We start from the raw sequence: 111065 nt of genomic DNA on the forward strand, positions 1-111065 counted from the left end.
CTATCCGCGAGCAAGCCACACCCCTTAGCGATACAGCGTTTTTTCCGCAACCGGAATAAGCAGCCCGGATCGCCAGTCTGCGAGCGTCAGCTGCGCAAGCTTACCCAGCGCGGTATAAAACGGATGCCCGGCGTTGTCGACAAACACGGACAGGAAGCGGGTGCTCCACGGCAGCAGGTGCCACGCCAGAAGTTGAGCGTACTCCGCATCGCGGCCATTCTCGGCCAGCCATGCCGCCAGCAGCAGCAACGTCCCGAAGTGATCTTCCGGTTCATTCTGCTGCATTTCAAATGCGATAGCGTTCTCCCGCATCCACTGGCGCAGCGCGAGGGTCGAGTCGCCAAACAGCACGGATTCACGGTCAAGCCAGACGGAGCCCCACGGTGGCGCGGGCAGGGCGTAAGGGCCAACAAACAGCCGTTGCCAGGCGTCCCTCAGCGGCTCATCGGCAGACGCGGCAAAAGTGTCAGCTACAGGCTGCAGCGTTTCCGGGGGTAGGGGCCAGTCCTGAACCCAATCCCCTGCGGTGAGGGCCTGCACCAGCGGCGCGGCCTGCTCACTGTCTGGCGAGAAATAAAACAGCGCGCCCAGCACCCGGGCGCTGAACGCGAACGATTCACGATGTGAGACATCTTTCATTACATCTTCCTTGTTCGCGCGGAGAGTGTCCGCGCGACTGTGTTAACCGATAATACAAATCATAGAATAAACCACGGCCACGCCATTCGCTTGCTACACCTTCTCGATCTGCACAAGATTGGTGTGCTGCGGGTTGCCTTTTGCCAGCGGTGAAGGACGGTGCGTGGTCAGGGTGTTGATGCATGAGCCGTGATCGATGCGATCGCCACTCATATTGGCGTCGTGCCAGGCACCCTGGCCCATAGCGCTCACGCCGGGCATGATGCGCGGCGTCACTTTTGCTTCAATTCGTACCTCGCCGCGTTCGTTAAAGACGCGCACCGTATCGCCGTTCTTAATGCCGCGTTTTTCAGCATCGACAGGATTAAGCCAGACCTCCTGGCGACAGGCGGCTTTCAGCACGTCTACATTACCGTAGCTCGAGTGGGTACGGGCCTTAAAGTGGAAACCAAACAGCTGCAGCGGGAACTGTGCGCGCTCGGGCGCATCCCAGCCGTCGAAGGTTGATGCGTAGACGGGCAGCGGACTGATGGTCTCATCTTTTTCCAGCTCCCAGGTGGCCGCAATCTCCGCCAGCTTGCTGGAGTATATTTCAATCTTACCCGATGGCGTTTTCAGCGGGTTGGCTTCCGGGTTTTCGCGGAATTTTTTATAGGCCACAAAATGGCCGTTCGGATCTTTACGCTTGTAAATACCCATTTTTTTCAGCTCGTCATAGGACGGCAGATGAGGGTCTTTTTCGAGCATTTTGGCATACAGATACTGCAGCCACTGTTCCTGCGTCCGTCCTTCGGTAAATTTCTGATGGATATCCGGCCCGAGGCGTTTCGCCACTTCGCTCATGATCCAGTAGATGGGCCTGCGTTCAAATTTCGGCGCGGTCACGGGTTGAAGGAATATCAGGTAGCCCATGTTACCCGCATAATCGTTAGGAATGATGTCTTCCTGTTCGACGGTCATCAGGTCTGGCAACACGATATCGGCATACTTCGCTGACGACGTCATGAAGTTATCGATGACCACAATCATCTCGCACTTGCTTTCATCCTGCAGGATATCGTGGGTTTTATTGATATCGGAGTGCTGGTTGATGAGGGTATTGCCCGCGTAGTTCCAGATGAACTTAATCGGCACGTCCAGCTTATCCTTGCCGCGCACCCCGTCGCGCAGGGCGGTCATCTCCGGACCGCGGGTGATAGCGTCCGTCCAGCTGAAGCAGGAAATTTGCGTTTTGACCGGGTTATCCGGCAGCGGCATACGTTCGATGGTGATGGTGTAGGTGGACTCACGTGCGCCGCTGTTCCCGCCGTTGATCCCCACGTTTCCGGTGAGGATCGGCAGCATCGCGATGGCGCGGGACGTCAGCTCGCCGTTTGCCTGGCGCTGTGGTCCCCAGCCCTGACAGATGTAGGCCGGCTTCGCGGAGCCGATTTCGCGGGCAAGCTTAACGATGCGATCCGCCGGAATGCCGGTGATGCGTGAGGCCCACTCCGGCGTTTTCGCCGTGTGGTCATCACCCTGGCCGAGAATATACGCTTTGTAGTGACCGTTAGCGGGCGCGCCTTCCGGCAGCGTTTTTTCGTCATAGCCGACGCAGTATTTGTCGAGGAACGGCTGGTCGACCAGGTTTTCGTCGATTAATACCCAGGCAATACCCGCTACCAGCGCGGCATCGGTACCCGGACGGATCGGGATCCACTCATCTTCACGACCGGCTGCCGTGTCGGTGTAGCGCGGGTCGATAACAATCATGCGCGCGTTGGACCGCTCGCGAGCCTGTTCCAGATAGTACGTAATCCCGCCGCCGCTCATGCGCGTTTCTGCCGGGTTATTGCCGAACATGACCACCAGTTTGGTGTTTTCGATGTCCGAGGTGCTGTTGCCGTCGTTACTGCCGTAGGTGTAGGGCATCGCGCAGGCAATTTGCGCCGTGCTGTAGGTACCGTAGTGGCTCAGGAAACCGCCGTAGCAGTTCATCAGACGCGCCACCAGCGAAGCGTAAGGGGAGGAGCGGGTGATATTGCCGCCGACAATCCCGGAGGAGTAGTTGATATACACCGCTTCGTTGCCGTAGTTGGCCACCACGTCTTTCAGGCTGGCGGCGATCGTGTCGAGCGCTTCATCCCAGGTGATGCGTTCGAACTTACCTTCGCCGCGTTTGCCCACGCGCTTCATCGGGTAGTTCAGACGGTCAGGGTGATTGATTCGGCGGCGAATAGAACGTCCGCGCAGGCAGGCGCGCACCTGATGGTTACCGTAAATATCCTCACCGGTGTTATCCGTTTCGACCCAGTACACTTCGTTGTCACGCACGTGCAGACGCAGCGCACAGCGGCTGCCGCAGTTGACCGAGCAGGCGCCCCACACCACGGTATCTTCAGGCGGCTGGACGGCGTGCTTCACCGCCGCGGCGGCGCTTTTTAAACCAAAAGGCAGCGAGATCCCACCAGCGGCAAGCGCCAGAGAACCTATCGCCGTAGATTTCACGAGAGTTCGACGGCTAATTCCGCCGTGATGTTCAATATCGGACATGGCTCACCCCATCATTATAATTGCGTATTATTTTTCCCGAAATGATATCCGGGCTAATGATGGGGTGAGTGTTACTTATTTGGGAGTATTAAATCTTAATCCTCATCAAATCAAAGGGGATTGAGGGTCAATTACTGAGCTTCAGCGGCCGCACCACTGCCTGTGCGGGTGTATAAAATTTTGAAGGTGTCGTTGGCGCAGTGGCCCACCACCTGCGTGCCCGCCTGGTCAGCCTGGTCGTTCGGCACAATACTCAGCGTAAACCCTGTTTCAGGCACGCCGTTGTTGATAATCTTCTGCTGAATGTCGCTTTTCACGCGCTCGCAGGAATCCGGTGCCGCCAGCGCGACCGTTGAGGCACTCATTAACAGCAGGGCGGTAATCCAGGGTAACCGTTTCATCTGTAGCTCCTTTTCTCTATGTAGAGATTAATTTTAGCAGGCTTCGTGTAAACAACTGTATTTGCTAATATGATTGGGAATAATCTCCCTGTACGGTAATAAATGTGAAGAAATACGCAGCGATAACGCTACTGGCAGCAACACTGATGGGGTGCGACAACAGCTCCGCGCCGCTGTCGTTTACGCCCGAGATGGCGAGTTTTTCAAACGAGTTTGATTTTGATCCGCTGCGCGGACCGGTCAAAGACTTTACCCAGACGCTGTTCAACGAGAAGGGCGAAGTGTCCAAACGGGTCACCGGCACCGTCTCGACGGAAGGGTGTTTCGATACGCTGGAGCTGCACGACCTGGAGGCCAACACCGGCGTGGCGCTGGTGCTGGATGCCAATTACTATCTCGACGCAGAAACCCAGCAGCGCAAAGTGAAGCTGCAGGGGAAATGCCAGCTGGCCGAACTGCCGTCAGCCGGGGTGACGTGGGATACCGACGACAACGGTTTTGTGGTGGCGGCGCACGGCAAAGAGATGGAAGTGAAGTATCGCTACGACGCGGATGGCTACCCGCTGGGCAAAACCACCGTCTCCGGGGATCAGCATCTGTCCGTCCAGTCGACGCCGTCTAAAGATCTTCGCAAAAGAATGGATTACTCGGCAGTGAGCATGTTGAATGATAAGCCGCTGGGCAACGTGAAGCAGAGCTGCGATTACGACCGCCACAATAACCCGGTGAGCTGCGATCTGACGATCACGGACGACAGCGTCAAACCTGCCGTTGAGCGCAAGTACACCATCAAGAATACGATTGAATATTACTGAGAGTAACGTGCATTTTGTACGTTTCGCCCGGCGGCGCTACGCTTGCACGGGCCTACAATGAAGCACCCTGTAGGCCGGGTAAGCACAGCGCCACCCGGCAAGAAAGACAGCGCAATGGTTCATGACAAGGTTTGTCATCAATCTCACTGCGCAGTAGGTTTCAGCAGGCTGGCGCCTGACGGTTTGTGTCCGGCCAGGTGCTGATGCTGGAAAATGCACATGCGGATGGTGTTGCGGTATTCACCGTTAATAAAGAACTCGTGAATCAGCTCGCCTTCCACCATGAAGCCCAGCTTACGGTAGATATGGATCGCTTTCTCGTTCTCTTTGTCCACAATCAGGTAAAGCTTGTAGAGATTGAGAACGTTGAATCCGTAATCCATTGCCAGCTTAGCCGCCCGTGACGCAAGGCCTTTTCCCTGATGCTCAGGGGAGATGATGATCTGAAACTCCGCCCGGCGGTGAACGTGGTTGATCTCAACCAGCTCCACCAGTCCGGCTTTTTCACCTTCACACTCCACCACAAACCGACGTTCACTCTGATCGTGAATGTGCTTATCGTAGAGATCGGACAGCTCGACAAACGCCTCGTAAGGCTCTTCGAACCAGTAGCGCATCACGCTGGCATTGTTGTCGAGCTGGTGGACAAAGCGCAGGTCCTCACGCTCCAGCGGACGGAGTTTAACGTCGCAGGACACCGACATTATGGGGCTACCGTACGGCCAGTGCGGCGATCCAGGCAGCGCAGGGTGTTTGGCTCCCAGTAGGCATTGACGTTTGCACTTTGCTGACACTTATCGCGTGCGTCAAAAGCGACATCTTCTTTGTCCCACTCTTTTTCAGCACGTTTGTTGACCTTCTGACGAAGGTTACGGGTGTCATTCCATTGTTCTTTGTCCATGGCGGCGTTCTGACGGCTTTGCGCGCTGTCACCAGACTCAATAATGAGCTTGCTGGTTTCCGCTGTCGCAGAGGCGGCAAAGGCGAACGATGACAGCGCCAGCAGGGCTGTCAGACAAAGGCGTTTGCTTAATGTGGTCATAGCGTTTCCTTTTAAATGGGTGCAGATAATCAAGTTACCCCGTACAGATTCTACACTAAAGCGAAATGACGGCATACCCGCGGAGCAAGTATGGAAAAGTAAAGGGCATCATCAGGTATGATGGTTAAATAAATCCTCACCTGACGTGAAATATGCTTAAAACGACGCTGCTTTTTTTTGCCACCGCGCTATGCGAAATCATCGGTTGCTTCCTGCCCTGGCTCTGGCTGAAGAAGGGCGGATCCGTACTGTTGCTTATCCCGGCAAGCGTCGCGCTGGCTCTGTTTGTCTGGCTGTTAACGCTGCATCCGGCGGCCAGTGGGCGCGTTTACGCGGCCTACGGTGGCGTCTATGTCTGCACGGCGCTGCTGTGGTTACGCGTGGTGGATGGCGTCAAACTCAGCGCATACGACTGGGCCGGGGCGCTGATTGCCCTGTGCGGTATGCTGATTATTGTGGCGGGATGGGGGCGCGCGTGAGCCCCCTGGTTTTGTGATCGTTAGCTGATTTTATGATCATTATACTTGTATGGTAGTAGGGTTGGTGGGTAAATTTCCAGCATCACAACGAACGATGTAAGGAAAGGAATTATGAAGATTGTCGCGGCTGACGTGTTTGTTACCTGCCCGGGGCGGAACTTTGTCACCCTTAAAATCACCACCGATGAGGGCATTGTCGGTCTCGGTGACGCTACGCTAAACGGACGCGAGCTCTCCGTGGCCTCTTACCTGAAGGATCACCTTTGCCCCCAGCTGATTGGCCGCGATGCGCACCGCATCGAAGACATCTGGCAGTTCTTTTATAAAGGCGCCTACTGGCGTCGCGGTCCGGTTACCATGTCGGCCATCTCCGCCGTGGATATGGCGCTGTGGGATATCAAAGCCAAAGCGGCCAACATGCCGCTCTACCAGCTGCTGGGAGGCGCCTCCCGGGAAGGGGTGATGGTCTACTGCCATACTACCGGCCACACCATTGACGACGTACTGGAAGATTACGCCCGTCATAAAGAGATGGGCTTCAAGGCGATCCGCGTGCAGTGCGGCGTGCCGGGCATGAAAACCACCTACGGCATGGCCAAAGGGAAGGGGCTGGCCTATGAGCCTGCGACCAAAGGCGACTGGCCGGAAGAGCAGCTCTGGTCTACCGAAAAATACCTCGATTTCACGCCGAAGCTGTTCGACGCGGTGCGCAGTAAATTCGGCTTCAATGAGCACCTCCTGCACGACATGCACCACCGCCTGACGCCAATTGAAGCGGCGCGCTTCGGCAAGAGCATCGAAGCATACCGCATGTTCTGGATGGAAGATCCAACGCCTGCGGAAAACCAGGCCTGCTTCCGCCTGATCCGCCAGCACACCGTCACCCCCATTGCGGTAGGCGAAGTGTTTAACAGCATCTGGGACTGCAAGCAGCTTATCGAAGAGCAGCTTATCGACTATATCCGCACCACCATTACCCACGCGGGCGGCATTACCGGGATGCGTCGCATCGCCGATTTTGCCTCGCTCTATCAGGTGCGTACCGGTTCACACGGTCCGTCGGATCTGTCGCCCGTTTGTCATGCCGCCGCGCTGCATTTCGACCTGTGGGTACCGAACTTTGGCGTGCAGGAATACATGGGCTACTCCGAACAGATGCTGGAAGTCTTCCCGCACAACTGGCGCTTTGATAACGGCTATATGCATCCGGGCGATAAGCCGGGGCTGGGCATTGAGTTTGATGAAAAGCTGGCAGCGAAATACCCCTACGATCCGGCCTATCTGCCGGTGGCCCGCCTGGAAGACGGCACGCTGTGGAACTGGTAAGCGAGGAGCAAACGATGAAAAGCGTAGTGATTCAGCAGCCAAACCAACTGGTGATTGAAGAGCGGCCACGCCCGGAACCAGGCGCAGGCGAAGTCCGTGTGAAAATCACGCTGGCGGGTATCTGTGGATCGGACAGCCACATCTACCGCGGGCATAACCCGTTTGCGAAGTATCCACGCGTCATCGGCCATGAATTTTTTGGCGTGATTGACGCCACAGGCGAGGGCGTTGATAGCGCGCGTCAGGGCCAGCGCGTCGCGGTTGACCCGGTGATCAGCTGCGGGCACTGCTACCCGTGCTCCGTGGGAAAACCGAACGTCTGCACCTCGCTGGTCGTGCTGGGGGTGCACCGTGATGGCGGCTTCAGTGAATATGCGGCAGTGCCCGCTCAAAATGCCTGGGCCATTCCGGATGACATTCCCGATCGACACGCCGTCATGGTTGAGCCCTTTACCATCGCCGCCAACGTAACCGGGCAGGCGAAACCGACGGAACAGGACGTCGCGCTGATTTACGGCGCTGGCCCGATGGGGCTGGTCACCGTGCAGGCGCTGAAAGGCGTCTATCAGGTGAAGCAGGTTATCGTGGTTGACCGCATAGACGAGCGCCTGGCGATGGCCCGGCGCAGCGGCGCGGATTGGGTCTTTAATAATGGCGAGCAGTCGCTGCAGGCCGCGCTGGAGGAAAAAGGCATCAAACCGACCTTAATCATTGATGCCGCCTGCCATCCATCTATTTTGCAGGAAGCGATAACCCTGGCCTCGCCAGCGGCGCGCATCGTGCTGATGGGCTTTTCCAGCGAGCCGAGCCAGATTGTTCAGCAGGGCATTACCGGCAAAGAGCTGGCGATCTTCTCCTCGCGCCTGAATGCCAACAAATTCCCGGTCGTCATCGACTGGCTGAAGAGGGGGCTGATCGACCCGGAAAAACTGATCACCCATACTTTTGACTATCACCACGTAACAGACGCCATCGAACTGTTTGAGAAAGATCAGCGGCAGTGCTGCAAAGTCTTACTCACGTTCGGCCAATAATCATTTACGCGATTAAGAGCCTGCGCAGACAGGCTCTATGTGGTTCGCATCTTACCTTTCAGAGATAGCCATCATGACACAAGTACAACCGCAACGATCCACCGCCGATCTGGTGAAAGCCGCCGTTTCCGGCTGGCTTGGCACCGCTCTGGAGTTCATGGACTTTCAGCTTTACTCGCTGGGGGCCGCTCTGGTCTTCCATGAGATCTTCTTCCCCGAACAGTCTGCCGCGATGGCGCTGATCCTGGCGATGGGGACCTACGGCGCAGGCTATATTGCGCGCATCGTCGGGGCCTTTATCTTTGGCAGAATGGGCGACAGCATTGGCCGTAAGAAGGTGCTGTTCATCACCATCACCATGATGGGGATCTGCACCACGCTGATTGGCGTCCTGCCGACCTACGCGCAGATCGGGATTTTTGCCCCGGTTCTGCTGGTGACGCTGCGCATCATTCAGGGCCTGGGCGCCGGGGCTGAGATCTCCGGGGCGGGGACCATGCTGGCAGAGTACGCGCCGAAAGGAAAACGCGGCATCATCTCCTCGCTGGTGGCGATGGGCACTAACTGCGGGACACTGAGCGCCACGGCGATCTGGGCCATCATGTTCTTTGCCCTTGACCGTGAACAGCTGCTCGCCTGGGGCTGGCGCGTGCCGTTCCTCGCCAGCGTCGTGGTGATGATCTTTGCCATCTGGCTGCGTATGAACCTGAAAGAGAGCCCGGTCTTTGAGAAAGTGAACGATGCACAAACCGTGCAGCCGGACACGTCGCTCGGTTCCATGGTGAAAAGCAAATCCTTCTGGCTGGCGACAGGTCTGCGTTTCGGCCAGGCGGGCAACTCGGGGCTGATCCAGACCTTCCTCGCGGGCTACCTGGTCCAGACGCTGTTGTTCGATAAGGCCATCCCTACCGATGCGCTGATGATCAGCTCCATTCTCGGGTTTATCTCCATTCCGCTGCTGGGCTGGCTTTCCGATAAAGTGGGGCGCCGTCTACCGTACATTATTCTCAATATCTCCGCCATTCTGCTCGCGTACCCAATGCTGTCGATCATCGTCGATAAGAGCTATGCGCCGGGGACGATCATGCTCTCTATCATCGTTATCCATAACTTCGCCGTTCTGGGGCTGTTCGCGCTGGAAAATATCACCATGGCGGAGATGTTTGGCTCGCGAAACCGCTTTACGCGTATGGCCATCTCCAAAGAGGCGGGTGGTCTGGTGGCGGTGGGTTTTGGTCCGGTGCTGGCAGGGATCTTCTGCAATATGACCGGCTCCTGGTGGCCGATTGTTGCCATGCTGGTGGCCTATTCCGTGATTGGACTGGTCTCGGCGATCCTGATGCCGGAAGTGCGCGACCGTGATTTGAGCGCGGCGCATGACGCAGCTGAGTCTGCGCCAAAAGAGACGGTCGGTTACGGCGCTGTCTCCTCGCGACGCTAGTGGTTTATAGCTTGCGTGACTTGTCACACAACTTTGTTTTTATGTCACACCACATGACCAAAAGTTAATATAAATCAAAATCTCAAACGGCAGTATCAGTATGGTTGATGGCAGTAATTTTTTACCCCAACTGCCATTCTAGTTGGTGTAGTCAGCAGGCGCTGCCGCTTCAGAAAGAGCGGCAGCGATCCACAGCTTTCTAATTAACGAGTCTTAATCATGGAAAATACCTTATTACAGGCCAATGCGACGCTGCCTCAGTACGATCGCGACAGCCTTAAAGCACGCATCGTTCATTTAGGCTTTGGCGCATTTCACCGGGCGCATCAGGCAGTGTATGCCGATATCCTCGCAGCTGAGCACGGCAGCGACTGGGGCTACTGTGAGGTTAACCTGATTGGCGGTGAGCAGCAGATTGCCGATCTGAACGCACAGGATAACCTCTATACCGTGACGGAAATGTCTGCCGATGCGTGGACCTCCCGCGTAGTTGGCGTGGTCAAAAAGGCCCTTCATGCGCAGGTTGACGGGCTGGAGACGGTGCTGACGGCGATGTGTGACCCGCAGGTTGCGATTGTCTCGCTGACCATCACCGAGAAAGGGTACTGCCACTCGCCGGCGACCGGGCAACTGATGCTCGATCATCCGTTTATCGTCGCCGACCTGCAAAACCCGCACCAGCCAAAATCTGCGCCGGGTGTCGTCGTGGAAGCGCTCGCGCGCCGTAAGGCGGCAGGTCTGCCGGCGTTTAGCGTGATGTCCTGTGACAACATGCCGGAGAACGGTCACGTGATGCGCAATGTCACCTGCGCGTACGCCCGTGCGGTAGACGGTGAGCTGGCGGACTGGATCGAATCCCACGTCACCTTCCCGTCAACCATGGTGGATCGCATCGTGCCTGCGGTCACCCCCGACACGCTGGATAAAATTGAACGGCTGACCGGCGTGCGCGATCCGGCGGCGGTGGCCTGTGAACCGTTCCGCCAGTGGGTAATCGAAGATAACTTTGTGGCAGGGCGTCCTGCGTGGGAAAAAGCCGGGGCCGAACTGGTGTCGGACGTGATCCCGTTTGAAGAGATGAAGCTGCGCATGCTTAACGGCAGTCACTCATTTCTGGCCTACCTGGGCTATCTGGCGGGCTACCAGCATATCACCGAGTGTATGGAAGATGAACATTACCGCATCGCCGCGCACGCGCTGATGCTCAACGAGCAGGCGCCTACGCTGAAGGTCAAAGGCGTCGATTTAGGACGCTATGCCGATCTCCTGATTGCCCGCTACAGCAACCCGGCCCTGCGCCATAGGACCTGGCAAATTGCGATGGACGGCAGCCAGAAGCTTCCGCAGCGTATGCTGGATTCCGTGCGCTGGCACCTGGTGCATCAGAAGCCTTTCCCGCTGCTGGCGCTGGGCGTGGCAGGGTGGATGCGCTATGTCGGCGGCGTGGACGAGCAGGGTAATGCGATTGACGTGAGCGATCCGCAGCTGGCAGTGATTCAGGCGGCGGTTAAAGGCAGTGCGGAAGGGGAAAGCCGGGTCAAGGCGCTGCTCGGTATCGAGGCCATCTTCGGCAAGGAATTACCGCGTGAAGCCGTCTTTGTTGATGCGGTGATGAAGGCGTACCAGACGCTGCTGCAAAAGGGTGCGAAAGCGACCGTGGCACAGTACGTGTCTCAACGGTAATTCAGCACATGCCGCCGCTCGCGGCGGCATGTCTGCGCACCGTTTAGTGCATACCCAGGCGAATCAGCTCAATCGGTTCGAACTTACCTTCGCATCCTTCCACTTCAACCGTTTTGCTGCGGCGCACCTGCGCGGCATCCAGCCCGTCGCTGTGGATCGCTTTAATCACGCCAGTTTTGCCCGTGCCGCTAATCATGACGCGGCTGCCGGTGGTGATTGCATTGCGGTTACGGTCGTATGTCATCATGGTATTTTCTCCTCTCTAACCTGTTCGTTACGGCGTTATTTCAGGGTTGCCGTTCACGGAGCATATAAATACGCCTGTCTGCATCACATGTTTTTGTTTTTGATCAAACTCACACTTTTTTCTTTATTGTGCCGGGCGCTGACGGTTCACGACAGCAATTGACAAAGCAGACCGTTATTTTCATTTATTGATAGTTTCAGCAGGGAAGCGTTGAGGGTTGGTTTATATTCCCGGTGCCATTCTGGGTACAGGAAATAACCCTTTCATCGGAATAAGGAGTCAGGCTTATGTATAAGAAGATTTTGATGCCTGTTGATGTGTTTGAAATGGATTTGAGCGACAAAGCGGTTCGCCACGCGGCAAACCTTGCGAAGGCGGAAGGCGCCTCGATTACCCTGGTCAACATTCTGCCGGCCAGCAGCCGATCCCTGCTGCGCGGATTTAATGCCGATATTAAAAAGTTCGAAGAGTATATGACCGAGGAATCCGGTAAGAAAATGAACGCGTTAAAAAGACTGTTCGATATCTCGCCGGAGAAAATTGACAGCCTGGTGCGCTTTGGCAACGTCCGCGATGAAATTATCAGGCTGAGCAAGGAGGGGGAATATGACGTGATTGTCATCGGGTCGAAAAATCCGGGCATCACCACCCATCTGCTGGGATCAAATGCGGAATCTATCCTCCGCTACGCCACAATTCCGGTGTTAGTCGTTCGCTAAACCCATCGCCGCGTCCGAAAGGGGGCGGCGTAATATTACTCTTCGCTAAACCACTCGCTATTTTCCTGACGAATCAGCTGCACGGATTCGCTAATTTCCTGCAGATGCAGCGTCATCGCTTTTTCCACGCCGTCCGGGTCACGTTTTTCAAGCGCGCTGAAAATATCGTGATGCTGTCGGAGCAGCATTTCCGGCGGGGAGACGTGATCGAGACTCATATAACGCACGCGGTCGATGGTGGCCTTGATGTTTTCGATGGTGTCCCAGGCCAGCTGGCAATCCGCAATCAGCGCCAGTTTCTGGTGGAATTCATCATCAAGCTGGAAGAAATCATTCAGCTGCTTGCGGTCAATCGCAATCCGCTGCTGATGCAGGTTTTGCTCCAGAAGGTAACACTGCTTGTCATTGATGAGCGTTGCGGCACGGCGCGCCACCGCGCATTCAATGGCCTGGCGAACAAAACAGCCGTTGCGCACCTGAGAGAGGGAGATTTTGTTCACGTAGCTGCCGCGCTGCGGGCGGATCTGAATCAGACCGTTTTCCGCAAGCTTAATAAACGCTTCACGCACCGGCTGACGGGAAACGTCAAAACGCACTGACACCTCTTTTTCAGAAAGCGGCGTTCCCGGTGGGATCAGGCAATGGACAATATCACGTCGCAAAATGCGATAGATTTGCTGGTTTACGGGCTGGGTGGGATTGAGTTGCGATTCAGCGGCCATGAGTTGTCATTTCTCAGAGAGTTAGCCTGAACATACTACCATTCTTTTATAACCCGAAACAGACCCGGCCCGCAGGCCGGGAAGGGCAGCGTTAGCCACGATGGACGCTAAGTCCGGCAAAACTCTGGCTGACCGGCATCATTTCTACGGTATTGATGTTGACGTGTTTTGGCAGCGTCGCCACCCACCAGACCGTTTCGGTGACATCTTCCGGCGTCAGGGCGTTCGCGTTTTCATAGGTTTTGTCTGCTTTCGCGTCATCGCCTTTGAAACGCACATTGGAAAACTCGGTGCCACCCACCAGGCCCGGCTCGATGTCGGTGACGCGAATGGCGGTGCCGTGCAGATCGGTCCGCAGGTTAAGGCTGAACTGGCGCACAAACGCTTTTGTCGCCCCGTAGACGTTACCGCCTGCATAGGGCCAGCTTCCGGCGGTGGAGCCGATATTGATAATGTGGCCACGATTGCGCTCGACCATGCCCGGCAGCACCGCGCGGGTCATATAGACCAGCCCTTTGTTGTTGGTGTCGATCATGTTTTCCCAGTCTTCCACGCTGGCTTTGTGGGCAGGCTCCATGCCCAGCGCCAGACCGGCATTGTTGACCAGCACGTCGATAGCGCGCCATTCTGCTGGCAGATTCGCAATCATCTCTTCGATCGCCGCGCGGTTACGCACGTCCAGCTGCGCGGTCAGAATGCTGTCGCCTAGTTCGTCCTTCAGCTCCTGCAGACGTTCCTGACGGCGGCCGGTCGCGATAACCTTGTGCCCGTTGGCGACGAAGCGACGCGTGATGCTTTCACCAAAACCTGCCGTTGCCCCGGTAACTAAAATAATCATCTCACTGTTCCTCAACGCTTTTTGTGTTGTACTAACATAGCACGGCCGCAGAGGGTGCGTTAAGGCAACATTTGTATGACAGCGTTGCAGGGGATGGCGGCCTGGCCTACTCTGGGAGGATACCCGTACTCAGGAGCGAAAGATGACGGCCACGAATCCCTTTTTTAACATCAGCCTGTTGCCTTACCAGGCCCCCCATTTTGATGAGATCAACGACAGTCACTATCGTCCGGCCTTCGATGAAGCCCTTCGCCAGAAGCGGGCTGACATTGACGCGATTGTCGCTCAGGCCGCTGCGCCTGATTTTGCTAACACCGTGCTGGCGCTGGAGAAAAGCGGCGCTTTGCTCGCGCGTGTCAGCAGCGTGTTCTTCGCCATGACTTCCGCGCACACCAATCCGTATTTACAGGAGCTGGAGGAACAGTTCTCCACCGAGCTTGCCGCGCTGGCAAACGATATCTGGCTGAATGACGTGCTGTTTGCCCGCGTGGAGAGCGTCTGGCAGGACCGTGCCGCGCTGGACGCCGAATCCCGCCGTCTGGTCGAAGAGACGTATCAGCGGTTTATTCTGGCCGGCGCGCGTCTTAATGAGACAGAAAAGGCCGAGCTGAAGGCGTTGAATACCGAGGCGGCCTCCCTGACCAGCCAGTTCAACCAGCGTCTGCTGGCGGCCGATAAAACGGGTGGGCTGGTGGTGGATTACGCGCACCAGCTTGACGGGCTCAGCGCCGGTGAGATTGCTGATGCGGCGCAGGCTGCCGCGGAGCGAGGGCTAAACGATCGCTGGCTGATCCCGCTTTTGAACACCACCCAGCAGCCCGCGCTTTCCGCGCTGCGCAATCGTCAGACGCGCGAAAACCTCTTCAACGCAGGCTGGACGCGTACCCAGAAAGGGGATGAAAACGATACCCGCGCGCTGATCCTGCGTCTGACGGCGCTACGTGCACGACAGGCTCGTCTGCTGGGCTTTGAGGATTACGCCAGCTGGAGCATCGCCGATCAGATGGCGAAAACCCCGGCCGCCGCGCTGGAATTTATGCGCGGCATTGTGCCTGCCGCTCGCGCCCGCGCGGAACGTGAGCAGGCCGACATTCAGAACGTTATCAACGATGAGCAGGGCGGTTTCACCGTGGAGGCCTGGGACTGGGCCTTTTATGCGGAGCGCGTGCGCCAGGCAAAATATGCCCTTGATGAGTCGCAGATCAGGCCCTACTTTGCGCTCAATACCGTGCTGCAGGATGGCGTATTCTGGGCAGCCAGCCAGCTGTTTGGCATTCGCTTCGTCGAACGCTTCGACATCCCGGTGTATCATCCGGACGTCCGCGTATGGGAAATTTTCGACCATACCGGTGAGGGCATGGCGCTGTTTTACGGTGACTTCTTTGCCCGTGATTCCAAACAGGGCGGGGCATGGATGGGGAATTTCGTCGAGCAATCCTTCGAGTTTGCTGCCCGTCCGGTGATCTACAACGTCTGTAACTATCAAAAACCGGCGAATGGCGGTGTCGCGCTTCTCTCCTGGGATGACGTGGTAACCCTGTTCCACGAGTTTGGCCATACGCTGCACGGTCTCTTTGCCAGCCAGCGTTTCGCCACGCTTTCCGGCACCAATACGCCGCGTGATTTTGTTGAGTTCCCGTCGCAAATCAACGAGCACTGGGCCAGCCATCCACAGGTGTTTACCCATTATGCGCGCCATTACGAAACCGGGGAGCCGATGCCGGACGCGCTGCGGGAAAGCATGCTCAACGCGACCCATTTCAACAAGGGTTATGACATGACTGAACTGCTGGCTGCCGCGCTGCTGGACATGAACTGGCACGGCATCGGCGAGGCCGTTTCGAGCGTGGAGGATTTTGAAGCGGCTGCGTTGAAAAAAGAGGGGCTGGATCTGCCTGCCGTGCCGCCGCGCTACCGCAGCAGCTATTTTGCCCATATTTTTGGCGGCGGCTACGCGGCGGGATATTACGCCTACCTGTGGACGCAGATGCTCGCTGACGACGGCTATCAGTGGTTTGTTGAACAGGGCGGCCTGACCCGTGAAAACGGGCAAAAATTCCGCGAGGCGATTTTGTCGCGCGGCAATAGTACTGATTTAGCTGAACTGTATCGCAACTGGCGCGGGCACGATCCAAAGATTGAGCCGATGCTGGAGAATCGCGGGCTGAGCGCGTAAAACCGCCGTTAGCAAATAACAGAACCGGGCTTCGCGCCCGGTTTTTATTGTTTTTCCCGCAACGACTATTCGAATTCAGAATGAATAAATTGCCTGACCTGAAGTATCGAATTCAGGTTAAGTTTTTGCCCAATATTATTAGTGTAGGTATAGACAGTCTTGGGGGACAGGTAAATTTTTCTTGCAGCAGCAACCGTGTCATCAGTATCCAGAAGGGCGAAAAGTGTCTTTTTCTCCTGTTCTGAAAGCATGCTCAGACTTCTGCAGCGCGCGATGTGGTTCAACGCATATTCTGATGAATACGTCCGACCGCCCGTAAGCTGCTTTCGAAACTCCATAAAGCACGATTTCCTGTAAATTGTCACAAGCGGTTCGAGAACTCTTGAACTGACATCCTTGCCACCGATGAAGATCATTTCATGCTTTTCAGTGAGTTTCTTTCTTTTCAGAAGGTTGAAAATGGCGCCCAGGCTTCTGAATGATTCAATATCTACGACGCAAACCTTTCTGCTGGGGGACGCTTGCTGAAGGATGACAGACAGCGCTTTATTCAAGAAAACATCTTTCGTCAAAATTATGTGAGGCATAAACATAACCAAAACATCTCAGAACAATGTGAAAAGGGGCCCTAAGGCCCCTGTGGAACATCAGAATCCGATACGGACACCTGCCACACCCTGGATCGGTGTTTCGATTTGGCTGCCCTGACGATAATTAGCCTCACCGTACAAGGTTACGTCTTTACCAACGTTGACCGATGCACCCAGACCGTACTTGCCTGACGTGCCTTTGACGTTGTTGTCAAAGCGATTGCGCTCATTGATCGTGACTTCGTTTGAGTTAGCAAACTCTTGCACCACCGCAGCTGACAGATAAGGTTTGAACTCAGTCGAACCCAGACTGAACTTACCGGAAAGCTTCGCACCGGCTTCACCCGTAACAGAACGTGGAGTGCCCGTGTTGCTTTTCATGCCGTTGCTGAGTTTCACATCCTCACTGGTCATCTGAACAAACGCCAGGCGTCCATAAGGCGTGATGCTAACGTCATCTTTGAGATCGAACTGATAGCCGCCTTCGACTGCTGTGCTAAGCGCGTATTGTTTCCAGTCACCACCGGTTCTACCGCCATTGGTCATGACCGCTCTCAGTTTGTTGTTAAGACGGTTACCTTTCACAACACCGTCAGCGTAGAACCCGCTGGCGTCAAACCACGTTGCATACAGGCCGAGGCCGTAGCTGTCAATTTTGCTTGTGCCGCCGCGGGCATGCTTCACTTTGTTATCGCTAAAGGACATGAACGCACCGGTGACAAGGTTGCCGCGCGCAAAGTCATTCCGGGTGTCAGCGCCGATCTCCATACCGTTCTGATTGAGTTGATAAGCAGCGCCATTGCTGGTATCAATGTTGTTTTTGCTTCCAAGGTAGTGACCCCAGACGTTGCTTTCCGGTCCGGTTTTATCCAGAGTAGCGCGATACGTGCGCAGTCCATCTAGCTCGGAATGGACGACGTTCAGACCTGCATTGGACATGGCCAGAATGGCATCAGTTGCAGGTGTGGTCATTGGCTTCTTACCGCCATTTCCGTTACCTCCTGCGTTGCCGTTGTCACCACCGCCCGGATTTTCGCCGCCCGGGTTTTCACCGCCCGGGTTTTCACCGCCCGGGTTCTCACCGCCACTCCCCATGGCACCCAGATACCATACGTTACCGCCGGTGAGGCCGTCCTTATCCAGCTGGCTGTACAGGGTGTACATATACGTGCCGCCATCCACGAATCGGGTGCTTCGCCCGGATGCCGTGACCATTTCAAAGTCAATGTCACCGCCTTTCTCGTGGATGAGGTTCAGCGTCAGGTCAGTGTGGTCTGATATCTCCTTACCGGAGTCAGCCACAGCAATACCAAACTGGCCTGTGCCCTGTTCGATAGTGACGAAGTTGCCTTTACGGTCTGCGAGAGAGGTGTTCAGGAGGAAGTTCCCGGTGCCGCTCAGCTCCGTAATCGTCAGCTTCGCGAATTCACCGTCGCTGTTGCGCAGGAAGTTGACGTTGCCGCCGACCATGGTGAGCTTACCAACCTGAGCCGTGTCCGGGCCGGATATGGCATCGGAAAGGTCGTTAACAGAAAGGGTACCTCCCTGGATGTTTACGTCCGTTGCGAGAGAGCCGGCATTCATCAGCAGTTCGCCACCGACGTTTACTCTGGTTTCGCCGTCGGCCACTGCTCCGGCCCACAGCCACGACTGGCCGCCATCAATAGTGGTATCAGTGATTGTGCCGAAGACCTTCTGTTGGCCATCACTTTTGATGGTAGTAGAGGTGGCTTTGCCACCAGCGGAGACATACTGAGCACCGCCGTTGCTGATTATGGTCTGATTAGCCTCACCTGTGACCTCCTGCTCACCACCACTTTTTATCGTAGTATAGGTGGCCAGGCCGCCAGCATGGACGTACTGACTGCCACCATTGTTGATGGTTGTAGAGGTGGTAGTGCCGAAGACGCGCTGCAGACCATTACTGTTGACGGTAGTAAAAATGGCTGCACCGCCACTTCCTAAGGTCTGCAAGCTCCCACTATTGATGCCGACACTGGTGACCGTTCCGCCCTCCCAGATAATCTGTGAGCCACCATTCATTGTGACATCTGTAGCACTACCGCCACTGCTGACGTACTGAACACCACCGCTGTTGATTATTGTAGAGGTAGCCGTACCGCCATTGGAGACATACTGATAACCATCACCGTTAATTATCGTAGAGGTGACTAAACCGCCATCAATGAACTGAACACCACCGCTGTTGATAGTAGTGGCGGTGGCAGTGCCACCCGTGGAGATATACTGCTGACCCTCCGTCATGATGGTGGTGAAGGTTGCTGAACCGCCACTGGAAACATACTGTCGACCACTACTGTTAATGGTGCTGGAGGTGGCCAGGCCACCACTAGAAATTAGCTGAAAACCACCGCTGTTAAGGGTGGTGTCAGTGGCCAGACCACTACTGTATACGTGCTGCTCTCCGGCACTGTTGATGGTGGTGAAGATGGCAGAGCCACCACTGGAAATATACTGTTGACCACCGTTGTTGATGGTTGTGGTGGTTGCTGCGCCGCCAGCAGTGAGTCGCTGTTCGCCACCTCTGTTGATGGTCGTAGAGGTGGCTGTTCCTCCATCGGAGATACGCTGCGTGCCGCCGTTAATAATAGTGGTGGTTGCCGTGCCGGAGACGAACTGTACACCTCCGTTGATAGTGGTGGAGATGGCCTTACCGAAGACATCCTGTTCACCGTCGTTGATAGTGGTTAAAGTGGCCTCACCATAGACGTTCTGAAAACCACCATCTATGGTCGTGGCGGTCGCCGATCCGCCTGCGCTGATGAACTGTATTCCCATTGAATTGATGGTAGTAGAGGTTGCCGAGCCAAGTCCGTCTACGTTTTGTCGACCGCTATTTATTATTGTTTCGAAGGCCGTGCCGCCAATGAGGACGTTCTGAACGCCAGCACTATTGATGGTAGTAGAGGTTGCCGAACCACCACTGGAGACATACTGATAACCACCACTATTTATAGTCGTAGAGGTAGCTGAGCCGCCACTGGAGACGTGCTGATTACCCCCGCTGAGAGTAGTAATGGTGGCAGTACCGCCATTAAAGATGGTCTGCGTGCCACGGTTGTTGATGATAGTCGAATAGGACCAGCCTCCATCATAGACGTTCTGGTTGCCGCTGTTGTTGATGGTGGTGAAATTGGCCATACCGCCGCTAGAGACGCGCTGAGAGCCGCCGCTGTTGATGATGGTGGCAGTCGAAAAACCGCCACTGGAGACGAGCTGAGAGCCACCAGTGTTGATGGTAGTGGCAGAGGTATAACCGCCACTGGTGATGAACTGACTACCACCGCTGTTAATGGTGGTAGAGTTGGCCGTATCGCCTGCATGAATACCCTGTATACCCGTTACCGTCTCACCTACATAATTCGCAGCCATGACCGATCCGGAAGGCAGTAATATAGCCCCCAGCAGCAGCGCCAGTGCGCTTTTCTTCGGCGTCAACTTCGGACGACCGGACCCGGTCGCAAGTTCAGAAGTTACCACCCACTGCTGGCGCGACTCGCACCAGACCGTGGTATATATCTTGTTCATATTTACGTCCTTTACTTATCAACTAATCCTGAATGCAGACGGTCCACCATGCCGATAACCTGACGACCGGTTATCAGACTTGTGCACTCGTACTGTCGGGGAGTGTTCTTGTGATGCGGACACCACAAAAAATCCACGTGGTCAAAATCAACGGACGTGTCATCCCAGCAGCCGTTACAGCCATGGCTGCTGAACACCCTCCAGGGGGTGTAAAATTCACTGTTGGGAAGACTGAATCCGCTGATTAACACCACCGGGATACCGGATGCCCAGGCAAGCCATGACAGCCCGCTGCCCAGACCAATAAAGAAGCTCGCATGCTTTAACAGGTCCACCCGCTCCTGGAGCGGGATATCGCCCGTAAAGTCTTCGGCGCCATGCGGAATGTGGTTCCAGATAAAGCCCTGGCCGTAATGCGCCTGGCGGTCAATGCAAAGCACCCGGTATCCCAGAGATTTAAGGTGGGCGACGACCTCAGCCCAGCCATGGCCGTTGTTCCAGTACTTCGCCTGGTTGGTGGACTGCGCGGCGATACAGACGTACGGCTCCGCAATTTTCCGCTCCGCATCCAGCTTCAGGCGGGGAGGGCACTCACGCGGATCCACCCCGAGGATGTAACCGGCATTGCGGTGGAAACCGACCTTCCTGAAATCGATGGGCTGATGAGTGGTTTCGCCCTTAAAGAAAAGGCCGATATACCAGGACGCGTAGGGATTTTCCGTCTGGAGATCGTCCTTTGTGGAGAACGTGATCTCTGGGTACTGCGCGCTAAGCAGTTCAATGATTTCCTGCCCCATGACGCACTCAAGCTGACAGCGGTGCAGTTGGCGAAAACGCTCTGCGTAATGGAACCAGCCAAGCATGTCGCCAAGCGTCCCCGTCGGGAAAAAGATGACGACGGGCTTGTCCTTCATATCCAGCGTTTCATCCAGGACCGGGCTCATCGATCCCTGGTGGAATACCTGAATGCGGAAGCGGACGTAATATTTTTTATTACTGGTTACCCAGCCGCCTTCTGAATCACAGCTGAAAAGAATATTACCGCTGTCGTCGTCCATTAAAATAACGTGCCATTTTCCTTCCGGAAGCAAAACGCGCGCGCCATAGTTAAAGTCATAAAGAATTCCGTCCGGTCCTGTCCAGGACGGAAGCTCTGGAGGGTTTGGGAAGTTAGCTGACATATATAATTTGTCCTTGGTGGCAATTTTAAATTTGTAATGATCAGGTGGAATGCACTACTGTTATTTAAGTAGTGCTTTTTCATAATTGATTGCGAATATCTTTCAAAAGAGATAGTTGTTCTTTATCTTCTATACCTTCAGCAATAACATGAATTTGCAATCGCTCTGCGAGAGCTACAATGGAATCAATTACCGCGGAATAGATTAATGATCCATTGCTTGCAATTGTGAGGCATTTATCAATCTTGAGTGTTGAGAAACCTGCATGTTCAATGTATTTGAGACATGAACTTCCGCTGCCGAAATCATCAATCGCAAATCGCACACCTGACTCAGTAAGTTGCTGCATAGCCTCGAGTGCAAAGTCGTCCAGGTTCATTGTTCCACGTTCGACAATTTCCAGTGTGACAGCAATGCGTCCGTCGAACACTTTCTTAAAGTCCGTAACTGCTTCAATAACTCTTGAAGAGTTCAACTGTCTCGCATAGATGTTGAAGGAGAGATAAAAATCATCAGGTAGCGTTCCTTCGTAGTCTTCAAAAAATGTTTTAACATCAGACATCAGGCTGCATGTGACATCATTAATCACCTCGCATGATTCCATTGCAGAGAGGTATTTTTCGGGAGAGTGGTAAATCCCATCTTTAAGAACTCTAAGTAATACTTCTCCGCCTACAATTTCATCGCCCTTACATACCGGCTGGATGAAGGGAACAAATTCAGCGCCGGTCAGTTCCGCTGATAAGATTTTTTCTCTAATCAATCTACGGGCTTTGATGAAGAAACGTTCTGCCTTAATGAGCATTTTGGTGCTTATCATAATGTCGCTCCTTATCTACTGGATTCGCTACCCGGGGTACCACTTCTTTCTTCTTTCCCCGAACTGTGAATGGCGGTAGGTAGGATGGCTACACCTGAAGAATAAGAACCTGCTCATTCACTTCTGCGAGAAATCCTATCAACTAAAAATGGTGTGTAGATACATGTATTGCTAATTTATCAAAATACAAATTTATGTTCTGTTTGATGTTGCATTTACAAGTAATAAGTCTGCTGAAGACGTTGTCACGTCTGGCTGTGCTAAGATGCGAGAAAGAAGTTAATGGGTTTTCGCAGGTTGGATAAACGTGAGGATCCATTCAATTACCATCATGGATAAGGAGTCAGAGATGGTTTTTGTGATTGATAATAGGGTTTTTTATCGCTCTGAAGATGGTGCCATATGGCCATCCGGAGACGAGGGCTCTACTGTCATTCTGACCCTGACAGTGAAGAGGCTATTAACATGCCTTCTCGAAAAGCATGGTCAAGTCCTGACACGGAATGAACTCCTGGATAATGTCTGGGATGCTCATGGCTTGCGCTCATCGAATCACACATTAAATAAATACATTTCAGAACTGAGAAAACATTTCGTCCAGTTAGGTATTACCAATGAATGTATTACCACAGTGCCTAGGGTCGGCTTTATGTTTAACAGCGATATTGACGTCAGGGATATCACTGAATCTTCGATTGCTGATGGACGACTCAAAGAAATTGAGAAGTCGGAGGTAATAACTCTAGTCCACCGTACGGCGTTAGTGGGTAAGTACAGGGCTCTTCATTATACGCTGGCACTGATTGTGCTTTTAATCAGCGCTACGTTAGTTGTGCCAGGTCTCGTAACTCCGTCGAAAGACTTAATGGAAATAAAACAGATTAACCCCCATTTCTTGTTTAACTACGACACCTGTCCTGTCTATACAATCCAGAGTAACTCTGCATCCCTGTCAGAGCAAAAAAAAGAACTTTTTTTAGAACTGGCTAACTCAAGTCATATTCAGTGTCTGGAAGGCACATCTTTTCTCTATCAGGTTTCAGAGTCCTATCTGTACGGCAATAAGGGGAGGGCGTTTATCAGTCGATGCACGCAAAAAAATAATAATTACATCTCCTGTCTGAATAACTACTGGAGTGGTTATGAACGCAATCAATAAGAAAACAGGGATCCCTGGCGTAATTTTACTCCTCATCCTGGCGTTTTCGGTCTGGTTCTATGTTCACATGCGTCATAAACAGAGTGCGTTAAGTGTTAACTGTTCCACAATTTTACGTTATAACCACTATGAACCTGATTTCATCGCTACGCTGGAGTTTGTTTTCCGTTTAGATAAAAACCACGAGGGTCAGGCTGTCCTGTCGGGGAATATCCAGTCAGACAAAGGCGTTCATGTCATCTCACGTACAATTCTCTTTAGCTATGAGGTGAACAGACCCGGTGAGATTGCCCTTACAGATACGCGCTACGTTAAAAATCTACGTGATACAGCTGATGATGACAGTTTTAAAAGCAGCTTCTTTTATGTTCCCGAGGGAACCGTTCGCCAGCTGAAGATTGAACCTGCAGGTAATGGCTGGCTGATTGGCAATCTGCAGTCGCCATTTGCGCTTTGCGTGAACAGGTAAGGCAGGTCAGGCATTGTGAACCTGCTCATATTCCTGTGTAGCTATCGGTTGGGAGCGGTTCATGGTGTTGGCTTAAAAAACCGGGCGTTACGCCCGGTTTTTTTATCTTACCACCAGCACAGGGCATTTCGCATGCCGAACCACTGCCGCAGCGTTTGAGCCCAACAGATAGGTTGAGATGTCCGGCTTATGGGAGGCGATAATGATCAGGTCGGCGCCGATCGTATCTGCGAGCTTAAGTATCTGATCCTTCGGAGACCCCGTCACGGCATGCGTCTGTATCTTGTCTGCAGGAATTTTGAATTGCTTAACTATTTCATCCAGCCTTGCTAAGGCCGCGTGCTGGAATTCTTTCATCTTCGGCATTTCTACGGGGTAGGCCAAACCTAATGATGAATAATAGGGAAGCGAAGGAATAACGGTAAGAAAGTGGACTTTGGCCGTGTTAAGTGTGGTATGTGCCTGAACGAAAGGGATAACCATGTGCGTCAGGCTATCCTCGGAAATGTCAATGGGAACCAAAATTGAATTGTACATGTGTCCCTCCTGAGTGTTTTTTGCACAACTCAGGGTAAACCGTTAATTCCAGCAAAACAGAGAGCAGGTTGTCATAACGGGGGCAAATTTCAGTTCTGTGATTTAGGTACAGTTGAACCTGCCTGTCATTCCGTCGTGACAATGAACATTCTTGCTTCCTGAGCGAGCTGGCGTTCAGCCTTAATCGGGGCATATTTTTCCGAATGCTAGAAGGCAAGGGCCTGATCTAACGTCGGGAATTCAAAAATGCCCGCATAGGGTAACGGCTCTTCATCACCTTCCAGTACCTGTGCGACAGCACCAAAATGAACAATTTTACCGCCTGCTGCCTCTAATGCTGACGTGAAGCGGGGGGCAAGGCTGGCCTGTCTGGCTGGGTCAATAACGCGTAAGTTGATATGAACAAAGGCTGGCATAACCGTTCCTCAAACATGCTTAATAGTGTATATACAGTATTAACTTTAGCATTGAATGTCGAGATGAAATGATGAGCAACATTGATGTGACGTTGTTGAAGGCCATTCCGGAAGTCTGCCCGGCGTTTCAGGCGCGCGCTACCGCTCGGGCTATTACACGCTATTACAACGCCTGCTTCAGACCGTTTGATCTGACCGCTGAGCAGTTCAGTCTGATAGTTGGCATCGGGGGTTCTCCTAATGAAACCGTTGCGGAACTCGCCGCCAGAGCAGGGGTGGATGCGACAACACTGAGTCGTAATATCCGCAGTCTGGAGTCCCGAGGCATTATTGGCTCTACTGGAGGGCGTGGACGTTCAGGAAAACGACTCATGTTGACGGGGGAAGGCTGGCGTCTGCTTGAACAGGTCATTCCGGTATGGCAATCCGCTAAGCAGGAATTGTCCCAACTTGTGGGCAGCGAGCAGCTTAGCCTCACGACGAAAATGATGAAAAGTCTTGCCAGAATCAGCGCTTCTCTATGACTCTCTCCGTGTCACTGCTCTTTTCTGCAAAACAGCAAAGCCTCAACCGGGCGCAATGCCCGGTATCGTATTCATATTGCGTGACAGCTTACGGATGCCATAATTTTATTCCCGCCAATATTACCCATAATTAGCTCGAGTAATTTCCGGTATTCCTCACGGGTCATCACCTCGGCCCGTATTTCGGTTTTTCCTTCTGCTTGCGCCGTATCGCAATAAATGGCTTTCAGGCTTAACGTCAACTCTTTCGCCATGTTGACAATATTCTGCCGCACCGCATCTTCATGCTCGTCATTACAAATGATTTTAAGGACATAGCATTTTTCGCCTTCATGGATCGCGGGCAGTTGATTAATCCGCTGCGCAGCTTCGCGAAGCAGGATGTTGGCGCACAGAATAATCACGCTGGCCATACCGGCATTCCAGAATTGACCTAATCCGCATAGCACGCCAATTCCGGCCGAACACCACAGCGTCGCGGCGGTATTAAGACCCCGGATATTCATTCCCTCACGCATAATAACGCCTGCGCCAAGAAAACCTATGCCGGAGACGATCTGCGCTGCGATGCGCCCCGGGCTATCGGGTGAGGTCGAGAGGGAACTTAAAATAAACACGGCCGCGCCCGTCGCAACCAGTGCATTGGTACGAAGCCCCGCCATACGCTGGCGCCATTGTCTTTCCGCGCCGATAATTGCGCCCAGCAGCATCGCTGCGAGCAGATGAGAGATATAAGGGAACATCAGCCTGTCGCCTGTTAACATGATTAAACGATAAGCGTCAGCGCTTCACAAAGCACATTATGACGCCATTAAAACGCAAAGCATGTAAGCGCGAGGGCGGTGGAAAGAGTGAATGATGAAACATGAACATCGCGATGCCCCAAAAATTTGGTCGTTCTTAATGTATTGGGATGCAATCACTTCAAGAGGATTGCTGCCCACCCTTAAGGTAAGCAGCGAGAAAATCGCGTCAGCTTACCTTCGTATCGACGAAAAATAACTTTCCAACGAAGGACTCCTGTGAAAATTTATTGCCAGTATAGTCAGGGCCGATTATGAGTAAAGCGAAAAAACAACGTCCGTTATGAATTGTTTAAGTTCGGAAGGCATGTTTTTTAAGACGTCATCTGATTTTCAAAAATACCCGGTATACTACATTTTCTTTTTCTCAGGCGATAACAGGCAAGGCAGGAAGTATGTCTCTTCGTTCGCTGCGGGCGCTATGCCTGACAAGTTTTTTCATTGCAGATGTCCGCGATGGCCTGGGGCCTTTTCTCGGTATTTTTCTGACCGAACGCCACTGGACCCCGGATGATATCGGCATCCTGATGACGGCCGGCGGGCTGGCGGGGTTACTGGCCACGCTGCCGGCGGGGTTCATCACCGACACCTCCCGCAACAAGCGTGCTGTACTCGCGCTGCTGTGCATTCTGATCACACTAAGCACGCTTCTGCTCTGGTTTAGCCAGCAGAGCGGCGTTGTCGCCGTGTCGCAAATCGTCACCGGCATCTGCACGGCATTTGTCGGGCCGTTAATCGCCGGGATTACGCTGGGGTTGACCGGGCAGAGCGGCTTCAGCGCGCAGATGGGCAGAAACGAGGCGTTCAATCACGGCGGAAATTTTGTCACCGCGCTGATTGCGGGCGGCATTGCGTGGTACTGGGGCGTGGGCGGGATTTTCCTGCTGATGACCAGCACCACGCTGCTAACGCTGTGTGCGCTGCTTGCCATTCGCAACAGCGATATCGATAACGACGCGGCGCGCGGGCTGTCCTCTTCAGCGAGCCTGCCGGTCCCCGGTTTTGCCGTGCTAATAAAAAACCGGGCGCTGTTTGTGACCGGACTGACGCTGCTGCTGTTCCACCTGGCGAACGCCGCGCTGCTGCCGATGCTAAGCATGAGGGTTGCTGCGGCACCTGCCGCGATCAACCCCGGTTTGTATGCGGCCGGTACCGTCATCATCTCTCAGGCCGTGATGATCCCCGTCGCCATCTGGGCCTCGCGCCGGATCGAACACTATGGTTACTGGCGCTTGATTATGCTGGCGCTGCTGGTTATGCCGGTGCGCGCGGCGCTGGCGGCATCCACGGACGCGCCGTTAATGATGATCCCGGTACAAATTCTCGACGGCCTGGCCGCAGGGATCCTGGGAGTCGTCGTACCGTCGTTTATTGTGGTGCTGCTGCGTGGAAGCGGGCACGTCAATGCCGGGCAGAGTGTGGTGATGTTGATGCAGGGAGTAGGGGCATCCATGAGCCCGGCGTTAACCGGGACGATCGCCGGACATTACTCGTTTGCGACGGCATTCAGTGTCCTGAGCGCCATTGCGCTGGCCGCCGTTCTGCTCTGGTGGCGTGTTGCGCACCGGAGTTGGGAAACAAACGCGCCGGGTGAGGCTTAACCCCACCCGGCGTAGCACTTAAGCCAGCTCGTTAGGGCACGGCTCACCCTTTTCTAACTGCTGAAGGTTGCCCAGCGTGGTTTCCGAAATGCTGATCAGCGCTTCGGCAGTCAGAAACGCCTGATGTCCGGTAAACAGCACGTTATGGCAGGCAGAGAGGCGACGGAACACGTCGTCCTGGATGACATCATTAGACTTGTCTTCAAAGAACAGGTCGCGTTCGTTCTCATAGACGTCCATCCCCAGCGCGCCAATTTTCTGGGTCTTCAGCGCTTCGATAGCGGCCTGGGAGTCAACCAGTCCGCCGCGGCTGGTGTTGATGATCATCACGCCATCCTTCATCTGGTCAAATGCCGCCTGGTTAAGCAGGTGGTAGTTTTCCGGCGTCAGCGGGCAGTGCAGGGAGATCACGTCGGACTGCGAGAACAGCGTCGGCAGATCGACGTACTCCACGCCCAGATCCAGCGCTGCGGCGCTTGGGTACGGATCGAATGCCAGCAGACGCATGCCGAAGCCTTTCAGGATGCGCAGGGCAGCCACGCCAATTTTACCGGTCCCGATCACGCCCGCGGTTTTGCCGTACATGGTAAAGCCGGTCAGCCCTTCCAGCGAGAAGTTGGCGTCACGGGTGCGCTGATAAGCACGGTGAATACGACGATTGAGCGACATCATCATGCCAATCGCATGTTCCGCCACCGCTTCCGGGGAGTACGCCGGAACGCGCACCACCTTCAGACCCAGCTCTTTTGCCGCGTCGAGATCCACGTTGTTAAAGCCCGCGCAGCGCAGGGCGATGTACTTCACCCCCTGTTTTTTCAACTCTTCCAGCACCGGACGACTGCCATCATCGTTTACGAAAATGCAGACGCCTTCACAGCCGTGCGCCGTTTTAGCGGTTTTTTCGGACAGCAGAAAGTCGAAAAATTCAAGCTCAAACCCGTAAGCCTCGTTAACATGTTGCAGATACTTTTTGTCGTACTGCTTTGTGCTGTATACCGCGAGTTTCATAAGACTTTCTCCAGTGATTTTGCATTCACGTTAGCATGATTAAAATTATCTTACAATTTCTAAAATATTATTGAATTCAATAAGTTCTATCAATTATTTTAGAGCATATCTACATCCTAACTCCATGATATTCTTGCTACGAGGAATCTTTGGCGTGAATCTGGTCAGGGCGTGTAGAGAAAAATGCAGTGGGTTGAGGATGCGAAAAAAGCCAGTCTGAATTACGTTAAAGAATGGCAAGAGGGTATGAAAACTGCAATCCTTCCGGATGTGATGGGACGATATCGGTAACTGGGGTGAGTTTCTGATAAAGAGGGAGAATGATGCATGTCGCAACAACTGGGGTTGTCCTTATCTCCGTCAATGCTGCCCGCTTTGTACTATTTCATTGTATCTATAGTAGTTTTTTTCTTGTTATATATCGGGAAACAGAAGATTAACCGGCTACGAAAATACCCACTGTTCATTGGCTATACGCTGTTTGTGATAGCCATTGCAGCCATCCAGATTAACGTTTTTGCCAACGGCTATGATTTTGTTCGCGGTTTTTTACATATCGATTTTGATCCCTGGCGGTACGACTCGGTGTACTGGGGGTCATTGATATTCGCAATGCTTTACCTGCTGGCAATGCCCAGGAACAGGTATTAATTACGCAGTTATTCCGGCTTCTTCGCCTGAAATTATGCGTAACCCACTGAATCTAAATTGTGTTCTTCAGGTTACGCATAGCAAAAAAGTTACCTCATACTATTTACAGCATCTATCCTTAATCTTGGCGTTAACTTCAACTCAACCGCTAAACATGCGACAATGATCGGCACTGCCGGCTTAATTCTTTCGCTAAATCAGGATATTAACTGCCCATGAAGGGTAAATACAAAGCCGCTCTTGCGCTATTACTGCTGTTCATACTGTTGCCGCTGACGCTGCTGATGACGCTCGCCCAGTGGGTGCCGACGCTCGCTGGGATCTGGCTTCCCGTCGGGACGCGCATCGCTTTCGAAGAGAGCCCGAAACTGACTCGCCACGCGCTGGTGATCCCCGACCTTCGCTATCTGGTGGAAGACTGCGAAATTGCCCGCATCGATAACGTGACGCTGTCACATCCCAGCCGCTGGAAGCTGGATATCGGCGCGCTGGATCTTAACTCCGTCTGCCTGAGCAAAATTCCCCAGTCAGCGCCTTCAACGGTCGCCCCGAAAACGCTGGCGGAATGGCAGGCGGTATTGCCCAATACCTGGCTTACGGTTCACCGCCTGACGCTGTCGCCCTGGCAGCAGTGGCAGGGTGAGCTTCACGCGTCCCTGACCCCGTCCAGCCAGGAGATCGCCTATAAAGGCGAGCAGGTCAGCATTAAAGGCACGCTTCGCGGTCAGACGCTATCGGTCAGCCAGTTCGATGTTCAGCTCCCTGACCAGCCGCAGCCTGTTAAGCTGGTGGGCGAGTTTACCCTGCCGCTGGTGCCGGACGGCGTGCCGGTGAAAGGCCACGCGGTGGCGACCTTTAACGTGCCACAGTTAACGTCTCTGGTCGATGCCGATCTCGACTGGGAAGACAATCAGGGACAGCTGGTGGTGATGGCGAGAGACAACCCCGATCCGCTTCTCGACCTGCCGTGGCAGATCACGGCGGAACAGCTCAACATCAGCGACGGACGCTGGAACTGGGATCTCTCGGGTATGCCGCTGAGCGGGCGGGTGTCCCTTCGCGCCGACAACTGGCAGCAGGGGCTGGAGAAAGCCACGCTGACCGGACGACTGAACGTGTTGACGCAAGGCGATGCGGGGAAAGGCAACGCGGTACTGAATATCGGGCCCGGCAGGCTCAGCATGGAAAACAGCGACATGCCGCTGCATCTGAGCGGCGAGGCGAAGCAAAACGATCTCATTCTTTATGCCAAATTACCCGCAACACTGACCGGCAGCCTGTATGAACCGCAGCTGGCCTTTGAGCCGGGCGCGCTGCTCCGCTCGCGCGGACGCATCATTAACTCACTCGATATCGATGAAATCCGCTGGCCACTGGCGGGCGTAAAGCTCACCCAGAAGGGCGTGGACGGTCGTTTACAGGCGATTTTACGCGCCCATGAAAACGAGATGGGCGATTTTGAACTCCACCTGGACGGTCAGGCCAACGACTTTTTACCCGATAACGGCCTGTGGCAGTGGCGATACTGGGGGAAAGGCGGTTTTACGCCGATGCATGCCCGCTGGGATGTCGCCGGGAAAGGCGAGTGGCGCGACAACCTTATTGAGCTGACGGCGCTCTCCACCGGTTTTGACAAGCTTCAGTACGGCACGATGGAGGTCAGCAAGCCGCGTCTGGTGCTGGATCAGCCTGTACGCTGGTTGCGCGATGCCGAAAAACCGGCCTTCAGCGGTGCGCTGTCGCTGAAGGCCGGGCAAACGCGCTTCTCCGGCGGCAGCGTGTTGCCGCCTTCGGTCCTGACCTTCAGCGTCGACGGCACCGACCCGACAATTTTTCAGTTTAAGGGCGACCTCCATGCGGACAACATCGGCCCGGTACAGGTCAACGGAAGGTGGGATGGCGTGCGCCTGCGCGGGCAGGCCTGGTGGCCGAAACAGTCCCTCACCGTATTCCAGCCGCTTATCCCGCCGGACTGGAAAATGACGCTGCGCGACGGTGAGCTTTATGCGCAGGTCGCCTTCTCGGCGGCGGCCGATCAGGGCTTTGAAGCGGGTGGGCACGGTGTACTGAAATCCGGCAGCGCCTGGATGCCGGACAACCAGATTAACGGCGTCGACTTTGTGCTGCCGTTCCGCTTCAGCGAGGGAACCTGGTCTCTGGGCACGCGCGGACCGGTAACGTTGCGCATTGGCGAAGTGGTAAACCTGGTGACCGCGCGCAACATTACCGCGGATTTACAGGGCGATTATCCCTGGACGGAGGACAATCCGCTGCTGCTCACCAACGTGAAGGTGGAAACCCTCGGCGGGAAGATCACCATGCAGCAGCTGCGGATGCCGCAGCACGATCCGGCCCTGCTGCGGGTAAACAATATCTCATCGAGCGAGCTGATTAGCGCCGTCAATCCAAAACAGTTTGCCATGTCGGGGCCGGTTAGCGGGGCGCTGCCGTTCTGGCTGGACAACGAAAAATGGATCATTAAGGATGGCTGGCTGACCAACCCGGGCCCAATGACATTGCGCATCGACAAAGATACGGCCGACGCCATCGTCAAAGACAATATGGTCGCGGGCGCCGCGATTAACTGGCTCCGCTATATGGAAATTTCGCGTTCGTGGACGAGAATCAATTTAGATAACCTGGGTGAATTAACCATGCAGGCGACCATCAAGGGGACCAGCCGGGTCGATGGCAAAAGCAGCTCCGTCAACCTGAACTATACCCATGACGAGAATGTCTTTACCCTCTGGCGCAGCCTGCGTTTTGGAGACAATCTGCAAACCTGGTTTGAGCAACACGCGGCGATACCCGGTCTCCGCAGTTCGACTGGCAAGGAAAGTGAGGAACAACAATGAAAAAGATGGCTGGTGCGCTCACCGTTGCCGTTGCCGTGCTACTGTCCGGCTGTACGCCGCGCATTGAAGTCGCTGCGCCAAAGGAGCCGATTACCATCAATATGAATGTCAAAATCGAACATGAGATCCACATTAAGGTCGATAAAGACGTTGAAACTTTGCTGAAATCGCGCAGCGATCTGTTCTGAGGACGCCATGAAACGAGTAGCTCTGATTTTACTGGCGCTGGGGATGAACGTGCAGGCGGCTACGCTGACCCTAAATGACGCCCGGGCGCAGGGGCGCGTGGGAGAAACCCTCAGCGGTTATCTCGCCCCGATTCAACAGGACGCCGAAACGCTGGCGCTGGTTAATCGCATTAACGCGGCGCGCACGGAAAGCTACCAGAAGCTGGCTGACAGCAATAATTTGCCGGTCGATGAAGTGGCCAAAATGGCAGGGCAGAAACTGGTTGCCCGCGCGCAGCCGGGCGAGTATGTGAAGGGCATTAACGGAAAGTGGCTCAAAAAATAGCTAGCGGTAGCGCTTGCGGTATTCACCCGGCGAAACGCCAAAGCGCTGCTTAAACGCCGTTGAAAAATGGCTATGGTCGGTGAACCCCCAGCTGTAGCCAATGCCCGCCAGCTTTTCGTCATCACCGGCAGCGCGCAGCACCTCCGCGCAGCGATCCAGGCGGCGGTTTTTAATGTACTGCGCCACCACCAGACCCTTCTCGGCAAACATGCGGTAAAGGCTGCGCACGGACATACCGCTCTCGGCGGCAATCCATTCCGGGCGCAGCGATTCAGACTGAATGTGGTCGTCAATCAGCGCCACCACATGCTGGAACTGGCGTTCCTTACGCGGCTGAATGATTTCGCGCTGCTGGAAAGCGGGGCGCAGCAGGCAGATCATCGCTTCGAGCGCCGCTTCGCTCTCCCGGTCACTCAGGCTGGTATTGCTCATACTCTCCATCAACAGGCGATGGCTCAGCTGTACCGTGGGCAGCGTGCGGGAAAGGGCGGTGGCGCAGCTTATCTCCTGAAAGCGGCACTGCTGCTCAATAATCTGACGGGGAACCAGGAGCGAAATCTGGCGGGATTTTTCCTGCCAGTTGATCGAGCAGGGGCGTGAGGCATCAATCAGCGTAATATCACCGGTTCTGAGTACCGCGCGGCGGTCATCCTGCTCAATTTCCGCACTCCCTTCGAGCTGGAACACGGTATAGAACCAGGCATCGTTACTCTGTTTGATCTCCTGACGGGAGCGGAACAGGTTGACGCCGCCGGCGGTGACGGTGCTGAGCTTCAGGCTGCGCGCATAGCTGGTCTCCAGCTCGCCGTAGAATTTTCCCTCGGTGGGCTGCGCGTTAAAACGCCCGCAAACCTGATTAATTTGCGCCAGCCACTGCTGATACTGTTCCTGCTCGCTTGCACACGCCATCGTTTCTCTCACTGCACCGTCAACGTTTTCGCATTGTTGCATTTGTGTTGCATTTTGTCAGAGCTATGAGGCTGACTATAGGAAAGAACACTCACGGGTAACAGCGATATAAGCGGCAATTATCGTGATTTGCGGAGCCTGTCACAGGTGGCAAAGCGAATGTCACAGAGACAAAAGCGAGAATGCAAAACCCCACTTAGACTGGATGAACACCCTGCGAAGAATAACGAAGGAGTATCCTATGTCTGAATCACTGGTAGCTATTCAGCCTGCCGTGCAGCAATTTTTAGACCGACAGCATGGCCTGTGGATTGAAGGGCGTCAGGCCGCATCGGACAGTGAAAAGCGGCTGAATGTCTACAACCCGGCCACGGGCGAGGTCATCGCCTCGACTGCCGACGCCAGCGTCGACGACGTTGATCGTGCCGTCATGTCCGGCTGGCGCGCCTTTGTGGCCCGAACCTGGGCCGGAAAACTCCCGGCGGAGCGCGAGCGGATCCTGCTCCATTTCGCCGATCTGGTGGAACAGCACAGTGAGGAGCTGGCCCAGCTTGAAACGCTGGAGCAGGGCAAATCCATCAACATCTCCCGTATGTTTGAAGTCAGCTGCACCCTGAACTGGATGCGCTATACCGCCGGGCTGACCACCAAAATTACGGGTAAGACCCTCGACCTCTCCATCCCGTTACCGCAGGGCGCCCGCTATCAGGCGTGGACGCGTAAAGAGCCGGTTGGCGTAGTGGCCGGGATTGTGCCCTGGAACTTCCCGCTGATGATCGGGATGTGGAAAGTGATGCCAGCGCTGGCCGCGGGCTGTTCTATTGTCATCAAGCCGTCTGAAACCACGCCGCTGACCATGCTGCGCGTGGCGGAACTGGCCACTGAAGCGGGCATCCCGGACGGGGTGTTCAACGTGGTGACTGGCAGCGGCGCGGTGTGCGGCGCAGCGCTTACCTCGCATCCGCATATTGCAAAGGTGAGCTTCACTGGCTCAACGGCGACGGGTAAGCAAATCGCCCGCGCGGCGGCGGACACGCTCACCGGCGTGACCCTGGAGCTTGGCGGGAAAAACCCGGCAATTGTGCTCAAGGATGCGGACCCGGCGTGGGTAATCGAAGGCCTGATGACCGGCAGCTTCCTGAACCAGGGGCAGGTGTGCGCGGCGAGCTCGCGTATCTATATTGAAGCGCCGCTGTTCGACACGCTGGTCAGCGGGTTTGAACAGGCGGTGAAATCCCTCAGCGTCGGGCCGGGCATGTCGCCAGAGGCGTTTATCAACCCGCTGGTGTCGCGTGCGCACTGTGACAAGGTGCAGAGCTTTCTCGATGAGGCGAAGTCGCGCAACGCGGAGCTGATTGTCGGTAACCGTGGGCCGGAAGGCAAAGGCTATTACGTTTCGCCTACGCTGGTGGTGAACCCGGATGCCTCGCTGCGCCTGACCCGCGAAGAGGTGTTTGGCCCGGTGGTCAACGTGGTGCGCGTCGCCGACGGGGAAGAGGCGCTTCAGCTGGCAAACGACAGCGACTATGGCCTGACGGCGAGCGTCTGGACGCAGAATATCAGCAAGGCGCTGGAATATACCGACCGCCTGCAGGCGGGCACCGTCTGGGTCAACAGCCATACGCTGATCGACGCCAACCTGCCGTTCGGCGGCATGAAGCAGTCCGGGACAGGGCGCGACTTTGGTCCGGACTGGCTGGACGGCTGGTGTGAAACCAAGTCGGTTTGCGTACGGTATTAAAAAGCAAGCCGGGTGGCGGCTACGCCTTACCCGGCCTACAACGACTCGAACCGTAGGCCGGGTAAGCGCAGCGTCACCCGGCTTTTATTTAGAGCGACCACCGATCCCGTCCGGCCTCTTTCGCACGATAAAGCGCCGCATCGGCGCGGGCGATGATCTCGGTGCCGGCCAGCCCCTCCGCCATGCTCGCAATCCCCATGCTTACGGTGACATGGTCGCTGACCGTGGAGGCGTCGTGCGGTATGGCTTCCGTACGCAGGCCGTCCTGAATACGCAGGGCAACCTTTTCCGCGATGTTTGCCGGGCAATTGAAGAGGATGACCATGAACTCCTCACCCCCGTAGCGTGACACCACATCATCAGGTGTGCGCACCGACTGCTTTAGCACGCGCGCCACGCGGGTCAGACAGTCGTCGCCTGCCTGGTGCCCGTAGGTATCGTTGTAGCGCTTGAAGTAGTCGATATCCAGCATGATCACCGAGAAGGTTTTTTTCTGCTCAACCGCGTTCTCCAGCACCACCTCCATTTTCCGGCGATTGGCGGTCTTGGTTAACGGGTCCTGGTGCGCCAGCGCGTCCAGCCGTGATATCAGCAGCTGATTTTGCTGGTTACGTCGCCAGGCTTCGTCAAACCAGCTCAGCAGAATGAAACGCCCGCAGACCAGGATCAGCGTAAACACGCTCCAGATGATGATGAAGTGCAGGTTTAAGCCATCATTGCGTACCCAGCTTGCGACCGGCAGGGTGATCCAGAGCGGGAGCACAAAGGCGAGCAGCCCCTCAGGGTAAAAATAAAGCGCCGTTAACCCGGCGAGTAACAGAATGACGCACAGCGGCCAGACGTGGGGCAGCAGCAATTGCGTGATGAACCAGAAACAGGAGACCGACCAGATGGCGCTACAGATAAATAACACCACGCTGATTCCGGCGATACGCCGCCAGGCCATCAGGATCAGCGCAGCAGAGAGAATAATAATGCCGAGCATGGAGGCATCGACCATTCTCGTCAGCTGCGGCGAGTGGGGATAAAGGGGATCGCTGGCCTTAAGCAGGATGTGTCGCAGCAGGATCATCACCGCGAAACTGACGTTGACGAAGGCCAGCCACGGCAGGTTCATCGCCAGCCCATGCATGACCATGGCATGGCGTGTTGGCCAGGTTGCCCGTTCCAGCGTCGGTTGTTTTCTTTTTTCCATTGACGTTTTCCACCCTGTCCTGGCCACACGTGAAGCAGGAAAGGGCGGACGAACCGCCCTTTTTCGTGCACCGTTACGGTGTCACAATGTTAAACCAGAAATCAAACTTGTCCATATAGCTAAGCATGGCATCAAGTTTCGCGCTGTCGCCAGTAATTTTAATATTTCCGCTGTCCTGAGCCTGTTTGAGCGTCATCTCCTTGAGGATTATTTTATTCAGGGTGTCGCGGTTCAGCGTCAGCGTCGCATCCGCATCTTTTGCTTCTGCGTTCGCCGTGTGGTTCAGCACGCCGTTTTCCAGCTCGAGTTTGTACTTACCGCCATCGCTGCCCAAATCAATGTTAAACACTGATTTAGCCTCACCGGCTTTCTGACCATTGATATGGACAGCCAGGTAGTCAAAGAACATCTCTGGCGTCATCGCGCGTACCGTGTCCGGGCTGGCGGTATTCGGCGTTGGACCTTTCACCACGCCGTTACGCAACTCCTGCGCACCGGTCAGGTAGAAGTTACGCCACGGGCCGGATTCAGCCTGATAGCCAAGCTGTTCCAGCGCATCCGCCTCCAGGTTACGTGCCGCCTGGTTGTTTGGATCGGCAAAGACCACTTTACTTACCACCTGCGCTACCCAGCGGTAATTCCCCTGGTCGAAGTCAGTTTTCGCCTTGCTCAGAATGGCATCCGCGCCGCCCATATACTCCACGAATTTCTTCGCGCCTTCTTCCGGCGGCAGCTCATCCAGCGTCGCCGGGTTGCCGTCAAACCAGCCCAGATACAGCACGTAGGTGGCTTTTACGTCATGGCTCACCGAGCCGTAATAGCCGCGGTTAGCCCAGGTGTGCGCCAGTGAGTCCGGGAGCGTGAAGTTAGCGGCAATTTCGTCGCGCGTCAGCCCTTCGTTCGCCATACGCAGCGTCTGGTCGTTGATGTAACGATAGAGGTCACGCTGGCTTTTCAGCAGCTTGACCACGTTTTCGTTGCCCCAGGTCGGCCAGTGGTGCTGTGCCATGATGATTTCGGCCTTATCACCCCAGCGCACAATCGCCTGGTTGATGTATTTTGACCACGGCAGCGGTTCCCGAATTTTGGCCCCGCGCAGCGAGTAAGTGTTATGCAGGGTGTGGGTCACGTCCTCTGCGGATTCAATGACTTTTTTCTCTTCGATATACCAGAGCATTTCCGATGGCGCTTCGGAGCCAGGCGCAAGCATAAAGTCGTAGGTCAGGCCGTCGATAACCTCTTTCTGCCCATCTTTCTCGATAATATTGGTCGGGGCTATCAGCGTCACCGTCCCGGCGGAGGTGGTCGTACCCAGGCCCGCGCCCACCTGACCTTTGGCATCTGGCTTCAGCAGGTTGCCATACATATAGCTGGCGCGGCGGCTCATCACGTTACCCGCCATGATATTCTCGGCAACGGCCGCTTCCATAAATCCGGCGGGGGCATAGACCTTCACTTTGCCGGACTTCACGTCGGCTTCATCCACCACGCCGCGTACCCCGCCATAGTGGTCAACGTGGCTGTGGGTATAAATGATGGCGACGACCGGTTTCTTGCCGCGGTTTTTAAAATAGAGATCCATCCCGACCTTCGCCGTTTCTGCCGACACCAGTGGGTCAACCACGGTAATACCTTCTTTCCCTTCGATGATGGTCATATTCGACAGGTCAAGATTTCGAATTTGATAAATACCGTCGGTCACTTCAAACAGGCCGCTAATATTAATCAGCTGAGATTGACGCCATAAGCTTGGATTAACGGAATCCGGGGCTTTATCGCCTTCTTTAATAAAGGAATACTGCTGCGGGTTCCAGATGATATTGCCTTGTTCCCCTTTGATAATGTCCTGAGGAATCGGCGCAATAAAGCCTTTATGGGCGTCTGTGAAATCGGTGTTATCGGAGAAGGGAAGCTGATTAAACAGGGCGTTATTGGCCTGTTGCGTTGCGGCGGTGGCGTCCTTTTGGGCTTCTGCGGCATACGCGGAACTGACGGAAATAACAAATCCTGCCAGAGCAAGACTCCTGACGATCAAATTGAATTTCATCCTAAACCTCTCAGTGGTGTATTACGTCGCTTGTGGAAACTTCGTGTCCTGGCTGAAAGTGGTTCAAGAAATGCAATGGGAATAAACGAGGTAGAAATAACTATAAGCGGGGAGAGATATTCAGCAAGTAAATAGATGAAAAACCGGGCATTGCGCCCGGTACGTTATTTATTTCGTTTCGTCTTTTTTCTTTCCGAGCGTTGGCGTCTCGTCGAAGAAGTTCCACGGTTTAAGAAGAGTATGCACCCATTCCGTCGGCATAATTGGCCACTCTTCCGCACGCGCCACGTGGGTGGTGCCGGTGGTCATCCAGACCACGTCATCCTGATCGTTGAGCGACTCGTTATCCTTGCTGTACTGCCCCAGGCCGGTGTCGTGCACGGAGCGGTTAGGGAATTTCCCTTCCGGGTAGAGCTCATCAGGGTGGTAGCGGGTCACCCACAGCTGTTTGTCCATAAAGCTCAGGCGATGGTAAATCCACTCGTCAGGCGCAAATTTCGCGCCGGTTGCCACCGGGTGCGTGCCGCCCGCGTAAGGGATGATCTGGTACGAAACCGGGTTGCCCATGCGGTTCTCTTTACGGGTGTTGCTCAGCAGGCGAATCGTGCCCGGGTCGAACTTCTGCGCTGCCTGCTGCTCCGTATCAATATCATACTGATTGATCTGCATGGTGCTGGTGCGCGGGCCACCGGCGGTATTCGGCTTCACTTCCGGATCCATGGCCACCAGCTTGTTGTTGATACCATCCACGTCCATATCAAGACGGAAATTGTAGATGTGCTGGTGCGTGGTGCCCACGATGTTGTGGTCGATCAGCGTACCGTATTTTGTATCGTCTTTGGCGGTGGCATCGTGCATGGTTTTCGCCTGCACGCCTTTCACCGCTTCGATACCCGTCGCACCGGCGTCAATGCCGATGGTGCCATTTTCATGGAACACCCAGTCGAAGATGTAATCGTAATTGCCCACGGTACTCACCCAGCGCACCACCAGTTCGCGGCGCTCGGTGCTGACGTTAGGCTGGCCCATCTCCTGATGCTTATATTCCGGGCCGGCGTAGCGTTCGAAAATGGCGATTGCGCGCGGGATCTCCATCGGCGCGCCGGTGTAGTCCGGGATGGTTTCATTGAGCATTACCGCGTTGGACGGCACGTCTTTACCGCGCACCAGCGGCGAGGTCAGGGTGCCCATGCCGTAGTCGCCGGAATCAAGATAGGCCTTAAAGTACCAGCCCACGTCCGGATCGCCGTAAGGGACGATCATGCCGCCGAGCGACCCCTGATACATAATCTGGCGTTTTTTACCGTTATCGTTATAGGTGACGGTTGAAATCATCGGGCCGACGCGGGAATCCAGGCTCAGGTGGAAGTCCCAGTTCTGCCAGTGCACCATATCGCCGGTAATGGTGTAGTTCTTGCCTTCCGGTTCAATGATGTCGAGCGGTTTTTTCGGCGTCTCTATACGGTCGCGGCCATCGTAGGGGCGCGGCGTCATCGGAACCGGAACAACGGCGCCTTCCTCAATCTTCTGGATTTTCTTCTGCTCAAGATCGACCACGGCCACCAGGTTTTCAATCGGGTGCGCCCAGTAGTTGCCGTCGCCGACATCCAGATAGCTCACCACTTTCAGCAGGCGATCTTCCTGCTTCAGGCCATCTTTACCGTCGAAATAGCCGACGGTCAGCGGCGTGGTAATCACTTTTTTCGGGTCGGTGATGCCGTGTTTTTTAAGCACCTCGGCAAACTCCGTGCTGTCGTTGATGATCTGCTGTACCGCGGTGAAATCATCCAGCAGCACCATGCCGTGCGCATCTTTCACCGGCTCCCAGCGCAGGATTTTTTTATCCTTCAGATCCACCAGGCTTTCGATCACGTGCTTCCCATCGAGCATCACAATCTTTGCCTGACGCGGGGCATCCACAGCCGTACCGTTAAGCACAAAGTCCCACACTTTGGCTTTCTCTGGCTCAGCAAGGGCAATCTGGGTAAAGCGGGTATTCGGTTTAAAATCCGCTGAGGCTTTGACAATCTCAACGGCTTGCTTAATTTCGTCCGCCGTCAGCGCGTTTAGCGGGTGAGGGCGTTTTTCAACCTGGAAAGTCTGGTCAAGACCGGACTGGAAAACATCGTTGATGAAGCTGTCAGAGATAAAGGCTTTTTTGCCTTTCATCACCACCGGCACCTCGAGCTTGAGGGTTTTCCCGTTGACGATGGCGGTTTTAGCGCCCGGTTTGACCTTCACAAAGGCGCCGTCTTTCGCAATGGTGAACATCTGTGCGTAATCATCCCACTGAACGTCGGCGCCAAAGTCCTGCAGCGTTTTGTTCATCGGGACCATATGCGCCTCACTGCCGTGGGCGAAAACAGGGGATTGCCAGGCGCAACACAGCGCAACGGCCATAGCCAGCGCCGTTCTACGGGCAGAAAAAGAAGAATTGCTTCCCATCGTAGACCTCATTTTGTTGTGTTTGTTGTGTTTATTGTGTTGTGACAGCCTTATCCTGACAGGCGCCTGAGAAAAGCGTTTGCCTGCATCTGCCAGATTATTTGCCAGTCTTGCCAGGTTAAAAAAAGAGCGGGGCGATGTCACACCCCGGCTGGTCGTGGTAGGCCGGGTAAGCATCGCGCCACCCGGCAGGAAAGGCGGTGAAGGGAAGGTGTCAGAAATCCCCCTGCTGGCGCGCCACCAGCGTCAGGATGGAGTAGAGTGCCACGGCCTGCTGGTGCTGGTTGAAGATCTCAACCGCCCATTCCACCACGCCGGTTGGTTTTTCCTCGGCGGTGCGCTGTTTCTTCAGCGTTTTACGCTTGCAGGTCAGACGCACCTGAATGGTATCGCCCGGTTTAACCGGCTCGATAAAGCGCAGGTTTTCCATGCCGTAGTTGGCGATCACCGGCCCGACGCCCGCATCAACAAACAGACCTGCTGCGGCGGAAATCAGGAAGTAGCCGTGCACTACGCGCTCGCCAAAGATCGACTCTGCCGCGCCGATCTTGTCCATATGGGCGTAGAAGTGGTCGCCGCTCAGGCAGGCAAAGTTCACGATGTCCGCTTCCGTCAGGGTGCGGCGCGGCGTCAGCAGGCTGTCGCCCGGCTGTAGCTCCTCAAAGTATTTGCGGAACGGATGCACGCGATCTTCCTGCACCGCTGCGCCACGCACCCACTGTTTGCCAATAGCCGCCAGCATCGTCGGGCTGCCCTGAATGGCGGTGCGCTGCAGGTAGTGCTTCACCGCACGCAGGCCGCCCAGCTCTTCGCCGCCGCCGGCGCGGCCCGGGCCGCCGTGCACCAGCTGTGGCAGCGGGGAACCGTGGCCGGTGGACTCTTTCGAGGCTTCCTCGTTGAGGATCTGAATACGCCCGTGGGCACGCGCCGCACCGGTAATAAACTGGCGGGCAATGTCCAGGTCTGCGGTGACCAGCGTGCCCGCCAGGCTGCCGCCGCCCGCGCGGGCAAGCTGCATTGCGTGGCGCGCGTTGCGATACGGCATCAGCGTCGCGACCGGGCCAAAAGCTTCGGTTGAGTGCACTGCCGGAGTTTCATCCGGCTGCGGGCAGAACAGCAGGGTCGGCGGGTAGAACGCGCCCGCGGCCTGCAAATCCGCTTTGCCACCCAGGCGGACCTGGCAGCCTGCGGCGATCAGTTGCTCCACTTTCTCCTGCACGTCCGCACGCTGTTCGGCGTTGACCAGCGCGCCCATCTTTACCCCTTCCTGCGCCGGATCGCCCACGACCACCTTTTCCAGCCGGGCAACCAGCGCCTGGCTCACGGCGTCAATCTGGCTCTGCGGGACGATAATGCGGCGAATGGCCGTACATTTCTGCCCGGCTTTGGCGGTCATCTCGCGCACCACTTCCCGAATGAACAGGGCAAATTCTGGCTGCTCCGGCGTGACGTCTTCCCCCAGCACGCAGCAGTTCAGGGAGTCGGCTTCCATCGTGAACGGAATGGCATTCGCCACAATATTCGGGTGCACGCGCAGGCTTTGCCCGGTGCTGGCGGAGCCGGTAAAGGTCACCACGTCTTGACTGTCGAGCTGGTCGAGCAGATCCCCCGCGCCGCCGCAGATCAGACTGATGGCGCCGTCCGGCACCAGGCCGCTGTCGACGATGGATTTCACCATCGCCTGCGTCACCTGTGCGGTGGCGGTGGCGGGTTTGATGATGGCGGGCATGCCGGCAAGCCAGGTCGGGGCCAGTTTTTCCAGCATTCCCCAGCAGGGGAAGTTAAAGGCGTTGATGTGCACCGCCACCCCGGATTTGGAGGTCAGGACGTGACGCGCGGCAAAGCCGCCTTCTTTTGACAGCGGGATCAGCTCGTCTTCCGGCCACACGGTGTCATCCGGCAGCTCGCGGCTGCCCAGGCTTGCATAAGTGAAGAGGGTGCCGATCCCGCCTTCGATATCGACCCAGCTGTCTGATTTTGTCGCCCCGGTCTGGGAGGACAGGGCATAAAACGTCTCTTTCTCGCTAAGCAGGTGCTTTGCCACCGCCTTCAGCATGGCCGCGCGTTCGATAAAGGTCATCTCGTGAAGCGCTTCGCCGCCGCGCTCAATCGCATAGCGACGGGCGGCCGCCATGTCCAGCCCTTCGCTGGTCACGCTCCACAGCGCTTCGCCACTGATGGCGTGATGAATAGTGCGTTCGCGGCCCCGGCCAGACAGCCAGGTACCGGATAAGAAGCTGGCTAACTGCTGCATCGCTTATCTCCAAATGTTACGTAATTTACCCATTAATAGTTTGATCATGAATCATAAAAATCAAGCTGAGTTTTAATGAATTGTTAACATTGTGATCCGCTCTGATGAAACACGGCGCGCCAGGACGTTCTTCAGCGCGCCTGTAGTAAAAGCCTTGCGAGCAACGTCACATAATCAGGAAACAATTCTTGGGGTTATATTTAACCTTTGTGTAACTTTTAAAAAACAAAGTGATTCAACATTACGCTTTAATTTGCAAACTAACGAATCATAAAGGTGATGACGTGACGCAAGAACAACGGTTTGAGCAGCGCATAGCGCAGGAGACGGCGATTGAGCCTCAGGACTGGATGCCTGACGCCTACCGTAAGACATTGATCCGCCAGATTGGTCAGCATGCGCACTCCGAAATTGTCGGCATGCTGCCGGAAGGGAACTGGATCACTCGCGCCCCGACGCTGCGCCGAAAAGCGATCCTGCTGGCGAAGGTGCAGGACGAAGCCGGACACGGGCTTTACCTCTATAGCGCGGCGGAAACGCTGGGCTGCGCACGGGAAGACATCTACCAGAAGATGCTCGACGGCAAGATGAAATACTCCTCCATCTTCAACTATCCGACCCTGAGCTGGGCCGATATCGGCGTGATCGGCTGGCTGGTGGACGGCGCGGCCATCGTCAACCAGGTGGCGCTGTGCCGGACCTCCTACGGTCCGTATGCCCGCGCGATGGTGAAAATCTGTAAAGAAGAGAGCTTCCATCAGCGTCAGGGCTTTGAAGCCTGCATGGCGCTGGCGCAGGGCAGTGAAGCCCAGCGTCAGATGCTGCAGGACGCCATCAACCGCTTCTGGTGGCCAGCGCTGATGATGTTCGGGCCGAACGACGACAATTCGCCGAACAGCGCCCGCAGCCTGGCGTGGAAAATCAAACGCTTCGGCAACGACGAGCTGCGCCAGCGCTTTGTCGACAACACGGTGCCGCAGGTAGAGATGCTGGGCATGACGGTGCCCGATCCCGACCTGCGTTTTGATGAAGAGAGCGGTCATTATCGCTTCGGCGAGATCGACTGGCAGGAGTTTGACGAGGTCATTAACGGGCGCGGCATCTGCAACCACGAACGCCTGGCCGCCAAACGTAAAGCCTGGGAAGAGGGGGCGTGGGTGCGGGAAGCCGCACTGGCGCACGCGGAAAAACAACACGCCCGCAAAGTGGCTTAAGAGGAATCACGATGAGCAATGTCTACTGGCCGCTGTACGAAGTGTTCGTACGCAGCAAACAAGGGTTATCCCACCGTCACGTGGGCAGTCTGCATGCCGCCGACGATCGCATGGCGCTGGAAAATGCGCGTGATGCCTATACCCGCCGCAGCGAAGGCTGTTCTATCTGGGTGGTTAAGGCGAGCGAGATTGTCGCCTCCCAGCCGGAAGAGCGCGGCGAGTTCTTCGATCCGGCGGAAAGCAAGGTTTACCGCCATCCGACGTTCTACACCATCCCTGACGGCATCGAGCACATGTGAGGCAAAGAATGAATTCAGTGACTGCCTATGCCCTGCGTCTGGGCGACAACGGTCTGGTGCTTTCTCAGCGTCTCGGCGCCTGGTGCGGCCACGCGCCGGAGCTGGAAATCGACCTCGCGCTCGCCAATATCGGCCTCGACCTGCTGGGACAGGCGCGCAATTTCCTGACCTATGCCGCGGAGCGGGAAGGCCAGGGCGATGAAGACACGCTGGCGTTTGGCCGCGACGAGCGCCAGTTCCGCAATGTCCTGCTGGTGGAGCAGCCGAACGGCAGCTTCGCCGACACGATTGCCCGCCAGTACCTGATGGATGCCTGGAACGTGGCGCTGTACGAACGCCTGATCCAAAGCCGCGACGGCCAGCTTGCCGCCATTGCCGCCAAAGCGATTAAAGAGGCGCGCTACCACCTGCGCTTCAGCCGCGGCTGGCTGGTGCGTCTGGGCGACGGGACCGAAACGTCCGCGCAAAAAATGCAGCAGGCTATCAACAACCTGTGGCGTTTTACGGCCGAGCTGTTTGAAGCCGATGACGTCGAGCGGGAGCTGATTGAGTCCGGCGTGGCGGTTGACCCGCGCCTCCTGCGTCAGCCGTGGGAAAGCGAAGTGTATGCCGGTCTGAATGAAGCCTGCCTGCAGGTGCCCGCAGAGGTGGCGTACCGCACCGGGGGCAAGCAGGGGCTGCATACCGAACATCTGGGCCCGATGCTGGCGGAAATGCAGTATCTCCAGCGCGCGTATCCCGGTCAGCAGTGGTAAAGGAGAACGCTATGCAACGCCTCGTCGACATCGCGCCCGCGCAAATCCCGCAGATCTGGGCGCTGCTAAGCCAGATCCCGGACCCGGAAGTGCCGGTGTTAACCATCACCGATTTAGGCATGGTGCGCAGCGTGAAGGCGCAGGGGGAAGGCTGGGTCATTGGCTTTACGCCGACCTACTCGGGCTGTCCGGCGACGGAACACCTGCTGGGGGCGATCCGCGAGGCGATGACCACGCACGGCTTTACTCCGGTGCACATTGTGCTCCAGCTTGAACCCGCCTGGACCACCGACTGGATGACCCCCGACGCGCGTGAGCGCCTGCGGGCGTACGGCATCAGTCCGCCGGTGGGGCATAGCTGTCACGCGCACGCGCCGGTGGAGGTGAGCTGCCCGCGCTGCGCCAGCACCGACACTTCGCTTATCAGTGAATTTGGTTCGACGGCCTGCAAAGCGCTCTACCGCTGCAATACCTGCCGTGAGCCCTTCGACTATTTCAAATGTATTTGAGGCTGCCATGACAACGTTTCATTCATTAACAGTGGCAAAAGTGGAACCCGAAACCCGCGACGCGGTGACCATTACCTTTGCGGTGCCGCAGGCGCTGCAGGAGGCCTACCGCTTCCGTCCCGGCCAGCACCTGACGTTAAAAACGACGCTTGGCGGAGACGAGCTGCGCCGCTGCTACTCCATCTGCCGGAGTACCGCCCCGGGCGAAATCAGCGTGGCAGTCAAAGCCATCGACGGCGGGCGCTTCTCCCGCTATGCCCGGGATGAGATCAAAGCGGGCATGGCGCTGGAGGTGATGGTTCCTCAGGGGCAGTTTGGCTACCAGCCACAGGCCGAACGCGAAGGCCACTACCTGGCGATTGCGGCAGGCTCCGGGATCACTCCGATGCTGGCGATTATCTCCGCGACGCTTGCGACCGAACCGAACAGTCATTTCACCCTGATCTACGGCAACCGCAGCAGCCAGAGCATGATGTTCCGCCAGGCGCTGGCGGACCTGAAGGACAAATACCCTCAGCGGCTGCAGCTGGTCTCCATCTTCAGCCAGGAGCGGCTGGACAGCGATCTGCTCTATGGCCGCATCGACGGGGAAAAACTGCAGGCGCTGGCGAAAACCCTGATTAATTTCCGCCAGTATGACGAGGCCTTTATCTGCGGCCCGTCGGCGATGATGGACGACGCGGAAGTCACGCTGAAGGCGCTGGGGATGCCGGACAAATCCATTCATCTTGAGCGCTTTAACACCTCCGGAATCACCGTTAAGCGCGCGGTGCACGTGCAGGCGGGCGGACAGAAAGTGACCGTTCGCCAGGACGGGCGCGACCGTGAAATTACCCTGACGGCGGACGACGAAAGCATTCTTGATGGCGCCCTGCGTCAGGGGGCAGATCTGCCGTATGCCTGCAAGGGCGGCGTCTGCGCCACCTGCAAATGCAAAGTGCTGCGCGGGAAGGTGGACATGGCGACCAACTACAGCCTGGAGCCGGACGAGCTGGCCGCCGGGTATGTGCTGAGCTGCCAGTCTTTACCGTTAACCGCCGACGTGATCGTGGACTTCGACGCGAAGGGGATGGCATGAGCGAGCTGACTGTTACCCGTCATGGCCGCGTGCTGCAACTGACGCTCAACCGTCCGGCGGCGCGCAACGCCCTCAACAACGCGCTGTTGACCCAGCTTGCGGAACAGCTTGAGGCCGCCGCTGTGGATGCCGACATCACCGTCTGCGTGATTTACGGCAGCGAGCGCTGCTTTGCCGCCGGGGCCGATCTCAATGAGATGGCGGAGAAAGACCTGCCTGCCACCCTGAACGATATTCGCCCGCAGCTGTGGGCGCGTATCAACGCTTTTCCTAAACCGCTGATCGCCGCCGTGAACGGTTTCGCGCTGGGCGCGGGCTGCGAGCTGGCGCTGCTGTGCGACGTGGTGATTGCCGGTGACAACGCCCGTTTCGGCCTGCCGGAAATCACGCTCGGCATCATGCCCGGCGCGGGCGGCACCCAGCGTCTCATCCGCAGCGTCGGGAAATCGCTCGCCAGCAAAATGGTGCTGACCGGCGAGAGCATTTCCGCCGAGCAGGCGCTGAACGCCGGGCTGGTGAGCGATGTTTTCCCGGCGGCGCTGACGCTGGAGTATGCCCTGAAGCAGGCGGCCCTGATGGCGCGCCACTCGCCGCTGGCGCTGCAGGCGGCCAAACAGGCGCTGCGCCAGTCACAGGAGGTGCCGCTCCAGGCCGGTCTGGCCCAGGAGCGCCAGCTGTTTACGCTACTTTCCGCCACTGAAGACCGCCGGGAAGGCATCGACGCCTTCTTACAAAAACGCACCCCCGACTTTAAAGGACGCTAATTGTGGAATTTATTCTCAGTCATGTAGAACAGGGCGTGATGACCATTACGCTGAACCGTCCGGAGCGTCTGAACAGCTTCAACGACGTGATGCACCAGCAGCTGGCTGAGTGCCTGAAACAGGCCGAGCGCGATGACACCGTTCGCTGCCTGCTGCTCACCGGCGCAGGACGTGGTTTCTGTGCCGGTCAGGACCTGAATGACCGCAACGTCGACCCCAACGGCCCTGCGCCCGATCTGGGCATGTCCGTTGAAACCTTCTACAACCCGCTGGTGCGCCGCCTGGCAAAGCTGCCGAAGCCGGTCATCTGTGCCGTTAACGGCGTGGCGGCGGGCGCGGGCGCCACGCTGGCGCTCGGGTGCGACATGGTGATTGCCGCCCGTTCGGCCAACTTCGTGATGGCCTTCAGCAAGCTTGGCCTGGTGCCAGACTGCGGCGGCACCTGGCTGCTGCCGCGCGTGGCCGGACGCGCCCGCGCCATGGGGCTGGCGCTGCTCGGGGACAAACTCAGCGCTGAACAGGCGCAGGCGTGGGGCATGATCTGGCAGGTGGTCGATGACGAGCAGCTCTCCACCACGGCACAGCAGATGGCCCTGCATTTTGCGTCGCAGCCGACCTTTGGCCTGGGGCTGATCAAGCAGGCGATCAACGCTGCGGAAACCAATACTCTGGACGCTCAGCTCGATCTGGAGCGCGACTATCAGCGCCTGGCCGGGCGCAGCGACGACTACCGCGAGGGCGTCAGCGCCTTCCTCGCGAAGCGCACGCCGAACTTTACGGGGAAATAAGATGCTGAACATACGGACTGTCGCCGTGATCGGCAGCGGCACGATGGGCGCCGGCATTGCCGAAGTGGCGGCCAGCCACGGTCATCCGGTGCTGATCTACGACATCTCCAGCGATGCGATATCACGCGCCATCGACGGGATCCGCCAGCGTCTGGACTCCCGGGTAACGCGCGGAAAGCTTTCCGCCGATGCCGGCAGCCAAATCCTTGCCCGGCTGGTTCCCGTCACGGATATCGAGGCGCTCTCCGCGGCCGATCTGGTGATTGAAGCGGCCTCCGAGCGGCTGGAGGTGAAAAAGGCGCTGTTTGCGCAGCTGGCGGAGATCTGCCCGCCGCAGACGGTGCTGACCAGCAATACCTCTTCCATCTCCGTCACGGCGATTGCGGCGGACGTCCACCACCCGGAACGCGTCGCAGGCCTGCACTTCTTTAACCCGGCGCCGGTCATGAAGCTGGTGGAGGTGGTCAGCGGGCTGGCGACCTCCCCGGAAGTGGCCGACGCACTGTGCGAGCTGGCGCTGAACTGGGGCAAACAGCCCGTTCGCTGCCAGTCAACGCCGGGGTTCATCGTCAACCGCGTCGCGCGTCCGTTCTATTCCGAAGCCTGGCGCGCGCTGGAGGAACAGGTCGCTCCGCCGGAGGTGATTGACGCCGCCCTGCGTGAAGGCGGCGGCTTCCCGATGGGGCCGCTGGAGCTGACCGACATGATTGGTCAGGACGTCAACTTTGCGGTGACCTGCTCGGTATTTAACGCCTTCTGGCAGGAGCGTCGTTTTCTGCCTTCGCTGGTTCAGCAGGAACTGGTGCTGGCAGGAAGGCTGGGCAAAAAGAGCGGGAAGGGCGTGTACGACTGGCAGGGTGAAAAACCGGACGTGCAGTGGGTTGAGTCGGTGAACGACAGCTATAGCCCGATGCGCGTAGAAAAAAGACGTGACGGTGTCACGGAAATAGATGATGTCTATCTGGTTGAAACGCAGGGCGAGACCGCGCAGGCGCTGGCGCTGCGGCTCAACGGCCCGGTGGTGGTGGTCGACCGCATTGAGCGCGACGTGGCGGTCATTGCCGCCGCCGCCAGCAACCCGTATACCGCGACGCAAAAAGCCATCCGCTACCTGCAGCAGCAGGGACACAGGGTGGTGCAAATTGCCGATTATCCCGGCCTGCTGATCTGGCGGACGCTGGCGATGATTGCCAACGAGGCGCTGGATGCCCTGCAAAAAGGGGTCGCCAGCGAGAAGGACATCGACACGGCCATGCGCCTGGGCGTGAACTACCCGAGCGGGCCGATCGCCTGGGGCGAGCGCCTGGGCTGGCAGCGCCTGCTGACGCTGCTGGAGAACCTGCAGCGTCATTACGGCGAAGAGCGCTATCGCCCCTGTTCACTGCTGCGCCAGCGCGCGCTTCTGGAGAGTAGCTATGAGTCATAACGCCTGGCATAACGCCCGCACCATGTACGAACGGGACGCCTGCGCGCAGGCGATGGGGATGGACATTGTCGAGATGGACGAGGGCTACGCGGTGGTGACCATGACCATCACCCCGCAGATGCTGAACGGCCACAAAACCTGCCACGGCGGCCAGCTGTTTTCGCTGGCGGACACCGCCTTTGCCTACGCCTGCAACAGTCAGGGGCTGGCGGCGGTAGCCTCCGGCTGCTCGATTGACTTTCTGCGTCCGGGCTTCGCCGGGGACACGCTCACCGCCACCGCGCGGGTGAAGCATCAGGGCAAGCTGACCGGCGTGTATGACATTGAAATCCATAACCAACAACAGAAAACCGTCGCCCTTTTTCGCGGAAAATCTCACCGCATCGGCGGCAGCGTGACAGGAGAGGCCTGATGCGTGACGCATTTATTTGTGATGGCGTTCGAACCCCGGTGGGCCGTTACGGCGGTGCACTTTCCGCTGTTCGAACTGACGATCTCGGTGCCGTGCCGCTGCGCGCGCTGCTGGCCCGCTACCCGCAGCTCGACCTGGAGCGGATTGACGACGTGATTTTCGGCTGCGCCAACCAGGCGGGGGAAGATAACCGCAACGTGGCGCGCATGTCGTCGCTGCTGGCCGGTGTGCCGCAGACGGTCTCCGGCACGACGATCAACCGCCTGTGCGGTTCCGGGCTTGACGCGATTGGTTTTGCCGCGCGCACCATTAAGGCGGGCGACGGCGACCTGCTGATCGCAGGCGGCGTGGAGTCGATGTCCCGCGCGCCGTTTGTGATGGGCAAAGCCACCGCGGCGTTTCAGCGACAGGCGGAGATCTTCGATACCACCATCGGCTGGCGATTTGTGAATCCGCTCATGCATCAGCAATTCGGAACTGACAGTATGCCGGAAACGGCAGAGAATGTAGCTGAATTGTTAAATATCAGCCGTGCCGATCAGGACGCCTTCGCGCTGCGCAGCCAGCAGCGTACCGCGCAGGCGCAGCAGAACGGCGTTCTGGCGCAGGAGATCGTCCCGGTGCCGGTGCCGGGTAAAAAAGGGGCGATCACTGAGTTCAGCGTGGATGAACATCCGCGCGCGGACACCACGCTCGAACAGCTTGCCGGGCTGAAAACGCCGTTCCGTAAGAACGGGGTGGTCACGGCCGGAAATGCCTCCGGGGTTAACGACGGCGCGGCGGCGCTGATTGTCGCCAGCGAGAAGATGGCGCTGGCGCAGGGGGTAGTTCCTCGCACGCGGATCGTGGCGATGGCGACGGCGGGCGTGGAGCCACGTCTGATGGGGCTCGGCCCGGTACCGGCCACCCGCAGGGTGCTGGAGCGCGCCGGACTCAGTATTCACGATATGGACGTCATTGAGCTTAACGAAGCTTTCGCCGCGCAGGCGTTGGGCGTGCTGCGTCAGCTGGGCCTGCCGGATGACGCCGCGCACGTCAACCCGAACGGTGGCGCGATTGCGCTGGGCCACCCGCTGGGCATGAGCGGCGCCAGGCTGGCGCTGGCCGCGAGTAACGAACTGCACCGACGCGGCGGGCGCTACGCGCTGTGTACGATGTGCATCGGTGTGGGTCAGGGCATTGCCATGATCCTTGAGCGTGTTTGAGCATAAAAACAATGTGAGTACCCTACAATGACAAATACAACAAAGCTTGATCCGATTGAAACGGCCTCCCTTGACGAGTTACAGGCGCTACAAACCGCGCGTCTGAAATGGACGCTGCATCATGCCTATAACAACGTGCCGATGTACAAACGCAAGTTTGATGCTGCGGGCGTTCATCCTGACGATTTCAAAGAGCTGGCGGATATCCGTAAGTTCCCGTGCACCACCAAGCAGGACCTGCGGGATAACTATCCGTTCGATACCTTCGCCGTGCCGATGGAGCAGGTGGTGCGCATTCACGCGTCATCCGGCACCACCGGCAAACCGACGGTTGTCGGCTACACCCAGAGCGACATCGACAACTGGGCCAACCTGGTGGCGCGCTCCCTGCGCGCCGCGGGCGGCAGCGCGAAGGACAAAATTCACGTGGCGTATGGCTATGGCCTGTTTACCGGCGGGCTGGGGGCGCACTACGGGGCCGAGCGTTTAGGCGCGACGGTGATCCCGATGTCCGGCGGCCAGACGGAGAAACAGGCGCAGCTGATCCGCGATTTCCAGCCGGACATGATCATGGTGACGCCATCCTACTGTCTCAACCTGATTGAGGAGCTGGAACGTCAGATGGGCGGCGATGCCAGCACCTGTTCCCTGCGCGTGGGCGTCTTCGGCGCCGAGCCGTGGACGCAGGCCATGCGCCGTGAAATTGAAAAACGCTTAGGGATTACGGCCCTGGACATCTATGGCCTCTCCGAAGTGATGGGGCCGGGCGTGGCGATGGAGTGTATCGAAACCGTCGACGGCCCGACCATCTGGGAAGATCATTTCTACCCGGAGATTGTCAACCCGAACGACGGCACGCCGCTGGATGACGGCCAGCAGGGCGAACTGCTGTTCACCACGCTGACCAAAGAGGCGCTGCCGGTGATCCGCTACCGCACCCGCGACCTGACGCGTCTGCTCCCGGCAACCGCGCGCAGCATGCGCCGTATGGACCGCATCAGCGGCCGCAGCGACGATATGCTGATCATTCGCGGCGTTAACGTCTTCCCGTCGCAGCTGGAAGAGGAGATTGTGAAGTTCGAACACCTTTCTCCGCACTACCAGCTTGAGGTGAACCGTCGCGGACATCTTGATTCACTTTCTGTGAAGGTGGAGCTGAAAGAGAGCAGTCTGACGCTGACGCACGAGCAGCGTTGCCAGGTGTGCCACCAGCTGCGCCACCGTATTAAGTCGATGGTGGGGATTTCCACCGACGTCATGATCGTGAACTGCGGCAGCATCCCGCGTTCGGAGGGCAAAGCCTGCCGGGTGTTTGACCTGCGTAAAGTTGCGGCCAACGGTTAAAACAACACCCCCCTCATCCTGGCCTTCTCCCCGAAGGGGAGAAGGGACGGTACGGTGCGGTCTTTTGCCTCCTCAGAAAGGGCGAAGGGACTGCTCGGTGTGGCATTTTCCCCTCTCCCCTCTAGGGAGAGGGTCAGGGTGAGGGTCCTATGCTATGATTCATCCAGGACAAAAATAACAACAGAATGAATCACATGAATAAACTCGACGCCTTTATCCAGCACGCGGTCAGCTCTGTTCCCGTCAGCGGGACCTCGCTTATCTCCTCGTTATACGGTGACGCGCTTTCCCATCGCGGCGGTGAGATTTGGCTCGGCAGCCTGGCTGCCTTACTGGAAGGCATGGGGTTTGGCGAACGGTTCGTGCGTACCGCGCTGTTTCGCCTCAACAAAGAGGGTTGGCTGGACGTCTCGCGCATCGGGCGACGCAGCTTTTACCGCCTGAGCGACAAGGGCCTGCGCCTGACGCGTCGCGCGGAGAATAAGATCTACCGCGCGGAACTGCCCGCCTGGGACGGTAAATGGTTATTGCTGCTCTCCGAGGGGCTGGATAAAACCACCCTGGCCGACGTTAAAAAGCAGCTGATCTGGCAGGGGTTTGGCACGCTGGCGCCGAGCCTGATGGCCTCGCCGTCACAGCATCTGGCGGACGTGCAGTCCCTGCTTCACGATGCCGGCGTGGCGGAAAACGTGATTTTCTTTGAAGCCCACTCGCCGCTGGCTCTCTCGCGCGCCGCGCTGCGTTCACGCGTAGAAGAGTGCTGGCAGTTAACCGAGCAAAACGCGATGTATGAGTCGTTTATCAGCTCGTTCCGGCCGCTGCTGCCGCTGCTGAAAGAGGCCGCGCCGGAGGAACTGACGCCGGAACGCTGCTTCCAGATCCAGCTACTGCTGATTCACTTTTATCGTCGCGTGGTGCTGAAGGACCCGCTGCTGCCGGAAGAGTTACTGCCTGCGCACTGGGCGGGACAAAGCGCCCGACAGCTCTGCATTAATATCTATCAGCGTGTCGCGCCGGGGGCGCTGGCGTTTGTCAGCGAGAAGGGCGAAACCTCTGTCGGCGAACTGCCCGTGCCCGGCACGCTCTACTATCAACGCTTTGGTGGTCTTACAAGCGCATAAGGAGGGAAGATGCCTGTTTATCAAATTGACGGCCTGACGCCGGTCGTGCCGGACGAGAGCTACGTTCATCCCACAGCGGTACTCATTGGCGACGTGATTCTGGGCAAAGGCGTTTATGTCGGTCCCAATGCCAGCCTGCGCGGTGATTTTGGCCGTATCGTGGTGAAAGACGGGGCGAACATTCAGGATAACTGCGTGATGCACGGTTTCCCGGAGCAGGACACGGTGGTGGAAGAGGACGGGCACATCGGCCACAGCGCCATTCTTCACGGTTGCGTGATCCGTCGCAATGCGCTGGTGGGCATGAACGCGGTGGTGATGGACGGGGCGGTCATTGGTGAAAACAGCATCGTCGGCGCGGCGGCGTTCGTGAAGGCCAAAGCGGAGATGCCTGCCAACCATTTGATCATCGGCAGCCCGGCCAGGGCGATCCGTGAGCTGAGCGAGCAGGAGCTGGCCTGGAAGCAGCAGGGCACGCGGGAGTATCAGGTGCTGGTGGAGCGCTGCAAGCTCACTATGCACCAGGTCGAGCCGCTGCGCGAGGCTGAGCCTGAACGCAAGCGGCTGACGTTTGGCGAGAATTTACGGCCGAAGTCGGCGGTGTAGGACGGGAAGTTCGCGCTACGGCACTAACGGGAAGATGTTACCCCGCCTCACCATGCTATAAATCCTCCGACACAGACTCATCACGATAAAGGACGCAGAGTTATGCTGAGAGGAAAACGCGCTGTTATCACGGGTGGCGGCGGGGGATTTGGTCAGGCGCTGTGCGTCTGGCTGGCGCGAGAGGGCGTTGACGTGAATTTTAGCGCCCGTCGGGTAGAGGATATAGAAAAAACCTGCGCCCTCATCGCGGCTGAAGGGGGGGTGGCAAGAGGATATCTCTGCGATTTAGCCCAGCCGGAATCCGTTTCTCAGTTCTCTTCGCAGGTCTTACATGCAGACAGGCCAATTGATATTTTACTACTGAATGCTGCTCAGTGGCTGTCAGGGACTCTAGACGAACAATCGAGCACAGAAATCGTCAATACCGTCAGTTCAGGCCTGACAGGTTCAATCCTGCTCACCCAGGCGTTGCTTTCAGGATTGCGACGTTCAGACGGCGCAGACATCATTGCGATTATATCCGCATGCGGTATTCCGAACTTTACAGATTCCATTGCCCATCCCGCTTTTTTTGCCAGCAAACATGGAATGAGCGGCTTTATCACCAAACTGTCAAAACAATTGTCCCGGGAAAATATAAGGGTGACCGGCTTGTATCCACCCGATTTTGAACTTACCGGGTTAGACGCGCTTGTCGACGATCGCTCACGAATGGGGGAGCGCTTAATGAATGGACGATCTGTCTGGGAAACGGTGCGTTTTGTGCTCACTCAGCCCCGTAGCTGCCACATTGGTACCGTCTACTTTCAGGGGCCCACTCGCGAAGATCTGGAATGTCAGTCCTGAACCTCGTATTTTTGTATCCACCTCTCGATTTAGCAGAACAGGGACCACACAGATGACGCGCTTTTACGAGTTTACCGCTACCAGCCTTGATGGCCGGCCGATCTCAATGGCCGACTATGCGGGAAAGGTGGTTTTGGTCGTGAATACCGCCAGCCAGTGCGGCTTTACGCCCCAGTATGCGGGTCTTGAAGCACTGTTTAAAATATACGCCGATCAAGGGCTGGTGGTGCTTGGCTTCCCCTGCAACCAGTTCGGTAAGCAGGAACCTGGCGGTGCCGACGACATCTCAAAGACCTGTTACATTAATTACGGCGTCAGCTTTCCCATGTTCGAGAAAGTCGAGGTAAACGGTGCCGCAACACATCCGATTTTTCGTTATCTGAAAGACGAATTGCCCGGCGTGCTGGGTGGGCGGATTAAGTGGAACTTTACTAAGTTCCTGGTCGGAAGAGACGGTAAACCCCTCAAGCGCTTTGCACCGGTGACCACGCCCGAGAAAATGGAGGAGGCAATTGTTGCGGCACTGGGAAGGTGAGTATTTTTGTCGCTGAAACCATCTATTTGTCGGGGATAGCCGATGTTCTGATGTCCGCTCTGTGCCAGATGCGGACGTCGAGGAGAATGTTATTTTGATGCGAAATATTTGCGTAATATTTTTTCTAATAGCAAGAAAACGACCGTCACCCTTTTTGGAGTAATCAGCTGGTAAGGCCGATATAAATAAAATTGCCATTTCTCCTGTCGCAGTTCTGGCAATGGGGGAACAAGTTGGCCGCTTGCTAAGTACTCCCTACAGATAAAGTCGCTGGACTGTACAACCGTTCTCCCGGCCAATGCAGCCTGAATTTCGGCATATGGATCTGTAGTATAAAACTCAATATGACGAGGGACAAAAGTATTTACTGCGTCACTCATAAACTCAAATGATTTTCCCGTTTCAGGATTAATTAAACCACTAAATGGATAACGCTGTCGAAGATCTTCTAAATCAGTAGGTGCTCCCAGTCGCTCAATAAGTTCAGGGGATGTAACCAAAATATGTTCAACTTGTCCGATATTTTTAATGATAAAGTTTGGGTTAGGTTCTCTCCCTACGCGTATACCTATATCGATACGATGCTCAATAGTATCAAGTTTCATCATATCTAAACGCCAGTCGATAAATAACTCAGGATAGGGACGTAGTGCAGTTAATAGTTCATACAAGATTTGTTCATGATTTGGAAATCGAAGTAATGTGATACGAACAATACCCTTCATGTCATTATCATCTTTCGCTGTCTGAAATAGTTTTTCAGAATCTTCAAGCAGTCGCTTCGCTTGGGGTAAAAATAGTTCGCCGAAACTAGTGAGAAAGATCGAACGAGTATTGCGTTTGAATAAAGGTTCACCAAGTTGTTTCTCCAGCTCAGCGACTGTTCGGGTTACTACTGATGGGGAAACCGACAGCTTGATGGCTGCTTCGCGGAAGTTCAAGGTCTCAGAGGCGATGATAAAAAATTTTAGAGCGTCAAGTTTGTCCATGATTATTGTGAAATCTGCAATAATGTATTTTGATAATAGCAATTAATTTGCAACTATTCCAGCCATATAATAGAACAATCAAATAAGTAACCTGTCTTACTTTTTATCAGAACTCAAAAGAGTAAACTATGTCAATTCAATCAGTAGAGTTAAACAAAGCCTATCGTTTATTACAGGTCGGGCCAACGACGATGATATCGGCTAAAAATGATGGCATTGAAAATGTCATGGCAGCGGCCTGGGTGGGATTAGTAGGCAATAACAAAGTGATGGCTTTTATAGGTCCACAGGCATTTACTCGCGGGCTTGTAGAAAAAAGCGGATATTACGTTGTACAGATCCCAGTAGTAAATCAGATGGAAATGGTTTTATATGCTGGAGGTCACAGTTATTCCGACACACCCGATAAAAATAGTAAAATCCCACTATTTTATCAGAAAGAGTTTGATCTGCCTTTAGTGGAAGGTTGCGCTGGCTGGTTAGTATGTAAGGTCATACCCAATGAAGAAAATGAAAAGCAGCACAACTTGTTCATGGGGGAAATTGTCGGAGCATGGAGTGATGACCGCGTTTTCAAAAATGGGCACTGGATTTTTGATGATGCACCAGATGAATTACGTACTGTCCATTACGTTGCTGGCGGACAGTTTTACGCCATTGGCAAAGGGACAAAATTTAATTATGGGCCGGGAAAAGACTAATCCTTACTTCTGCATAAATGTAGCCATATAACATGGCTACATAGAGGTAGTAGCATAAAAGAACAACCTACTTAAGATGTTTGCTTCTCACTCACAGCGGACCTTTAGCTCAGTTAGCATATCCGCTCAGTGCCAGAAGCGGATGTCGTAAGATTCGTTCGGCTAAAAGAGCAAATTCTTCTGCATCAGAGTGACAGGCCCTGCGGATTCACATTTATCATTACTCTCTGAAAAGTACTTTTATTTTTGCCCGGGGTTACGATAAATATCGGGTCGATTGATTTGCCAGACAAAATCTGGTCGGTTCAATGGGTTATACCCCAGCTTCTGGTATAACCATGGCGCGCTGTCGGTTACCAGCATTATCCGTCGCAGACGTGACAACAATGGATGGGCATGACAGCATTCAATCAGCCAACGTCCAAGACCACTTTTCTGATAATCGTTCAGCACGTAGACGTCACACAAATAACCAAAAGTGGCATAGTCTGTGACCAGACGGGCGAAGCCGATTTGTCTTGTTCCATCCAGGAGCGCGAAACAAAGGCTGTTCTGGATTGATATCCTGACCGTTTCAGCATCAATACCAGGAGCCCAGGACGATTGCGAGAGGTAATCGTGAATGGCTTCCAGCTGAAAAAAGCTGGGATCGGTTGTGACAATATATTTGTCTTTGGTAAAACGCAGATGCTGATTATTCACCGAACTTCTCCTTTTGGGCTACTTGTGATGAGGCACAGGGCTGTCCTCTATCCGGGGAATGCTCAGGACGCTTTCTCATGCACTGTCATGATGAATACCAATGGGTCCTTCTCCCGGTTTTCATAGAAATGAGGAACGTCCGTTCTGGCGGTTGCCGAACAGCCAGTATTTACCCGATACACGTGATCCTGCACGCCGAGTGTGAGCGTGCCCGACTGCACATAAAACAGTTCAAGCGTTCCTTCCGTGTGGCCGGGGGACGCAAACTTTTCCCCCGGCTGCATTTCCCACATCCAGAGCTCGGTCATATCAGGGCCACCTGACCCTGCGAGCAATCTTGCTCTCCCGCCTTTTTCACCTTCCCACAATTCTGGGATCTCATCTTCAGCGATGAGATGCACGGTCGGTTTTGAACTGACATCCACAAAATCAGCCACCGAAACCCCCATTGCGGCAGCCAGGCGGCATAGCAGAGCAATGCTGGGATTCGCCCGGCATCCCTCTATCTCAACCAACGCTCCCTTACTTACACCCGCCTGACGCGAGAGTTCATCAAGGGAGATTTTCTTTTGCTTACGATACAGTTTTATTCGCTGCGATACGGCTTCATTCACGGAACTGGCGATCGAATTTGCATCGGTCATTAAATTGACTTTTTTGGTCATTGGTCATTATCATGGAATAAATTGGTCATTACAGGATTATCACGTGCTAACAGTATCGCCGTCAATTGCCCCTGAAATTTATCGTATTGCTCCCGGTTTTCGGGCACTCAGCATCTGCGTAAAAGCTGCGCCAGTGCTTAATCCCGACACTGGAGAAATGGCGTTGCGTGAAGCCTGTGAAGCCGTTCTGGCCGGTGAACCAGAGTGGGCGGACTCTCATATGGCGGCATGGGCCGACGTTTTTCAAAAGTTTGGTGCTAAACCTAAACGCACCCCTTGCTCAGCGGATGCGTTACGCAAGCGCGTGTTACGTGACGGAACGATGCCAGCGCTCGATCCTATCGTTGATCTTTATAATGCCGTTAGTCTCCGCTATGCCGTTCCGGTTGGTGGAGAGAATCTCTGTGCCTATCAGGGGGCGCCGCGTCTGAATGTGGCAAAAGGAACAGAGCCTTTTGATACCGTCAAAGAGGGAGAGGCCACCGTTGAGTATCCTTCACAAGGCGAGGTTATCTGGTGTGATGATATCGGCGTGACCTGCCGTCGCTGGAACTGGCGACAGGGGATCAGAACCCGCTTAGGCGTGGAAGCTCAGCAAATGTGGTTCATTCTGGAGAGTCTCCCGCAGATGCCTCTGGATAGACTTCACGAAGCCGGGAAGATGCTGACCGACGGCCTGGAAAAAATGATGCCCGGTCTGTGGTTTGAAGTTGCTCTCATCGAAGAACAACAGCAGTAATACCCTTCAGGAGAAACAGTTATGTTTACCGGTTTGTCGGCGTTTCCATTAACCCCAGTCACTGCCAGCGGCGTGGATGAAAAGGGTTTCAGCCATATTCTTTCCCGTCTTACAGACGCTCGGGTTGATTCTATGGGCATCCTGGGGTCAACCGGAAGCTACGCCTATCTGACCCAGGAGCAGCGCAAGCGCGTAGCAACGCTGGCAAAACAGCATGCAGGGAACATCCCCGTTATGGTGTGTGTGGGAGCGGTCAGTACCGATGCCATTCTGCATCTGGCAGATGATGCACAGGCAGCTGGTGCGAATGCGCTGTTACTCCCGGCGGTCAGTTACCAGCCACTCCGTGACGAAGAAGTCTTCTCACTCTTTGAGACCGTTACCCGGCACGTGTCTGTACCGGTGTGTATCTATGATAATCCGGGCACTACGCATTTTACCTTTACGGATGAACTCCACGGTCGTCTCTCCTCACTTGAGGGGGTTCGCTCGGTCAAGATCCCTGGCGTCCCGGATAGCCCCGCTGCAGCGATTGAGCGGGTGAATGCGTTACGTCAACATTTGCGCCCTGGCGTAACAATCGGTATTAGTGGCGACGCTTATGCGGGGCTGGGATTAAACGCCGGTTGTGAAGTGTGGTATTCCGTGTGTGGCGGTCTGTTCCCTGAGATGGCGAAACAAATCACCGAAGCTGCGGCGGCAAACGATCATCAACGCGTTACAGCCCTGACAATCCGCCTTGAGCCGTTGTGGTCGCTCTTCCGGAAACATGGCGGAAGTATTCGCGTTATTGCCGCTGCTGCTGGTGTGCTTGGGCTTACCGACATGGATTGCCCTGCCTCGACCTCTGCAACCATTGTCAGCTGGTGATATCGCGGATATTGCCCATGTGATAAGCATGCTGGAGCTGAAGTGATCTCTCCGCAGGACGGGGTGTCTACCGGTCCTTTTGAAACCTGGTGGGGGATCAATCATCAGATGTTTGACACAAGTTCTTTAGGTCCGCTCTTCGCTAAAAGCGGACCATACTTTAAAACTTTATTAGTGACGTGACTCTTCCTCTCCTGAGAGCGTATCTGCATCAGGTGAATAATTCCGGTAAACGCATGCCAGTTTATGCCCGTCAGGATCGCGCAGATAGGCAACATAAAAATCGGGGCCGTAGGCGGTTCGTGTACCGGGCACGCCTTCATCCTTTCCTCCCGCACGGAGGCCCGCTGCATGGAAGCGTCTGACAATTTCCGCGTTATCGGCTCTGAATGCGAACATTGTCCCGTTTCCCGCCGTCGCGGGTTGCTGGTCAAAAGGAGGACAAATGCAGAAGCTAAATTCGTCATCCGGATGATTTTCGTCTCCCCACATTGCCCAGCTATCAGTCCAGGCGGGCAGACGTGAATAGCCCAGCACGTTAAAAATAGCGTCATAAAAGTTCACGGCGCGCTGAAAGTCATTTGTCCCTATCGTGATATAAGCCAGCACCTTATAACATCCTCTATCCACGCAGCCACGGCGTAATCGTTAGTCCGGTCAGCAAACCTTCCGGGCTGAGCAGGCGAGTGACGGTCTGCCCCCACGGTTCCGTGCGGTTGGCGACCAACAACCGATAGCCTTTTTCACTCAGAACACGGGTAGCGGAATCAAGATCCTGCACCTCGTATTCAATCCATCCCTGCGGTATCGGATGCTCCACGGGCCACTGCGCTTCACCAAAACAGGACGTTGCCGCCTGTGACAGCGGCCAGACGGCAAAATGCTTCACGCCCGGTAAGTGTCCCTCTTCAGTGAGCAGATAATCGGCATTGCCCTCCATCGGCTTCAGCGGCAGTCCGAGAGTCTGGATATAAAACGCGGTGCTGGACGCTGTATCCTGTGAAATGGGCCCGAACCCGGCGACGAACATGACATCAATTCCCGGTAACGTCTGCGACATATCCACTCCTTAATAGCCTGAAATGATGGAATTTAGCGTAGAGCCGTCTGAAATACGACTCTCAATTATGGTATCGCATTCACCGCGCCTGCATGTTCACGGTGGGTTTGAAAGTGAACGCGATAACGATCAACAGCACGACTCCTGCACTCATCACCAGCCAGGCGCTGGTCAGCGAGACCGAACTGTCGCGAACGATCCCGGCAACTAGCGGCATGAGCGCGGCGATCATATATCCTCCTCCCTGAACTTTAGACAGTAACTTCCCGGCCTGCGCGGGCGTTCGCGCATGATCGAACGTGACGATAAGCGACAGCGGGAAGAGGGCGCCGATACCGATGCCAAGCAGCAAGGTTGATAAGACCGGCGTCGTACCTGGAGAGAAGACCAGACACAGTAATCCCGCCAGCAGCAGTAACAGTACTGTTATCAGCGGAACACGGCGGTCGGGGAATTTACCGATCAGCGCGGAGACGGCAAACCCGGCGGCCACCTCGGTTAAGGTCAGCCAGGCCAGCATATAGCCGCTGCTGCGTGCGGACCATCCTGCCTGAATATAGAGCGGGGGCAGCCAGGCTAAGACCAGCGTGTAGGCACCCGTCCCCACGCCAAAAAAGAGCAGAAGGAGTCCAGTCCGGGAGGAAGAGAGCGTAACGGATTCATGTGCTGTTTGTTCCCCTTGAGGCTGCTTAACCAGGGGTAACCACAGCATCAGCGCCAGCAGCGCGAGCACGCCTGCCATAGCCAGCGCGGGCTTGAGCGTGAGCCATGAAAACAGCGGCTCGGCGCTGGCGGCGGCGACTGCCGCACCGGCCATAATGCCCGTGCTGAATAGCGACATGATCGTGCTGGCCGTTTGCGTATACGCCTTTTTTATCAGAGCAGGCATTAACGCCTGGATCGTGCCGATGCTGGCCCCGCCCAGTAACGCGGTGCCCATCAAACCCGTCAGCGAGGTGCTAAAACCGCGTAATGAACAGGCTACCAGCAGGATGAACAGCCCGAGCATAATTCCCCTGACGGCACCGACCCTGGCTAAAAGCCAGGGACCACACAGGGCAGCCAGTCCCATCATCGCCACCGGCAGGGTAGTCAGCAGGCTGAATTGCGTCGCGGTCAGCCCCGCTTCGCGCTGCAGCACGGAGAAAAGAGGGCCGACCGAGGCCAGAATGGGGCGCAGGTTCAGCCCGACGATAAAAGCGATAACGGCGAAGAGTAACGGTGATGTGCGTTTCAACATGGCATCCTTTTCGGTTGTGAATGGCCCAGGCAAATTGCCGCGAGCATTTATCTTAACGTTAAGATAAAATCTGTTTTTGTGTAAGATGTACCGCACAACTCGATAAATTCCCACGCTATCCGGGGTGAAGATGAAAGACCATGTAGACTTCGTTGTCGGCCAGTGGAGCAGCGCCATGCCTGAGCTGGACGCCTCGTCGATGAAAATTTTTGGCCGAATGCTCAGGCTGATGAAGCACCTGGGAAAAGAACGCGCGCAGGCCATGGCGCCGTTTGGCTTTCGCGAGGGCGAGTTTGACGTCCTCGCCACGCTGCGTCGCGCCGGGGAGCCGTACTGCCTTTCGCCCACGCAGCTGTATACATCCCTGTTGATCACCTCAGGGGCGATGACGAACCGGCTCAACCATCTTGAACAACAAGGCCTTATCAGGCGGATTGCCGATCCTGATGACAAGCGCAGCTCGCTCGTCAGCCTGACGCCGCACGGGCAGGCTCGTATCGAACAGGCGCTGCTCGTGCACACGGAAACGCAAAATGCGCTGCTGAGAAACCTCTCTGAGGCGCAACGCGCGCAGCTTGAGTCTCTGCTCAGGGGGCTGCTGCTGACGTTTCCGGCTGAGGAATGGGGTGAAACGTCACCGAGTGCCGATAATACAAAAACTGCATGATTACACCTGACAAAAAGGGAACGTATGTCTTTACCGCCACTGTATGCACTGCGCGCGTTCGAAGTTGCCGCACGGCTGAACTCCTTCAGCAAAGCGGCTGAAGCCCTGAACATCACGCCGGGGGCAGTCAGCAGACATGTCCAGACGCTTGAAATGTGGTTCGACTGCGAGCTGTTTAAACGCCAGGGTCCGAAAGTAGAGGTCAGCGATGCCGGGCGTATTCTGGCCGGGCAGCTTAGCGAAAGTTTCTCGACTATTGAGTGGGCCTGTCGCGCATTCAAAAGCGAAAACCACCTTCTGCGCCTCAAAGCCCCCAGCACCCTGACGATGCGATGGCTCCTCAATGTGCTTAAATCCTTCCGCGAGAACCACGCGAAGCCGAAAATCGAAATTGCCAGCGTCTGGATGGACTTCGACACGGTTGATTTCAGCCGGGAACCTTATGATTGTGCGATCCTCCTCGGTAACGGTTATTTCGGCGAGTCAACGGAGAGTCGGCTGCTGTTCAGCGAATGGCTTATTCCGGTTTGTACGCCGTCTTTACTGGAGTCTGCCCGGCATCAGCTTCCAGAATGCGATCTTATTCATCCGTCACCGGACAGACGGGACTGGAAGCGCTGGCTGAAAAGGACGAGCCTATTCCCCGGCCTCGACATGAGCGGTGGGATCGTGTTCGACACCCTGGAGCAGGCAAGCCTTGCGGCCATGCACGGACACGGCGTGGCGATAGCGGATCTCCGGCTCACGCTCGACGCGTTGAAAAGCGGCCTGCTCGGGCTGCCCTTCAGGGAGGCGATAGCAACAGGAGATGGTTATTACCTTGTCTGGCCCAAAAATTCGCTCAGAGGACAGAGTATTGAACGGTTGCTGGCCTGGCTTCACCTTAATGCGCCAGTGGTGCCCTCTTTGGATATTGTCTGTCTTGATTTCAACGAAAAGCGGATTTAATAAATAGCGGAATATTAACAGGGAGATATTCCGCATAGTGAACATATTTATGCGTAGGGAATATTTGCCATCTTTTTATATCTTTCCGGCAGGGCGCTGTTCAGATTGAGTAATTTATCCAGTATATAAAGCGCAGGCGTTCCCTTTGCGCGTTCAGCTTCGATCAGCGCAGAACGTAACAGATTGGTAGCCGATGTCATTTCACGGAAGTACTCCTCAGATTCAGGCGTCTGAACTTCACCTGACCCCGCGTAACGCACCCGGGGCCAGTCCGCGAAGTCCAGAACCGGAAGGATCCCGTCGTCTTTGGGTAAATGCGCAGAGAGTAACTCGTCGGCGTTACGCGGATTGCTCTGGGCAAAAGAGAGCAGATGCAGGCGATGAATAAAGGGCGAAAGCAGCTCAGTGCTATCTTCTTCTGACGAAAGTAACGTTATTAACGTATGTATATTTTCACCCGCGATGTTTTTTTCAGGTGAGATCATTTTCATTAGGTGAAATAAAACATCGAGTGTCATACGTACTCCATAGACATGCAGGTGTATTTATTATTTGAGTTTCGCTCTCTGTTCCAGGTCAGGAAGAGACCGGGAATGAAGGGATGGTATTTCAATGAGATTACGTTTGAAAAACGAGAAATAGTGGGAATCAATGTGAGTTTTACTCAACATAGGTTTTATTATTCAATGAGATTCTCCAGATGTGATGATTAACTTACAATGAACAGCAGAATATCTATCCGACAAGCGTCTACAGAGGCGAGCAAACATGAGATTAGAGAGTGCGTCAGTTTTAGAAGAACTCCGGACCAGGCTAAGACCCGCATCGGTCGCGCAGGTCGGTGGGTTCCGGCCGCCTGAAGATCCCATTACGTCATGGTTTCTGAAGGGCGTTTCTCGTGCAGATGAAGGATTACCCACCTGGAAGGGCAAACCAATGTTTCCACTTCTTCAGATAAGGGTCGACGAGCTTCCTGTTATTCCTGACCAGTTGAAGGGCATAGCCCTTCTGGTGTTGTTTCACAATTTGGAACAACATCCCTTTGACGAACCGCACGGTGAAGGATGGTTAATTCGCGAGTATGCCAGCCTTGAAGGGCTTCAGCCATTGCCTGAATTGGACACACCGTATCGGCCGTTTCCAGTTCAATGGCTGAGTGTCATTGACGATGCTCCTGGATGGGAAGATGCCTGGGATATTATTGATCTCTCTTGCGTATATGATGATGAGCAGGCCAGTGATAGTTTTTTTGAAGATTTCAATCGCTACAGGGGAACCAAGGTAGGGGGATTTCCGACTGAGATACAACACGGTGTGGGAATGGAAGAGTTTGTTTTTCAGGTTGGGTCAGAAGAAAAAGTAAACTGGATGTGGGCGGATAACGGTATCGGTTACTTTCACCGGTCATCAGAAGGGGAATGGCGGTTTTCATGTCAGTTCTACTGATGAGCTTCCTGCCGGGGGATTGACCACTCACCCGGCAGTGATTTGTTTCACAAATCCCATCGCTCCTCGACCGTTCAGGATGGTATAACGTCTTGCGGCAATCGGGTTGCCGTAGACAGCCCACATTCCTAAAGGTGTATATGAAACAAATTACTTTCAGTGACCTGCAGCAGCAAAGCGAGCAGGCCGCAAATTCTCCTCGCTTACGCGCCCATCGTAATTTGCACCCTGAACTGAGCGACCCGGTGCAGCGCCTGGCCATTGCAATGGAGCCCGGTACCTATGTTCGCCCCCATCGCCATCCTCACACCTTTGAACTGCTGACGGCGCTGAGCGGTCGCTTTCTGGTGCTGAATTTTGACGACAGCGGCAACGTGACCCGGCGTGTGGTGTTAGGTGAAGAGTGTAAAGTGCTGGAGATGGATGCCGGAACCTGGCATGCCGTGCTGTCGCTGGATAAAGGTGGCGTCATTTTTGAGGTTAAACACGGGGGGTATCAGCCCGTGCCCGAGCATGATACCGCCCCATGGTCACCGGCAGAAAACGAGCCCGGCACCGAGAAGCTGATGCAATGGTACGCTCAGGCACAGGTGGGTGACGGTGGTTTTACCCTGTAATTATTCTCTTATGTGCCCGGCGCGCGGAAAGGCGAGCCGGGTAAAGAGATAAGATCTCGCCGATTCAACTTACGCGAGCCGATTTTATTGAAGGTTCCCGATCTCGCTCAGGAATTCTTCTACCTGCTCAGGCGTCGCCGTATCTGCCTGGTAAAGGATATCGAGCTTAACGTTCTTCAACCCGCAGAAACCAAATACCCCTTCGATTATCTGCGTCTGAATCGCCGTCGAATAGCCGTGTTTATCAAATCCGGTGAGATCGCTACCGCCAGTGGCAATCAGGCGAACGGGAACATCCCGTAAATTACCCACGATCCGGCCGTCGTCAGCCACCTTATACGCCCAGTTCAGGGTCAATACGCGGTCGAACCAGCCTTTCAACAGCGCGGGAACCGACCACCAGTACACCGGGAAGACAAACACCAGCATATCCGCACGCTCGACGCGCTGCTGCTCGCGCAGAATATCGTCGGGGAGGGCGCTCGGATCCCCGTGATACAAGTCAAGATCGGCGCGAGACATGGTCGGATTAAACCCTTCAGCATGCAGATCGGCGAACTCAACCTGCATACCTTCCTCGCGTAATTTTCCGGCAATGCGGGCGGCCAGTGAATGGGACAAGGACGTGTCGACAGGGTGAGCCGTCACGATCAGCGCGTTACTCATGGCGTTTGTAGCAGACATAGCAACCTCAAAATGGGGGAGAAGAGACACCTATGTTACTATTGGTAACTTAGGTGTCAATCCACCCCCGGCGATCATTTTGTGCTATTCGCGTAGGTCGCAAGCACGCCGGTCATGGCGCCGCTGAGCGTATCTTCCGCAACGTTTCGGGCGAGCACGCCGTTGCCCGCCGCGGTGCTGAGCGCCTCCGCCGCGCCAATGATGGCCGTCAGTACCGCTTCCCCCTGAACGCCTTTTAAGACGATAAAAGGCGAAAGCGCGGTGCGCAGGCAGTCGGCACATTCGGCCACACATGCTTCCCGGAACGTCTGCAGCGCGCGAGAACCGGACAGCGCCGCGGCGATTGGCCCGGTTTCAGGCCCGGCGGCAATGGCACAGTCGATATAGGCCGCGCTGAAAAAGCGGATCGTCTTCTCCAGCGTTTTGCTGTCAACCGCCAGCGTCTCGCGGAATTTCGCCAGCTGCCGATCGCTATAGTCCTGATACAGCGCCATCAGCAGCCCTTCGCGATCGCCAAAGTGGTCGTAGGGGATGGGCTTGGTCACGTTGGCCCGTTCTGCCAGATAGCCAAGGGTCAACGCCTCGGTGCCTTGCTGACGCACGATTCCACGCGCAACCTCCAGCAACTGCACGCGGCGGTCCTCTTTTCTTAAGCGCTTAACAACCATGCTTTCCTCAGATTAGTTATCTACCAATGGTAGTTTACACGTTTTCCGTGCCGTGCTGAACGCGTTGTTCAACCGGGCGGATCCGGAACCAGATCGCATACATCGCGGGCAGGAAGACGAGGGTAATGATCGTCCCGCCCAGCGTACCGCCGATCAGCGTCCAGGCCAGCGTGCCCCAGAACACCGAATGTGTCAGGGGAATGAACGCCAGCACGGCCGCCATGGCGGTGAGTAAGACCGGTCGCGCTCGCTGGACCGTCGCCTCGACCACCGCCTGGAACGGATCGAGGCCGTCCTTCTGGTTATGATCGATTTGACCGATCAGAATCAGCGTATTGCGCATCAGAATGCCGGAGAGGGCGATCAAACCGACCAGCGCGTTGATGCCAAACGGCTGATTAAATATCAGCAGGGTCGGCACGACGCCAATCAGCCCCAGCGGCGCGGTTAAGAACACCATGACCATTGCGGAGAGTGAGCGCACCTGCAAAATGATGATCAGCAGCGTCAGGGCAATCATGATCGGGAACAGCGGTAACATGGCCTGCGTGGCTTTACCCGATTCCTCAATCGAACCCGCCATGTCGATACGGTAGCCGGCCGGCAGCGAATCAACGATCGGCTGGAGCTGCTTCATGATGGCGACCGACACGTCCGGCGGCTGAAGATTGTCGGCGATATCGCCCCGCACGGTAATCGTGGGGGTGCGATCGCGGCGGCGCAGGATCGGGTCTTCCATGCCGATCTCAATCCTGCCGATTTGAGACAGCGGCACGCGCTGTCCCGCATTGCCGACCAGGGTAAAGCCTTCGATTTTTGCCGGGTCAAGGCGGATATCACCCGCCGCGCGGGCAACGACGTCTACCGATCGAATATCTTCCCGCACGGAGGTGACAGGTACGCCTGATAACAGGAACTGAAGCTGCTCGGCAACGGCGTTGGAGGTTAAGCCGGTCGCCTGCAGACGGTTCTGATCGAGAGTGAAATGCAATACCGGAACGCGTGACCCCCAGTCAGTGTTGACGGTTCGCATCATCGGGCTTGCCTGAAGCACGGCTTTCACCCGTTCGGCGATGTCCCGTACCTGTTTGACGTCCGGCCCCGACACGCGCCAGGCAACCGGGAAAGGCGAGTAGGGGCCAAACACCAGCTGTGTCACCCGCACGCGGGCTTCGGGCGCAAGGCCGCTGGCAACGGCCTCCCTGAGCCTGAACTTAAGCGCCTCGCGTGACGTCTCGCTGTCCGTCAGGATCACGATTTTCGCAAAAGAGGGGTCGGGCAGCTCCGGAGCCATTGCCAGATAGAAACGGGGCGAGCCCTGACCAATATAGGCCGTGACGATTTTGGCTTCCGGCTGCTGGCCCAGCCACGTTTCTATTTTTGCGGTTGCGGCGCTGGTTTGCGCAATCGAGGTGCCATAAGGCATCTGTACTTCAACCAGCACTTCCGGGCGATCGGAGGTCGGGAAAAACTGTTTTTTTACCAGCCCCATGCCAAGCACGGCCAGAATGAAAATGGCGACCACGGACCCGGCCACGCGCCATTTTCTGGCGATAACGCGGCCAAGCAGCTGGCGAAAACGGTTATAGCGAGGCGTGTTATAGATGGCAGCATGGCCCCCTTCCACTTTGGGGATCGCCGGCAGGATCTTCACCCCAAGATACGGTGTGAACACCACCGCCACAAACCATGAGGCAATCAGGGCGAGGCCGACAATCCAGAACATATTGCTGGTGTATTCCCCGGCGGTCGACTGGGCAAACCCATTCGGCATAAAGCCAATGGCCGTCACCAGGGTACCGGCCAGCATCGGCGCGGCGGTGTGGCTCCAGGCGTAGGCCGAGGCTTTGATTCTGTCGTAACCTTCCTCCATCTTCACCACCATCATTTCGATGGCGATAATGGCATCGTCAACCAGCAGACCGAGGGCGAGGATCAGGGAGCCCAGCGTGACGCGGTCAAAGTTTATTCCCGCGGCTTCCATCACCACGAAAACGACCGCCAGCGTCAGCGGTACCGCCGCCGCAACCACCACCCCCACGCGCCAGCCCATGCTGACAAAACAGACCACCATGACCACAAGCAGGGCGACGAAGAATTTGATCATAAACTCATCGACAGACGAGCGGATATTGACGGACTGGTCGGTGACTTTGGTCAGGGTCATGCCAAGCGGCAGGCTATCGTTGATTTTCGCCGTTTCCGCATCCAGCGCTTTACCCAGCGCCAGGCCGTTCCAGCCCTCACGCATGACAATGCCCAGCAGCAGGGCGGGTTCATGCTGATTGCGTATCAGCATCGTCGGGGGATCTTCGTAGCCTCGTTCAACCGTTGCCACATCAGACAGCGTGAGCGTTTTCCCCTGGGCGACTAATGGCGTATCGCGGATTTTCTGCAGTTCATCGAACGCGCCGTCCAGGCGGATAAAAATCTGTGCGCCCCGGGTTTCAATGGCACCCGCCGCGGCCAGAGCGTTCTGGCTATTGAGGGCATTGAAAATATCCTGCGGTGAGAGGCCCATCGTGGCCAGACGGTCATGGGAGAAGGCGATATATATCCGCTCGGCCTGTTCGCCGATAATGTTCACTTTCTTCACGCCGGGAACGTGCAGAAGCTGCTGTCGCAGGCCTTCGGCATCGCGTACCAGCTGCCGCTGCGGTTCGCCTTTTGCTTTCAGGGCAAAGAGGGCAAAGGTGACATCCGAGAATTCATCATTGATCATCGGGCCAATGACGCCCGCCGGAAGACGCAGGGATTCATCACCAAGCTTCTTACGCGCCTGATAGAACTCCTCCTGCACTTCAGAAGGCGGGGTTTTGTCCTGCAGTGACAAGGTGATATACGCCATGCCGGGGCGGGTGTAGGTTTCCGTACGGTCATACCATTTGAGCTCCTGCAGGCGCTTTTCCAGCGGTTCGGCCACCTGATCCTGGATCTCCTGCGCGGTTGCGCCCGGCCAGACGGCGATCGCCGTCATCTGCTTCACGGTGAAGGGCGGATCTTCCGCGCGCCCGAGCCCAAAAAAGGCGTAAATACCGGCAATCGTCACCAGAACGATCAGAAACAGCGTGACGGAACGCTCGCGGACGGCCAGCGCTGACAGATTGAAGCGGCTTCCGCTCATGGTGCATTCTCCGCCGGAGCGGCATGGCGCTGTTCTGCCAGCCTGACAACTTCACCTTCGTGCAGAAGATGGGCGCCTAACGCAACGATCTTCTCCCCAGGCTTCACGCCACCCGTGACCTGGACCGCATCTTCGCCCACGCTCAGCACCTTAACCGGCGTCCATGTGACCTTTGCTGGCTGGGCGGAAATGAGCCAGACGCCGGGCCCTTTACCCGCATCGTAGAGTGAGGCCAGCGGGACCTGCATCGCCTGACTTTCCGTTTTCGCGTCTTCAATGCTGAGCGTGACGGTCGCCCCCAGCGGCGCGTTCGCCAGCTGACCATCCAGCACGTAGCGGGCTTCATACGTGCGGGTTGTGGCATCCGCGGAGTCAGACAGCAGGCGCAACGTCGCGGTGACCGGGTGTTGTTCACTGCCATAAAGCGTGGCCTGTGCTTCGCTGCCCACGGCAGGGCGCAGCGTCTCCGGAAGCTGGACGAGCGCTTCGCGCTGTCCCGCTCTGGCAAGGCGGATGACGACCTGTCCGGCACTAACGACCTGACCGGGTTCGGCGAGCGTCTCCATCACCACGCCGTCTGAATCCGCCAGCAATACGGCATAGCCCGTGGCGTTTTGCGCCACGTTGGCCTGCGCGCGGGCAGCGCTGAGATCCGCCCGGGCCGTATCGGCCGCCGCTTTAATCTGATCGTACTCCGAGGCGGACACTGCGCCGGACGCCACCAGGCCGCGATAACGCGACTCATCGCTGGTGGCTTTTCTCGCCCGTGCCTGGGCAGCATCCACCGCGCGCTGCTGCGCCTGGGCCTGTAATTTCAGGTCAACAGGATCGAGACGCAGCAAAGGCTGTCCCTGTCTGACGGTCTGCCCGGTATCCACCAGGCGTTCGAGGATTTTTCCCTGAACCCTGAAGCCCAGGTCGCTTTGCGTTCTTGCCACCACCACGCCCGTGAAGGCGCGGGCGGCAGGGTTCGCCATCTCGACAGAGGCGGATCTGACAAGCGGTGGCTTAGTGCGCGGATCGTCACTCGCGGAATTATCGCCGCACGCCCCCAGGGCAAACGGCAGAAGACATACGGCAACGCGGGCTGAAGTGAGCCTGAGCATGGGAAACCTTATTGAAGTAACAGGACGGTATCCGCATTCTCTGACTAGTGACCAAAAATGTCAATGGTCACAAATTAGGGGGCCAGGCTTCTTAATATCAGTGAGGAGAGAAGCACCGCGGCAGCGGGGGCCATTTCAAGGTTGTACTGCAGCTGAACGGGATTAATAAAAGGACACATCACCATGTGGATGGCCTGCGTGACCTCATCCAGCGGCGTTTTTCTTTCAAACTCTCCGGCCTGCCTGCCCTCAAGAACGATGCTCTCAATCAGCTTCATCAGGCTTTCAGCATACCGTTCAGTCGACGGCCACTGCTCGCGTGCGGCGACGGCGGCGATGTCGTAAAGCTTGCGATCGTGGAAAAACAGCTCGCTTCCTGCCTCGGTAAGCGCTTTGAAAAGCCGGCGTAATTTTTCGCTTGCTGACGGTGCACCCTCAAGGGCGGAAAGCACTGCCGCCATGATCAGCTCCAGGCGGTTAGCGCAGATCACCTCGCCGATAGCCTGCTTGGAATCGAAGAACTTATAAATGTAGGACTTTGAAAAACCGATCGATTTCGCCAGCTCGGCGACGGTGGTTTTTTCATAGCCGTAGTGACCGAAGTGCTCAAAAGCCGCTTCGACGATTTGCTCTCTGACAGAATGGTCAAGTGGACCACGTATTGATGGGGCGTTCATAGTTTTAGTCATTATGTAAGCTTAGCGTGACAGGCGACGATTAACAACGAGTGACCATTTCGTACTTTGGTTACCGTCATTGATCATGAGCCCTTCAGATGGGACGATCAACCCGGTGGGGTAAGTGTATCACTGTTTTTCACGCACGAAGGCATCTATCTGCCGACGATAAGCGAGGGTTTCAGCGCAGTTCCCTTGCGCTGAACAAAGACGTTTTTTGCTTAAGCCGAGAGTGGACGCAATATGATAAGAATGTCCAGGGAAACCGTGTTTTGATCGGCGGGTGAGAGGAGGCCGCAGAACCGATGCGGCCTTATATTTCAGGCAGCCAGTTCAGGCATCTGTTCCTTTACGAAATCCAATACCTTCCTCGCGTCCAGAGAGGCATAGGGAAGACTCTCAACGATGGCGAGTGAACGCGTATTACCCACCGTTTCTTTTATCTCATCGAGTTTGTACTGAATGTGCGGTGCGATGAGAAACCCATCGAACGCGGGAGCGACGCTGGCGAAGTTATCCAGCCCTACAGCGCTAATCATCAGCGGATAGCCTTCGCGTTCTGCCAGAGACTGCATCTTTTTGGCGAGCGAGTTTGCGGTATTACCAAACAAACAACATATCAGAAGCTTTTTCATGTTTTGTTCCTCCTGAAAACCGCTCTCAGGGTAGTCCTGAGGGTGTCACCGAAATGGGCGCTGTCTCTTATTTTGGCGACAAATTAATGTTCTTTTAGCCAGTCGAGAAAAAACTGGCTGAACGCCGTAACCTGAAGCGGCTGCAGCCTGCGCTGCGGATAAACAAACTGCAGCCCGACATCTTTGCGATCGTATCGGCTAAAGCCGGTGAAGCTGTCGGCAAACAGCACCGTGAGTCTTCCGGCCTCAACGTCGTCTTTGACGTCCCACCACGATTTCCCCGCGATGCCGGCCCCGCTGAGCGCCCACTGACGAAGCACTGCGCCGTCGTCGCACACCATGGCGGGCTCGACGCGTACAATGTTTTCCTCTCCCTCTTTTTCAAAACGCCATTCGTTCATCACCACGCCCTGAGACTCTAGCGCCAGGCACCGGTGTCCGGCTAAATCTGCAAACGTGGCGGGGATGCCGTGGTCGTTAAGATACTCCCCGGAGGCAACCAGCACCCGATGGTTCGGGCGGATGTTTCTGACGACAAGGCTGCTGTCCGGCAGGTTACCGAAACGCACGCTCATATCCAGCCGGTTAGCAACCAGATCCTCAACGTGTTCTTTTAGCGAGATGTAAAATTTTACGGCAGGATGGCGTCGGGAAAATTCAATGACGGCAGGGCTGAGATACTGTCTGCCAAAGTCCGAGGGAGAGGAAAGGCGAATGTTGCCGCTGAGCACGCCTTCTTTTTGCGTCAGCAGCGACTCGGCGTGATGCACCTCTTCCAGCACGCGCAGCGCGGCGTGGTAAAACTCTTCGCCTGCGCGGGTCAGGGTGAGGGAGCGCGTAGAGCGATGAAACAGCCGCGTCTGGTAACGCTCCTCAATCGCCTTCAGCCTGGCCGTCATGGTGGCAGGGGAAAGCGACAGGCGTCGTCCGGCGGCGGAAAGACTTCCGGCCCTGGCGACTTCCACCAATAAGGCCATGTCTTCGAGTTTACCCATTATTCATTTTTTCCGAAAAGTGCATCTATTTTTAGCTTAATTATCAAAATCAGATGCCGACTGTAAAGTGATTTCATCCAAACCATAAGGGATGAAAACATGAAACCTACCTCACTCTTTGAACGTTACAGGCTGGGTCAGTTAGAGCTGAAAAATCGTATCGTCATGGCACCGATGACCCGCGCGCGCTCCCTTCAGCCGGGCAACATTCCCTCCGCGCTGATGGCCGAGTATTACCGGCAGCGGGCCAGCGCGGGGTTAATCATCACCGAAGCCACGCAGATCTCGCCTCAGGGTCAGGGATACTCCTGGACGCCCGGCATCCATTCGCCGGAGCAGGTTTCAGGATGGCAGCTCACGACGGGGGCCGTGCATCAGGCGGGCGGCGTCATTTTTTCTCAGCTCTGGCACGTTGGGCGAATGTCGCACGCCAGTTTTCACCCGGACGGTCAGCCGGTCGCCCCGTCTGCCCTTGCGCCAGACGCGCAGGTGTGGGTGGTGAATGAGCGTGGGGAAGGCCAGATGGTTGACTGCCCGCAGCCGAGAACGCTCTCACGCAAGGACATTCAGAACATCGTCGCGGACTATCGCCAGGCCGCATTGAATGCCGTTCAGGCCGGGTTCGATGGCGTGGAGGTCCACGGCGGAAACGGCTATCTGATCGACCAGTTCCTGCGCCAAACCTCCAACAAACGCACCGACGAGTACGGCGGCACGCTGGCGAACCGGATCCGCTTCGCCCAGGAGGTGTTAAGCGCCATTGCGGAGGCCATTGGTCATGAGCGCACGGGCATCCGTCTTTCGCCGTTTATTACCCAGCGCGGGATGAACGACCCGCAGGTCTCTGAAGCCATACTCGCGCTTGCGGCCTGGTGCGAACAAAAGGGGATTGCGTTCATCCACCTGGCGGAAGCCGACTGGGACGACGCGCCGCAGATACCCGAGCGTTTCCGTCAATCCCTTCGCGAGACCTTCAGCGGAACGCTGATCGTCGCGGGCAACTATGACCTTGCCAAAGCCGAAGAAATTCTGGCGGCGGGCTATGCCGATTTGATTGCCTTCGGACGACCGTTTATTGCCAACCCGGATTTGCCTCACCGGCTGTCGCACCGCTTGCCGCTGGCCCAGGTGCGCGACCCCGCCACGCTGTTTGGCGGCACCGCCACGGGCTATACCGATTACCCAACGTACACCCTGCAGGAGGAAACGTTATGACCCGTAAAACCTTAATTATCGGCGGCGCTTCCGGCATCGGTTTCGCCGTGGGCACCCTGCTTGCCGGGCGCGGCGAGGAGATTATGCTTGCTGGGCGCGACAGCGCGAAACTGGACGCGGCACGGCAACGACTGAGCGCTCATGCCGCGTCTGTTAGCACCCTCGTGCTCGATATCAGCCGTGAGGAAGAGCTTGTTGCGCTCAGTGAAACGCTGGGCGAGGTCAATAATATTGTCGTCACGGCGGGTTCACAGGCGCCGGGAGGGCTCCTTTCCGGACTGGATCTCCGTGCGGCAAGACATGCCTTTGATACAAAATTCTGGGGAAGCCTCAATGTCGCCCGCTATCTCAGCGGGAACATCGCTCCCCGCGGTACGCTGACCTTCACCAGCGGCTTTGTGGCGCGCCGCACCGTGGCGGGCGCCATCGTAAAATCAACGATGAATGCCGCCATTGAGGCCGCGATAAAAGTGCTGGCGAAGGAGCTTTCCCCGCTGCGCGTCAACGTCGTGAGTCCGGGGCTGACCGACACGGAAGCGTATGCGGGGATGGACGCCGCCGCGCGGGAAAAAATGCTCGCCGGCGCGGCGGATACCCTGCCAGCCAAAGCCTGGGGAAGGGCGGAGGACATCGCGCAAGGATATCTCTTCGCCATGGACAATCCCTTTGTCACGGGGTCGGTCATTGATATTGAGGGCGGGGCGTTAATTAACTGAATCCCCGCCGGTTTGAACCGCAGGAAATCGTCTGCGGGTAACGTAATACTCTGTTGAGAGACATCATGAAATATACGACGTGTTTTCGTCCAGCTGTGGCGATGCTTATTCTTGCCGGTCTGTCCGGCACCACATTTTCGGCGCAGCTGGAATGGCTTCAGCCGAAACAGCTTATTGTTGATAATAGCTTGCCCCAGGCGCAATTAAGGGCGAATGAAGCCGTTGCCAGAGAATATGCAACGTTCTGGAATACGGGAGAAGAATCCCTGGCGCGTGATGCGCTGGCGGTGAATTTCATCGATAAAACGCCCCCGGAAGGTCGTAAACAAGGGCCTGAAGGCGCTATTTTAGCCTCCCGGGCGTTTCGTGCCGCCGTGCCGGACTTACGCTGTGACGTTGAACAGATGATTATTTCAGGCACTCGCGTGGTTTCGCATTTGCATTTTTACGGCACATTCACCGGGACATTTGGCAAGCTGAAAGGAAAAGGGCAGAAAATAGATTTCATCGCTACGGATATTTATGAAGTCCGCGACGGTAAAATTGCGGCAAACTGGCATATTGAGGACAACCTGACGCTGATGAAACAGCTAGGCGCACTCTAAACCCATCACTCCGGGGCGCCCCGGAGTGATGTAAAAATCCTATAAGCCCAGATCGCTCAGCGACGGGTGATCGTCCGGGCGTCTGCCCAGCGGCCAGTGGAACAGTCGCTCGGATTCTTTTATCGGCATATCGTTTACGCAGGCAAAACGGCGCTTCATCAGCCCGTCCGGCTCAAACTCCCAGTTTTCATTGCCGTACGAGCGGAACCAGTTGCCTGAATCATCATGCCATTCATAGGCATAGCGGACCGCGATGCGGTTATCCGTAAAGGCCCACAGCTCTTTAATCAGACGATAGTCCAGCTCTTTTTTCCATTTCCGCTCCAGAAACGCCCGGGCCTCTTCACGGTTGGTGGCGAACTCTGCGCGGTTGCGCCATTGGGTATCCAGCGTATAGGCCAGCGCGACTTTCGCCGGGTCGCGACTGTTCCAGCCATCTTCTGCCAGCCTGACTTTTTCGATGGCGCTTTCACGGGTGAAGGGCGGTAAAGGAGGACGTGTGTTCATGGCGGTTACCTCAGTGTGATTTTATGTAGACAGATCTGTCTACCTGGGGTAATCTATGCCTGAAAAATAACGCTGTCAACACCCTTTTTGAGGCTGTCGAAAAAATGAAAACTGAACACGCAGGCAACGAAACAAAAATTAGCGTCCGGGATAAAATATTACTGACGGCGCACGATCTGTTTTATTCCACGGGCTTCAGGGCGACGGGGGTGGATACGCTGATTAAAGAGGCGAAAGTGACGAAGGTGACGTTTTATCGCCATTTTCAGAGCAAAAGTTTACTTATTCTCGCCTATTTGCACTATCGGCATGAAATATGGATTAACTGGTTTGAATCCACGCTGCGCCGACATCTCGATGAAGGCGAAATACCTGCTGATGCGATTTCTGCAACGCTCTGTGAATGGTTTATTTCGCCGGAGTTCCACGGCTGTGCGTTTATTAATGCCAGCGCCGAAGCCAAATCCGAAGATATTGAAAGCGAAATAAAAGCGATATGCCGCGATCATAAAATCGAAACAAAGAATATTATTGCGTCGCTGACGACCATCGCGGATGAGCGCGTCGTCAATGAAATCATGCTGCTCATTGACGGCGCCATTATTCATGCGCAGATGGGCATGGAGACGGATGAGGTCATCACGTCGTTGAAGAGGGCATTAGAATCAGCGTTTTTAGGAAGCAAATAATGTTTACACCTGCGACGACTGACAAACGCCAGCAACACAACAACACTAAGCGTTGAATAACCTTCACACCGGAATGAGCAAATGGCCTATAACCGTACTTTCGCTCTCGATATAAGCTGGAAAACGCTGCTGAAAGACGCGGGGCTTGAGCCAGAACGCATCCTCCGCAGGGCAGGATTACCTGACGATCTCTTTTTACAAAAAGCGCGGGGACTCGATACGAATGAATACATTCGCTTCTGGAATGCGCTGGAGGCTGAAACGAACGATCCTGCCTTTCCCGTCCCGCTCATTGAGTTGATCTCTGCGGATGTGTTTGATCCGCCCCTTTTTGCCGCACTGTGTAGCAGCAATATGATGCAGGCTGTCCAGCGTCTGGCCAGATATAAACAGCTTATTGCTCCGATGGTTCTGGAGACAACGGTCGACCAAAACGGCAACCTTACCGTCTCACCGCGCTGGCTTTTTGCGACAATTATTCCGCCGTTTCTCCAGGTGGCAGAGTTGGGCTTCCTGCTCAAGCTTCTGCGGCTGGGAACGCGCGAACCGGTTAACCCCTTACGGATCTGCGTTTCTGCGCTACCGTCATCGGTTCAGAACAGCCACTTTTCGCGTTTCTTTGGTGCTGACGTGCAATACGGAGAACAGCCCGCCATCAGCTTTTCCGCAGCCGATGCGCTTCGACCCTTTTTAACGGTCAATGAGGGAATGTGGCAGGTATTTGAACCGGAACTGCAGCGTCGTCTCGGTCAGTTAAATGAACGGGCTTCAACCGCCGAGCGCGTACGAGCGGTACTCCTGGAGCTAATTCCCGGTAACGAAGCGACTATTGAAAAAGCGGCTGAGCGTCTGGGAATGAGCAAACGCACGCTGCAGCGAAGGCTTGAGCAGGAAGGGGAAAACTTTCGCAACCTTGTCAACGCGTGTCGTGAACACCTGGCCCGTCATTATCTTCGTAATACGCGTCTTTCCGGGTATGAGATCGCGTTTTTGCTGGGTTTCGAAGATCCTAACTCATTCTATCGCGCATTTATGACCTGGACGGGTCAGACTCCTGAAGCGGCCAGGACAGCCATGCGTCTTGAGTAAACACGTGCGTATTTATCGCTCTGATGGCGCAGTTTGCGAGTCAAATGGCGCGATACGCTAGTTAACATGAGGTCAAAGGAGAGCAAACTAGCCACAGTCTACTCACCGAGGTATCTATGTTTACTCAGGACAAAAAAACTGCGCTGGTCACCGGTGCATCGTCAGGTATGGGCAAAGCCATCGCCCGTCGTCTTATTCAGGATGGCTATCAGGTTTACGCTGCTGCCCGTAGCGTTGAGAAAATGCACGATCTCGCCCAGCTTGGCGCGTACCCTCTGCGGATGGATATCTCACGTGATGAAGACATTGTGGTTGCCGTGAATACCATCATGTCGCAGACAGGTGGGGTTGACGTACTGGTCAACAACGCGGGTTTTGGGCTCTATGGACCGGTAGAAGAGATCGGTATTGATGAAGCTCGCTATCAGTTTGAGGTTAACGTGTTTGGTGCGGCCCGCCTTACGCAACTGCTGATCCCGGCCATGCGCGCCAGACGCAGCGGTTACATTATTAATATCACCTCTATGGGGGGTAAGATTTACACCCTTCTGGGAGCCTGGTATCACGCAACGAAACATGCGCTTGAGGGATGGTCTGACTGTCTGCGTCTTGAAGTGGCTGAATTTGGCATTAAGGTTGTGATTGTTGAACCGGGTTTAATCGAGACAGGCTTTGGTGATGTGGTCAGCGGCAATATAGTTAAACGTTCAGCAAATGGCCCTTACGCTCGCCTCGTGGAGAAGGTGGCTAAATCGGTCAAAAATGCATACGGGAATGGCAGAGGCAGCGACCCGAAGGTGATTGCGGACGTGGTTGCCCGCGCCGTTAAAAGCCCTCATCCGCGTACACGTTATGCAGCCGGCAAGTATGCAAAGATGCTCATCCGCATGCGTCTCTGGTTGGGAGACCGTCTGTTCGATCGCGTTATCCTTGGCCAGACGCTATGACCCAAGCGCCGAGGATGAAACAATCCTCGGTGTCAGTATGTGCCCTTACACAAGGCTGTAAACCCCCGCTCCCCAGTAACCGGTTACCGGGGAAGTCTGTTCTTTCCAGCCTGATGCGATCAGTTCCTTCGCAATAAACCGATTGATCATTCCGTGCCCCATGAGCAAGACGGGGCCGTCAGAGTCCTTCGCGACATTCACCAGGATTTCTGCCGCCTTAGCGGCACGTTTTTTTACGGCGCTTACGCGCTCTGCCTCCCCAGACAGGCCGCAGAGCCAAAGAACGCGAAACAGCGCTGCCCAGTAAAAAGGCGATAGCCGTAACCCCGGAATACGGAACACCGGCAGCTCTGCCTCCCGAAAAACCTCATCAATTAAGCCAGGTTCACACCCCAGCGTTTTCAACGATGAAAGGGCTCGCGGGAGAGGGCTGCTGAGAAACGTCAGCGCGCGGTACGCGAGGATTTGAGCCATCTCCGAAGGTCTGTCGCTGCCCGTTGAAGAGCGGTTATAGCTGTCGATCCATCCCGCCATTTCCCTGTACGACACCTTTCCCGCGCCCCTGTATTCGGGTTCGCCGTGGCGCATCAAAATAATTTCCATATGTTTTTTATCACCCATCATCCCTTCTTCAGGGGCAGATTAGCGCGATCGAAAGCGGTCTTTCACCCACCCGTTTTAGTGTGTCTGAGCCTGGAGCGTACGTAGCAGACTGATCAGTCTGTAAAATATTTTCACGCGCGCGTATTCTGTGGAAAAGCACTGAGCATAACCATTTAGAGTAAAGGTAACGGAAATGAGAACACAGAAACGATGCCTCGGCTGCGTGGCTATTGTGGTTGATGACTACGATCGTGCCATTGAATACTACACCGACAAGCTGGGGTTTACCCTTGTAGAGGATACGCCCCAACCGGGGAAACGCTGGGTAGTCATCTCACCCAACCCGGAAAGCGACTGCAATATTTTGCTGGCTCGTGCGTCTAACGAAAGGCAGGAAGGTTTTATCGGTAATCAATGCGGTGGCCGAGTTTTCCTGTTCCTTCAGACGGATGATTTTTGGCGCGATTACCATGCCATGAAAGCAAAAGGCGTTCATTTTTGTGAAGAACCTCGTGAGGAAGAGTACGGTATGGTGGTGGTGTTTGAAGATATTTACGGCAACCGCTGGGACCTCTATCAACATGCCCAACGCGGGTGATGACCAGGGATACCTTCCATGACTCTTCGAATTCGACAGGCCACCGGGGCCGATTCTGCGCTCTTAAGCGAACTTGGATACCGCATTTACCCCGCCCATTTTCAGCATCTGTGGGTATCAGACGCCGAGATGAAGGCCTTTCTGGACGGCGAGTATGCCGTTTCTGTACTTGAACAGAGCCTGATAGATAACACTGTGTCCTGGTATGTTGCAGAGACCGATCGGCCTGTGGGGTTTATGAAAGTGACCTGGGACGCCATGCTTCCAGAAACGGACAAGAGGGGCGTTCTCCTCAATAAGCTCTACCTCGATCCTGCCGAAACCGGCAAGAACTATGGTCAGGACATGTTCAATAAAATTATCGACATGGCCCGGAGCAGGGGAAAGGACTATCTCTGGCTGGAAGTGCTTGAGCAGAACGCAGGAGCGTACCGGTTCTACCAGAAGCAGGGCATGCTCTGCATTAAGAACGTCCTTTTTGAAACAGCCTCACAGCAGAGCATACTCAGAATTATGGGGATGTCTCTTTAGGGCCTGGGCTCTCGTCCCGCTGTGCCAGCGACAGCGCGCTGGCGCTGGCGGGATCGAACAGCGAGATGCTCTCAATCTGATTGAGTAAAATCACCTTGCGGAATGACATGGCGCTGCGGGGTTCCGAGTCGAGCGTAATGTCATGCTCGGCGTACCACCGGCTGTAATTATTCTCTATGCGCAGGTTCATCGTCTTCTCGTCCCGGTACCCGCTCAACATCGGGATCAGCACGATATTGGCCGTTTTTTCATATTCCAGCGTCGCGGTGTGGATCATACCCACGTATATCCGCCTCGAGCGGAGCGTGACCTGCGCCAGCTCGCCTTGCTCCATACACTGATAGAGCAGTTGCTCGATCCCGCTCGCCTGCGCAAGCCGTTTGTAGAGCTTTTTCCGGCTCTCGCCGTCCAGCCTGGCGCTGCCTGCCCAGTTAGACCGGTAGAGACAAAACAGGATGGCAAACGCCAGCATTACCACCACCGGCGCCTGAATGCCTAAAAAACTCCAGTTCATAAAGTCGATTTGCCAGTCGGTGTATCTCGGTGAGGCAAAGTGGAAAGCGTTGTTGGCGGCGGAAAGGCTAAGCAGCAGCAGCCAGAGCAACCCCGTAGCAATCACCCCCTGAAGAACGAAAATATAGCCGTAAAGCGCAACGAGAAAATAGACGTCCCAGCCAAAGGAACGCTTGATTTTAAAGCGGGTCGACAGGTCGCGACTGGTGTACCAGTACCCGCAGACCATCAGCACCATAAATATCGCCGTTCCCATATCAGGCCCTCTTCAGCGCGTTAACGTGACGCAGAAAGTCCTGCCGCACCTCGTTGCTCTTGTAGTTCACCGAGGCGTTCCCGTCCTGGTCGATGATGATGCGATCGCCATCTTCCACGGCTTCAATAATTTCCTGCTGACTCATCACCTGCAGTAAGGATTCCGGGCTTGAGAATAGGGAGAGAAAGAAACGTTTCATGTCAGGCATCCTTATGAATAAAAAGGATAAGCCTGGAAGATGACCGCTGAATTTGCCTTAAGGATAACCTGAAAGTGAGTGAAAGCCGGGTGGCGGCTACGCCTTACCCGGCCTACAAAACCATCAAACGAGTGAATGTTCAAATTATTGATATTTATGACCAATAAAAAATAAACCCTCACAAACTTGGACAAATAACGTTAATTGTGTAAGTTTTAATTATGCGATTACGCCACGTTGTTTACAGCCAGGATGTGACCCATGAGCACTTTGCCCTCTGTCGTGAGTCGGTTTGTCGAGTACTACGCTGCACTGGATAGCCAGCCGCCGTCCGCGCTGGCGGGGCTTTATCATTCGAATGCCACGCTTATCGATCCCTTCGGTGAGCACAACGGTATTTTTGCGCTTCAGCGCTATTTCACCCATCTGCTGGCCAACGTCGAGAACTGCCGTTTTTCTATCGATCCGCCGCTGTGCAGCGGGAACCGGTTTGTTGTCACCTGGGTGATGCACTGGTCGCATCCGCGCATTGCCGGAGGCGAACCGCTCGATCTGCCGGGGTGCTCGGTGGTGGAGACGGAAAACGATCTCATCACGCGCCAGCGGGACTACTACGATGCGGGAGAGATGATCTACGAACATCTTCCTCTGCTGGGCTGGGCGGTTCGCGGCGTGAAGCGGAGGGTGAAATCATGAAGACGGTGTTGATTACCGGCGCAAGCTCGGGGATTGGCGCCGGGCTGGCGAAATCCTTCTCTGCTGACGGCTACCATGTGATTGCCTGCGGGCGCGATCCGGCGCGTCTGGAAGCGCTGCATCAGACCTGCCCCAATCTCACCGTGCGCCTGTTCGATATGACGGACAGGGACGCCTGTTGCCAGGCGCTGACCGGCAGCTACGCCGACCTGATCATTCTCTGCGCGGGTACCTGCGAATACCTCGACGGTGGCGTGGTGGATGCGGCGCTGGTGGAGCGGGTCATTAACACCAATTTCCTTGGGCCGGTGAACTGCCTTGAGGTGCTACAATCGCAGCTGGTTGCCGGTAACCGTGTGGTGCTGGTGAGCTCAATGGCGCACTGGCTTCCCTTCCCGCGTGCAGAGGCCTACGGCGCGTCCAAAGCGGCGCTGAGCTGGTTTGCCGAGAGCCTGCGCCTGGACTGGGAGCCAAAAGGGATTGCCGTCACGGTTGTCTCTCCGGGCTTTGTCGATACGCCCCTGACGCAAAAAAACGATTTTGCCATGCCGGGCAGGGTGACCGTCGACGAGGCGGTGAAGGCGATCCGTATCGGACTGGCGGCCGGGAAAATGCACATCGCGTTTCCGTCCGGGTTTGGCTTCATTTTGCGGCTGCTCTCCGGGCTGCCTGCGTTTCTTCAGCGCACGCTGCTGCGCAGGATGGTGCGTTCATGAACATTGCGATTATCGGCAGCGGCATTGCCGGGCTGACCTGCGCCTGGCGGCTGGCCGGACACCATCAGGTGACCCTGTTTGAAGCGGGATCGACGCCGGGCGGCCATACCGCAACGGTTGACGTGACGACGCCACAGGGTACATACGCGATCGATACCGGGTTTATCGTCTACAACGACCGTACCTACCCGCGCTTTATGGGCCTGCTCAGCGAGCTGGGCATCAGCGGGCAAAAAACGCAGATGAGCTTTTCGGTGCACGACCCCGCGACGGGGTTTGAGTACAACGGCCACACGCTGACGTCGCTGTTTGCCCAGCGTCGAAACCTGGTGAATCCGGCATTCTGGCGGCTGCTGGGCGAGATCGTACGCTTTAACTGCCTGGCAAAACAGGCGCTGGACGGGGAAGTGGATCCGAACGCCACGCTGCAGACGTTTCTGGACCAGCACGGCTTTACGCCGTTTTTTGCGCGCCACTATATTCTGCCGATGGGGGCCGCCATCTGGTCATCGTCGCTGCAGGAGATGACGCGCTTCCCGCTGCCGCTCTTTTTACGTTTCTTCCAAAACCACGGTCTGCTGGATATCACCCATCGCCCGCAGTGGTACGTGGTGCCGGGCGGCTCGCGGGAGTATATCCGCGCGATGCTGGACAAATTGGGCGATCGGCTGACGCTGCATCTCGATACGCCGGTTCAGCAGGTGAGCCGCCACGAGCGCGGGGTCACGCTCCAGCTCGAAAACGGCAGCCATACCTTCGATCAGGTGATATTTGCCTGCCACTCCGCTCAGGCGCTGGCCATGCTTGACGACCCGACCACCGCAGAGCGCGAGGTGCTGGGCGATATCGGCTGGCAGCGCAACGAGGTTGTGTTGCACAGCGACCCGCGCTGGCTGCCGGTGCGGCCGCGCGCCTGGGCCAGCTGGAACTACCGCCTGAGCGAGCAGGCGCAGGCCAGCGCCTGTGTCACCTACAACATGAATATCCTGCAGGGGCTGCCTGCGGGCAGCCCGCTGTTCTGCGTCACCCTGAACCCGGACGCGGCGGTGGATGAGCGCTTCGTTCTGCAACGCTTCGTTTATGAGCATCCGCTGTTTAACCCGCAAAGCTGGCGGGCGCAGGCGCGGCGCGGCGAGATCAACGGCAACCGGCGGAGCTGGTTCTGCGGAGCCTACTGGTACAACGGTTTTCATGAGGACGGGGTGCGCAGCGCGCTGGACGTGGTCAATGCGATAGCGGCCGGGGAGGGGAACTGAGATGAACAGCTGCCTTTACCACGGCGTATTACGCCACCGCCGCCTGCAGCCGAAAACCCATGAATTTCGCTACAGCGTGTTTATGGCCTGGCTGGATCTCGATGAGCTGCCGCTGCTCGCGTCCGTCGGCGTGCGGCGCAATCGCTTTGCTGCCGCCTCTTTCCATGACGCGGACTATCCGCTCGGCACGCCGCTTAAAGAGAACGTGCTGAGCAGGCTGGAGAGCCTGACCGGGGAACGTCCTGACGGGCGGGTCATGCTCCTGACGCAGCTGCGCTATTTCGGGTTCCATTTTAACCCGGTCAACTTTTACTACTGCTATGACGGGAACGGTACCCTGCGCTGGCTGCTGGCGGAGGTCCGCAACACGCCGTGGAACGAGCGTCATTATTACGCGGTCGACGGGCAACATGCCCAGCCTACGGAAAAAGCGTTTCACGTTTCCCCCTTCAACCCGATGGACATGATCTACCACTGGCGCTTCAACGACCCGGATAACACGCTGCATATGCACATTGAAAATCATCAGGAAGCGAAGGTGTTCGACGCCACGCTGGCGCTGCGCCGGGAGCCTCTGACGCGCCCCGCGCTGCGTTCGCTGCTCCTGCGTATCCCGCTTATGACCCTGAAAACCGTTTTCGCCATTTACTGGCAGGCGCTGCGCCTGTGGCTCAAGCGCGTGCCGCTGTATAACCATCCCGTCAGCAGGAGTGAACGCTCATGACCGATCCCGTCTTTGCGTTAGAACCCGATATCCCGCGCAACGTGCGCTTTGCGCGCTGGCTGCTTTTTCGTCTGTTAAGCGGTATCCGCGGCGGCTCGCTCACGCTGCGTGAAGGGGCGCAGACCTTTCATTTTGGTGAGTCATCCTCCGCGCTGCATGCCGATGTACAGATCCTGACGCCCGGCGTCTACTGGCGTGTCTTAACGGGCGGGAGCCTTGCCGCGGCAGAAGCCTGGATGGACGGCGAATGGGAAACTACGCACCTTACGCCGCTACTGGAACTTCTGGCGCTCAACGGCGAGGTGCTTGGCCGTCTGGAAAACGGGTTCCGTCTGTTCGGCAGGCCGCTGGAGCGGCTACGCCACTGGACGCGACGAAACTCCCGCGCGCAGGCGCGTGAAAATATTGCCGCCCATTACGATCTGGGTAACACCTTCTATGCCCATTTTCTGGATAAGGAGCTGCTCTATTCCAGCGCCTTGTTTACAGAGGACGAGCAGGATCTCACGGCGGCTCAGCAGGCCAAAATGGCGCGTCTGTGCGAACAGCTGGCGCTGAAGCCGGGCGATCATCTGCTGGAAATTGGCACTGGCTGGGGGGCGATGGCGGAATACGCGGCCCGCCATTATGGCTGTCGGGTGACCACCACCACGCTATCGCAGGAACAATACGTCTGGGCGACCGAGCGGATTGCCCGCGCCGGACTGCAGGATCGGGTCGAGGTGCTGCTCTGCGACTATCGCGACCTCACCGGGCAGTACGACAAGCTGGTCTCGATAGAGATGATCGAAGCCGTCGGGCAGCGCTATCTGCCCACATTCTTCCGTACCTGCCAGGCGCGGCTGCGCCCGGGAGGACGCATGGCGATTCAGGCCATCACCATTCAGGATCAGCGCTATCGCGACTACAGCAAAAGCGTCGATTTTATCCAGCGCTACATTTTCCCCGGCGGCTTCCTGCCGAGCATCACCGCGATGAACGATCTGATGACGCGCCACACCGATTTCGTGGTGCGCAATCTGTTCGACATGGGGCCGGACTACGCCCGCACGCTGGCGCACTGGCGACAGCGCTTTGTCCACGCCTGGCAGGAGATTGAAAAGCTCGGCTTTGATGAGCGGTTCCGCCGCATGTGGCTGTACTACTTTGGCTACTGCGAAGCCGGGTTTAACGCCCGCACCATCAGCGTGGTGCAGCTGACCGCCGAGCGCGTATGAAACGATATCTTCAGGTCTTTCTGCTGGCCGTCGCGTTCGATCTTTACTGGACGCTGGTGGTGCTCTTTCGCGAAAAGGGCCTGATTATCTGGCTCGCGCTGGCGATCCTGGCGTGCCTGCTCTTGCCGTCTGTATACCGTTTTTACGCCATCGGGCTGGCCGCGGCGGGCAGTTTGCTGGATACGCTCTGGGCGCTGACGGGACTGATAGCCTTCACGGGCGAGTCTCTGATGCCGCTATGGATGGTGGCATTGTGGCTGATGTTCGCCACCGTCTGGACGCAGCTTACGCGCACCACCACGTTGCCCGGCTGGCTGCTGACCCTGCTGGCCGCCGTGGGAGGCCCGGTGGCGTACCTGATTGGCGAGCGGCTGGATGCCATCACATTTCTGGAGCCGACTTTTATCGTCGTCAGCTGTATGGCGCCGGGTTGGCTGGTGTTGATGCTGTTTTTCCACCTGCTGATGGGGAGACATAAATGAGAGCTGCGATTTTGCTGCTTTGGCTGATCGCCATGCCTGCGGCCCAGGCCGCCGACTGGCTGGCGTGGCGTAAGGTGGGTGATGCCACGCTCACCTGGGGGCCGTTCACCGTCTATACCTCCCAGCTGCGTACGCCGGACGGGCGTTACGGTCGGGAGAACCAGGATCAGGCGCTGATAATTACCTATGCGCGCGACATCGATCGCGATGAGCTGGTCGAGGCGACCCGCGACCAGTGGCAGGCGCAGGGGATCCTGGCGCAGGAACCGCAAAGCGAAGCCTGGCTGCGGATGCTCCGGTCGCTGTGGCCGGATGTTCGACCGGGCTCACAGCTGGCGTTTGTCCTTGATGACCAGCAGGGGCAGTTCTGGTACCGCGATCCGACCCTTCAGAAAACCTTTATTCCCCTGGGACCACGCCAGTCAGAAGCGTTCAGTACCCGTTTTCTGGCCATCTGGCTGGCTCCCCGTACGCAATATCCTGAGCTGCGTCAGCAGTTAATCGGAGGCCAAAAATGAAACGTTTCCTGATGATGGTGCTGGCATTAACGATGCTGCTGGCGGGCTGTAGCACGGAGGTGACCGAGTACCGCCACCAGCAGCCGCGGCTGGATATCTTCCACTTCTTCCAGGGCAAAACCGAAGCGTGGGGGATGGTGCAGGATCGCAGCGGCAAGCAGATCCGACGTTTTCACGTTGAGATTGCCGGGGACGTTATCGGCGATACGCTGACCCTGAACGAGCACTTCGTTTACGACGACGGCGAGAAGCAGCAGCGGATCTGGCATATCCGGCGCCTGGGGAACGATCGCTATGAGGGCACGGCGGGGGATATCGAAGGGGTAGCGACGGGGCAGGCCGCAGGCAACGCGTTCAACTGGCATTACAGCATGAACGTGAAGGCCAACGGCAGCACCTGGCTACTGAACTTTGACGACTGGATGTACCTGCAGGATGAGAACCATCTGTTTAATAAAACCGAGATGAAGAAACTGGGCGTCACCGTCGCCACGGTGACGCTGTTCTTTACCCGTAAAGAGTGATGATACGAGCAGTGAACAATCCCCTCGCCCCTATGGGGAGAGGGTTAGGGTGAGGGGAAAATGAAATGAAAATTTCGTTACGACGGAAAAACTTAATACTGACGGGCTTTTTTCACCTGCGCCTGCGTTTGCTCCGCGGCTTTACGCACGGCAGACGATTCCGCCACCTGCGCATCACCGGTTCGCCACCAGGAGGCGTAGTCGTGGGTCATGGTCTTCGGCAGCACCTTGATGTCCAGCAGCGTGGGGCCAGGATGCGCGCGGGACGCCTCCAGCGCCGCCAGCAGGGTTTGCTCGTCGTGCACCCGCCACGCGCGACAGCCGTAGCTCTGCGCATTTTGCGCGAAGTCGACCTTCACCAGCGGACCGTCAAGCCGTCCGGTTTCCGGATTGCGATGGCGGTTTTCCGTGCCAAAGCTGCCCATGCCGTGCCCCATCTGCAGGTTGTTAATGCAGCCGAAGCTGGCGTTATCAAACAGCAGAACGGTGACCTTAATGCCCTCCTGAACGGCGGTTTGCAGCTCGGAGTGCAGCATCATGTAGGAGCCATCCCCCACCATGGCGTATACCGGCTGCCCGGGTCGGGCAAGCTTCGCGCCGATGGCTGCCGCAATCTCATAGCCCATGCAGGAGTAGCCGTACTCCAGGTGATAGCTGTCCGGCGTTTTGACCTGCCAGAGGCGCTGTAAATCGCCCGGCAGCGAACCGGCCGCGCCCACCACGATGGCGTTATCTTCAATATGCTGGTTGATCAGCCCCAGCACCCGCGTCTGGGTCAGGCGGGTGTTGAGCGTCTCGCCGTACTCCGCCAGCTGCGCGTCCAGGTGCCCCGCCACTTCGGGCGCGTCGTCCGGACGCCACTGGCGATCCCACAGGCGACGGCACTCGTCGCGCCAGGCGGATTTCGCCTCAGCGATCGCCTCTCCCCAGCCGCTGCGGTAATCACCAAGCGCGTGGGTCAATGCCTCGAGCCCGGTTTGAGCGTCGGCAATCAGCGCCGTGGCGTCCACCTTCAGGGCATCAAACTCGGCCACGTTCAGCAGCAGAAATTCGACATCCGGATGGGAAAAGAGCGCCTTGGAGCCGGTGGTAAAGTCGGTCAGGCGCGTGCCGATGCCAATCACCAGATCAGCCTGTGGCGCGAGCTGGTTGGCCGCCATTCCGCCCGTCACCCCTACGCCACCGAGGTTAAGTGGGTGGTCACTTACCAGCGCCCCCTTTCCGGCCTGGGTTTCGGCAAACGGCAGCTGCAGCGTCTCGACAAATTCGCGAAACGCCTCATGCGCGCCGGAATAGCGCACCCCGCCGCCGCACACCACCAGCGGACGACGCTTGCGGGCGATCAGCGCCCGCGCCTGCGCCAGACGCTGGGGATCGGGCGGACGGCGCTCGATGTGGTGCACGCGACGCGCGAAGAAGCTCAGCGGGTAATCCCACGCTTCCCCCTGCACGTCCTGCGGCAGGCAAATCGTCACCGCACCGGTATCTGCCGGGTCAGTAAGCGTTCGCATCGCGCTGAGCATCGCGCTCATGAGCTGCTCGGGGCGGTTAATGCGGTCCCAGTAGCGGGAGACCGGACGGAAGCAGTCGTTGGTGCTGATGCTGAGGTCGTGATACTGCTCAATCTGCTGCAGCACCGGGTCGGGCTGGCGGCTGGCATAGATATCGCCCGGCAGCAGCAGCAGCGGAATACGGTTCGCCGTGGCGGTTGCCGCGGCCGTGACCATATTGGCGGCGCCCGGCCCGACGGAGGAGGTGACGGCAAAGATGCGCTGACGACGGTGCTGTTTGGCAAATCCCGTCGCCATATGGGCGATGCCCTGCTCGTTACAGCCCTGCATCACCTGCAGATGGCCGGGATCCTGCTCCAGCGCCTGGCCGATACCCAGCACGTTGCCGTGTCCAAAGATGGTGGCGACGCCCTCCACGAAGGGCGTTTCGTGACCATCCACGCTAACGTACTGTTGATTAAGGAACCGGACCAGCGCCTGAGCCATGGTCATACGTTCGGTTTGCATAACGCCTCCTGTCAGCCCAGCGTCGGCATGGAGAACGCAGCGCCTGTCTCCTGCTGCATTTCCGGCCAGCGCGCGGTGATGGTTTTCATTCGGGTGTAGAAACGCACGCCGTCGTTGCCGTGGACGTTGAGCGCCCCGAAGATGGAGCGCTTCCAGCCGCCGAAACTGTGGAATGCCATCGGCACCGGGATTGGCACGTTGACCCCCACCATACCCGCCTGCACCTCTTCGCAGAAGCGACGCGCGCAGCCGCCGTCGCGGGTGAAGATTGCCGAGCCATTACCATATTCATGGCGGTTAATCAGGTCCACCGCGCTGGCGTAATCTGCTACGCGCACCACAGAAAGCACTGGACCAAAAATTTCTTCTTTATAGATGGTCATCTCCGGGGTGACGTTATCGAACAGCGTCGGCCCGACAAAATAGCCCTGCTCGTGGCTCTTCACGCTAAAGCCGCGGCCGTCCACGCGAAGCGTCGCCCCCTGCGCTTCCCCGCTGTCGATGTAGCCCAGCACCTTGCTGCGGTGCGCGGAGGAGATGAGCGGCCCCATTTCGTTTTCCGGCAACTGGTCGAGCCCCGGTCCGACGCGCAGCGCGGCAATCTGTTTTTCGAGCCGGGCGCAGAGGTCATCGGCGGTGTTATCCCCCACTGCCAGCACCACCGAGAGCGCCATGCAGCGCTCTCCCGCCGCGCCGTAGGCCGCGCCCATGATGGCGTTGGTCGCCATCTCCATGTCGGCATCCGGCATTAAAATGCAGTGGTTTTTCGCACCGCCCAGCGCCTGGCAGCGCTTACCGTGGGCGGACGCGGTCTGGTAAATGTATTCCGCAATCGGCGTGGAGCCGACAAAGCTCACCGCCTGCACGCGCGGGTCGGTCAGGAGCACGTCAACGGACTCTTTATCGCCCTGCACCACGTTAAAGACGCCGTCCGGCAGGCCGGCCCCTTTCAGCAGCTGCGCCAGCGCGAGCGCCAGAGAAGGGTCTTTTTCCGACGGTTTCAGTACGAAGGTATTCCCGGTCGCCAGCGCAATCGGGAACATCCACATCGGCACCATCGCCGGGAAGTTAAACGGCGTGATCCCGGCGCAGACGCCGAGCGGCTGCATCAGCGAGTGGCTGTCGACGCCGGTCCCGACGTTCGCCGAGTGTTCGCCCTTTTGCAGATGCGGAATACCGCAGGCAAACTCCACCACTTCCAGGCCGCGGGTCAGTTCGCCCACCGCGTCGGAGAAGACCTTGCCGTGCTCTTCGCTGATGAGGCGGGCCAGGCGATCCATGTTCTCTTCCAGCAGCGCTTTGAAGCGGAACATCACGCGCGCGCGCTTAAGCGGAGCATGACGCGCCCACGCCGGAAACGCCTGCTGCGCGGCGGCGATCGCCTGCTCCGTTTCCTGTGCCGTACTCATCACCACCTGGCGGATCTGCTCGCCGGTGGCCGGGTTGAAGATCGCCTGAACGCGCTGGCCTGAACCGGTGACACATTCGCCGTGAATAAAATTCGCTACCGTCTCCATCCTTAACCTCTCGCTGTTGATACGTGACTGTGACCTGAACACTGTGTACTGACCACTATATATGAAACAAATATTCCATTTTAAGTTGAAATAAAATAAATGATGATTATTGTGATCAAGGATGGATTTTTATGTTAACAGCCAGCACCACTGACGCCGCGTGCGCTATTAAGGGATTTCGGGCGAGGAAATGACTGAAGCTTCTGTTTCATTTTTGCTGCCAGATGGATGGCCGACATTTAAAAGACGCGGTTTTGCGTTTAGAATCATATGACTGTATTTGGGGGATAAGATGACGACAGCAACCAGCCTGAACGAACTGCAGCAGCAAATCCGCGATCGCTACGATAGCCTGAGCAAGAGGCTGCAGCAGGTCTCCCGCTACGTGCTGGACAATACCAACAGCGTGGCGTTTGATACGGTTGCCGTCATTGCCGAGCGCGCCGACGTGCCGCCTTCGACGCTGATCCGCTTTGCCAACGCCTTTGACTTCACCGGTTTCAACGAAATGAAACAGCTGTTTCGCATGAACCTGGTGGAGGAGACCGCCAGCTACAGCGACCGCGCTCGACTGTTCCGCGAGATGGAGAGCGAGGCCGTGCCGGAAACGCCGCTCGATATCCTGCAGGAGTTTGCCCGCTCAAACGCGCAGGCGCTGCAGCAGCTGGCCGCCCGCGCCGAGCCGGAAATGCTGGAGCGCGCGGTACAGCTGCTGGCTGACGCCGACACCATCTACATCGCCGGACTGCGTCGCTCCTTTAGCGTCGCCGCGTACCTTACCTATGCCCTGAGCCATCTGGAGTGCCGCCCTATCCTGCTCGACGGCATGGGCGGGATGCTGCGCGAGCAGATCAGCCGCATTAAGGCACGCGACATTGTGGTGTCGATAAGCTTCTCGCCGTACGCGGAAGAGACGGTGATGGTCAGCGAAACCGCCGCCAGCGTTGGCGCGCGGCAGATTGTGATTACGGACAGCCAGATCAGCCCGCTGGCGACGTTCAGCGATCTCTGCTTTGTGGTGAAAGAGGCGCAGGTGGACGCGTTTCGGTCTCAGTCGGCGACGCTGTGCCTGGTGCAGTCGCTGGTGGTGGCGCTGGCGTATCGGTTGGGTGGTGGGGATAAATAGCCCACGGTACCGCTCAACAGGCCGGGTAACATAAACCCGCTACCCGGCATAATCGCCGTTTCCGGTGAACATCCGCCCGATCTTAGCGGTTTTCGATCTCAGGAGACTCAGGATAGCTGACCGAAGCGAGGGCATTTAGACGCTGCCCCGTAATCTGTAATACGCGCAGCAAAAGCATGATGCCGCGGCGGGTATCAGGGTCGTTGAGCATAGTAAACACCTGCCGAAGTGAGATATCCCCTTCCCGGTTAACCTGCTCTCCCCACGCCATGCGTAGCGCGGTTCCCCCTTCCCAGCCGACGGTCACGACATCTTCAAAAACGCCAGCCAGTTTTTCGACCATCGCGTTATCGGCCATTTCCAGCAGGTCTGCGACGACGGCAAGCAGATCAACCAGATTATTCAGACGATTGCCCGCCATAAGCGGGGCAAGGCTTTTTAGTAACTGTTCCTGGTCACTCATCAGAACATCCCCCTCACGACGCCCCAATACAGTCCACGGTTAAAACCGTTTCGCAGCATGCCGCCGAGTTTTGTCGCCGGCATGGGGGTCACGTCATTGCGATAGTCATATACCAACGGCATGCCGGCCCAGAGCCCCATCTGCGCGACGGCCTGAACCCGTCCATCATAATGGTTACCGCTTCCGGGCGGTCTGCCATACAGCTCCGCCACAATGTTATCCGCGATTATGGGCGCCTGGTTGTGGCACGACCCTCCCGCTTTACTGATCGGCAGATCGACGGTATCGCCGATCACATATACGCCTTCTAAACCGTAGACGCCCAGCGTCTGGTGATCCGTCGGCAGCCAGCCTTCACCGTTCTGAACCTCACTAAGCCCGGTATCACGCACCGCGTCGACTGCCCGAATGGGAGGCGTTGCCATCAGGATGTCGAAATTCTGTGAATCGCCCTCGGCGGAATAGGCAATTTTGCTGTCAGGATCGACATGGCTTAAGGTAAAACCACGCTGATGCTGTATTCCTTTGGCGGCAAAAATATCGCCAAGCGCCTCCCCCACCGGTCGTTGCAGGAACAGGCAGTTTCGCAGCAGCTGCGCGACGGTCGGATAGGTATAAACAATCTCAACCTGATTACGCACCCCACGCTGGCGTAGATAATCGTCAACCATCAGCGTGGTTTCAATAGGGGCAATGCCGCACTGGTGGGGCACATTCGGCGTTTCCGGGAAAGAGACGGTAATAAATATTCGCCCCTTTTTAATGGTGGAGAGCTTATGCGCTAATTGTCTGGCCGCCGCGTATTGATAAAAATGATCGCCCGCGTCGGCAAGGCCAGGGATTTTTTGTGTAAAAGGTGTGCAGCCGGTGGCAATAACCAGCAGGTCCCAGTCGTAATGTCGCTTACTGGCCCCGTACAGTCGACGCTGCTTAAAATCGAAAGATTCAATCCTGTCGGTAATAAATTGAATTTCCGGACTCAGTAATTGCCGTTCAGGCCGGGCCAGTTCATGGTGATGGAAGAGGTTAAAGGCGACGTACATAAAGGCGGGTTTGTAGTAGTGCACTGGTGATTCGGAAATCAGTACCAGCTCTACCTGACCGGCAGCAATTTCACGTCGTAATTTCCTGGCCAGCAGGTTGGCAACAATGGTTCCTCCCGTGCCGCCGCCGACAATCATTATGCGGTTTTTCATTCCTTTATTCGCTCATGGTAGTGAATGGGAATTCACGTAACCAGACCGCTTCACTGTTACGCTCAGCTAAAGCGTAGTAACAGAGTAATATTCCGCAATGTAACCCTTAATAAGAAATTTAATTTTGACAACCAGATCATCATTTATAATATACACTACAAAATATAATTTATATCTCCGAAACATTGCCTTTTACTGTGGTCTCTTTTCATCAGCATTATTCGCCAAACAGCAGCGTTGTGTACTTTTTAGATACCGCCCCGGAGCGCTGTCCGTTCGCGCCATAATAGCGATCTTCACGGCACAGTCGCTCCTTCACATCGCAGAAAATACCGTTGGCAAAGGTGAATTCAGTCAGATCGACATTGCTCGACGTGAACACCTCGTTTGCAGCAGCCTTCTTACCGAGATAGGTCTCTGTCAACGCGCGGGATAATCCATTGTCATTGGCGCATACATATCGGTCGCAGAGCACGCCCGATACTGGCGACTTGAGCCTGGCGGGGGTCCTGGCCTGGGCGGACATGGCGGACACGGCAAGCAGCGCGGCCACAGAGCATGCGAGTATTGACTTGTTCAAGATGATAATCTCCGTTGGTTAATGAGTGTCGGCTTTACGCCGGGCGCGGTGGAACCATCATGAGGGTGAAATGTCCTGGGGTTCTGAGTCTCAACAGGAAACGGTCCGTTTAGCTTTTTGTTGACTTAAACAGTCGTCTAAAGTTCAGCTCGGAGGCAATTGTAAGGGTCCTATCCCGGTGAGTCATGCGATTTTAAAGAGCTGAACTAATATGCTGTATACGGAGTGGGTTTGTGGGGCGGGTTAGGTCCGCTCTGAGCGAGGAGTGGACATTAACGCTGAGTTAATGGACTGCTGAAAATGGTAACGTTTTTGTTTTAGGATGTCTTAATCAGAAAGTATACAGGCTTATATTGACTTCCATACATCCTGTCAGGTTGAGTTTCTTTTGCATATCGAAAAAAATCTTCAAAAGACTCTAAATTAAAAATAGCACTATTTCTCACAAGAAATAGAATGTCCTCTTTCTCTAGCAAGCATCCATTTTTTTTCAAATTACTTACTGGGTTTAAATACTCATAATGATTAATTTGACTAAGATTTACCCATGCATAATTATTACAATTCGATAAGTCCCAAATATTTACAGCCCTAGGGCAACCAGCTATCACTGGGACCCCTTTTTCTTTCCCTGCTTTATTAAAAGCATCTAGTTCTTCATTAATGGTGAAATATACTTCCCAATCATCAGTGATATTTATTTTTGGCCTGCGCGGAAACATTACCAGCACATGAAACCGGTCCTCTTTATGAAGATATTTTGATATATTGCTAAACTCTCGAGATATCCACGGAAACACCGGGGCGATATGGCTATATTGTTCCTGTAAAATGTTTTTGAGCGCCGGTACTAAATAGTATTCAGCACTGTGTTCACTAATGTAACTAGTGGCCATATATTTCCTTGCGATCTAACGCCCCATCCACCGAGATTTTACTCATATCATACACCTGAGGGTTTAACCAGTAATTTTGTTTAACAAATTAGCATGGCTATCAAAATCGTGGTGACTCACACTATCTTGATCCGGGTTAGCTCAACAAGAGAGCGAAACTGCGGATATTTGATTTGCAGATCACGTGAATACATAAGTTGAAAGTGTATCTTCTATCATTGCCTTACAACGAGAGAAAACGACAAGTCAAAAAGGATTCATGATGCTCAGCAACGAGTTTTTGCGCTTTTTCCAAACTTTAGACACAGCAGATGTACCCGGCGATGTTAGAAAAATGGCGAACCTAGTGTGGGATAATATGGATAGTATTATCCCGTTAGGTACCGCGCAGGGCCAGCGAATTCGTCGCATCGTCGATCTGGCGCAGTCTTCATGGGATACCCTCAGTTCGGAAGTCCTGCCACTGCCTGAGCAGAACTCCGAACGTGTCCCCACGTTCAGTCGGCTAAAAAGGCTGTCCGTTGGACCGTTCAGAGGATTTGCCAGACAGGAGGAATTTGATCTGGATTCGCGTCTGGTGCTGATTTATGGGCCTAATGGTACCGGGAAGTCCAGTTTCTGCGAAGCACTTGAATATACATTATTGGGTAGCGTTGCTGAGGCTGAAAGTAAACGCTTTCGTAATCAAACCGACTATTTTAGAAATGCATACGTCAATCAGTTTTCTGCGCCTGTGATTACTGGTGTTGGAGCTCAAGGGCATGATGTGGAAATTGAGAATAACGAAGCACAGCACCGCTTTTGCTTTGTTGAAAAAAACCGCATCGACAACTTTTCAAGAATTGCGGCGCTAGCCCCGGCAAGGCAGACCGAACTAATTTCAACGTTATTCGGGCTGGATGTATTCAATGATTTTGTCCGCAATTTCACTGCGGAGATTGATGGCAGATACATCGATCTGATAGGCGTAAAAGCCGTTCAACTGGCAGAAAAACGCCGCACACTCGAGTGGGCCATCCAACAACTGGAAGCGGGTAAGACGGATCTTGAAGGACTGGTTTCTGAGGAACAGACGCTGGCCTCTGGCTACCGCGAGGGCTTTTCTTTTCAGCAGATGATGATTGAATTAAAAGGGGATGAGCAAAATATCGGGACTATCCGGCAGCTTGAGGCAGAGTTACAGAAACCTCTTCCGAACAAGAGTCACCTGACCTGTGCGCTGTTGAAGGACTTAAATGGCTCTGTTGAAACTGTATTGGCGGATCTGTCTGGCAAACAGAAGCAACTGGCAGAGGCGAGTCTGCAGGTTTCGTTTAAAAGTTTATTCGAAGCAGTCGTCCAGTTACAGAGCTCCAGCCCAGAACAGTGCCCTGCATGCCATACTCCACTCCAGCAAGCTACGAAAAACCCCTACAGTCATGCCAGTGAAGAATTGCTGAAGCTTGAGTTTTTGTCAGCCTTGCAGGGTGAAATAGCTCAGTTGGAACAATCATTCAGCCAGCAGATGTACCGCGTCTCACAAGTTGTCGGCACCTGTTGCCAGTTTCTTCCTCATGAAAATGTTCTCGAAAGATTCCGAGAAGACAATGGCATCGCTTTGTGGCGTGATCTGCATCAACCAGCAGGCGATGGTGTCACTCCTTGGTCTCTTCTGGAGAAACAGGTGTTGCAGTTGGAAGAAGAAGATAAAAAAACAGAAGCAGCTGCTAAATTGCGGGAATCCTGGCAGCGTGATCTTGTGGGGCTACGTGAGTCAGAACGCCAGATAACAATATTACAGACGAGAAGAAGTACGACAGAAAGGGCCATCGCAGCGGCTCAGTTGTTGATTGGTAACTTTGATACGGAAAACAGGCAGCTTATTGAAGAGGTTGTACTTGAGGAATCCGTTGTAATAAAAAATAGAGAAATATCAGGAGCCTATGCCCGGTTCGTATTGCAGTTGAACGCCTATAAAGATGGTTTGCCTCAGCAGTTGGTTGCGAATCTCGGAGACAGCATTGTTACTTTGTACAATGCATTCAACCGTAATGACCCTCCAGGAGAAAAGCTCGCTGGTATCAAACTCCCCCTGATGCAGAATCAGCGGCTGGAGGTGGCATTTCAGAACAATCCCGCGCAATATTTTGATGCTTTGCATGTGCTCAGTGAGGGGCATGTACGCTGCATAGGGTTGGCTATTTTGTTGGCAAAAAACATCAGTGAGCAATGCCCACTTTTGATATTTGATGATCCGGTCAATGCTATCGATGACGATCACAGAGAATCTATTCGAAGAACACTGTTTGAAGACGCCTTCTTTGCAGATAAGCAAATCATCCTAGCCTGTCACGGAGAAGAGTTCTTCAAAGACATACAGAATTTATTGCCAGCGCCAGTGGCTGCACAATCCAGAACTTTCAGTTTTTTACCACGTCTTGACGAATTGCATATCCGTGTGGATTTTAACTGCGCCCCTAGGAACTATATTCTTTCAGCGCGAAGTCATTATGGACGTAATGAAATCAGGGAGGCGCTGACTAAATGCAGGCAGTCACTTGAATCGCTGATGAAGGGGAAGGTCTGGCGTTATGTAAACAAACACGGTGACGGTAATCTCAGTCTTAAACTGAGGTCAGCAACTGCACCTATTGAGCTGCGTAATCTCTCAGATCAATTGAAAAAACAAATTGGTCGTGCCGATTTTAATGACCCAAATAAAAATGCCGTGTTTTCTCCCATCGAGGTTTTGACCGGCTTTAGCGGAGAATCACGTGAATGGCGATACCTCAATAAAGGTACGCATGATGAAAACGACAGGGCAGAATTTGACAGGGCAACTGTAGAAGCCATGATAGGTGCAATCGAGGCGCTCGATCAGGCCGTGTGATAAGATTAGTACTAAATCCCCGTGTGATGTAGCTCTACAGAGATGAAGTGGTCGATAAAAGTTGGCCACTTCATGAAGGAGGCTTTTAAAATCACGACAGATCCACTTCTAGCACGAAGCGGTCATCTGAGAGACTGAAGGTCCGTTGTGAGCGAGGAGCGGACGTTAATACTGATCTACCTACGATGAAAAATGGCTACGAAAGCCGTGGCTATCCCTGCTAAAATCGAAGTTAACTGACTGACGTGACTGCGCAATTGCTTAAGCAAGAATTAAGAACGAGAAATTATTCATTTATATTCTATTCTGACGTAGTCTAGTAAGAACTACGGAAACGATTCTTAATCGCAACTTGACGAAGATTCGTGATGATGTAGTAATTAGCCTACTTTATGAACAGGAGTTTATTTTGACTAACGAATTTATAGATGCATACTCTGATGACCAAATATATCTAGAAATGATAGAGAAATTAGTCAATGAGCATTCGTCCGAAGGATTGGTTCCAGACAGTATAAAATACTCTTCTTTCTGTCGGCTTTGGGTAGTTATGATGGTGGGAAGTATAGAGATGATGATTAAAGTATGGACTAAGTCAAACTACGCAATGGCTGACATAGCCTCTTATTTTGAAGAAGGTTCAAATACAGAAAGGATTGATAGATTATTTAAAGCATTTGAAATAAGAGGTTTTTCTCCTGAAAGAGAGTGCTTTGATGATTTCCTTGCCTGTAAATACATAAGAAATGCTTACGTTCATGGCCAATGGAATGAAAAGCAGCGTGAGTATGTAGAGTCTATTAATCTACCTTCTGTAATTATGAAATTTTCTCCTGAAGATTATGTAAGAATAAAAAAATGCTATTATCACATAATGAATAAACTAGGCATGGCAAAATGTTTGAACACCTTGATTAATAATCTCTAGCTAATTTCTGGTGTTAACTGTATATTCTGACGAAGCGCAGTAGGGATCCCTTGCGCTGAGTAATAAGCTATCGATCAATTTCGCAGATTACATCCAATTTTGAATAAATTTTAATAATGCTGAAAGCCCCCGCGATTAGGGGCTTTATTTATTTATTTATTTCACTTTTAAATACTGTTAAGAACAAATTTAAGTTGTCATTAATTGATTGGGTTGCAGTCTTGATGTCAATAGTATTAAATTGCCTATAAAGGAATACCTCTAAAAGGTGAATATATGCCACATGGAATACAAAATAAGCATGAGAATAGGTCTTTAATGTGGCAGCGCTTGATCTAAAAGGAGGTGTCGTTAGACCATGAAATCGCTCATTTCTGAACTGAGGCATGGTTACTGCCGTCAAAAAAAGAGCCCTATCTTGATCCGAAAGTTGAAACTCGATTGTTTCAATTAATAATTTCTTCCCCTTTAGCAACTTTTGGATCAAAAGTCCCGCATCACGTTGTGTGTTAGCTTTATTGGATGCCCACAATGTCTCGTATTTATCAATAAAGACGTTATAAAGACTTTGACCGAAGCTTTGGATTATTCTCTTCCTAAAACTTTGGAAGTCGTTGTTTCTCGGGCTAGCTTTATATGAAATGTTATTTTCTAATATTCTCTTTGCCACAAATTCACATGTTTGTAATGGTATTACTTCTGTTAACTGTGAATATGAGTTACAAGTATATGTGCTTTTGCTTATGTGTTTATAGAAAAGACTAAATCTACCTTCTTTGCTTCCATTCTCTTTCTGAAGTCGGACAAACTCCGCATCTAATGCCTTCCAAATACAATCAAAAGCAATATCTGGTCTCAAGGGTAGTTGATCTAGAGCCTCTAAATAATGACTAAGCATATCATGAAAATTTTGGTCTTTTGAGTATTGTAATTTCGCCGGTTGGAAAACTTGCTCAATGCCAAATTTAGCCATTTTATCAATTAGAGACTTTTCGGCTGGAAATAATGACTTTGTAGGCCAATTGTTATTTAGATCTACCCTTTGCTGTTTTGTACTAACCATCTGGAAAATAACCCCTTTTATTAAATTATCCCTCGTAATGGTAGCATCGATGAAAACATATACAACCCCATTTTTTTGATAGGGCTACAAGAAACCAGAACCATTAGGGATGATTAACCAAACCATACATGATTAAGTTTAACAGCGCATTACGCTTTAAATTCGGGTCGTCTATGACATCAACGAGCAATCAGCCCCACATGCGGTGCTAACCTAGGGCTTGAGGTGATAGCCTTTGTGGAGTTTAAACGCTGATAGCCCTCCAGTTAATTGAAAAGGAGATTGTAGAAAGATTCACCTAGTATCACTAATAAAAAGGCTTTAGCTTTTGGCCTGAGAAATTAAAAGTTAATCCAACGTCCGCTCCTGGCACGGAGCGGACACTGGGTTTACCCTTTCGGTAAAACTTAACTGGAAGATTTCGATACGACACCAGACCCGCTAAACAACATGCGGATACCGAGGCCTATCATGACAACACCTGTAAATCGTTCCTGCCATTTGATAAAGCCAGGGTGTTTACTTAGCCAGTTTCCAAATGTCCCTGATGCCATCGCGACTGACCCCAGGGAAATAATTCCTGCCAGCTTCTGGATACTACCCAGAACAAGCAATTGCAGCCAGACAGGACCCGCGGCAGGATCGACAAACTGAGGAAGAAAAGCAAACATGAACAGCAGGGATTTTGGGTTAGTCAGGCTGTTCAGGGCGCCTTCCTTAACGGCACTCCAGTCAGAAATTTTGGCCGTTTTTCGCAGCCGCGTATCTGTGCCTGAAGTCGCAATCATTTTTATGCCCAGCCACATCAGATAAGCCGCACCAGCCCACCTTAACAGATCTAGTGCAACCGGCCAGGCATGAACAACGGCTACCAGCCCCAGGACAAGAAAAGAAAATTGCACAAAACCCGCTACAAATACATTACCCAGTACCGTAAACAGTGCAATACGTCTTCCCTGACCGACGCCTCTGGCGATAGTTAGCATCATGTCTGGCCCCGGAGAAATCTCCAGAAGCGTCAGCGCGAGAAGAAAAGTGATAAACGTTTCGATGGAAGGCATCTTGGTTGAGTGCGGATAAATATTTCTGCTACGTTACCTCAGTCCGATTCGAGCCGAAAGTGGAATATACTGCAGCGTCTGCTGCAGGCACAGAGCAGACAGAGCAGATACAGAAGCATGATGTCCACTGTAAGCGAGATGCGAACGCTGACCTTTCATCTTTGTACAATTTACACTCTGGCCTGATCTGACATGTATCATAGATACAGGAACTCACTAGCATGATCGGAGATTGCATATGCTGATATATAACGTTTTTGGACGGCATATTGGCGTTCAACGTAAGCATGATCGGTGGCTGGTATTTCGTGCTGACCTGACGGAGAGAAAGTTTTCTCGACTCTATGACATCGCTATTCCTGACGATATGACTGAAGGCGAGATTGCCGGTTGGCTGGGTGACATTTTCCATGAAGCCGCAACCGATCGTCATCCAAATGTGGAACGCATCGAATAAGGATTTAATGGATAGCCTTACGTTGCGCCCGCTCGTGGCACTCACCTGACATGGTATTGCCAGCGATGGCCCCAAAAAAAGCCCGCAATCCGCGGGCTTAGAGATAATTTAGAACCTGTTAGTACCAGACGTATCCGGTTGGGAAATCATTCCCACTCAATCGTAGCCGGTGGCTTACCGCTGATGTCATACACCACGCGGGAAATACCGTTCACTTCGTTGATGATGCGGTTAGACACGCGGCCCAGGAAGTCATACGGCAGGTGCGCCCAGTGCGCGGTCATGAAGTCGATGGTTTCCACCGCACGCAGGGAAACAACCCAGTCGTACTTACGGCCATCGCCCATTACGCCGACAGAGCGAACCGGCAGGAACACGGTGAACGCCTGGCTTACTTTGTTGTACAGGTCAGCTTTGTGCAGCTCTTCGATGAAGATCGCGTCCGCACGACGCAGCAGGTCGCAGTACTCTTTCTTCACTTCACCCAGCACGCGCACGCCCAGACCCGGACCCGGGAACGGGTGACGGTAGAGCATGTCGTACGGCAGACCCAGTTCCAGACCGATCTTACGCACTTCGTCTTTGAACAGCTCGCGCAGCGGTTCAACCAGACCCATCTTCATCTCTTTCGGCAGGCCGCCCACGTTGTGGTGAGATTTGATGACGTGCGCTTTGCCGGTGGCGGAGGCCGCAGACTCGATCACATCAGGATAGATGGTGCCCTGCGCCAGCCATTTGACGTCGTCCAGCTTCAGCGCTTCTTCGTCGAACACTTCCACGAACACGCGGCCGATGATCTTACGCTTCGCTTCCGGATCGTTCTCGCCTTTCAGCGCGTCCAGGAAGCGCTGCTCGCCTTCCACGTGAACGATGTTCAGACCGAAGTGGTCGCCGAACATGTCCATAACCTGCTGGGCTTCGTTCAGGCGCAGCAGGCCGTTGTCCACGAAGACGCAGGTCAGGTTTTTACCGATGGCGCGGTGCAGCAGCATCGCGGTCACGGAGGAGTCCACGCCGCCGGAGAGGCCGAGGATCACTTTGTCATCGCCAACCTGCTGGCGGATACGCTCAACGGCGTCGTCGATGATTTTTGCCGGGGTCCACAGGGCTTCACACTGGCAGATGTCGCGCACGAAGCGCTCCAGCATGCGCATACCCTGACGAGTGTGGGTCACTTCCGGGTGGAACTGCACGCCGTAGAAGCGTTTTTCTTCGTTCGCCATGATGGCAAACGGGCAGCTTTCGGTGCTAGCAACGGTCACGAAGTCAGACGGGATAGCGGTGACTTTGTCGCCGTGGCTCATCCACACGTCCAGCAGCGGTTTGCCGTCTGCGGTCAGGGAGTCTTCGATACCGCGCACCAGCGCGCTGTCGTTTACCACTTCAACCTGCGCATAGCCGAACTCGCGCTCGCTGGAGCCTTCTACGTGGCCGCCCAGCTGCATTGCCATGGTCTGCATACCATAGCAAACGCCGAATACCGGCACGCCAGCTTCGAACACGTACTGCGGCGCGCGCGGGCTGTTCTCTTCGGTGGTGCTTTCCGGGCCGCCGGACAGGATGATGCCGCTTGGATTGAATTCGCGAATCTGTGCTTCCGTGACATCCCACGCCCACAGTTCACAGTAAACGCCCAGTTCACGTACGCGACGCGCCACCAGCTGAGTGTACTGCGAACCGAAGTCCAGGATGAGAATGCGATGTTTATGAATGTTTTCCGTCATTGACGCTAATTCCGAGGCAAGTGAAACAGATGAAATAAATCGCCCGACACGAGGTCGGGCGAAGAAAAATCAGGAGCCCAGACGGTAGTTCGGGGACTCTTTGGTGATCGTCACGTCGTGAACGTGGCTCTCCTGGATACCCGCACCGCTGATGCGTACGAATTCCGCTTTAGTACGCAGCAGGTCAATGGTACCACAGCCGGTCAGACCCATACAGGAGCGCAGGCCGCCCATCTGCTGGTGGATGATCTCTTTCAGACGGCCTTTATAGGCAACGCGACCTTCGATACCTTCCGGCACCAGTTTGTCAGCAGCGTTATCGGTCTGGAAGTAACGGTCGGAGGAACCTTTGGACATCGCGCCCAGGGAGCCCATGCCGCGGTAGGATTTGTAAGAACGGCCCTGGTAGAGTTCGATTTCACCCGGGGATTCTTCGGTACCGGCCAGCATGGAGCCTACCATCACAGCAGCGGCGCCAGCGGCGATGGCTTTCGCGATGTCGCCAGAGAAGCGGATACCGCCGTCAGCGATAACTGGAATACCGGTCCCTTCCAGCGCTTCAACCGCGTCAGACACCGCAGTGATCTGCGGAACGCCCACGCCGGTCACGATGCGTGTGGTACAGATAGAGCCAGGACCGATACCCACTTTGACCGCGCTGCAGCCAGCGTCAGCCAGCGCGCGAGCGCCTGCGCCAGTGGCCACGTTACCGCCGATGATCTGCAAGTCAGGGTATTTGGCACGGGTGTCGCGAATACGCTGCAGCACGCCTTCAGAGTGGCCGTGAGAGGAGTCAATCAGCAGGACGTCAACGCCCGCAGCAACCAGCGCGTCAACGCGCTCTTCGTTACCGGCACCTGCGCCTACCGCAGCGCCAACGCGCAGACGGCCATGCTCGTCTTTACAGGCGTTAGGCTTACGTTCTGCTTTCTGGAAATCTTTAACGGTGATCATGCCGCGCAGGTGGAAGTTGCTGTCAACAACCAGCGCTTTTTCGACGCGTTTTTCGTGCATTTTTGCCAGCACCACGTCGCGGGTTTCACCTTCGCGAACGGTGACCAGACGCTCTTTTGGCGTCATGTACACGCTGACAGGCTGGTTCAGGTCAGTCACGAAACGCACGTCACGACCGGTAATAATACCGACCAGCTCGTTCTCTTCGGTCACCACCGGGTAACCGGCGAAGCCGTTACGCTCGGTCAGGGCCTTCACTTCGTGCAGGGTGGTAGTTGGCAGAACGGTCTGTGGATCGGACACGATGCCGGATTCATGTTTCTTCACGCGGCGAACTTCTTCCGCCTGACGTTCGATAGACATGTTTTTGTGAATAAAGCCAATGCCACCTTCCTGTGCCAGGGCAATAGCCAGGCGCGCTTCAGTCACGGTGTCCATTGCCGCAGAGAGCATAGGAATGTTCAGGCGAATGGTTTTCGTCAACTGCGTGCTGAGATCGGCAGTATTCGGCAGAACAGTGGAGTGAGCGGGAACGAGGAGGACGTCGTCAAACGTCAGTGCTTCTTTAGCGATACGTAGCATGGGCAATATCTCTGACCTGGGTGGTTAAATATTGCCGTGGCATTATACAGAGCGTAACCGATTGCATCTACACTTTTTTATAAAAAAGCTTGCGATTGCCTCTCAGCAGGTTACTATCGACTGAATAACTTGCTGATTTAGAATTTGATCCCGCTCACATGTTATCCTCTCAATCCCCCTCAATTTATACCGTCAGCCGCCTTAATCAGACGGTGCGTTTGCTGCTTGAGCAGGAAATGGGACAGGTCTGGATCAGCGGTGAAATCTCTAACTTCACGCAGCCCTCCTCCGGCCACTGGTACTTTACGCTAAAAGACGATACCGCTCAGGTGCGCTGCGCGATGTTCCGCAATAGCAACCGCCGCGTGACGTTCCGTCCTCAGCACGGCCAGCAGGTTCTGGTGCGCGCCAATATCACCCTGTATGAGCCGCGCGGTGATTATCAGATTATCGTCGAGAGCATGCAGCCTGCGGGCGAAGGCCTGCTGCAGCAAAAGTACGAACAGTTAAAGGCGAAGCTCTCGGAAGAGGGACTTTTCGACCAGCAGTTCAAAAAGCCGCTACCCTCGCCTGCCCACTGCGTGGGTGTCATCACCTCGAAAACCGGTGCAGCACTGCACGATATTTTACACGTTCTGAAGCGTCGCGACCCTTCCCTGCCCGTCATCATCTACCCGACCGCTGTTCAGGGTGACGATGCGCCGGGCCAAATTGTGCGCGCCATAGCGCTGGCGAACGCGCGTCAGGAGTGCGACGTCTTAATCGTCGGACGCGGCGGCGGCTCGCTGGAAGATCTGTGGAGCTTTAACGACGAGCGCGTGGCGCGGGCAATCTTTGCAAGTCAGATCCCCGTGGTGAGCGCCGTCGGCCACGAAACGGACGTGACGATCGCCGATTTTGTCGCGGATCTCCGCGCGCCGACGCCGTCCGCGGCGGCAGAGGTGGTCAGCCGCAACCAGCTGGAGCTGCTGCGTCAGATCCAGAGCGGCCAGCAACGTCTTGAGATGGCGATGGACTACTACCTCGCCAACCGGACCCGTCGCTTTACCCAGCTTCATCACCGTCTTCAGCAGCAACACCCGCAGCTGCGTCTGGCGCGTCAGCAAACTGTGCTGGAGCGTCTGCGCCAGCGCATGAACGTGGCGATGGACACGCAGATCAAGCGCGCGGTGTCGCGCCAACAGCGCGTGACGCAGCGTCTGAACCAGCAGAACCCGCAGCCGAAAATTTATCGCGCGCAAACGCGGATTCAGCAGCTGGAGTACCGTCTGGCGGAAACTCTCCGCGCGCGACTGAGCACCACCCGCGAACGCTTTGGCAATGCGGTGACCCACCTTGAAGCGGTCAGCCCCCTCTCCACGCTGGCGCGCGGCTATAGCGTGACGACGGCAACGGACGGCAAGGTGCTGAAGCAAACTAAACAGGTGAATACCGGCGATGTGCTGACGACGCGTCTGTCAGACGGCTGGGTAGAAAGCGAAGTGAAATCAATTAAACCGGTGAAAAAGACGCGTCAGCGTAAAACCGGATAATTCTTCGCCGGTTACTTACTATACTGCTGCTATTCCCTTTTTTAATAAGGAGAGCAGCATGTCCCATCTTTATAGCGTGATCCCCCCGTATATTCTTCGTCGTATTATCGAAAGCGGTTCCGAACCGCAGCAGCGCTGTGCCCGCCAGACCTTAACCCACGTCCAGACGCTGATGGCCCATATGCCGGGCAAACCCGCCGCGCCGCACGTGAATAAAGCCGGACAGCTGGAGCGGGATATCTACGACGCGAAGCAAACTCAGGAGCTACCGGGTACGCAGGTACGTTACGAAGGCCAGCCGTCAAACGGCGATGTGGCGGTAGACGAAGCCTACGAGTATTTGGGTATTACCCATGATTTCTTCTGGAAAGAATATCAGCGCGATTCGCTCGATAACAAAGGGCTTATTTTAACCGGCACCGTTCATTACGGTCGGGAATATCAGAACGCCTTCTGGAACGGTCAGCAGATGGTATTTGGCGACGGCGACGGGGAAATATTTAACCGCTTCACCATCGCCATAGATGTCGTGGCGCATGAGCTGAGCCACGGCGTGACCGAGACCGAAGCCGGGCTTATCTATTTTGAGCAATCCGGCGCGCTGAACGAGTCGCTGTCGGACGTGTTTGGCTCACTGGTGAAGCAGTACCATCTGAAGCAAACCGCCGATAAAGCGGACTGGTTGATTGGTGAGGGATTACTGGCGAAAGGCATCAATGGCAAAGGGCTGCGCTCGATGTCTGAACCGGGCACCGCCTACAACGATCCGCTGCTCGGCAAAGACCCGCAGCCTGCACACATGAAGGATTTCATCAAAACGCGTGAGGATAACGGCGGCGTACATCTGAACTCCGGCATCCCCAACCGGGCATTTTATCTGGCCGCGACGGCGATCGGCGGCTACGCCTGGGAAAAAGCGGGTTATGCCTGGTACGACACGGTTTGCGATCGCAATCTGGCGCAGGATGCAGATTTTGAGGCCTTCGCAAAACTGACGATCGCGCACGGAGAGAAACGCTCCGGCGGCGACGTTGGGGCGGCCATTAAACAAGCCTGGGAACAGGTGGGAGTGTTGTAAATGCAGGTTCCGGAACTGACGGATGACGCCGTGGTTGAGCTGGCCCGGGAAGGCGGCGTCGCCTATATTCCCAAGCTGAGCGGCCAGCGCACCATCGCGCTCTCCTCGCTCAATGAGGCTCAGCGCCAGCGCCTGGTAAGCATCCTGGAGCAGGCCTTTCCGCGCGGTCAGCCGCCGGGACAGGCCTCGTCACCCGGCAGCGGCGACCAGCGCTATTTCCGCATCCAGATTATCTGGACCGGGCAAAATCAGGCGCACTACGCCGATATCATCGTGCTGGTACCGGAGCAGGAAGCGCCCGAGTCGCTGGTCGAGCTGTGGAAGAAAGGCGAAGGCTGCGTGTGCGATTAACCTTCGGCCCGAACAAACTCCACGCGTTTTTTAGAGATAAGACCGTGGCCGTTCTGGCAGAAATAATCCACCGCCCCGCAGGCTTTTAAGACCTGGAGTGGCTGATGGCACTCCGGGCAGCGGGCTTCAAGCGCAATATCCTTATTACAGCTCTCGCAGTGTGCCACCCCGTTCAGGGGCTCAAGCGGTGCCTGGCAATCCGGGCAGGTAATCGTCATGGTGACTCCTTAAAGCATTCTGGTCTGCAATAATTTTACCACGTTGCGTTCAGTGCAGGCCACGCAGCTGTTGCTGCAAGGTCAGCAGCAGCTCAACTTCCTCGATTCGGCGACACGTTGTGCGGCTCACCTCGTACGGATCCCGTTCAAACAGGCTGTTCGTGCCCAGAATGTGTCCGGTAAGACAGTGCTCGTAGATTGTCCCGGGGATATGCCAGCGCTGAATGTTCTGACCCTCAATCAGCTCCAGCACATCCTCCGCACCGCGCCGGTCGTAGCTAATGATGCGCCCGTCGCGCAACCAGATCCGTAAGCCTTTTTGCCCGCCAGCGGGTCCCGCATATTTATTAAGCCAGATATCCACCGGCACGCCGCTGATGCGGCCCTGCAGATGCGCCTCGCCCTCCGCCGTGGTCAGGTCGCCTTTGGCAATAGCGCGGCCCAGGTGGTCTTTAGCCGTCACCACCTGCAACGTCATCTCATCATTCCCGCCCAGATAACGCACCGTTTCGCGCAGCATCGCCAGCACGTGCGTACCGATATCCAGAATCACGCCGTCAGGGTGACGAAGCGTACGGGTGTCCGGTTCGCCGGTAGCAAAGTTAAGCGCGATGGGTTCTCCTGCGGCGTTAACTCCGCTCGGCTCCTGCAAAAAGCCGTCGATTTTGACGATGTCAGAGACGCTGCCCACCAGCGACCGCTTCACCGTTTCGAGGCGCGCCATCCAGTGATCGAGCGCCAGCACGCGGGGTGCAACGTCGGGGTTTGCCAGCAGCGCGTTGAGCTTTTCGATTTGGGCAAGCGTGGCAACGATCGGTTTTTCAACCACGATGCGGGAAACCGATGAGGCGAGAGCGTGTTCAAGCACCTCAAGATGGTGCAGCGAGGCTGTGGTAATAAACAGGGTATCAAGCGGCCGGGAGAGGAGTTCAGCCAGTGTGGCACAACGCGTTACCCCCTCCGGCTGTTTTACGGGCTGGATATCAAAGCCTAAACAGTGAGGGAGATTATCATAGCATTTTCGTATTGCGGGCAGGTAAGCTGTTTCAACGACT

At 55.5% G+C, this 111065-nt stretch carries 112 protein-coding genes and 1 pseudogene (1 of these 113 running past the window's edge); 62 read left to right on the forward strand and 51 right to left on the reverse strand.

All coding sequences use genetic code 11. The features are described from left to right. Positions 1-24: 24 nt before the first annotated feature. From dmsD to ACMWJS_RS03185, 3 genes are all read right to left on the reverse strand, one after another. A complete protein-coding gene (gene dmsD, locus ACMWJS_RS03175) occupies positions 25-639 on the reverse strand; it encodes a Tat proofreading chaperone DmsD (RefSeq protein ID WP_414746573.1) in 615 nt (204 codons plus the stop codon). 93 nt (positions 640-732) lie between these two features. Then, positions 733-3171, reverse strand: a complete 2439-nt coding sequence (gene ynfE, locus ACMWJS_RS03180) for a selenate/tellurate reductase subunit YnfE (RefSeq protein ID WP_414746574.1) — start codon at positions 3169-3171, stop codon at positions 733-735. Positions 3172-3302: 131 nt separating this feature from the next. Beyond that, a complete protein-coding gene (locus ACMWJS_RS03185) occupies positions 3303-3572 on the reverse strand; it encodes a DUF1161 domain-containing protein (protein WP_414746575.1) in 270 nt (89 codons plus the stop codon). Positions 3573-3676: 104 nt separating this feature from the next. Between ACMWJS_RS03185 and ACMWJS_RS03190 the strand changes: the two genes are divergently transcribed. Continuing rightward, a complete protein-coding gene (locus ACMWJS_RS03190) occupies positions 3677-4387 on the forward strand; it encodes a YnfC family lipoprotein (RefSeq protein ID WP_072052294.1) in 711 nt (236 codons plus the stop codon). Positions 4388-4530: 143 nt separating this feature from the next. Here ACMWJS_RS03190 and speG read toward each other — a convergent pair whose 3' ends face one another. Together speG and ACMWJS_RS03200 are read right to left on the reverse strand one after the other, a co-directional pair. Next, complete coding sequence (gene speG / locus ACMWJS_RS03195; RefSeq protein ID WP_048030664.1) at positions 4531-5091, reverse strand: spermidine N1-acetyltransferase; 561 nt, start codon at positions 5089-5091, stop codon at positions 4531-4533. Beyond that, positions 5091-5429 carry a DUF1283 family protein gene (locus ACMWJS_RS03200; RefSeq protein WP_023335541.1) on the reverse strand — a complete coding sequence of 113 codons (339 nt, stop codon included), beginning with the start codon at positions 5427-5429 and terminating at the stop codon, positions 5091-5093. Before ACMWJS_RS03200 ends, speG begins: the two co-directional genes overlap by 1 nt. 152 nt (positions 5430-5581) lie before the next feature. Between ACMWJS_RS03200 and ACMWJS_RS03205 the strand changes: the two genes are divergently transcribed. From ACMWJS_RS03205 to ACMWJS_RS03225, 5 genes are all read left to right on the forward strand, one after another. After that, positions 5582-5908, forward strand: a complete 327-nt coding sequence (locus ACMWJS_RS03205) for a YnfA family protein (RefSeq protein WP_021241222.1) — start codon at positions 5582-5584, stop codon at positions 5906-5908. Between the two features lie 111 nt (positions 5909-6019). After that, a complete protein-coding gene (rspA, locus tag ACMWJS_RS03210) occupies positions 6020-7234 on the forward strand; it encodes a starvation-sensing protein RspA (RefSeq protein ID WP_414746576.1) in 1215 nt (404 codons plus the stop codon). Between the two features lie 14 nt (positions 7235-7248). Then, complete coding sequence (locus tag ACMWJS_RS03215) at positions 7249-8268, forward strand: Zn-dependent oxidoreductase (protein WP_414746577.1); 1020 nt, start codon at positions 7249-7251, stop codon at positions 8266-8268. A gap of 73 nt (positions 8269-8341) precedes the next feature. Then, the gene (locus ACMWJS_RS03220; RefSeq protein WP_045910620.1) at positions 8342-9709 is read left to right on the forward strand and encodes an MFS transporter; all 1368 of its coding nucleotides are present in this window, start codon (positions 8342-8344) and stop codon (positions 9707-9709) included. 219 nt (positions 9710-9928) lie between these two features. Continuing rightward, on the forward strand, positions 9929-11392 hold the full coding sequence (locus ACMWJS_RS03225) for a mannitol dehydrogenase family protein (RefSeq protein ID WP_414746578.1): 1464 nt from the start codon (positions 9929-9931) through the stop codon (positions 11390-11392). Between the two features lie 43 nt (positions 11393-11435). Here ACMWJS_RS03225 and ydfZ read toward each other — a convergent pair whose 3' ends face one another. Beyond that, a complete protein-coding gene (gene ydfZ / locus ACMWJS_RS03230) occupies positions 11436-11639 on the reverse strand; it encodes a putative selenium delivery protein YdfZ (protein WP_014883679.1) in 204 nt (67 codons plus the stop codon). A gap of 287 nt (positions 11640-11926) precedes the next feature. Between ydfZ and ACMWJS_RS03235 the strand changes: the two genes are divergently transcribed. Continuing rightward, entirely contained in the window at positions 11927-12358 is a 432-nt protein-coding gene (locus ACMWJS_RS03235; RefSeq protein ID WP_024909093.1) for a universal stress protein, read from the forward strand. A gap of 35 nt (positions 12359-12393) precedes the next feature. Here the strand turns inward: ACMWJS_RS03235 and ACMWJS_RS03240 are convergent, their stop codons facing one another. Both ACMWJS_RS03240 and ydfG read right to left on the reverse strand, forming a co-directional pair. Further along, positions 12394-13080 carry a GntR family transcriptional regulator gene (locus ACMWJS_RS03240; protein ID WP_414746579.1) on the reverse strand — a complete coding sequence of 229 codons (687 nt, stop codon included), beginning with the start codon at positions 13078-13080 and terminating at the stop codon, positions 12394-12396. 91 nt (positions 13081-13171) lie between these two features. Further along, entirely contained in the window at positions 13172-13918 is a 747-nt protein-coding gene (gene ydfG, locus ACMWJS_RS03245) for a bifunctional NADP-dependent 3-hydroxy acid dehydrogenase/3-hydroxypropionate dehydrogenase YdfG (protein WP_023292548.1), read from the reverse strand. A 142-nt stretch (positions 13919-14060) separates the two neighbouring features. Here ydfG and dcp point away from each other — a divergent pair, with 142 nt between their 5' ends. Continuing rightward, positions 14061-16094: a peptidyl-dipeptidase Dcp gene (gene dcp / locus ACMWJS_RS03250; RefSeq protein ID WP_414746580.1), complete on the forward strand. Its 2034-nt coding sequence runs from the start codon at positions 14061-14063 to the stop codon at positions 16092-16094. A gap of 65 nt (positions 16095-16159) precedes the next feature. On the opposite strand, the gene ACMWJS_RS03255 is transcribed toward dcp, so the two are convergent. The 4 genes from ACMWJS_RS03255 to ACMWJS_RS03270 form a co-directional block, all read right to left on the reverse strand. Beyond that, entirely contained in the window at positions 16160-16648 is a 489-nt protein-coding gene (locus tag ACMWJS_RS03255; RefSeq protein WP_162270758.1) for a helix-turn-helix transcriptional regulator, read from the reverse strand. A gap of 93 nt (positions 16649-16741) precedes the next feature. Further along, positions 16742-20233 carry an autotransporter outer membrane beta-barrel domain-containing protein gene (locus ACMWJS_RS03260; protein ID WP_414746581.1) on the reverse strand — a complete coding sequence of 1164 codons (3492 nt, stop codon included), beginning with the start codon at positions 20231-20233 and terminating at the stop codon, positions 16742-16744. An 11-nt stretch (positions 20234-20244) separates the two neighbouring features. Next, a complete protein-coding gene (locus tag ACMWJS_RS03265; RefSeq protein WP_414746582.1) occupies positions 20245-21414 on the reverse strand; it encodes an autotransporter strand-loop-strand O-heptosyltransferase in 1170 nt (389 codons plus the stop codon). A 79-nt stretch (positions 21415-21493) separates the two neighbouring features. Beyond that, positions 21494-22234 (reverse strand): EAL domain-containing protein, encoded by a 741-nt coding sequence (locus tag ACMWJS_RS03270; protein WP_414746583.1) that lies wholly within the window; start codon positions 22232-22234, stop codon positions 21494-21496. A 349-nt stretch (positions 22235-22583) separates the two neighbouring features. Here ACMWJS_RS03270 and ACMWJS_RS03275 point away from each other — a divergent pair, with 349 nt between their 5' ends. After that, the gene (locus ACMWJS_RS03275; protein WP_414746584.1) at positions 22584-23393 is read left to right on the forward strand and encodes a winged helix-turn-helix domain-containing protein; all 810 of its coding nucleotides are present in this window, start codon (positions 22584-22586) and stop codon (positions 23391-23393) included. Beyond that, positions 23377-23862 carry a hypothetical protein gene (locus tag ACMWJS_RS03280; RefSeq protein ID WP_414746585.1) on the forward strand — a complete coding sequence of 162 codons (486 nt, stop codon included), beginning with the start codon at positions 23377-23379 and terminating at the stop codon, positions 23860-23862. Before ACMWJS_RS03275 ends, ACMWJS_RS03280 begins: the two co-directional genes overlap by 17 nt. Positions 23863-23964: 102 nt before the next feature. Here ACMWJS_RS03280 and uspF read toward each other — a convergent pair whose 3' ends face one another. Both uspF and ACMWJS_RS03290 read right to left on the reverse strand, forming a co-directional pair. Beyond that, positions 23965-24399, reverse strand: a complete 435-nt coding sequence (uspF, locus tag ACMWJS_RS03285) for a universal stress protein UspF (protein WP_414746586.1) — start codon at positions 24397-24399, stop codon at positions 23965-23967. 206 nt (positions 24400-24605) lie between these two features. Continuing rightward, on the reverse strand, positions 24606-24815 hold the full coding sequence (locus tag ACMWJS_RS03290; RefSeq protein WP_414746587.1) for a DUF1330 domain-containing protein: 210 nt from the start codon (positions 24813-24815) through the stop codon (positions 24606-24608). Positions 24816-24886: 71 nt separating this feature from the next. On the opposite strand from ACMWJS_RS03290, the gene ACMWJS_RS03295 reads away from it, so the two are divergent. Next, a complete protein-coding gene (locus ACMWJS_RS03295; protein WP_111967076.1) occupies positions 24887-25339 on the forward strand; it encodes a MarR family winged helix-turn-helix transcriptional regulator in 453 nt (150 codons plus the stop codon). Positions 25340-25410: 71 nt separating this feature from the next. Here ACMWJS_RS03295 and ACMWJS_RS03300 read toward each other — a convergent pair whose 3' ends face one another. After that, positions 25411-26082 (reverse strand): MgtC family protein, encoded by a 672-nt coding sequence (locus tag ACMWJS_RS03300; RefSeq protein WP_414746588.1) that lies wholly within the window; start codon positions 26080-26082, stop codon positions 25411-25413. Between the two features lie 455 nt (positions 26083-26537). On the opposite strand from ACMWJS_RS03300, the gene ACMWJS_RS03305 reads away from it, so the two are divergent. Next, entirely contained in the window at positions 26538-27743 is a 1206-nt protein-coding gene (locus tag ACMWJS_RS03305) for an MFS transporter (protein ID WP_414746589.1), read from the forward strand. A gap of 18 nt (positions 27744-27761) precedes the next feature. Here the strand turns inward: ACMWJS_RS03305 and ACMWJS_RS03310 are convergent, their stop codons facing one another. Continuing rightward, positions 27762-28751: a 2-hydroxyacid dehydrogenase gene (locus tag ACMWJS_RS03310; protein ID WP_028013015.1), complete on the reverse strand. Its 990-nt coding sequence runs from the start codon at positions 28749-28751 to the stop codon at positions 27762-27764. Positions 28752-29078: 327 nt separating this feature from the next. On the opposite strand from ACMWJS_RS03310, the gene ACMWJS_RS03315 reads away from it, so the two are divergent. From ACMWJS_RS03315 to ACMWJS_RS03330, 4 genes are all read left to right on the forward strand, one after another. Continuing rightward, a complete protein-coding gene (locus tag ACMWJS_RS03315; RefSeq protein WP_045910421.1) occupies positions 29079-29402 on the forward strand; it encodes a hypothetical protein in 324 nt (107 codons plus the stop codon). 215 nt (positions 29403-29617) lie between these two features. Then, positions 29618-32257, forward strand: a complete 2640-nt coding sequence (locus ACMWJS_RS03320; protein ID WP_262810526.1) for a YdbH family protein — start codon at positions 29618-29620, stop codon at positions 32255-32257. After that, on the forward strand, positions 32254-32445 hold the full coding sequence (locus ACMWJS_RS03325; protein WP_196364644.1) for a YnbE family lipoprotein: 192 nt from the start codon (positions 32254-32256) through the stop codon (positions 32443-32445). Before ACMWJS_RS03320 ends, ACMWJS_RS03325 begins: the two co-directional genes overlap by 4 nt. 7 nt (positions 32446-32452) lie before the next feature. Further along, on the forward strand, positions 32453-32770 hold the full coding sequence (locus ACMWJS_RS03330) for a YdbL family protein (protein WP_008502387.1): 318 nt from the start codon (positions 32453-32455) through the stop codon (positions 32768-32770). On the opposite strand, the gene feaR is transcribed toward ACMWJS_RS03330, so the two are convergent. Next, positions 32771-33679 carry a transcriptional regulator FeaR gene (gene feaR / locus ACMWJS_RS03335; RefSeq protein WP_045910621.1) on the reverse strand — a complete coding sequence of 303 codons (909 nt, stop codon included), beginning with the start codon at positions 33677-33679 and terminating at the stop codon, positions 32771-32773. Positions 33680-33920: 241 nt separating this feature from the next. On the opposite strand from feaR, the gene ACMWJS_RS03340 reads away from it, so the two are divergent. Beyond that, positions 33921-35420, forward strand: coding sequence for an aldehyde dehydrogenase family protein (locus ACMWJS_RS03340; RefSeq protein WP_252077226.1), 1500 nt, complete (start codon positions 33921-33923; stop codon positions 35418-35420). Positions 35421-35508: 88 nt separating this feature from the next. Here the strand turns inward: ACMWJS_RS03340 and ACMWJS_RS03345 are convergent, their stop codons facing one another. The 4 genes from ACMWJS_RS03345 to paaZ all read right to left on the reverse strand — a co-directional run bounded on the left by ACMWJS_RS03345 (position 35509) and on the right by paaZ (position 43361). Then, entirely contained in the window at positions 35509-36615 is a 1107-nt protein-coding gene (locus tag ACMWJS_RS03345) for a membrane-associated sensor domain-containing protein (protein WP_414746590.1), read from the reverse strand. Positions 36616-36688: 73 nt separating this feature from the next. Beyond that, positions 36689-38662 carry an alkyl/aryl-sulfatase gene (locus ACMWJS_RS03350; RefSeq protein WP_414746591.1) on the reverse strand — a complete coding sequence of 658 codons (1974 nt, stop codon included), beginning with the start codon at positions 38660-38662 and terminating at the stop codon, positions 36689-36691. A gap of 168 nt (positions 38663-38830) precedes the next feature. Continuing rightward, a complete protein-coding gene (gene tynA / locus ACMWJS_RS03355; protein ID WP_414746592.1) occupies positions 38831-41107 on the reverse strand; it encodes a primary-amine oxidase in 2277 nt (758 codons plus the stop codon). Between the two features lie 214 nt (positions 41108-41321). Further along, entirely contained in the window at positions 41322-43361 is a 2040-nt protein-coding gene (gene paaZ / locus ACMWJS_RS03360) for a phenylacetic acid degradation bifunctional protein PaaZ (RefSeq protein WP_414746593.1), read from the reverse strand. Between the two features lie 284 nt (positions 43362-43645). On the opposite strand from paaZ, the gene paaA reads away from it, so the two are divergent. The 15 genes from paaA (at position 43646) to ACMWJS_RS03435 (ending at position 56263) form a co-directional block, all read left to right on the forward strand. Continuing rightward, positions 43646-44575, forward strand: coding sequence for a 1,2-phenylacetyl-CoA epoxidase subunit PaaA (gene paaA, locus ACMWJS_RS03365; RefSeq protein WP_048222992.1), 930 nt, complete (start codon positions 43646-43648; stop codon positions 44573-44575). 11 nt (positions 44576-44586) lie between these two features. Beyond that, positions 44587-44874, forward strand: coding sequence for a 1,2-phenylacetyl-CoA epoxidase subunit PaaB (paaB, locus tag ACMWJS_RS03370; protein WP_008502380.1), 288 nt, complete (start codon positions 44587-44589; stop codon positions 44872-44874). An 8-nt stretch (positions 44875-44882) separates the two neighbouring features. Further along, a complete protein-coding gene (gene paaC / locus ACMWJS_RS03375; protein ID WP_414746594.1) occupies positions 44883-45629 on the forward strand; it encodes a 1,2-phenylacetyl-CoA epoxidase subunit PaaC in 747 nt (248 codons plus the stop codon). A gap of 11 nt (positions 45630-45640) precedes the next feature. Then, positions 45641-46138: a 1,2-phenylacetyl-CoA epoxidase subunit PaaD gene (gene paaD, locus ACMWJS_RS03380; protein WP_069719309.1), complete on the forward strand. Its 498-nt coding sequence runs from the start codon at positions 45641-45643 to the stop codon at positions 46136-46138. Between the two features lie 7 nt (positions 46139-46145). Next, on the forward strand, positions 46146-47216 hold the full coding sequence (paaE, locus tag ACMWJS_RS03385; RefSeq protein WP_414746595.1) for a 1,2-phenylacetyl-CoA epoxidase subunit PaaE: 1071 nt from the start codon (positions 46146-46148) through the stop codon (positions 47214-47216). Then, the gene (gene paaF, locus ACMWJS_RS03390; RefSeq protein ID WP_414746596.1) at positions 47213-47980 is read left to right on the forward strand and encodes a 2,3-dehydroadipyl-CoA hydratase PaaF; all 768 of its coding nucleotides are present in this window, start codon (positions 47213-47215) and stop codon (positions 47978-47980) included. The genes paaE and paaF overlap by 4 nt, the downstream gene beginning before the upstream one ends. Continuing rightward, the gene (gene paaG / locus ACMWJS_RS03395; RefSeq protein WP_139125291.1) at positions 47980-48768 is read left to right on the forward strand and encodes a 2-(1,2-epoxy-1,2-dihydrophenyl)acetyl-CoA isomerase PaaG; all 789 of its coding nucleotides are present in this window, start codon (positions 47980-47982) and stop codon (positions 48766-48768) included. The genes paaF and paaG overlap by 1 nt, the downstream gene beginning before the upstream one ends. Before the next feature lies 1 nt (position 48769). Then, positions 48770-50194, forward strand: a complete 1425-nt coding sequence (paaH, locus tag ACMWJS_RS03400; protein ID WP_414746597.1) for a 3-hydroxyacyl-CoA dehydrogenase PaaH — start codon at positions 48770-48772, stop codon at positions 50192-50194. Next, positions 50184-50606, forward strand: coding sequence for a hydroxyphenylacetyl-CoA thioesterase PaaI (gene paaI, locus ACMWJS_RS03405; protein WP_025911352.1), 423 nt, complete (start codon positions 50184-50186; stop codon positions 50604-50606). Before paaH ends, paaI begins: the two co-directional genes overlap by 11 nt. Continuing rightward, entirely contained in the window at positions 50606-51811 is a 1206-nt protein-coding gene (pcaF, locus tag ACMWJS_RS03410) for a 3-oxoadipyl-CoA thiolase (protein ID WP_262789788.1), read from the forward strand. Before paaI ends, pcaF begins: the two co-directional genes overlap by 1 nt. Positions 51812-51838: 27 nt before the next feature. Beyond that, positions 51839-53155, forward strand: a complete 1317-nt coding sequence (paaK, locus tag ACMWJS_RS03415) for a phenylacetate--CoA ligase PaaK (protein WP_414746598.1) — start codon at positions 51839-51841, stop codon at positions 53153-53155. Between the two features lie 185 nt (positions 53156-53340). Next, positions 53341-54276: a phenylacetic acid degradation operon negative regulatory protein PaaX gene (paaX, locus tag ACMWJS_RS03420; RefSeq protein ID WP_028016008.1), complete on the forward strand. Its 936-nt coding sequence runs from the start codon at positions 53341-53343 to the stop codon at positions 54274-54276. A 9-nt stretch (positions 54277-54285) separates the two neighbouring features. Continuing rightward, entirely contained in the window at positions 54286-54882 is a 597-nt protein-coding gene (gene paaY / locus ACMWJS_RS03425; RefSeq protein WP_414746599.1) for a phenylacetic acid degradation protein PaaY, read from the forward strand. A 102-nt stretch (positions 54883-54984) separates the two neighbouring features. Beyond that, on the forward strand, positions 54985-55728 hold the full coding sequence (locus ACMWJS_RS03430) for an SDR family oxidoreductase (protein ID WP_414746600.1): 744 nt from the start codon (positions 54985-54987) through the stop codon (positions 55726-55728). Between the two features lie 52 nt (positions 55729-55780). Further along, positions 55781-56263 (forward strand): glutathione peroxidase, encoded by a 483-nt coding sequence (locus tag ACMWJS_RS03435; RefSeq protein ID WP_414746601.1) that lies wholly within the window; start codon positions 55781-55783, stop codon positions 56261-56263. Positions 56264-56352: 89 nt separating this feature from the next. On the opposite strand, the gene ACMWJS_RS03440 is transcribed toward ACMWJS_RS03435, so the two are convergent. Beyond that, on the reverse strand, positions 56353-57252 hold the full coding sequence (locus ACMWJS_RS03440; RefSeq protein WP_414746602.1) for a LysR family transcriptional regulator: 900 nt from the start codon (positions 57250-57252) through the stop codon (positions 56353-56355). Between the two features lie 128 nt (positions 57253-57380). Here ACMWJS_RS03440 and ACMWJS_RS03445 point away from each other — a divergent pair, with 128 nt between their 5' ends. Next, a complete protein-coding gene (locus ACMWJS_RS03445) occupies positions 57381-57953 on the forward strand; it encodes a flavin reductase family protein (protein ID WP_414746603.1) in 573 nt (190 codons plus the stop codon). Positions 57954-58193: 240 nt separating this feature from the next. Here ACMWJS_RS03445 and ACMWJS_RS03450 read toward each other — a convergent pair whose 3' ends face one another. Both ACMWJS_RS03450 and ACMWJS_RS03455 read right to left on the reverse strand, forming a co-directional pair. Continuing rightward, on the reverse strand, positions 58194-58655 hold the full coding sequence (locus tag ACMWJS_RS03450) for a GNAT family N-acetyltransferase (RefSeq protein WP_414746604.1): 462 nt from the start codon (positions 58653-58655) through the stop codon (positions 58194-58196). Positions 58656-58717: 62 nt separating this feature from the next. Next, positions 58718-59320 (reverse strand): helix-turn-helix domain-containing protein, encoded by a 603-nt coding sequence (locus ACMWJS_RS03455; RefSeq protein WP_414746605.1) that lies wholly within the window; start codon positions 59318-59320, stop codon positions 58718-58720. A 43-nt stretch (positions 59321-59363) separates the two neighbouring features. Between ACMWJS_RS03455 and ACMWJS_RS03460 the strand changes: the two genes are divergently transcribed. Beyond that, positions 59364-60059: a B3/4 domain-containing protein gene (locus tag ACMWJS_RS03460; RefSeq protein WP_414746606.1), complete on the forward strand. Its 696-nt coding sequence runs from the start codon at positions 59364-59366 to the stop codon at positions 60057-60059. A 21-nt stretch (positions 60060-60080) separates the two neighbouring features. Further along, positions 60081-60975 (forward strand): annotated as a pseudogene (locus tag ACMWJS_RS03465) (dihydrodipicolinate synthase family protein). A gap of 125 nt (positions 60976-61100) precedes the next feature. On the opposite strand, the gene ACMWJS_RS03470 reads toward ACMWJS_RS03465, so the two are convergent. The 3 genes from ACMWJS_RS03470 to ACMWJS_RS03480 form a co-directional block, all read right to left on the reverse strand. Next, positions 61101-61538 carry a VOC family protein gene (locus ACMWJS_RS03470; RefSeq protein WP_048030628.1) on the reverse strand — a complete coding sequence of 146 codons (438 nt, stop codon included), beginning with the start codon at positions 61536-61538 and terminating at the stop codon, positions 61101-61103. A 13-nt stretch (positions 61539-61551) separates the two neighbouring features. Next, a complete protein-coding gene (locus ACMWJS_RS03475) occupies positions 61552-61989 on the reverse strand; it encodes a VOC family protein (RefSeq protein WP_167210433.1) in 438 nt (145 codons plus the stop codon). Between the two features lie 79 nt (positions 61990-62068). Beyond that, complete coding sequence (locus ACMWJS_RS03480) at positions 62069-63229, reverse strand: MFS transporter (protein ID WP_414746607.1); 1161 nt, start codon at positions 63227-63229, stop codon at positions 62069-62071. A gap of 130 nt (positions 63230-63359) precedes the next feature. On the opposite strand from ACMWJS_RS03480, the gene ACMWJS_RS03485 reads away from it, so the two are divergent. Continuing rightward, positions 63360-63896 carry a MarR family winged helix-turn-helix transcriptional regulator gene (locus tag ACMWJS_RS03485; RefSeq protein ID WP_048030625.1) on the forward strand — a complete coding sequence of 179 codons (537 nt, stop codon included), beginning with the start codon at positions 63360-63362 and terminating at the stop codon, positions 63894-63896. A gap of 24 nt (positions 63897-63920) precedes the next feature. Then, positions 63921-64844 carry a LysR substrate-binding domain-containing protein gene (locus ACMWJS_RS03490; RefSeq protein ID WP_414746608.1) on the forward strand — a complete coding sequence of 308 codons (924 nt, stop codon included), beginning with the start codon at positions 63921-63923 and terminating at the stop codon, positions 64842-64844. 47 nt (positions 64845-64891) lie between these two features. Here the strand turns inward: ACMWJS_RS03490 and ACMWJS_RS03495 are convergent, their stop codons facing one another. Beyond that, a complete protein-coding gene (locus ACMWJS_RS03495) occupies positions 64892-65362 on the reverse strand; it encodes a hypothetical protein (RefSeq protein WP_414746609.1) in 471 nt (156 codons plus the stop codon). Positions 65363-65612: 250 nt separating this feature from the next. On the opposite strand from ACMWJS_RS03495, the gene ACMWJS_RS03500 reads away from it, so the two are divergent. After that, the gene (locus ACMWJS_RS03500) at positions 65613-66290 is read left to right on the forward strand and encodes a DUF1963 domain-containing protein (protein WP_414746610.1); all 678 of its coding nucleotides are present in this window, start codon (positions 65613-65615) and stop codon (positions 66288-66290) included. 140 nt (positions 66291-66430) lie between these two features. Beyond that, positions 66431-66907 (forward strand): WbuC family cupin fold metalloprotein, encoded by a 477-nt coding sequence (locus ACMWJS_RS03505; protein ID WP_069719289.1) that lies wholly within the window; start codon positions 66431-66433, stop codon positions 66905-66907. Between the two features lie 84 nt (positions 66908-66991). Here ACMWJS_RS03505 and ACMWJS_RS03510 read toward each other — a convergent pair whose 3' ends face one another. From ACMWJS_RS03510 to ACMWJS_RS03540, 7 genes are all read right to left on the reverse strand, one after another. Then, positions 66992-67591, reverse strand: a complete 600-nt coding sequence (locus ACMWJS_RS03510) for an NAD(P)H-dependent oxidoreductase (RefSeq protein ID WP_414746611.1) — start codon at positions 67589-67591, stop codon at positions 66992-66994. A 74-nt stretch (positions 67592-67665) separates the two neighbouring features. Next, entirely contained in the window at positions 67666-68259 is a 594-nt protein-coding gene (locus ACMWJS_RS03515; protein WP_045910453.1) for a TetR/AcrR family transcriptional regulator, read from the reverse strand. 34 nt (positions 68260-68293) lie between these two features. Further along, positions 68294-71383, reverse strand: a complete 3090-nt coding sequence (locus ACMWJS_RS03520) for an efflux RND transporter permease subunit (RefSeq protein ID WP_414746612.1) — start codon at positions 71381-71383, stop codon at positions 68294-68296. After that, positions 71380-72489, reverse strand: coding sequence for an efflux RND transporter periplasmic adaptor subunit (locus ACMWJS_RS03525; RefSeq protein WP_414746613.1), 1110 nt, complete (start codon positions 72487-72489; stop codon positions 71380-71382). Before ACMWJS_RS03525 ends, ACMWJS_RS03520 begins: the two co-directional genes overlap by 4 nt. A 74-nt stretch (positions 72490-72563) precedes the next feature. Continuing rightward, positions 72564-73178 carry a TetR/AcrR family transcriptional regulator gene (locus ACMWJS_RS03530; RefSeq protein ID WP_167210461.1) on the reverse strand — a complete coding sequence of 205 codons (615 nt, stop codon included), beginning with the start codon at positions 73176-73178 and terminating at the stop codon, positions 72564-72566. 308 nt (positions 73179-73486) lie between these two features. Further along, the gene (locus tag ACMWJS_RS03535; protein ID WP_045910457.1) at positions 73487-73801 is read right to left on the reverse strand and encodes a PTS sugar transporter subunit IIB; all 315 of its coding nucleotides are present in this window, start codon (positions 73799-73801) and stop codon (positions 73487-73489) included. A gap of 83 nt (positions 73802-73884) precedes the next feature. Further along, positions 73885-74796 carry a LysR family transcriptional regulator gene (locus ACMWJS_RS03540; protein ID WP_414746614.1) on the reverse strand — a complete coding sequence of 304 codons (912 nt, stop codon included), beginning with the start codon at positions 74794-74796 and terminating at the stop codon, positions 73885-73887. Between the two features lie 99 nt (positions 74797-74895). Between ACMWJS_RS03540 and ACMWJS_RS03545 the strand changes: the two genes are divergently transcribed. The 3 genes from ACMWJS_RS03545 (at position 74896) to ACMWJS_RS03555 (ending at position 77332) form a co-directional block, all read left to right on the forward strand. Beyond that, a complete protein-coding gene (locus tag ACMWJS_RS03545; RefSeq protein ID WP_414746615.1) occupies positions 74896-76011 on the forward strand; it encodes an alkene reductase in 1116 nt (371 codons plus the stop codon). Beyond that, a complete protein-coding gene (locus ACMWJS_RS03550; RefSeq protein ID WP_414746616.1) occupies positions 76008-76727 on the forward strand; it encodes an SDR family oxidoreductase in 720 nt (239 codons plus the stop codon). Before ACMWJS_RS03545 ends, ACMWJS_RS03550 begins: the two co-directional genes overlap by 4 nt. Positions 76728-76792: 65 nt before the next feature. Beyond that, positions 76793-77332: an ester cyclase gene (locus ACMWJS_RS03555; protein ID WP_414746660.1), complete on the forward strand. Its 540-nt coding sequence runs from the start codon at positions 76793-76795 to the stop codon at positions 77330-77332. A 39-nt stretch (positions 77333-77371) separates the two neighbouring features. On the opposite strand, the gene ACMWJS_RS03560 is transcribed toward ACMWJS_RS03555, so the two are convergent. Continuing rightward, on the reverse strand, positions 77372-77839 hold the full coding sequence (locus ACMWJS_RS03560; RefSeq protein ID WP_032645324.1) for a DUF1348 family protein: 468 nt from the start codon (positions 77837-77839) through the stop codon (positions 77372-77374). A gap of 104 nt (positions 77840-77943) precedes the next feature. Here ACMWJS_RS03560 and ACMWJS_RS03565 point away from each other — a divergent pair, with 104 nt between their 5' ends. The 3 genes from ACMWJS_RS03565 (at position 77944) to ACMWJS_RS03575 (ending at position 80564) form a co-directional block, all read left to right on the forward strand. Beyond that, a complete protein-coding gene (locus ACMWJS_RS03565) occupies positions 77944-78528 on the forward strand; it encodes a TetR/AcrR family transcriptional regulator (RefSeq protein WP_414746617.1) in 585 nt (194 codons plus the stop codon). A gap of 81 nt (positions 78529-78609) precedes the next feature. Continuing rightward, positions 78610-79617, forward strand: coding sequence for an AraC family transcriptional regulator (locus ACMWJS_RS03570; RefSeq protein WP_008502337.1), 1008 nt, complete (start codon positions 78610-78612; stop codon positions 79615-79617). A gap of 116 nt (positions 79618-79733) precedes the next feature. Beyond that, entirely contained in the window at positions 79734-80564 is an 831-nt protein-coding gene (locus ACMWJS_RS03575; RefSeq protein ID WP_047748967.1) for an oxidoreductase, read from the forward strand. A 45-nt stretch (positions 80565-80609) separates the two neighbouring features. Here the strand turns inward: ACMWJS_RS03575 and ACMWJS_RS03580 are convergent, their stop codons facing one another. Then, complete coding sequence (locus ACMWJS_RS03580; RefSeq protein ID WP_262763929.1) at positions 80610-81188, reverse strand: histidine phosphatase family protein; 579 nt, start codon at positions 81186-81188, stop codon at positions 80610-80612. Between the two features lie 172 nt (positions 81189-81360). Here ACMWJS_RS03580 and ACMWJS_RS03585 point away from each other — a divergent pair, with 172 nt between their 5' ends. Together ACMWJS_RS03585 and ACMWJS_RS03590 are read left to right on the forward strand one after the other, a co-directional pair. After that, positions 81361-81765, forward strand: a complete 405-nt coding sequence (locus ACMWJS_RS03585) for a VOC family protein (RefSeq protein ID WP_414746618.1) — start codon at positions 81361-81363, stop codon at positions 81763-81765. Between the two features lie 18 nt (positions 81766-81783). Then, positions 81784-82296, forward strand: a complete 513-nt coding sequence (locus ACMWJS_RS03590; protein WP_414746619.1) for an N-acetyltransferase family protein — start codon at positions 81784-81786, stop codon at positions 82294-82296. On the opposite strand, the gene ACMWJS_RS03595 is transcribed toward ACMWJS_RS03590, so the two are convergent. Together ACMWJS_RS03595 and ACMWJS_RS03600 are read right to left on the reverse strand one after the other, a co-directional pair. Next, on the reverse strand, positions 82277-83065 hold the full coding sequence (locus ACMWJS_RS03595) for a hypothetical protein (RefSeq protein WP_414746620.1): 789 nt from the start codon (positions 83063-83065) through the stop codon (positions 82277-82279). The genes ACMWJS_RS03590 and ACMWJS_RS03595 overlap by 20 nt on opposite strands. A 1-nt stretch (position 83066) precedes the next feature. Next, positions 83067-83264: a hypothetical protein gene (locus tag ACMWJS_RS03600; protein ID WP_008502331.1), complete on the reverse strand. Its 198-nt coding sequence runs from the start codon at positions 83262-83264 to the stop codon at positions 83067-83069. Between the two features lie 261 nt (positions 83265-83525). On the opposite strand from ACMWJS_RS03600, the gene ACMWJS_RS03605 reads away from it, so the two are divergent. Genes ACMWJS_RS03605 through ACMWJS_RS03640 form a run of 8 tightly spaced genes read left to right on the forward strand, consistent with a single transcriptional unit; the run spans position 83526 to position 89397 of the window. Continuing rightward, on the forward strand, positions 83526-83960 hold the full coding sequence (locus tag ACMWJS_RS03605; RefSeq protein ID WP_045910466.1) for a nuclear transport factor 2 family protein: 435 nt from the start codon (positions 83526-83528) through the stop codon (positions 83958-83960). Then, positions 83957-84676, forward strand: a complete 720-nt coding sequence (locus ACMWJS_RS03610) for an SDR family NAD(P)-dependent oxidoreductase (protein WP_414746621.1) — start codon at positions 83957-83959, stop codon at positions 84674-84676. The genes ACMWJS_RS03605 and ACMWJS_RS03610 overlap by 4 nt, the downstream gene beginning before the upstream one ends. After that, positions 84673-85932: an NAD(P)/FAD-dependent oxidoreductase gene (locus ACMWJS_RS03615; RefSeq protein ID WP_414746622.1), complete on the forward strand. Its 1260-nt coding sequence runs from the start codon at positions 84673-84675 to the stop codon at positions 85930-85932. Before ACMWJS_RS03610 ends, ACMWJS_RS03615 begins: the two co-directional genes overlap by 4 nt. 1 nt (position 85933) lies before the next feature. Beyond that, a complete protein-coding gene (locus ACMWJS_RS03620) occupies positions 85934-86656 on the forward strand; it encodes a DUF1365 domain-containing protein (protein WP_262749534.1) in 723 nt (240 codons plus the stop codon). After that, positions 86653-87873, forward strand: a complete 1221-nt coding sequence (locus ACMWJS_RS03625; RefSeq protein WP_262749535.1) for an SAM-dependent methyltransferase — start codon at positions 86653-86655, stop codon at positions 87871-87873. Before ACMWJS_RS03620 ends, ACMWJS_RS03625 begins: the two co-directional genes overlap by 4 nt. Next, positions 87870-88355: a DUF2878 domain-containing protein gene (locus ACMWJS_RS03630; protein ID WP_414746623.1), complete on the forward strand. Its 486-nt coding sequence runs from the start codon at positions 87870-87872 to the stop codon at positions 88353-88355. The genes ACMWJS_RS03625 and ACMWJS_RS03630 overlap by 4 nt, the downstream gene beginning before the upstream one ends. Continuing rightward, positions 88352-88873 (forward strand): hypothetical protein, encoded by a 522-nt coding sequence (locus tag ACMWJS_RS03635; protein ID WP_048030580.1) that lies wholly within the window; start codon positions 88352-88354, stop codon positions 88871-88873. Before ACMWJS_RS03630 ends, ACMWJS_RS03635 begins: the two co-directional genes overlap by 4 nt. Continuing rightward, positions 88870-89397, forward strand: a complete 528-nt coding sequence (locus ACMWJS_RS03640; RefSeq protein ID WP_414746624.1) for a DUF3833 domain-containing protein — start codon at positions 88870-88872, stop codon at positions 89395-89397. Before ACMWJS_RS03635 ends, ACMWJS_RS03640 begins: the two co-directional genes overlap by 4 nt. Positions 89398-89489: 92 nt before the next feature. On the opposite strand, the gene iolD is transcribed toward ACMWJS_RS03640, so the two are convergent. Together iolD and ACMWJS_RS03650 are read right to left on the reverse strand one after the other, a co-directional pair. After that, on the reverse strand, positions 89490-91415 hold the full coding sequence (iolD, locus tag ACMWJS_RS03645; RefSeq protein ID WP_414746625.1) for a 3D-(3,5/4)-trihydroxycyclohexane-1,2-dione acylhydrolase (decyclizing): 1926 nt from the start codon (positions 91413-91415) through the stop codon (positions 89490-89492). 11 nt (positions 91416-91426) lie between these two features. After that, a complete protein-coding gene (locus tag ACMWJS_RS03650; RefSeq protein ID WP_414746626.1) occupies positions 91427-92932 on the reverse strand; it encodes a CoA-acylating methylmalonate-semialdehyde dehydrogenase in 1506 nt (501 codons plus the stop codon). 292 nt (positions 92933-93224) lie between these two features. Here ACMWJS_RS03650 and ACMWJS_RS03655 point away from each other — a divergent pair, with 292 nt between their 5' ends. After that, positions 93225-94058 carry a MurR/RpiR family transcriptional regulator gene (locus ACMWJS_RS03655; protein WP_023344667.1) on the forward strand — a complete coding sequence of 278 codons (834 nt, stop codon included), beginning with the start codon at positions 93225-93227 and terminating at the stop codon, positions 94056-94058. An 82-nt stretch (positions 94059-94140) separates the two neighbouring features. Here the strand turns inward: ACMWJS_RS03655 and ACMWJS_RS03660 are convergent, their stop codons facing one another. From ACMWJS_RS03660 to ACMWJS_RS03675, 4 genes are all read right to left on the reverse strand, one after another. Then, positions 94141-94521 (reverse strand): DUF1641 domain-containing protein, encoded by a 381-nt coding sequence (locus ACMWJS_RS03660; RefSeq protein WP_414746627.1) that lies wholly within the window; start codon positions 94519-94521, stop codon positions 94141-94143. Next, positions 94521-95717 (reverse strand): NAD(P)/FAD-dependent oxidoreductase, encoded by a 1197-nt coding sequence (locus ACMWJS_RS03665; RefSeq protein ID WP_395299496.1) that lies wholly within the window; start codon positions 95715-95717, stop codon positions 94521-94523. Before ACMWJS_RS03665 ends, ACMWJS_RS03660 begins: the two co-directional genes overlap by 1 nt. Positions 95718-95934: 217 nt before the next feature. Further along, positions 95935-96297 carry a YcgJ family protein gene (locus ACMWJS_RS03670; protein WP_414746628.1) on the reverse strand — a complete coding sequence of 121 codons (363 nt, stop codon included), beginning with the start codon at positions 96295-96297 and terminating at the stop codon, positions 95935-95937. A 317-nt stretch (positions 96298-96614) separates the two neighbouring features. Continuing rightward, positions 96615-97193, reverse strand: a complete 579-nt coding sequence (locus ACMWJS_RS03675; protein ID WP_414746629.1) for a hypothetical protein — start codon at positions 97191-97193, stop codon at positions 96615-96617. A 259-nt stretch (positions 97194-97452) separates the two neighbouring features. Between ACMWJS_RS03675 and ACMWJS_RS03680 the strand changes: the two genes are divergently transcribed. Together ACMWJS_RS03680 and ACMWJS_RS03685 are read left to right on the forward strand one after the other, a co-directional pair. After that, the gene (locus tag ACMWJS_RS03680) at positions 97453-100062 is read left to right on the forward strand and encodes an AAA family ATPase (protein WP_414746630.1); all 2610 of its coding nucleotides are present in this window, start codon (positions 97453-97455) and stop codon (positions 100060-100062) included. A 409-nt stretch (positions 100063-100471) separates the two neighbouring features. Continuing rightward, positions 100472-100990, forward strand: a complete 519-nt coding sequence (locus ACMWJS_RS03685; protein ID WP_048968430.1) for a hypothetical protein — start codon at positions 100472-100474, stop codon at positions 100988-100990. A 148-nt stretch (positions 100991-101138) separates the two neighbouring features. On the opposite strand, the gene ACMWJS_RS03690 is transcribed toward ACMWJS_RS03685, so the two are convergent. Together ACMWJS_RS03690 and ACMWJS_RS03695 are read right to left on the reverse strand one after the other, a co-directional pair. Further along, positions 101139-102053 (reverse strand): hypothetical protein, encoded by a 915-nt coding sequence (locus tag ACMWJS_RS03690; RefSeq protein ID WP_038418598.1) that lies wholly within the window; start codon positions 102051-102053, stop codon positions 101139-101141. A 407-nt stretch (positions 102054-102460) separates the two neighbouring features. Then, complete coding sequence (locus ACMWJS_RS03695) at positions 102461-103114, reverse strand: LysE family translocator (protein WP_414746631.1); 654 nt, start codon at positions 103112-103114, stop codon at positions 102461-102463. Between the two features lie 238 nt (positions 103115-103352). Here ACMWJS_RS03695 and ACMWJS_RS03700 point away from each other — a divergent pair, with 238 nt between their 5' ends. Beyond that, positions 103353-103571, forward strand: a complete 219-nt coding sequence (locus ACMWJS_RS03700; RefSeq protein ID WP_032648750.1) for a hypothetical protein — start codon at positions 103353-103355, stop codon at positions 103569-103571. 146 nt (positions 103572-103717) lie between these two features. Here ACMWJS_RS03700 and guaA read toward each other — a convergent pair whose 3' ends face one another. Together guaA and guaB are read right to left on the reverse strand one after the other, a co-directional pair. Beyond that, on the reverse strand, positions 103718-105295 hold the full coding sequence (gene guaA, locus ACMWJS_RS03705; protein WP_008502126.1) for a glutamine-hydrolyzing GMP synthase: 1578 nt from the start codon (positions 105293-105295) through the stop codon (positions 103718-103720). Positions 105296-105364: 69 nt separating this feature from the next. Then, complete coding sequence (gene guaB / locus ACMWJS_RS03710; protein WP_008502128.1) at positions 105365-106831, reverse strand: IMP dehydrogenase; 1467 nt, start codon at positions 106829-106831, stop codon at positions 105365-105367. Between the two features lie 158 nt (positions 106832-106989). Here guaB and xseA point away from each other — a divergent pair, with 158 nt between their 5' ends. The 3 genes from xseA to ACMWJS_RS03725 are packed head-to-tail and all read left to right on the forward strand — an operon-like array spanning position 106990 to position 109792. Next, positions 106990-108363, forward strand: a complete 1374-nt coding sequence (gene xseA, locus ACMWJS_RS03715; RefSeq protein ID WP_262766660.1) for an exodeoxyribonuclease VII large subunit — start codon at positions 106990-106992, stop codon at positions 108361-108363. Positions 108364-108421: 58 nt separating this feature from the next. Next, positions 108422-109441, forward strand: a complete 1020-nt coding sequence (locus ACMWJS_RS03720) for a M4 family metallopeptidase (protein WP_048226222.1) — start codon at positions 108422-108424, stop codon at positions 109439-109441. Further along, positions 109442-109792, forward strand: a complete 351-nt coding sequence (locus ACMWJS_RS03725; protein ID WP_021241848.1) for a protealysin inhibitor emfourin — start codon at positions 109442-109444, stop codon at positions 109790-109792. Here the strand turns inward: ACMWJS_RS03725 and ACMWJS_RS03730 are convergent. Both ACMWJS_RS03730 and ACMWJS_RS03735 read right to left on the reverse strand, forming a co-directional pair. Beyond that, positions 109789-110010, reverse strand: coding sequence for a zinc ribbon domain-containing protein (locus tag ACMWJS_RS03730; RefSeq protein ID WP_023294288.1), 222 nt, complete (start codon positions 110008-110010; stop codon positions 109789-109791). The genes ACMWJS_RS03725 and ACMWJS_RS03730 overlap by 4 nt on opposite strands. A 49-nt stretch (positions 110011-110059) precedes the next feature. Next, positions 110060-111065, reverse strand: the 3' portion of a protein-coding gene (locus ACMWJS_RS03735; RefSeq protein ID WP_414746632.1) for a Gfo/Idh/MocA family oxidoreductase. 29 nt of this gene lie beyond the right edge of the window; 1006 of the gene's 1035 nt are visible here — the last part of the coding sequence; the start codon falls outside the window, past its right edge — the gene reads right to left on this strand; its stop codon occupies positions 110060-110062.

The organism is Enterobacter sp. HK-058-C-ECC, assembly GCF_047531125.1.
Classification (GTDB): Bacteria; Pseudomonadota; Gammaproteobacteria; order Enterobacterales; family Enterobacteriaceae; genus Enterobacter; species Enterobacter quasiroggenkampii.

Excerpts from the sequence above, each read along its gene's own strand:
- ACMWJS_RS03455 (WP_414746605.1), bottom strand. The coding sequence starts at position 59,320 with ATGACCAAAAAAGTCAATTTAATGACCGATGCAAATTCGATCGCCAGT.
- ACMWJS_RS03475 (WP_167210433.1), bottom strand. The coding sequence starts at position 61,989 with ATGTCGCAGACGTTACCGGGAATTGATGTCATGTTCGTCGCCGGGTTC.
- paaH (WP_414746597.1), top strand. The coding sequence starts at position 48,770 with ATGCTGAACATACGGACTGTCGCCGTGATCGGCAGCGGCACGATGGGC.
- ACMWJS_RS03625 (WP_262749535.1), top strand. The coding sequence starts at position 86,653 with ATGACCGATCCCGTCTTTGCGTTAGAACCCGATATCCCGCGCAACGTG.
- ACMWJS_RS03585 (WP_414746618.1), top strand. The coding sequence starts at position 81,361 with ATGAGAACACAGAAACGATGCCTCGGCTGCGTGGCTATTGTGGTTGAT.
- ACMWJS_RS03610 (WP_414746621.1), top strand. The coding sequence starts at position 83,957 with ATGAAGACGGTGTTGATTACCGGCGCAAGCTCGGGGATTGGCGCCGGG.
- ACMWJS_RS03615 (WP_414746622.1), top strand. The coding sequence starts at position 84,673 with ATGAACATTGCGATTATCGGCAGCGGCATTGCCGGGCTGACCTGCGCC.
- ACMWJS_RS03315 (WP_045910421.1), top strand. The coding sequence starts at position 29,079 with ATGTCGCAACAACTGGGGTTGTCCTTATCTCCGTCAATGCTGCCCGCT.
- paaX (WP_028016008.1), top strand. The coding sequence starts at position 53,341 with ATGAATCACATGAATAAACTCGACGCCTTTATCCAGCACGCGGTCAGC.
- ACMWJS_RS03540 (WP_414746614.1), bottom strand. The coding sequence starts at position 74,796 with ATGGGTAAACTCGAAGACATGGCCTTATTGGTGGAAGTCGCCAGGGCC.
- ACMWJS_RS03630 (WP_414746623.1), top strand. The coding sequence starts at position 87,870 with ATGAAACGATATCTTCAGGTCTTTCTGCTGGCCGTCGCGTTCGATCTT.
- ACMWJS_RS03485 (WP_048030625.1), top strand. The coding sequence starts at position 63,360 with ATGAAAGACCATGTAGACTTCGTTGTCGGCCAGTGGAGCAGCGCCATG.
- dcp (WP_414746580.1), top strand. The coding sequence starts at position 14,061 with ATGACGGCCACGAATCCCTTTTTTAACATCAGCCTGTTGCCTTACCAG.
- ACMWJS_RS03240 (WP_414746579.1), bottom strand. The coding sequence starts at position 13,080 with ATGGCCGCTGAATCGCAACTCAATCCCACCCAGCCCGTAAACCAGCAA.
- ACMWJS_RS03550 (WP_414746616.1), top strand. The coding sequence starts at position 76,008 with ATGACCCGTAAAACCTTAATTATCGGCGGCGCTTCCGGCATCGGTTTC.
- ACMWJS_RS03700 (WP_032648750.1), top strand. The coding sequence starts at position 103,353 with ATGCTGATATATAACGTTTTTGGACGGCATATTGGCGTTCAACGTAAG.
- ACMWJS_RS03690 (WP_038418598.1), bottom strand. The coding sequence starts at position 102,053 with ATGGTTAGTACAAAACAGCAAAGGGTAGATCTAAATAACAATTGGCCT.
- ACMWJS_RS03435 (WP_414746601.1), top strand. The coding sequence starts at position 55,781 with ATGACGCGCTTTTACGAGTTTACCGCTACCAGCCTTGATGGCCGGCCG.
- ACMWJS_RS03295 (WP_111967076.1), top strand. The coding sequence starts at position 24,887 with ATGAGCAACATTGATGTGACGTTGTTGAAGGCCATTCCGGAAGTCTGC.
- xseA (WP_262766660.1), top strand. The coding sequence starts at position 106,990 with ATGTTATCCTCTCAATCCCCCTCAATTTATACCGTCAGCCGCCTTAAT.
- feaR (WP_045910621.1), bottom strand. The coding sequence starts at position 33,679 with ATGGCGTGTGCAAGCGAGCAGGAACAGTATCAGCAGTGGCTGGCGCAA.
- ACMWJS_RS03575 (WP_047748967.1), top strand. The coding sequence starts at position 79,734 with ATGTTTACTCAGGACAAAAAAACTGCGCTGGTCACCGGTGCATCGTCA.
- paaI (WP_025911352.1), top strand. The coding sequence starts at position 50,184 with ATGAGTCATAACGCCTGGCATAACGCCCGCACCATGTACGAACGGGAC.
- ACMWJS_RS03635 (WP_048030580.1), top strand. The coding sequence starts at position 88,352 with ATGAGAGCTGCGATTTTGCTGCTTTGGCTGATCGCCATGCCTGCGGCC.
- iolD (WP_414746625.1), bottom strand. The coding sequence starts at position 91,415 with ATGCAAACCGAACGTATGACCATGGCTCAGGCGCTGGTCCGGTTCCTT.
- ACMWJS_RS03515 (WP_045910453.1), bottom strand. The coding sequence starts at position 68,259 with ATGGTTGTTAAGCGCTTAAGAAAAGAGGACCGCCGCGTGCAGTTGCTG.
- ACMWJS_RS03510 (WP_414746611.1), bottom strand. The coding sequence starts at position 67,591 with ATGTCTGCTACAAACGCCATGAGTAACGCGCTGATCGTGACGGCTCAC.
- ynfE (WP_414746574.1), bottom strand. The coding sequence starts at position 3,171 with ATGTCCGATATTGAACATCACGGCGGAATTAGCCGTCGAACTCTCGTG.
- ACMWJS_RS03490 (WP_414746608.1), top strand. The coding sequence starts at position 63,921 with ATGTCTTTACCGCCACTGTATGCACTGCGCGCGTTCGAAGTTGCCGCA.
- ACMWJS_RS03310 (WP_028013015.1), bottom strand. The coding sequence starts at position 28,751 with ATGAAACTCGCGGTATACAGCACAAAGCAGTACGACAAAAAGTATCTG.
- ydfZ (WP_014883679.1), bottom strand. The coding sequence starts at position 11,639 with ATGATGACATACGACCGTAACCGCAATGCAATCACCACCGGCAGCCGC.
- ACMWJS_RS03300 (WP_414746588.1), bottom strand. The coding sequence starts at position 26,082 with ATGTTCCCTTATATCTCTCATCTGCTCGCAGCGATGCTGCTGGGCGCA.
- ACMWJS_RS03185 (WP_414746575.1), bottom strand. The coding sequence starts at position 3,572 with ATGAAACGGTTACCCTGGATTACCGCCCTGCTGTTAATGAGTGCCTCA.
- paaK (WP_414746598.1), top strand. The coding sequence starts at position 51,839 with ATGACAAATACAACAAAGCTTGATCCGATTGAAACGGCCTCCCTTGAC.
- ACMWJS_RS03220 (WP_045910620.1), top strand. The coding sequence starts at position 8,342 with ATGACACAAGTACAACCGCAACGATCCACCGCCGATCTGGTGAAAGCC.
- ACMWJS_RS03270 (WP_414746583.1), bottom strand. The coding sequence starts at position 22,234 with ATGATAAGCACCAAAATGCTCATTAAGGCAGAACGTTTCTTCATCAAA.
- rspA (WP_414746576.1), top strand. The coding sequence starts at position 6,020 with ATGAAGATTGTCGCGGCTGACGTGTTTGTTACCTGCCCGGGGCGGAAC.
- ACMWJS_RS03345 (WP_414746590.1), bottom strand. The coding sequence starts at position 36,615 with ATGGAAAAAAGAAAACAACCGACGCTGGAACGGGCAACCTGGCCAACA.
- ACMWJS_RS03505 (WP_069719289.1), top strand. The coding sequence starts at position 66,431 with ATGAAACAAATTACTTTCAGTGACCTGCAGCAGCAAAGCGAGCAGGCC.
- ACMWJS_RS03340 (WP_252077226.1), top strand. The coding sequence starts at position 33,921 with ATGTCTGAATCACTGGTAGCTATTCAGCCTGCCGTGCAGCAATTTTTA.
- ACMWJS_RS03720 (WP_048226222.1), top strand. The coding sequence starts at position 108,422 with ATGTCCCATCTTTATAGCGTGATCCCCCCGTATATTCTTCGTCGTATT.
- paaF (WP_414746596.1), top strand. The coding sequence starts at position 47,213 with ATGAGCGAGCTGACTGTTACCCGTCATGGCCGCGTGCTGCAACTGACG.
- ACMWJS_RS03200 (WP_023335541.1), bottom strand. The coding sequence starts at position 5,429 with ATGACCACATTAAGCAAACGCCTTTGTCTGACAGCCCTGCTGGCGCTG.
- ACMWJS_RS03440 (WP_414746602.1), bottom strand. The coding sequence starts at position 57,252 with ATGGACAAACTTGACGCTCTAAAATTTTTTATCATCGCCTCTGAGACC.
- ACMWJS_RS03560 (WP_032645324.1), bottom strand. The coding sequence starts at position 77,839 with ATGAACACACGTCCTCCTTTACCGCCCTTCACCCGTGAAAGCGCCATC.
- guaB (WP_008502128.1), bottom strand. The coding sequence starts at position 106,831 with ATGCTACGTATCGCTAAAGAAGCACTGACGTTTGACGACGTCCTCCTC.
- ACMWJS_RS03205 (WP_021241222.1), top strand. The coding sequence starts at position 5,582 with ATGCTTAAAACGACGCTGCTTTTTTTTGCCACCGCGCTATGCGAAATC.
- ACMWJS_RS03665 (WP_395299496.1), bottom strand. The coding sequence starts at position 95,717 with ATGAAAAACCGCATAATGATTGTCGGCGGCGGCACGGGAGGAACCATT.
- ACMWJS_RS03260 (WP_414746581.1), bottom strand. The coding sequence starts at position 20,233 with ATGAACAAGATATATACCACGGTCTGGTGCGAGTCGCGCCAGCAGTGG.
- ydfG (WP_023292548.1), bottom strand. The coding sequence starts at position 13,918 with ATGATTATTTTAGTTACCGGGGCAACGGCAGGTTTTGGTGAAAGCATC.
- uspF (WP_414746586.1), bottom strand. The coding sequence starts at position 24,399 with ATGTACAATTCAATTTTGGTTCCCATTGACATTTCCGAGGATAGCCTG.
- ACMWJS_RS03695 (WP_414746631.1), bottom strand. The coding sequence starts at position 103,114 with ATGCCTTCCATCGAAACGTTTATCACTTTTCTTCTCGCGCTGACGCTT.
- ACMWJS_RS03265 (WP_414746582.1), bottom strand. The coding sequence starts at position 21,414 with ATGTCAGCTAACTTCCCAAACCCTCCAGAGCTTCCGTCCTGGACAGGA.
- ACMWJS_RS03580 (WP_262763929.1), bottom strand. The coding sequence starts at position 81,188 with ATGATGGGTGATAAAAAACATATGGAAATTATTTTGATGCGCCACGGC.
- ACMWJS_RS03595 (WP_414746620.1), bottom strand. The coding sequence starts at position 83,065 with ATGGGAACGGCGATATTTATGGTGCTGATGGTCTGCGGGTACTGGTAC.
- ACMWJS_RS03215 (WP_414746577.1), top strand. The coding sequence starts at position 7,249 with ATGAAAAGCGTAGTGATTCAGCAGCCAAACCAACTGGTGATTGAAGAG.
- ACMWJS_RS03280 (WP_414746585.1), top strand. The coding sequence starts at position 23,377 with ATGAACGCAATCAATAAGAAAACAGGGATCCCTGGCGTAATTTTACTC.
- ACMWJS_RS03525 (WP_414746613.1), bottom strand. The coding sequence starts at position 72,489 with ATGCTCAGGCTCACTTCAGCCCGCGTTGCCGTATGTCTTCTGCCGTTT.
- ACMWJS_RS03660 (WP_414746627.1), bottom strand. The coding sequence starts at position 94,521 with ATGAGTGACCAGGAACAGTTACTAAAAAGCCTTGCCCCGCTTATGGCG.
- ACMWJS_RS03520 (WP_414746612.1), bottom strand. The coding sequence starts at position 71,383 with ATGAGCGGAAGCCGCTTCAATCTGTCAGCGCTGGCCGTCCGCGAGCGT.
- ACMWJS_RS03680 (WP_414746630.1), top strand. The coding sequence starts at position 97,453 with ATGATGCTCAGCAACGAGTTTTTGCGCTTTTTCCAAACTTTAGACACA.
- paaB (WP_008502380.1), top strand. The coding sequence starts at position 44,587 with ATGAGCAATGTCTACTGGCCGCTGTACGAAGTGTTCGTACGCAGCAAA.
- ACMWJS_RS03600 (WP_008502331.1), bottom strand. The coding sequence starts at position 83,264 with ATGAAACGTTTCTTTCTCTCCCTATTCTCAAGCCCGGAATCCTTACTG.
- ACMWJS_RS03330 (WP_008502387.1), top strand. The coding sequence starts at position 32,453 with ATGAAACGAGTAGCTCTGATTTTACTGGCGCTGGGGATGAACGTGCAG.
- ACMWJS_RS03530 (WP_167210461.1), bottom strand. The coding sequence starts at position 73,178 with ATGACTAAAACTATGAACGCCCCATCAATACGTGGTCCACTTGACCAT.
- ACMWJS_RS03290 (WP_414746587.1), bottom strand. The coding sequence starts at position 24,815 with ATGCCAGCCTTTGTTCATATCAACTTACGCGTTATTGACCCAGCCAGA.
- pcaF (WP_262789788.1), top strand. The coding sequence starts at position 50,606 with ATGCGTGACGCATTTATTTGTGATGGCGTTCGAACCCCGGTGGGCCGT.
- ACMWJS_RS03545 (WP_414746615.1), top strand. The coding sequence starts at position 74,896 with ATGAAACCTACCTCACTCTTTGAACGTTACAGGCTGGGTCAGTTAGAG.
- ACMWJS_RS03620 (WP_262749534.1), top strand. The coding sequence starts at position 85,934 with ATGAACAGCTGCCTTTACCACGGCGTATTACGCCACCGCCGCCTGCAG.
- ACMWJS_RS03235 (WP_024909093.1), top strand. The coding sequence starts at position 11,927 with ATGTATAAGAAGATTTTGATGCCTGTTGATGTGTTTGAAATGGATTTG.
- ACMWJS_RS03655 (WP_023344667.1), top strand. The coding sequence starts at position 93,225 with ATGACGACAGCAACCAGCCTGAACGAACTGCAGCAGCAAATCCGCGAT.
- ACMWJS_RS03350 (WP_414746591.1), bottom strand. The coding sequence starts at position 38,662 with ATGAAATTCAATTTGATCGTCAGGAGTCTTGCTCTGGCAGGATTTGTT.
- paaE (WP_414746595.1), top strand. The coding sequence starts at position 46,146 with ATGACAACGTTTCATTCATTAACAGTGGCAAAAGTGGAACCCGAAACC.
- ACMWJS_RS03430 (WP_414746600.1), top strand. The coding sequence starts at position 54,985 with ATGCTGAGAGGAAAACGCGCTGTTATCACGGGTGGCGGCGGGGGATTT.
- ACMWJS_RS03225 (WP_414746578.1), top strand. The coding sequence starts at position 9,929 with ATGGAAAATACCTTATTACAGGCCAATGCGACGCTGCCTCAGTACGAT.
- ACMWJS_RS03675 (WP_414746629.1), bottom strand. The coding sequence starts at position 97,193 with ATGGCCACTAGTTACATTAGTGAACACAGTGCTGAATACTATTTAGTA.
- ACMWJS_RS03480 (WP_414746607.1), bottom strand. The coding sequence starts at position 63,229 with ATGTTGAAACGCACATCACCGTTACTCTTCGCCGTTATCGCTTTTATC.
- ACMWJS_RS03325 (WP_196364644.1), top strand. The coding sequence starts at position 32,254 with ATGAAAAAGATGGCTGGTGCGCTCACCGTTGCCGTTGCCGTGCTACTG.
- paaC (WP_414746594.1), top strand. The coding sequence starts at position 44,883 with ATGAATTCAGTGACTGCCTATGCCCTGCGTCTGGGCGACAACGGTCTG.
- paaZ (WP_414746593.1), bottom strand. The coding sequence starts at position 43,361 with ATGCAGCAGTTAGCCAGCTTCTTATCCGGTACCTGGCTGTCTGGCCGG.
- ACMWJS_RS03725 (WP_021241848.1), top strand. The coding sequence starts at position 109,442 with ATGCAGGTTCCGGAACTGACGGATGACGCCGTGGTTGAGCTGGCCCGG.
- ACMWJS_RS03570 (WP_008502337.1), top strand. The coding sequence starts at position 78,610 with ATGGCCTATAACCGTACTTTCGCTCTCGATATAAGCTGGAAAACGCTG.
- dmsD (WP_414746573.1), bottom strand. The coding sequence starts at position 639 with ATGAAAGATGTCTCACATCGTGAATCGTTCGCGTTCAGCGCCCGGGTG.
- speG (WP_048030664.1), bottom strand. The coding sequence starts at position 5,091 with ATGTCGGTGTCCTGCGACGTTAAACTCCGTCCGCTGGAGCGTGAGGAC.
- ACMWJS_RS03445 (WP_414746603.1), top strand. The coding sequence starts at position 57,381 with ATGTCAATTCAATCAGTAGAGTTAAACAAAGCCTATCGTTTATTACAG.
- ACMWJS_RS03305 (WP_414746589.1), top strand. The coding sequence starts at position 26,538 with ATGTCTCTTCGTTCGCTGCGGGCGCTATGCCTGACAAGTTTTTTCATT.
- ACMWJS_RS03535 (WP_045910457.1), bottom strand. The coding sequence starts at position 73,801 with ATGAAAAAGCTTCTGATATGTTGTTTGTTTGGTAATACCGCAAACTCG.
- ACMWJS_RS03555 (WP_414746660.1), top strand. The coding sequence starts at position 76,793 with ATGAAATATACGACGTGTTTTCGTCCAGCTGTGGCGATGCTTATTCTT.
- tynA (WP_414746592.1), bottom strand. The coding sequence starts at position 41,107 with ATGGGAAGCAATTCTTCTTTTTCTGCCCGTAGAACGGCGCTGGCTATG.
- guaA (WP_008502126.1), bottom strand. The coding sequence starts at position 105,295 with ATGACGGAAAACATTCATAAACATCGCATTCTCATCCTGGACTTCGGT.
- ACMWJS_RS03565 (WP_414746617.1), top strand. The coding sequence starts at position 77,944 with ATGAAAACTGAACACGCAGGCAACGAAACAAAAATTAGCGTCCGGGAT.
- paaY (WP_414746599.1), top strand. The coding sequence starts at position 54,286 with ATGCCTGTTTATCAAATTGACGGCCTGACGCCGGTCGTGCCGGACGAG.
- ACMWJS_RS03495 (WP_414746609.1), bottom strand. The coding sequence starts at position 65,362 with ATGACACTCGATGTTTTATTTCACCTAATGAAAATGATCTCACCTGAA.
- ACMWJS_RS03650 (WP_414746626.1), bottom strand. The coding sequence starts at position 92,932 with ATGGAGACGGTAGCGAATTTTATTCACGGCGAATGTGTCACCGGTTCA.
- ACMWJS_RS03275 (WP_414746584.1), top strand. The coding sequence starts at position 22,584 with ATGGTTTTTGTGATTGATAATAGGGTTTTTTATCGCTCTGAAGATGGT.
- ACMWJS_RS03590 (WP_414746619.1), top strand. The coding sequence starts at position 81,784 with ATGACTCTTCGAATTCGACAGGCCACCGGGGCCGATTCTGCGCTCTTA.
- ACMWJS_RS03320 (WP_262810526.1), top strand. The coding sequence starts at position 29,618 with ATGAAGGGTAAATACAAAGCCGCTCTTGCGCTATTACTGCTGTTCATA.
- ACMWJS_RS03500 (WP_414746610.1), top strand. The coding sequence starts at position 65,613 with ATGAGATTAGAGAGTGCGTCAGTTTTAGAAGAACTCCGGACCAGGCTA.
- ACMWJS_RS03730 (WP_023294288.1), bottom strand. The coding sequence starts at position 110,010 with ATGACGATTACCTGCCCGGATTGCCAGGCACCGCTTGAGCCCCTGAAC.
- paaD (WP_069719309.1), top strand. The coding sequence starts at position 45,641 with ATGCAACGCCTCGTCGACATCGCGCCCGCGCAAATCCCGCAGATCTGG.
- ACMWJS_RS03640 (WP_414746624.1), top strand. The coding sequence starts at position 88,870 with ATGAAACGTTTCCTGATGATGGTGCTGGCATTAACGATGCTGCTGGCG.
- ACMWJS_RS03605 (WP_045910466.1), top strand. The coding sequence starts at position 83,526 with ATGAGCACTTTGCCCTCTGTCGTGAGTCGGTTTGTCGAGTACTACGCT.